At 70.8% G+C, this 112,832-nt stretch carries 105 protein-coding genes, 1 tRNA gene and 1 pseudogene (2 of these 107 cut by a window edge); 39 read left to right on the top strand and 68 right to left on the bottom strand.

Annotation, left to right across the window (positions count from 1 at the left end; all coding sequences use genetic code 11):
* A protein-coding gene (locus ABZ887_RS18695; RefSeq protein WP_361290277.1) for an ABC transporter permease subunit crosses the window boundary here: on the top strand, positions 1–389 show its 3' end. It extends 496 nt beyond the left edge of the window; 389 of the gene's 885 nt are visible here — the last part of the coding sequence; its start codon lies off the left edge, out of view; the stop codon is at positions 387–389.
* 29 nt (positions 390–418) lie between these two features.
* Here the strand turns inward: ABZ887_RS18695 and ABZ887_RS18690 are convergent, their stop codons facing one another.
* Entirely contained in the window at positions 419–760 is a 342-nt protein-coding gene (locus ABZ887_RS18690) for an ATP/GTP-binding protein (RefSeq protein WP_361290274.1), read from the bottom strand.
* Between the two features lie 223 nt (positions 761–983).
* Between ABZ887_RS18690 and ABZ887_RS18685 the strand changes: the two genes are divergently transcribed.
* Positions 984–2,012, top strand: a complete 1,029-nt coding sequence (locus tag ABZ887_RS18685) for an LLM class flavin-dependent oxidoreductase (RefSeq protein ID WP_361290270.1) — start codon at positions 984–986, stop codon at positions 2,010–2,012.
* 103 nt (positions 2,013–2,115) lie between these two features.
* On the opposite strand, the gene ABZ887_RS18680 is transcribed toward ABZ887_RS18685, so the two are convergent.
* Positions 2,116–2,508 carry an SCO5389 family protein gene (locus ABZ887_RS18680; protein WP_089098747.1) on the bottom strand — a complete coding sequence of 131 codons (393 nt, stop codon included), beginning with the start codon at positions 2,506–2,508 and terminating at the stop codon, positions 2,116–2,118.
* A gap of 289 nt (positions 2,509–2,797) precedes the next feature.
* On the opposite strand from ABZ887_RS18680, the gene nucS reads away from it, so the two are divergent.
* On the top strand, positions 2,798–3,469 hold the full coding sequence (nucS, locus tag ABZ887_RS18675; RefSeq protein WP_361290268.1) for an endonuclease NucS: 672 nt from the start codon (positions 2,798–2,800) through the stop codon (positions 3,467–3,469).
* 577 nt (positions 3,470–4,046) lie between these two features.
* Here nucS and ABZ887_RS18670 read toward each other — a convergent pair.
* The 3 genes from ABZ887_RS18670 to ABZ887_RS18660 form a co-directional block, all read right to left on the bottom strand.
* Positions 4,047–6,587, bottom strand: coding sequence for an ATP-binding protein (locus ABZ887_RS18670; protein ID WP_361290265.1), 2,541 nt, complete (start codon positions 6,585–6,587; stop codon positions 4,047–4,049).
* 362 nt (positions 6,588–6,949) lie between these two features.
* On the bottom strand, positions 6,950–7,273 hold the full coding sequence (locus ABZ887_RS18665) for an STAS domain-containing protein (protein ID WP_030672301.1): 324 nt from the start codon (positions 7,271–7,273) through the stop codon (positions 6,950–6,952).
* Between the two features lie 185 nt (positions 7,274–7,458).
* Positions 7,459–8,307, bottom strand: a complete 849-nt coding sequence (locus ABZ887_RS18660) for a 3-hydroxyacyl-CoA dehydrogenase family protein (RefSeq protein ID WP_361290261.1) — start codon at positions 8,305–8,307, stop codon at positions 7,459–7,461.
* A gap of 208 nt (positions 8,308–8,515) precedes the next feature.
* On the opposite strand from ABZ887_RS18660, the gene ABZ887_RS18655 reads away from it, so the two are divergent.
* Complete coding sequence (locus tag ABZ887_RS18655; protein ID WP_361290258.1) at positions 8,516–9,088, top strand: cob(I)yrinic acid a,c-diamide adenosyltransferase; 573 nt, start codon at positions 8,516–8,518, stop codon at positions 9,086–9,088.
* 156 nt (positions 9,089–9,244) lie between these two features.
* A complete protein-coding gene (locus tag ABZ887_RS18650; RefSeq protein WP_361290255.1) occupies positions 9,245–11,071 on the top strand; it encodes a glycoside hydrolase family 18 chitinase in 1,827 nt (608 codons plus the stop codon).
* 105 nt (positions 11,072–11,176) lie between these two features.
* Here the strand turns inward: ABZ887_RS18650 and ABZ887_RS18645 are convergent, their stop codons facing one another.
* The 26 genes from ABZ887_RS18645 to ABZ887_RS18520 all read right to left on the bottom strand — a co-directional run bounded on the left by ABZ887_RS18645 (position 11,177) and on the right by ABZ887_RS18520 (position 39,759).
* On the bottom strand, positions 11,177–11,623 hold the full coding sequence (locus ABZ887_RS18645; RefSeq protein WP_089098752.1) for a DUF2550 domain-containing protein: 447 nt from the start codon (positions 11,621–11,623) through the stop codon (positions 11,177–11,179).
* Positions 11,624–11,753: 130 nt separating this feature from the next.
* A complete protein-coding gene (locus ABZ887_RS18640; protein WP_361290252.1) occupies positions 11,754–12,128 on the bottom strand; it encodes a F0F1 ATP synthase subunit epsilon in 375 nt (124 codons plus the stop codon).
* Between the two features lie 134 nt (positions 12,129–12,262).
* Entirely contained in the window at positions 12,263–13,699 is a 1,437-nt protein-coding gene (gene atpD, locus ABZ887_RS18635) for a F0F1 ATP synthase subunit beta (RefSeq protein ID WP_361290249.1), read from the bottom strand.
* Complete coding sequence (locus ABZ887_RS18630; protein ID WP_361290246.1) at positions 13,699–14,619, bottom strand: F0F1 ATP synthase subunit gamma; 921 nt, start codon at positions 14,617–14,619, stop codon at positions 13,699–13,701. Before ABZ887_RS18630 ends, atpD begins: the two co-directional genes overlap by 1 nt.
* A 21-nt stretch (positions 14,620–14,640) precedes the next feature.
* Entirely contained in the window at positions 14,641–16,230 is a 1,590-nt protein-coding gene (gene atpA / locus ABZ887_RS18625) for a F0F1 ATP synthase subunit alpha (protein WP_361290243.1), read from the bottom strand.
* Between the two features lie 133 nt (positions 16,231–16,363).
* Positions 16,364–17,179 (bottom strand): F0F1 ATP synthase subunit delta, encoded by an 816-nt coding sequence (locus tag ABZ887_RS18620; protein WP_361290240.1) that lies wholly within the window; start codon positions 17,177–17,179, stop codon positions 16,364–16,366.
* Positions 17,176–17,721, bottom strand: a complete 546-nt coding sequence (locus ABZ887_RS18615; RefSeq protein ID WP_361290237.1) for a F0F1 ATP synthase subunit B — start codon at positions 17,719–17,721, stop codon at positions 17,176–17,178. The genes ABZ887_RS18620 and ABZ887_RS18615 overlap by 4 nt, the downstream gene beginning before the upstream one ends.
* A 41-nt stretch (positions 17,722–17,762) precedes the next feature.
* Positions 17,763–17,999, bottom strand: a complete 237-nt coding sequence (locus tag ABZ887_RS18610; RefSeq protein ID WP_043683105.1) for an ATP synthase subunit C — start codon at positions 17,997–17,999, stop codon at positions 17,763–17,765.
* 71 nt (positions 18,000–18,070) lie between these two features.
* Positions 18,071–18,892: a F0F1 ATP synthase subunit A gene (gene atpB / locus ABZ887_RS18605; RefSeq protein ID WP_361290234.1), complete on the bottom strand. Its 822-nt coding sequence runs from the start codon at positions 18,890–18,892 to the stop codon at positions 18,071–18,073.
* A gap of 225 nt (positions 18,893–19,117) precedes the next feature.
* Complete coding sequence (locus tag ABZ887_RS18600; protein WP_361290231.1) at positions 19,118–19,540, bottom strand: hypothetical protein; 423 nt, start codon at positions 19,538–19,540, stop codon at positions 19,118–19,120.
* A gap of 302 nt (positions 19,541–19,842) precedes the next feature.
* Complete coding sequence (locus ABZ887_RS18595; RefSeq protein ID WP_361290228.1) at positions 19,843–21,276, bottom strand: MraY family glycosyltransferase; 1,434 nt, start codon at positions 21,274–21,276, stop codon at positions 19,843–19,845.
* Between the two features lie 149 nt (positions 21,277–21,425).
* On the bottom strand, positions 21,426–22,670 hold the full coding sequence (gene glyA, locus ABZ887_RS18590) for a serine hydroxymethyltransferase (RefSeq protein ID WP_361290225.1): 1,245 nt from the start codon (positions 22,668–22,670) through the stop codon (positions 21,426–21,428).
* A 318-nt stretch (positions 22,671–22,988) separates the two neighbouring features.
* Positions 22,989–23,672: a protein-tyrosine-phosphatase gene (locus ABZ887_RS18585; RefSeq protein WP_093499065.1), complete on the bottom strand. Its 684-nt coding sequence runs from the start codon at positions 23,670–23,672 to the stop codon at positions 22,989–22,991.
* Positions 23,669–24,316: an L-threonylcarbamoyladenylate synthase gene (locus tag ABZ887_RS18580; RefSeq protein ID WP_350777730.1), complete on the bottom strand. Its 648-nt coding sequence runs from the start codon at positions 24,314–24,316 to the stop codon at positions 23,669–23,671. Before ABZ887_RS18580 ends, ABZ887_RS18585 begins: the two co-directional genes overlap by 4 nt.
* Before the next feature lie 52 nt (positions 24,317–24,368).
* Positions 24,369–25,214, bottom strand: a complete 846-nt coding sequence (gene prmC / locus ABZ887_RS18575) for a peptide chain release factor N(5)-glutamine methyltransferase (protein WP_361290220.1) — start codon at positions 25,212–25,214, stop codon at positions 24,369–24,371.
* Between the two features lie 39 nt (positions 25,215–25,253).
* Positions 25,254–26,330 (bottom strand): peptide chain release factor 1, encoded by a 1,077-nt coding sequence (prfA, locus tag ABZ887_RS18570; RefSeq protein WP_361290217.1) that lies wholly within the window; start codon positions 26,328–26,330, stop codon positions 25,254–25,256.
* Positions 26,331–26,443: 113 nt separating this feature from the next.
* Positions 26,444–26,668 (bottom strand): 50S ribosomal protein L31, encoded by a 225-nt coding sequence (rpmE, locus tag ABZ887_RS18565; protein ID WP_062155333.1) that lies wholly within the window; start codon positions 26,666–26,668, stop codon positions 26,444–26,446.
* Positions 26,669–26,916: 248 nt separating this feature from the next.
* Positions 26,917–28,053, bottom strand: a complete 1,137-nt coding sequence (locus ABZ887_RS18560; protein WP_361290214.1) for an LCP family protein — start codon at positions 28,051–28,053, stop codon at positions 26,917–26,919.
* Positions 28,054–28,282: 229 nt separating this feature from the next.
* Positions 28,283–30,094 (bottom strand): trypsin-like serine protease, encoded by a 1,812-nt coding sequence (locus tag ABZ887_RS18555; RefSeq protein WP_361290211.1) that lies wholly within the window; start codon positions 30,092–30,094, stop codon positions 28,283–28,285.
* Positions 30,095–30,521: 427 nt separating this feature from the next.
* Entirely contained in the window at positions 30,522–32,570 is a 2,049-nt protein-coding gene (gene rho / locus ABZ887_RS18550) for a transcription termination factor Rho (RefSeq protein ID WP_361290208.1), read from the bottom strand.
* Positions 32,571–32,973: 403 nt separating this feature from the next.
* Positions 32,974–33,915 carry a homoserine kinase gene (gene thrB, locus ABZ887_RS18545; protein WP_361290205.1) on the bottom strand — a complete coding sequence of 314 codons (942 nt, stop codon included), beginning with the start codon at positions 33,913–33,915 and terminating at the stop codon, positions 32,974–32,976.
* 310 nt (positions 33,916–34,225) lie between these two features.
* Complete coding sequence (gene thrC, locus ABZ887_RS18540; RefSeq protein ID WP_361290202.1) at positions 34,226–35,284, bottom strand: threonine synthase; 1,059 nt, start codon at positions 35,282–35,284, stop codon at positions 34,226–34,228.
* 6 nt (positions 35,285–35,290) lie between these two features.
* Positions 35,291–36,583 (bottom strand): homoserine dehydrogenase, encoded by a 1,293-nt coding sequence (locus ABZ887_RS18535; protein ID WP_361290199.1) that lies wholly within the window; start codon positions 36,581–36,583, stop codon positions 35,291–35,293.
* 134 nt (positions 36,584–36,717) lie between these two features.
* Complete coding sequence (gene lysA / locus ABZ887_RS18530; RefSeq protein WP_361290196.1) at positions 36,718–38,109, bottom strand: diaminopimelate decarboxylase; 1,392 nt, start codon at positions 38,107–38,109, stop codon at positions 36,718–36,720.
* A gap of 19 nt (positions 38,110–38,128) precedes the next feature.
* Positions 38,129–39,115 (bottom strand): ArgS-related anticodon-binding protein NrtL, encoded by a 987-nt coding sequence (gene nrtL, locus ABZ887_RS18525; protein WP_361290193.1) that lies wholly within the window; start codon positions 39,113–39,115, stop codon positions 38,129–38,131.
* Positions 39,116–39,288: 173 nt separating this feature from the next.
* Positions 39,289–39,759, bottom strand: a complete 471-nt coding sequence (locus ABZ887_RS18520; protein WP_361290190.1) for a response regulator — start codon at positions 39,757–39,759, stop codon at positions 39,289–39,291.
* Between the two features lie 152 nt (positions 39,760–39,911).
* Here ABZ887_RS18520 and ABZ887_RS18515 point away from each other — a divergent pair.
* The 4 genes from ABZ887_RS18515 to ABZ887_RS18500 all read left to right on the top strand — a co-directional run bounded on the left by ABZ887_RS18515 (position 39,912) and on the right by ABZ887_RS18500 (position 43,585).
* Positions 39,912–39,983 (top strand) — tRNA-Arg (locus tag ABZ887_RS18515).
* Between the two features lie 780 nt (positions 39,984–40,763).
* Positions 40,764–41,234, top strand: a complete 471-nt coding sequence (locus ABZ887_RS18510; protein WP_361290187.1) for a hypothetical protein — start codon at positions 40,764–40,766, stop codon at positions 41,232–41,234.
* A gap of 17 nt (positions 41,235–41,251) precedes the next feature.
* A complete protein-coding gene (locus tag ABZ887_RS18505; protein WP_361290184.1) occupies positions 41,252–41,896 on the top strand; it encodes a hypothetical protein in 645 nt (214 codons plus the stop codon).
* Positions 41,897–42,061: 165 nt separating this feature from the next.
* Positions 42,062–43,585, top strand: coding sequence for a hypothetical protein (locus tag ABZ887_RS18500; protein ID WP_361290181.1), 1,524 nt, complete (start codon positions 42,062–42,064; stop codon positions 43,583–43,585).
* Between the two features lie 49 nt (positions 43,586–43,634).
* Here the strand turns inward: ABZ887_RS18500 and ABZ887_RS18495 are convergent, their stop codons facing one another.
* From ABZ887_RS18495 to ABZ887_RS18470, 6 genes and pseudogenes are all read right to left on the bottom strand, one after another.
* Positions 43,635–44,072, bottom strand: coding sequence for a hypothetical protein (locus ABZ887_RS18495; protein ID WP_361290177.1), 438 nt, complete (start codon positions 44,070–44,072; stop codon positions 43,635–43,637).
* Positions 44,073–44,583: 511 nt separating this feature from the next.
* Positions 44,584–45,546, bottom strand: coding sequence for a hypothetical protein (locus ABZ887_RS18490; RefSeq protein WP_361290174.1), 963 nt, complete (start codon positions 45,544–45,546; stop codon positions 44,584–44,586).
* On the bottom strand, positions 45,489–45,851 hold the full coding sequence (locus ABZ887_RS18485; RefSeq protein WP_361290171.1) for a hypothetical protein: 363 nt from the start codon (positions 45,849–45,851) through the stop codon (positions 45,489–45,491). Before ABZ887_RS18485 ends, ABZ887_RS18490 begins: the two co-directional genes overlap by 58 nt.
* A gap of 168 nt (positions 45,852–46,019) precedes the next feature.
* Complete coding sequence (locus tag ABZ887_RS18480) at positions 46,020–48,323, bottom strand: GTPase (RefSeq protein ID WP_361290168.1); 2,304 nt, start codon at positions 48,321–48,323, stop codon at positions 46,020–46,022.
* A 124-nt stretch (positions 48,324–48,447) separates the two neighbouring features.
* Complete coding sequence (locus ABZ887_RS18475; RefSeq protein ID WP_361290165.1) at positions 48,448–49,719, bottom strand: ATP-dependent RecD-like DNA helicase; 1,272 nt, start codon at positions 49,717–49,719, stop codon at positions 48,448–48,450.
* A 49-nt stretch (positions 49,720–49,768) separates the two neighbouring features.
* A pseudogene (locus ABZ887_RS18470) lies at positions 49,769–49,952 on the bottom strand (site-specific integrase); the annotation flags it as partial.
* A gap of 17 nt (positions 49,953–49,969) precedes the next feature.
* Between ABZ887_RS18470 and ABZ887_RS18465 the strand changes: the two are divergent.
* Complete coding sequence (locus ABZ887_RS18465; protein WP_361290162.1) at positions 49,970–50,530, top strand: hypothetical protein; 561 nt, start codon at positions 49,970–49,972, stop codon at positions 50,528–50,530.
* A gap of 129 nt (positions 50,531–50,659) precedes the next feature.
* Here ABZ887_RS18465 and ABZ887_RS18460 read toward each other — a convergent pair whose 3' ends face one another.
* From ABZ887_RS18460 to ABZ887_RS18440, 5 genes are all read right to left on the bottom strand, one after another.
* A complete protein-coding gene (locus ABZ887_RS18460) occupies positions 50,660–51,064 on the bottom strand; it encodes a hypothetical protein (RefSeq protein ID WP_361290159.1) in 405 nt (134 codons plus the stop codon).
* Positions 51,065–51,198: 134 nt separating this feature from the next.
* A complete protein-coding gene (locus ABZ887_RS18455; RefSeq protein WP_361290156.1) occupies positions 51,199–51,972 on the bottom strand; it encodes a hypothetical protein in 774 nt (257 codons plus the stop codon).
* A 232-nt stretch (positions 51,973–52,204) separates the two neighbouring features.
* Positions 52,205–53,698 carry a multicopper oxidase family protein gene (locus ABZ887_RS18450; RefSeq protein ID WP_361290153.1) on the bottom strand — a complete coding sequence of 498 codons (1,494 nt, stop codon included), beginning with the start codon at positions 53,696–53,698 and terminating at the stop codon, positions 52,205–52,207.
* A 282-nt stretch (positions 53,699–53,980) separates the two neighbouring features.
* Positions 53,981–54,664 (bottom strand): DoxX family protein, encoded by a 684-nt coding sequence (locus tag ABZ887_RS18445; RefSeq protein WP_361290150.1) that lies wholly within the window; start codon positions 54,662–54,664, stop codon positions 53,981–53,983.
* Positions 54,665–54,922: 258 nt separating this feature from the next.
* The gene (locus ABZ887_RS18440) at positions 54,923–56,131 is read right to left on the bottom strand and encodes a Ku protein (RefSeq protein WP_361290147.1); all 1,209 of its coding nucleotides are present in this window, start codon (positions 56,129–56,131) and stop codon (positions 54,923–54,925) included.
* A gap of 51 nt (positions 56,132–56,182) precedes the next feature.
* On the opposite strand from ABZ887_RS18440, the gene ligD reads away from it, so the two are divergent.
* The gene (gene ligD, locus ABZ887_RS18435; RefSeq protein WP_361290144.1) at positions 56,183–57,064 is read left to right on the top strand and encodes a non-homologous end-joining DNA ligase; all 882 of its coding nucleotides are present in this window, start codon (positions 56,183–56,185) and stop codon (positions 57,062–57,064) included.
* A gap of 38 nt (positions 57,065–57,102) precedes the next feature.
* Here ligD and ABZ887_RS18430 read toward each other — a convergent pair whose 3' ends face one another.
* Positions 57,103–57,906 (bottom strand): nuclease-related domain-containing protein, encoded by an 804-nt coding sequence (locus ABZ887_RS18430; protein WP_361290141.1) that lies wholly within the window; start codon positions 57,904–57,906, stop codon positions 57,103–57,105.
* A gap of 101 nt (positions 57,907–58,007) precedes the next feature.
* Between ABZ887_RS18430 and ABZ887_RS18425 the strand changes: the two genes are divergently transcribed.
* From ABZ887_RS18425 to ABZ887_RS18395, 7 genes are all read left to right on the top strand, one after another.
* Complete coding sequence (locus ABZ887_RS18425) at positions 58,008–58,514, top strand: protein phosphatase (protein ID WP_361290138.1); 507 nt, start codon at positions 58,008–58,010, stop codon at positions 58,512–58,514.
* A 180-nt stretch (positions 58,515–58,694) separates the two neighbouring features.
* Positions 58,695–59,477 carry a hypothetical protein gene (locus tag ABZ887_RS18420; RefSeq protein WP_361290135.1) on the top strand — a complete coding sequence of 261 codons (783 nt, stop codon included), beginning with the start codon at positions 58,695–58,697 and terminating at the stop codon, positions 59,475–59,477.
* A complete protein-coding gene (locus ABZ887_RS18415) occupies positions 59,474–60,709 on the top strand; it encodes a HAMP domain-containing sensor histidine kinase (RefSeq protein ID WP_361290132.1) in 1,236 nt (411 codons plus the stop codon). Before ABZ887_RS18420 ends, ABZ887_RS18415 begins: the two co-directional genes overlap by 4 nt.
* Before the next feature lie 235 nt (positions 60,710–60,944).
* Positions 60,945–61,451, top strand: a complete 507-nt coding sequence (locus ABZ887_RS18410; protein ID WP_361290129.1) for an SH3 domain-containing protein — start codon at positions 60,945–60,947, stop codon at positions 61,449–61,451.
* A gap of 43 nt (positions 61,452–61,494) precedes the next feature.
* The gene (locus tag ABZ887_RS18405) at positions 61,495–62,856 is read left to right on the top strand and encodes an FtsW/RodA/SpoVE family cell cycle protein (protein ID WP_361290126.1); all 1,362 of its coding nucleotides are present in this window, start codon (positions 61,495–61,497) and stop codon (positions 62,854–62,856) included.
* Positions 62,853–64,343, top strand: a complete 1,491-nt coding sequence (locus tag ABZ887_RS18400; RefSeq protein WP_361290123.1) for a penicillin-binding transpeptidase domain-containing protein — start codon at positions 62,853–62,855, stop codon at positions 64,341–64,343. The genes ABZ887_RS18405 and ABZ887_RS18400 overlap by 4 nt, the downstream gene beginning before the upstream one ends.
* Before the next feature lie 134 nt (positions 64,344–64,477).
* Positions 64,478–65,416 carry a diiron oxygenase gene (locus ABZ887_RS18395; protein WP_361290120.1) on the top strand — a complete coding sequence of 313 codons (939 nt, stop codon included), beginning with the start codon at positions 64,478–64,480 and terminating at the stop codon, positions 65,414–65,416.
* 49 nt (positions 65,417–65,465) lie between these two features.
* Here the strand turns inward: ABZ887_RS18395 and ABZ887_RS18390 are convergent, their stop codons facing one another.
* The 8 genes from ABZ887_RS18390 to ABZ887_RS18355 form a co-directional block, all read right to left on the bottom strand.
* The gene (locus ABZ887_RS18390) at positions 65,466–66,608 is read right to left on the bottom strand and encodes an NlpC/P60 family protein (RefSeq protein ID WP_361290117.1); all 1,143 of its coding nucleotides are present in this window, start codon (positions 66,606–66,608) and stop codon (positions 65,466–65,468) included.
* 139 nt (positions 66,609–66,747) lie between these two features.
* Positions 66,748–67,104, bottom strand: a complete 357-nt coding sequence (locus ABZ887_RS18385) for a hypothetical protein (protein WP_361290114.1) — start codon at positions 67,102–67,104, stop codon at positions 66,748–66,750.
* Positions 67,097–67,750 carry a TetR/AcrR family transcriptional regulator gene (locus ABZ887_RS18380; protein ID WP_361290111.1) on the bottom strand — a complete coding sequence of 218 codons (654 nt, stop codon included), beginning with the start codon at positions 67,748–67,750 and terminating at the stop codon, positions 67,097–67,099. The genes ABZ887_RS18385 and ABZ887_RS18380 overlap by 8 nt, the downstream gene beginning before the upstream one ends.
* Positions 67,751–67,927: 177 nt before the next feature.
* Entirely contained in the window at positions 67,928–69,184 is a 1,257-nt protein-coding gene (locus tag ABZ887_RS18375; RefSeq protein ID WP_361290108.1) for a styrene monooxygenase/indole monooxygenase family protein, read from the bottom strand.
* Positions 69,185–69,226: 42 nt separating this feature from the next.
* Complete coding sequence (locus tag ABZ887_RS18370; protein WP_361290105.1) at positions 69,227–69,862, bottom strand: ATP/GTP-binding protein; 636 nt, start codon at positions 69,860–69,862, stop codon at positions 69,227–69,229.
* Positions 69,843–70,265: a DUF742 domain-containing protein gene (locus ABZ887_RS18365; RefSeq protein ID WP_217561068.1), complete on the bottom strand. Its 423-nt coding sequence runs from the start codon at positions 70,263–70,265 to the stop codon at positions 69,843–69,845. Before ABZ887_RS18365 ends, ABZ887_RS18370 begins: the two co-directional genes overlap by 20 nt.
* Positions 70,262–70,765 carry a roadblock/LC7 domain-containing protein gene (locus tag ABZ887_RS18360; RefSeq protein WP_361290102.1) on the bottom strand — a complete coding sequence of 168 codons (504 nt, stop codon included), beginning with the start codon at positions 70,763–70,765 and terminating at the stop codon, positions 70,262–70,264. The genes ABZ887_RS18365 and ABZ887_RS18360 overlap by 4 nt, the downstream gene beginning before the upstream one ends.
* Positions 70,762–73,641 carry a nitrate- and nitrite sensing domain-containing protein gene (locus tag ABZ887_RS18355; protein ID WP_361290099.1) on the bottom strand — a complete coding sequence of 960 codons (2,880 nt, stop codon included), beginning with the start codon at positions 73,639–73,641 and terminating at the stop codon, positions 70,762–70,764. The genes ABZ887_RS18360 and ABZ887_RS18355 overlap by 4 nt, the downstream gene beginning before the upstream one ends.
* A 396-nt stretch (positions 73,642–74,037) precedes the next feature.
* On the opposite strand from ABZ887_RS18355, the gene ABZ887_RS18350 reads away from it, so the two are divergent.
* Positions 74,038–74,826 carry a hypothetical protein gene (locus tag ABZ887_RS18350; RefSeq protein WP_361290096.1) on the top strand — a complete coding sequence of 263 codons (789 nt, stop codon included), beginning with the start codon at positions 74,038–74,040 and terminating at the stop codon, positions 74,824–74,826.
* Positions 74,827–74,905: 79 nt separating this feature from the next.
* Here ABZ887_RS18350 and ABZ887_RS18345 read toward each other — a convergent pair whose 3' ends face one another.
* A complete protein-coding gene (locus ABZ887_RS18345) occupies positions 74,906–75,397 on the bottom strand; it encodes a MarR family transcriptional regulator (protein ID WP_361290093.1) in 492 nt (163 codons plus the stop codon).
* Positions 75,398–75,675: 278 nt separating this feature from the next.
* Between ABZ887_RS18345 and ABZ887_RS18340 the strand changes: the two genes are divergently transcribed.
* Positions 75,676–76,491: a lysozyme gene (locus tag ABZ887_RS18340; RefSeq protein ID WP_361290090.1), complete on the top strand. Its 816-nt coding sequence runs from the start codon at positions 75,676–75,678 to the stop codon at positions 76,489–76,491.
* Between the two features lie 72 nt (positions 76,492–76,563).
* On the opposite strand, the gene lon is transcribed toward ABZ887_RS18340, so the two are convergent.
* Entirely contained in the window at positions 76,564–78,984 is a 2,421-nt protein-coding gene (gene lon, locus ABZ887_RS18335) for an endopeptidase La (RefSeq protein ID WP_361290087.1), read from the bottom strand.
* Positions 78,985–79,219: 235 nt separating this feature from the next.
* Here lon and ABZ887_RS18330 point away from each other — a divergent pair, with 235 nt between their 5' ends.
* Together ABZ887_RS18330 and ABZ887_RS18325 are read left to right on the top strand one after the other, a co-directional pair.
* Positions 79,220–79,972, top strand: a complete 753-nt coding sequence (locus ABZ887_RS18330) for a GNAT family N-acetyltransferase (protein WP_361290454.1) — start codon at positions 79,220–79,222, stop codon at positions 79,970–79,972.
* Between the two features lie 395 nt (positions 79,973–80,367).
* Positions 80,368–81,882, top strand: a complete 1,515-nt coding sequence (locus ABZ887_RS18325) for a sulfatase (protein WP_361290084.1) — start codon at positions 80,368–80,370, stop codon at positions 81,880–81,882.
* Positions 81,883–81,886: 4 nt separating this feature from the next.
* Here ABZ887_RS18325 and ABZ887_RS18320 read toward each other — a convergent pair whose 3' ends face one another.
* Positions 81,887–82,732 (bottom strand): rhomboid-like protein, encoded by an 846-nt coding sequence (locus ABZ887_RS18320; protein WP_361290081.1) that lies wholly within the window; start codon positions 82,730–82,732, stop codon positions 81,887–81,889.
* 254 nt (positions 82,733–82,986) lie between these two features.
* Between ABZ887_RS18320 and ABZ887_RS18315 the strand changes: the two genes are divergently transcribed.
* The 5 genes from ABZ887_RS18315 to ABZ887_RS18295 all read left to right on the top strand — a co-directional run bounded on the left by ABZ887_RS18315 (position 82,987) and on the right by ABZ887_RS18295 (position 90,144).
* A complete protein-coding gene (locus ABZ887_RS18315) occupies positions 82,987–83,694 on the top strand; it encodes a spermidine synthase (protein WP_361290078.1) in 708 nt (235 codons plus the stop codon).
* A 110-nt stretch (positions 83,695–83,804) separates the two neighbouring features.
* Entirely contained in the window at positions 83,805–84,545 is a 741-nt protein-coding gene (locus ABZ887_RS18310; RefSeq protein WP_361290075.1) for a response regulator transcription factor, read from the top strand.
* Entirely contained in the window at positions 84,542–85,651 is a 1,110-nt protein-coding gene (locus ABZ887_RS18305) for a HAMP domain-containing sensor histidine kinase (protein ID WP_361290072.1), read from the top strand. The genes ABZ887_RS18310 and ABZ887_RS18305 overlap by 4 nt, the downstream gene beginning before the upstream one ends.
* A gap of 326 nt (positions 85,652–85,977) precedes the next feature.
* On the top strand, positions 85,978–89,841 hold the full coding sequence (locus ABZ887_RS18300) for a multifunctional oxoglutarate decarboxylase/oxoglutarate dehydrogenase thiamine pyrophosphate-binding subunit/dihydrolipoyllysine-residue succinyltransferase subunit (RefSeq protein ID WP_361290069.1): 3,864 nt from the start codon (positions 85,978–85,980) through the stop codon (positions 89,839–89,841).
* A 123-nt stretch (positions 89,842–89,964) separates the two neighbouring features.
* Positions 89,965–90,144: a DUF6104 family protein gene (locus ABZ887_RS18295; RefSeq protein ID WP_023586593.1), complete on the top strand. Its 180-nt coding sequence runs from the start codon at positions 89,965–89,967 to the stop codon at positions 90,142–90,144.
* A gap of 87 nt (positions 90,145–90,231) precedes the next feature.
* Here the strand turns inward: ABZ887_RS18295 and ABZ887_RS18290 are convergent, their stop codons facing one another.
* Positions 90,232–91,026, bottom strand: a complete 795-nt coding sequence (locus ABZ887_RS18290; protein ID WP_361290066.1) for a hypothetical protein — start codon at positions 91,024–91,026, stop codon at positions 90,232–90,234.
* A 239-nt stretch (positions 91,027–91,265) separates the two neighbouring features.
* Between ABZ887_RS18290 and ABZ887_RS18285 the strand changes: the two genes are divergently transcribed.
* Together ABZ887_RS18285 and ABZ887_RS18280 are read left to right on the top strand one after the other, a co-directional pair.
* Positions 91,266–92,192, top strand: coding sequence for a DUF4097 family beta strand repeat-containing protein (locus tag ABZ887_RS18285; RefSeq protein ID WP_361290063.1), 927 nt, complete (start codon positions 91,266–91,268; stop codon positions 92,190–92,192).
* A gap of 1 nt (position 92,193) precedes the next feature.
* Positions 92,194–93,327 carry a PadR family transcriptional regulator gene (locus ABZ887_RS18280; RefSeq protein WP_361290060.1) on the top strand — a complete coding sequence of 378 codons (1,134 nt, stop codon included), beginning with the start codon at positions 92,194–92,196 and terminating at the stop codon, positions 93,325–93,327.
* A gap of 25 nt (positions 93,328–93,352) precedes the next feature.
* Here the strand turns inward: ABZ887_RS18280 and ABZ887_RS18275 are convergent, their stop codons facing one another.
* The gene (locus tag ABZ887_RS18275) at positions 93,353–94,318 is read right to left on the bottom strand and encodes a zinc-binding dehydrogenase (RefSeq protein ID WP_361290057.1); all 966 of its coding nucleotides are present in this window, start codon (positions 94,316–94,318) and stop codon (positions 93,353–93,355) included.
* Between the two features lie 233 nt (positions 94,319–94,551).
* Positions 94,552–95,784, bottom strand: coding sequence for an NADP-dependent malic enzyme (locus ABZ887_RS18270; protein WP_361290054.1), 1,233 nt, complete (start codon positions 95,782–95,784; stop codon positions 94,552–94,554).
* A gap of 582 nt (positions 95,785–96,366) precedes the next feature.
* Between ABZ887_RS18270 and ABZ887_RS18265 the strand changes: the two genes are divergently transcribed.
* Genes ABZ887_RS18265 through ABZ887_RS18255 form a run of 3 tightly spaced genes read left to right on the top strand, consistent with a single transcriptional unit; the run spans position 96,367 to position 99,084 of the window.
* Positions 96,367–97,326, top strand: coding sequence for an ABC transporter substrate-binding protein (locus ABZ887_RS18265; protein ID WP_361290052.1), 960 nt, complete (start codon positions 96,367–96,369; stop codon positions 97,324–97,326).
* A 31-nt stretch (positions 97,327–97,357) separates the two neighbouring features.
* A complete protein-coding gene (locus tag ABZ887_RS18260; RefSeq protein WP_361290049.1) occupies positions 97,358–98,287 on the top strand; it encodes an amino acid ABC transporter permease in 930 nt (309 codons plus the stop codon).
* Positions 98,284–99,084, top strand: coding sequence for an amino acid ABC transporter ATP-binding protein (locus ABZ887_RS18255; protein WP_361290046.1), 801 nt, complete (start codon positions 98,284–98,286; stop codon positions 99,082–99,084). The genes ABZ887_RS18260 and ABZ887_RS18255 overlap by 4 nt, the downstream gene beginning before the upstream one ends.
* Positions 99,085–99,146: 62 nt before the next feature.
* On the opposite strand, the gene ABZ887_RS18250 is transcribed toward ABZ887_RS18255, so the two are convergent.
* Positions 99,147–99,959 (bottom strand): class I SAM-dependent methyltransferase, encoded by an 813-nt coding sequence (locus tag ABZ887_RS18250; RefSeq protein ID WP_361290043.1) that lies wholly within the window; start codon positions 99,957–99,959, stop codon positions 99,147–99,149.
* Positions 99,960–100,059: 100 nt separating this feature from the next.
* Between ABZ887_RS18250 and ABZ887_RS18245 the strand changes: the two genes are divergently transcribed.
* Complete coding sequence (locus tag ABZ887_RS18245; protein ID WP_361290040.1) at positions 100,060–100,701, top strand: CGNR zinc finger domain-containing protein; 642 nt, start codon at positions 100,060–100,062, stop codon at positions 100,699–100,701.
* Here ABZ887_RS18245 and sodX read toward each other — a convergent pair.
* The gene (gene sodX / locus ABZ887_RS18240) at positions 100,593–101,039 is read right to left on the bottom strand and encodes a nickel-type superoxide dismutase maturation protease (RefSeq protein WP_361290451.1); all 447 of its coding nucleotides are present in this window, start codon (positions 101,037–101,039) and stop codon (positions 100,593–100,595) included. The two genes, ABZ887_RS18245 and sodX, sit on opposite strands and share 109 nt — an antisense overlap.
* Before the next feature lie 145 nt (positions 101,040–101,184).
* Here sodX and sodN point away from each other — a divergent pair, with 145 nt between their 5' ends.
* Positions 101,185–101,580, top strand: coding sequence for a superoxide dismutase, Ni (gene sodN / locus ABZ887_RS18235; RefSeq protein WP_055634112.1), 396 nt, complete (start codon positions 101,185–101,187; stop codon positions 101,578–101,580).
* Between the two features lie 117 nt (positions 101,581–101,697).
* On the opposite strand, the gene ABZ887_RS18230 is transcribed toward sodN, so the two are convergent.
* The 5 genes from ABZ887_RS18230 to ABZ887_RS18210 form a co-directional block, all read right to left on the bottom strand.
* Complete coding sequence (locus ABZ887_RS18230; protein ID WP_361290036.1) at positions 101,698–102,177, bottom strand: GNAT family N-acetyltransferase; 480 nt, start codon at positions 102,175–102,177, stop codon at positions 101,698–101,700.
* Between the two features lie 15 nt (positions 102,178–102,192).
* Complete coding sequence (locus tag ABZ887_RS18225) at positions 102,193–103,557, bottom strand: MATE family efflux transporter (RefSeq protein WP_361290033.1); 1,365 nt, start codon at positions 103,555–103,557, stop codon at positions 102,193–102,195.
* Positions 103,558–103,742: 185 nt separating this feature from the next.
* Complete coding sequence (gene ppk2, locus ABZ887_RS18220; protein WP_361290030.1) at positions 103,743–104,645, bottom strand: polyphosphate kinase 2; 903 nt, start codon at positions 104,643–104,645, stop codon at positions 103,743–103,745.
* Positions 104,646–104,678: 33 nt separating this feature from the next.
* A complete protein-coding gene (locus tag ABZ887_RS18215; RefSeq protein WP_361290027.1) occupies positions 104,679–104,909 on the bottom strand; it encodes a hypothetical protein in 231 nt (76 codons plus the stop codon).
* Between the two features lie 14 nt (positions 104,910–104,923).
* Entirely contained in the window at positions 104,924–106,078 is a 1,155-nt protein-coding gene (locus tag ABZ887_RS18210) for an inorganic phosphate transporter (RefSeq protein ID WP_361290024.1), read from the bottom strand.
* Positions 106,079–106,184: 106 nt separating this feature from the next.
* Here ABZ887_RS18210 and ABZ887_RS18205 point away from each other — a divergent pair, with 106 nt between their 5' ends.
* From ABZ887_RS18205 to ABZ887_RS18190, 4 genes are all read left to right on the top strand, one after another.
* A complete protein-coding gene (locus ABZ887_RS18205; RefSeq protein WP_089098831.1) occupies positions 106,185–106,583 on the top strand; it encodes a helix-turn-helix transcriptional regulator in 399 nt (132 codons plus the stop codon).
* 67 nt (positions 106,584–106,650) lie between these two features.
* Entirely contained in the window at positions 106,651–107,070 is a 420-nt protein-coding gene (locus ABZ887_RS18200; protein ID WP_361290020.1) for a VOC family protein, read from the top strand.
* Between the two features lie 18 nt (positions 107,071–107,088).
* Positions 107,089–107,829 carry a VOC family protein gene (locus ABZ887_RS18195; RefSeq protein WP_361290017.1) on the top strand — a complete coding sequence of 247 codons (741 nt, stop codon included), beginning with the start codon at positions 107,089–107,091 and terminating at the stop codon, positions 107,827–107,829.
* 110 nt (positions 107,830–107,939) lie between these two features.
* Positions 107,940–108,506: a dihydrofolate reductase family protein gene (locus ABZ887_RS18190; protein WP_361290448.1), complete on the top strand. Its 567-nt coding sequence runs from the start codon at positions 107,940–107,942 to the stop codon at positions 108,504–108,506.
* 40 nt (positions 108,507–108,546) lie between these two features.
* On the opposite strand, the gene ABZ887_RS18185 is transcribed toward ABZ887_RS18190, so the two are convergent.
* The 4 genes from ABZ887_RS18185 to ABZ887_RS18170 form a co-directional block, all read right to left on the bottom strand.
* A complete protein-coding gene (locus ABZ887_RS18185) occupies positions 108,547–108,894 on the bottom strand; it encodes a DUF952 domain-containing protein (RefSeq protein WP_361290014.1) in 348 nt (115 codons plus the stop codon).
* A gap of 9 nt (positions 108,895–108,903) precedes the next feature.
* A complete protein-coding gene (locus tag ABZ887_RS18180) occupies positions 108,904–109,128 on the bottom strand; it encodes a hypothetical protein (RefSeq protein WP_361290012.1) in 225 nt (74 codons plus the stop codon).
* A gap of 184 nt (positions 109,129–109,312) precedes the next feature.
* The gene (locus tag ABZ887_RS18175) at positions 109,313–110,413 is read right to left on the bottom strand and encodes a family 2 encapsulin nanocompartment cargo protein polyprenyl transferase (protein WP_361290009.1); all 1,101 of its coding nucleotides are present in this window, start codon (positions 110,411–110,413) and stop codon (positions 109,313–109,315) included.
* 113 nt (positions 110,414–110,526) lie between these two features.
* On the bottom strand, positions 110,527–111,933 hold the full coding sequence (locus ABZ887_RS18170) for a family 2B encapsulin nanocompartment shell protein (protein WP_361290006.1): 1,407 nt from the start codon (positions 111,931–111,933) through the stop codon (positions 110,527–110,529).
* A 319-nt stretch (positions 111,934–112,252) separates the two neighbouring features.
* Here ABZ887_RS18170 and ABZ887_RS18165 point away from each other — a divergent pair, with 319 nt between their 5' ends.
* A protein-coding gene (locus ABZ887_RS18165; protein ID WP_361290003.1) for an N-acetylmuramoyl-L-alanine amidase crosses the window boundary here: on the top strand, positions 112,253–112,832 show its 5' portion. It continues 11 nt past the right edge of the window; the window shows 580 of its 591 coding nt (coding positions 1–580); the start codon lies at positions 112,253–112,255; its stop codon lies beyond the right edge, outside the window.

The raw sequence follows: 112,832 nt of genomic DNA, 5'->3' as shown, positions 1-112,832 counted from the left end.
AGGTGTCGATGCTGAGCGACATCGCCCGGAAGCCGACCGGCGGGGAATGGCTGAAGGGAACCGTCGGCGTCAGCCTCTACATCGCGCTGCTCGGGCTGCTCTCGCTGATCATCGGCTCGATCATCCGGCACTCGGCGGGCGCCATCACCGTCATGATCGGCGCGGTGCTGGCCCCGCTGGTGATCGCCCTGTTCATGTTCTCCTCGTCGCTGGAGAAGGTGCGCAACGCCCTGTTCGAGTACTCGATCCCGAACCAGCTGAGCGTCTTCTACTCCAACTCCCTGAGCGATTCCGGCCCTTCGGGCTGGGACCCGCTGTGGATCATCCTGGGTGTGACGGCCGTCGCGTTCGCGGGCGCCTACGCGCTGCTGGAGAAGCGGGACGTGTAGGCCGTACGACCCCCGGAGCTCTTCGGCTCTCAGAACTTCGGCGCGTTCCTGGGCCGCTGCACCCGCGTGGTGCGGCGGTCCTTCGCGTTCCAGCAGGCCTTGTGCCAGTGTCGGCGCTCGTCCACGCCCGAGTGCTCCGGCCAGGCCACCACGTGCGGGACGCCGGAGGCGATCACCTGGTCGCAGCCCGGGCACCGGTACGTCTTGCCGACCGCGCTGGCCCCTGCCACGTGCCGGACGCTCCACTCCTCGCCCTGCCAGTTCTCGGTGGACTGCCAGCCGCCGTAGCGGTCCGCGCGGTCGTCCTCGGCGCTCCGGCCGGACGAGGCCGCTCCGTTCGGGCCCTTGGGTCGGTTGCGACGCGGGGACACGGGACACCTCTCGGGGCTATACAGGAAGCACGGGCTGTGTCCAGCCTACGACGCGCGCACGGGGGTACGCGTAGGGCACCAACCCGCACAAGTCCCCCTCCAGGGCGACCCATTCTCCAGACAATCCGCAAATCTCTCCGCCAGGCCGTGTCCTCGGCACGTGTCAGACGGTTATGCCCGGTGGGGGAGCTCCGGGTCGGAGCCAGGAAAGCAGGAAGAAACGATGCGCGTAGGTAGTTTTGTGCTGGCCGCCCAGTTCCCGGGCCAGGGGCAGGGGGAAGCCCTGCACCGGGCGGTGCGCACGGCGGAGGTGGCCGAGGAGTCCGGTCTGGACGCGGTCTGGCTGGCCGAGCACCACTTCGTGCCGTACGGCACGTGTCCGTCCGCGGTCACCCTGGCGGCCTTGCTGCTGGGCCGCACCCGGCGGCTGCGGGTCGGTACGGCGGTGAGCGTACTGCCCACCGTCCACCCGGTCGCCCTCGGCGAGCAGGCCGCACTGCTGCACGTGACGAGCGGCGGCCGCTTCACGCTCGGCGTGGGGCGCGGCGGGCCCTGGGTGGACCTGGAGGTCTTCGGCTCCGGCCTGGAGGCGTACGAACAGGGCTTCCCCGAATCACTCGATCTGCTGATGCGCTGGCTGCACGAACCGGCCGTGTCGGCCTCGGGCCCGCGCTTCTCGTTCCGTGAGGTGCCCGTCGTACCGCGCCCGTCGGAGGCGCTGACGGAGGCGCCGGGGCCGGAGGTGGTGGTCGCCTGCACCTCCGCGGCGAGCATCCGGCTGGCCGCCGAGCGAGGGCTGCCGATGCTGCTCGGGATGCACGTCGGCGACGAGGAGAAGGCCGAGATGGTCGCGTTGTGGCGGCAGCACGCGCGGGCGGCCGGGCGGCCGGGCGACGAGATCGCCGGGGCGGCCCATGTGTCGGCCGGCGTCTGCCAGATCGCGGACAGCCGCACCGACGCGGCGGAGACCCTGACGAAGGCGATGCCGGGCTGGCTGAAGCAGGGCCTGGAGGCCCATATGACGGTGGACGGCCGGTTCCGTTCGATGCGGGACCCGCTCGCCTACACCGAACTGCTCTGCGGCCTCCACCCGGTGGGTACCCCGCGGCTGTGCGTCGACCGCCTCGCCGCGACCTCCGAGCGGACCGGCATCTCCCGTTTCGCCCTGCTGACGGAGGGCTCGGGGGATCTGGCGGCCACGGAGGAGAACGTACGACGGCTGGGTGCCGAGGTACTGCCGCACCTCCGGTGACCTCACCGCCGCGGGGAGCTTGCCGCCCCAGTGACTGATGCACCTCCCGCGTGTGGAGCGGCAAGCAAGCGGCTCACTGCGTCAGCAGTACCGGAGCACGGCGTCAGCAGTCCCGGAGTTCCGGGGACTGGTTCAGCAGCTGATTGCGCACCGAGGTGAAGCGGGCCAGTGTCTCGTCGACCGAGGCGTCCAGCGGGAACACCGCCACACGGTGGCAGTTCTGGAAGGCCAGCCGCACACCGAAGTGCCGCTGCAGGGCGCCGCGTATGGCGTCACTCGCGAGCGCACGCAGCAGCTGACCGCGTGCCTGCTCGTCCGGCGGAGGCGTCTGGTTGTCGGCGAAGTCTCCGCCGTCCACCTTCAGCTGGGCCACCAGGGAGCTGATCATCTCCCATGCGTAGGGCAGGGAGGTCCGGACGCAGTCGACGAAATCCGCTTCGTCGACCTCGCCTCGCTCGGCCTGTTCGAGTAGGGCCGGTGAGACGTCGAGCGACATGGGTACTCCTCTCGCACCCCCGAACAACAGGGGTTGGCGGACAGGTAAGGGAGTTCGCGATACCGAACACGCTGAGTACACAACTCGCGACCTCCCGTTTACTACGGTAGGCAACGGGCGGTGACGCCACCAGGAGATTGCGTATATGCGACGGTCCCTTTAGGCACACAATCGGCCAGGTTTGAACAGGCGTGCGCAGGCGACTCTTCAGGACCGGTCACGGAGGGGCCGTCAGCCGTAGTGCGGGCGAATCGCGTGGAGGGCGGCGCGTCGAGTAGCGTTGCCGACCATGCGTCTCGTCATCGCCCGGTGCTCCGTCGACTACGCCGGCCGGCTCACCGCCCACCTTCCCTCCGCCCCCCGTCTGATCCTGGTCAAGGCGGACGGCAGCGTGTCCGTCCACGCGGACGACCGGGCCTACAAGCCCCTCAACTGGATGTCGCCGCCGTGCACCCTCAAGGAGGGGGCGGGCGAGGAGGAAGGCGTCTGGACCGTCATCAACAAGGCGGGCGAGAAGCTCATCATCACGATGGAGGAGATCCTCCACGACTCCTCGCACGAACTGGGCGTGGACCCTGGTCTGATCAAGGACGGCGTGGAGGCGCACCTGCAGGAACTGCTGGCCGACCACATCGAGACCCTCGGCGACGGCTACACCCTCATCCGCCGCGAGTACATGACGGCGATCGGCCCGGTGGATATCCTCTGCCGCGACGCGGACGGCCAGACCGTCGCGGTCGAGATCAAGCGCCGGGGCGAGATCGACGGCGTGGAACAGCTCACCCGTTACCTGGAGTTGCTGAACCGCGACCCCCATCTGGCCCCTGTCCGGGGCGTCTTCGCGGCCCAGGAGATCAAGCCGCAGGCTCGCGTCCTGGCCACGGACCGGGGCATCGGCTGCACGGTCCTGGACTACGACGCACTGCGGGGCGTCGAGGACGACAAACTCCGGCTGTTCTGACAGCCGACGGCGACTTCCCTTCCCCGGCCCGCCGCACCCGCCTCGGCTCGCCGCTCAGCTCGGCGTTCAACGCCGCCCCGCGGTCGGGCCGCCCATCCCCCGGCCCGCGGTTTCGTCAGATATCGGCGGGAAACCAGAGGTCAGGCACCATCTCGTCCCGTGGGTTCGGCACTCGCCCGGGAAGGGGCGCGTGCGCTCCTGTCCGGTGGTCAGACTTGCCGCGCCCCGACCACGTGGTCGCGGCACAGTCTGCTGCTCGTGCGCGCCTGAATCGCACACGAGCACCGCGCGTTGGAGGTAATCGTGCTCCGCACCAGATTGATCCAGACGGCCGGCATCGTCGTCGGTGCCGCTGCTCTGGCAACCACGCTCGCCGACTCGGCATGGGCCGGTGTCCCGCCGTTCACGCTCCACGACGAGGCGACAGGCCGTTGCCTGGACAGCAACTCCTCAGGCGACGCCTACGCACTCGCGTGCAACGGCGGCACCTACCAGAAGTGGCAGGAGTCCTCGAACAACTGGGAGGACACGGCGGAGCTCAAGAGGCCGCGGCGTTACGAGGCGGGCGGTGGGCGGGTCAGATCACGTTGCCGCTCGACGTACCCGTGCCGGTGCTCTCGGACTCGCTGGACGTGGTGACCGACGGGGAGTCGGACACCGGGCCGCCGGCCGAGTTGGTGGCGTCGGTCGGCGTGGGGTCCGCGGAGTCGCTGGGGGCCGTGGAACCGCCCGTCGGAGGAGCCGACGTCGTGGACCCACCAGTCGGTGTACCGGTCGAAGGCGATCCCGAGGACGACGGGGAAGTCGGCTTGCTCGTCGTCGGCTTGCTCGACGTACTCGGCGTGCCGCCGCCCGACGACCCCTTCGTCCCCGAAGCCGAAGCCGAAGGCGTCTTCGTGTCCGAGGGCGGCGTCGGGTCGTCCGACGTGCCCATGGTGCCGTCGGGACCCGGGTCCGTCGGCGTGGCCGTCGCGGTGCCGGTGTCGCCCGCACCGGAGGTCTCGCCGGGGTCGGCGCCCAGGCCGCCGCCGCTCGCGTCCTCGCTCGCCGAGGGGGTGACGCTCACGTTGTTGGACGGGTCGTCGGCGTTGTCGTGGGAGGTCATGCCGAGGGTGACCACGGTGCCCAGGACGGCCGTGAGGAGGACTCCCGCGCCCACCGCCACCAGGTTGCGGCGGGCCATGCGGACGAGGCCGCCTCCGCCGCCCTGGGCCGGTGCCGGCTGCCCCGGGACCCTGTGGGTCACCAGGGTGTCCGAAACCGGCGAGTGGACCGCCGGGAAGGGCGTCGTGACACCGCCCGCCGGGGATATGGACTCCTCGTGCCGGGCGTCCGGAATCTCGTCGCCCGCCATCGCGGCGACGGCCGGGATGACCTCGCCCGAGCGGTCGGCCACCAGGGCGAGGGCCCGTCGGCCGGCCGTCGTGCCCCGCTTGTCGGCGAGCGCCCCGCGCAGGCCGATCGAGGCCTCCAGTTCGGCCCGCGCCCGGTCCAGCTGGTCGCTGCAGAGCGCGAGGATGCCGAGTTCGTGGTGGAAGTAGGCCTGTTCGCCGACCTCACCGGCGAGCCGGGAGGCCTCCGCACCGGCCCGCAGCACCCGTTCCCAGGCGCTCCAGTGCAGCCCTGCCGCGAACGCGGGCGCGGCCGTACGGGCCAGCCGTACCGGCGTGCTGTCCTCGTCCTCCGCCGGCGGCACCGTCTCGGGCACCAGCAGCGTCAGCGCGGCGAGGACCGCGTCGGCCTCCGCGCAGACCCGCTCCGGGGAGACCGAGGGGTGCCCGCACCACCAGCTGTAGTGCTGGGCGGCCGTGAGGGCCTGGGCCGTCGCGTCGTCGGCGTAGCCGGCGGCCTCCAGCTGCTGCAGGACGCCCGCGGCGAGCCGGTAGCGGGAGCCCACCGGGGAGACCAGTCCGCAGCCCGCCAGCTCGCCGAGGGCGGCGTCGGCGTGGGTGTCGCCGACCAGGGCCGGCAGATGCGCCTGGTGCGGCACCTCGCCGCCGAGGGCGACCGCGAAGCGCAGGGTGGCCCGGGCGGAGGCGCTGAGGCGGGCGGCGAGCAGCGGGGCGGGCGCGGCGGCCTCGCCGAGGGACGGGAGCGGGACCTCGTCGGTCGTCTCGGCGTCGAAGGGCGCGTCGACCGGCAGATCGGAGAGGTCGGAGAGGTCCGACAGGTTGGACGCGAAGACGCCGAGCTCGTCGACGGCGCCCGCGCTGGCGCGCACCTGGTCGCGCTGGCGCAGCAGCGCGCCGGCCTGGACGAACCGCAGCGGCAGACCCTCGGACTCGAACCAGAGGTCGCCGGCCCAGTTGGCCTCCTCCTCGGTGAGCACCCGGCCGACCGCGCGCTCCAGGATGTCGACGCCCCCGGCCCGCTCCAGGCCGCTGAGGAAGACCTCCTCGACGGCGGAGTCGGCGGCGGGCGCAGGCACGTCGGGGGTGGCGCCGAGCAGGAAGGCGCACTCGGGGGTGGCGTCGATCAGCTCGTCGAGGCCGGCGCCGCCGAACTCGACGTCGTCGAGGACGACGACCGCGCCGACGTCCCGGACCAGTTCGAGGAGCTCGTCGGGTCCGGGGCGGTGCGCGGGCGCCTTGTAGACGGCGTGGAAGAGGTCGTGGAGCAGGTCCTCGGGCGTGCGGTGGAAGCCGTTGAGGCGGACCACGCCGTCGGGGGCGAGGTCGGAGCAGTCGTCGGCGACCAGGTCGAGGAGCGCGGTGCGGCCGGAGCCCGAGGGCCCGGTGAGGCGCACCGAGCGGCCGCGGGCGAGGAGCCGGACGAGCCGCTCGCGGTCGTCCTGGCGCTCCAGGAGCGGCAGCTCGGGCTGGGCGGGACCGGCCGGGACCGGCGGCCGGACGGCACGCTCGTGCTCGGCGCGCTCGGCGGCGGTGCGCTTCTCCGGTCTGGCCGGGCGCTCGGTCGGCGGGCAGGGCTCTATCTCACTGCCGTCGACCGGGTTGACGGTCAGCAGGAAGTCGCCGGTGACCAGCCGCGTGGTGCGGGCCGTCGCCGGCGTGCTCTGACCGAAGTCGTTGGTGAGGGATTCCCTGGGCGGGCGCTGGCGCGGCGAGCTGCCGTCGCCGTCCTGGCCGTACCCCTCGGGTCCCGGGTTGATCGGGTCCATAGGTTCCTAGCCCCCCAAAAGCGTCGTGTGCCGTGAATACCGGCCCTCCCCGGCCTGTTGCACACCGCGCTGTCGCTTCTGGTCCGGGCCCGCGCTCGAAGGGTGACTAGGCGGCGGGCGACCGAACCCTAAACCTTCGCACAGTATCTACGACAGTCCGGGGTACCGCGCCGTCCGAGACATCACAGTCTCGTGAGGATTGCGTCTGACGTGCGCTTGCGCGCCGTCCGACCGGGTCACCCCCGTCGCCCGGTTCACACCGGATCGCGGCGTCTCCATGGTGTGCCGTGTCCCGGCGGTTCGCCGCCGCACAGCCCGTCGCCGCAGCCCGTCGCCGGTCCCGGTGTCACACGGTCCCGGTGTCACACGCGGGGCAGCGACTCCACCCCGATGCCCCCCTCGATCGCCAGGATCCGGTGCAGCCGGGTGGCCACCAGCAGGCGCTGCATCTGCGGCGGTACGCCGCGCAGCACCAGGCGGCGGCCGCAGCGGCCGGCCCGCCGGTGGGCCCCCATGATCACCCCGAGTCCGGTGGCGTCCCAGGAGTCCAGCTCGGACAGGTCCAGCACCAGGTCGCCGACTCCGTCGTCGACGGCCGAGTGCAGGACCGTACGGGCGTCCGCCGCGCTGCGTACGTCGAGGCGGCCCCCGACGACCAGCTCGGCGTGGTCGCCCCTGATGTACATATGCGCTCCCCGAGAGTGCGTGTCCTACTCCGTGAAAGTGATGTCCGGTAATGCAACCTCTGACTGCGTTCGCCGGTCAGAGGTTGCCATCTGTAAGCGAACCGATACCGAATTCACCCCCGAGGGTGAAAACCCCGGGGTTTGTGCGTTTTGAGAGGCGGTCAGAGGCTCTACGTACTGATGTTTCAGTACGTGTAGAAGCCCTGCCCGCTCTTGCGCCCGATGTCACCGGCGTCAACCATCCGGCGCATCAGCTCCGGCGGGGCGAACTTCTCGTCCTGCGACTCGGTGTAGATGTTGCTGGTGGCGTGCAGCAGGATGTCGACGCCGGTGAGGTCGGCCGTGGCCAGCGGGCCCATGGCGTGACCGAAACCCAACTTGCAGGCGAGGTCGATGTCCTCGGCGGTGGCGACGCCCGACTCGTACAGTTTGGTGGCCTCGACGACGAGCGCCGAGATCAGCCGGGTCGTCACGAAGCCGGCGACGTCCCGGTTGACGACGATGCAGGTCTTGCCGGTGGACTCGGCGAACTCCCGCGCGGTGGAGAGGGTTTCGTCGCTGGTCTTGTAGCCGCGGACCAGCTCGACGAGCTGCATCATCGGCACCGGCGAGAAGAAGTGGACACCGACGACCCGCTCGGGGTGCTCGGTGGCCGCCGCGATCTTGGTGATCGGGATGGCGGAGGTGTTGGAGGCGAGCACGGCGTCCGGGCGCACGATCTTGTCGAGGGCGCGGAAGATCTCGTGCTTGACTTCCAGCTTCTCGAAGACGGCCTCGACCACGATGTCCGCCTCGGCGACCGCGTCCAGGTCGGTGGTCGTGGCGATGCGGGCCAGGGCGGCGTCGGCGTCATGGGCCTCCAGCCGGCCCTTGCTCACGAACTTGTCGTAAGAGGCCTGGATGCCGCCGACAGCACGTTCCAGTGCCTCGTCGGTGACGTCCCGCAGGACCACGTCCCAGCCGGCCTGTGCGGCGACCTGGGCGATGCCGGAACCCATCAGGCCGGCACCGATGACGGCAAGCTTCCGTGCCACTCCGCTCCCCTTACACGCTGTTGAGGTATGCCTCTTGGGCGGGACCCTAGCGCTCGTCGGGGGCCCGGAAACCCGGTAAGTAACGCGTGTCACGGTCTCAGGACGTGAGACAACCGTCACGTCCCGTCAGGCACCCCGGGAGGCATGGTCCGTTTCGCGCCACGCACGGTGCGGTCCGCCGCCCGCGCGGCAGCTTTAGGCTGGCCGCATGGTCAATCTGACGCGCATCTACACCAGGACCGGCGACCGGGGCACCACCGCCCTCGGGGACATGAGCCGGGTCGCCAAGACGGATCTGCGGATCTCGGCGTACGCGGACGCCAACGAGGCGAACGCGGTGATCGGGACGGCGATCGCGCTGGGCGGGCTGGCGGAGGAGGTCGTCAAGGTGCTCACCCGGGTGCAGAACGACCTCTTCGACGTCGGGGCGGACCTGTCGACCCCCGTGGTGGAGAACCCCGAGTTCCCGCCCCTGCGGGTCGAGCAGTTCTACGTCGACAAGCTGGAGGCGGACTGCGACCGCTTCAACGAGCGGCTGGAGAAGCTCCGCTCCTTCATCCTCCCCGGCGGCTCCCCGGGCGCGGCCCTGCTCCACCAGGCGTGCACGGTCGTACGCCGGGCCGAGCGCTCGACGTGGGCCGCCCTGGAAGCACACGGCGAGGCGATGAACCCCCTGACCGCGACCTACCTCAACCGCCTGTCGGACCTGCTGTTCATTCTGGCCAGGACGGCCAACAAGGACGTCGGGGACGTGCTCTGGGTTCCGGGCGGGGAGCGGTAAATCCGCTGCCGGGGCGGGAGTTGGGGATCCGGCGGCCGTATACGAAAGTGGTCCAGACCTATTGACCGGTGGTCCAGACCTTTCTATTCTCGCGGCACCATGGGCATGAAGGCTCAGTCATGCCCACGTCACCCCCGATCAAGAGGGAGGCGCAGCATGCGCTTCAGACACAGAGTCGCGGCAGGGCTTGCGACGCTGGTGCTCCCCCTGGCCGGTCTGGTCGGCATCGCGAGCCCCGCCCAGGCCGCCACGTCCGCCACCGCGACCTACGCCAAGACCTCGGACTGGGGTACCGGCTTCGGCGGCCAGTGGACCGTCAAGAACACCGGTACCACCACCATCAGTTCGTGGACCGTCGAGTGGGACTACCCCTCCGGAACCTCGGTCACCTCCGCGTGGGACGCGGACGTCACCTCCTCCGGCACCCACTGGACCGCCAAGAACAAGTCCTACAACGGCTCCATCGCCCCCGGCGCCTCCGTCTCCTTCGGCTTCAACGGCGCCGGTTCGGGATCGCCGAGCAACTGTCTGCTCAACGGGGCGAGTTGTGACGGCGGCACCACCACCCCGGGCGACTCGGCGCCCTCCGCGCCCGGCACCCCGACCGCGTCCGGCATCACCAACACCGGGGTGACGCTGAACTGGTCCGCCGCCACCGACGACAAGGGCATCAAGAACTACGACGTCCTGCGCGACGGCAAGGTGGTCTCCACGGTGACCACCACCTCGTACACCGACACGGGTCTGACGGCCGGCACCGACTACTCGTACACGGTGCAGGCCCGCGACACCGCGAGCCAGACCGGACCGGTCAGCGGCGCGGTCGCCGTCCACACCACGGGCGGTACGACCACTCCCCCGACCACCGGCTCCAAGGTCAAGCTCGGCTACTTCACCGAGTGGGGCATCTACGGCCGTAACTACCAGGTGAAGAACCTGGTGACGTCCGGGTCCGCGGCGAAGATCACGCACATCAACTACGCCTTCGGCAACGTGACGAACGGTCAGTGCGCGATCGGCGACGCCTACGCCGACTACCAGAAGACGTTCACCGCCGACACGTCGGTCAGCGGCGTCGCCGACACCTGGGACCAGCCGCTGGCGGGCAACTTCAACCAGCTGCGCGAGCTGAAGGCCAAGTACCCGAACATCAAGATCCTGTGGTCCTTCGGCGGCTGGACCTGGTCCGGCGGCTTCGCACAGGCGGCGGCCAACCCGACCGCGTTCGCCGACTCCTGCTACAACCTGGTCGAGGACCCGCGCTGGGCCGATGTCTTCGACGGCATCGACATCGACTGGGAGTACCCGAACGCCTGCGGTCTGAGCTGCGACACCAGCGGCTCGGCGGCCTTCAAGAACCTGATGTCCGCGCTGCGCGCCAAGTTCGGTGCCGGCAACCTGGTCACCGCGGCCACCACGGCCGACGGCTCCTCCGGCGGCAAGATCGACGCCACCGACTACGCGGGCGCCTCGCAGTACGTCGACTGGTACAACGTGATGTCGTACGACTTCTTCGGCGCCTGGGCCACCACCGGCCCGACGGCCCCGCACTCCCCGCTCACCTCGTACACGGGCATCCCGACCGCCGGCTTCGACACCGCCGACGCGATGGCCAAGTTCAAGGCGCAGGGCGTGCCGGCGAGCAAGCTGCTGATCGGCATCGGGTTCTACGGCAGAGGCTGGACCGGCGTCACCCAGGACGCGCCGGGCGGCACGGCCACGGGCGCGGCGACCGGGACCTACGAAGCGGGCATCGAGGACTACAAGGTCCTCAAGACGTCCTGCCCGGTGACCGGCACCATCGCGGGCACGGCGTACGCCCACTGCGGCACCAACTGGTGGTCGTACGACACCCCGTCGACGATCGCCGGGAAGATGAGCTGGGCCAAGACCCAGGGCCTCGGCGGCGCGTTCTTCTGGGAGTTCAGCGGTGACACCAGCAACGGTGAGCTGGTGAGTGCCATCAACTCCGGGCTGAGCTGACCCCTTCGCTCCACCCCCACCCCCCACCCCGTCGCGGGCGGCCTCCGGGCCGTCCGCGACGGTGTTTCCCGGGGCCCCCACGGTCAGGCCCGGGTACCCCCGCGGTCAGGCGACGTTGACGCGCTGCCCCGGCGGGGCCGCCTCCAGCCAGGCGAGGAAGCCCGTGAGCGCGTCCTCGCTCATGGCGAGTTCCAGGCGGGTGCCGCGGTGGGTGCAGGCGAGGATGACGGCGTCGGAGAGCAGGGCCAGCTCCTCCTCGCCTTCGGGGAGACGGCGGCCGGCCACCTCGATCCGGTCGCGTTCCAGGACCCGGCGGGGGCGGTAGGCGTAGGAGAAGACGCGGTACCACTCGACGCTGTCGCCGTTGTAGCGGGCGACGCCGTAGCTCCAGCCCTTGCCGCTGGTGTCCGTCTTCTCGGGGACCTCCCAGCGCAGGGAACAGTCGAAGGTGCCGCCGGAGCGCTGGATCAGTCTGCGGCGCAGGCCGAACAGGAAGAGTCCCACCACCACCAGCGCGACCACGATTCCGGCCACAGTCAGAGCGAGGACCATCGGCACCGACCTCCCCGTCTCCTAGGTAATGGAACGTAAAAAGACCCAGATCTACCTCAGCCGCGGCTGGGTCCGGAATGGCTCCGGCCCCAGCCGCGGCTGAGTTACGTCAACGCATACGCGCAGTGTGTCAGCGGGATGTCGCCGCCCGCAGACGGACGTCGGCGCGCCGCTCTGCGGTGGCGTCGCCCGCCGCCTTCGCGCGCTCCAGCTCACGCTCCTCGCGCTGGACATCGATCTCGTCCGACAGTTCGGCGGTCTCGGCCAGCAGGGAGAGCTTGTTGTCCGCGAACGAGATGAAACCGCCGTGCACCGCGGCGACGACCGTTCCACCATCACTCGTACGGATGGTCACCGGGCCCGACTCCAGCACACCGAGCAGCGGCTGGTGACCGGGCATGACGCCGATGTCGCCGGACGTGGTGCGCGCGACGACCAGGGTGGCCTCGCCGGACCAGACCTGGCGGTCCGCGGCGACGAGCTCGACGTGCAGCTCAGCAGCCAAGGGTGGCTCCTCGGGTCACCACCCGGCAGGGGCGCCGGGTGTTGGGGTCAATTCTAGTAGGCGTGCGTGAGGGGGCGGGACGCGCCCGCCCCCTCACACGAAGAACGCAATGAGTTCGGAAGAACTCAGGGTGTTCAGGAGACGCCCAGCTCCTTGGCGTTGGCCTTCAGGTCCTCGATGCCACCGCACAGGAAGAACGCCTGCTCCGGGAAGTGGTCGTACTCGCCGTCGATGATCGCGTTGAACGCGGCGATCGACTCGTCCAGCGGGACGTCCGACCCGTCGACGCCGGTGAACTGCTTGGCGACGTGGGTGTTCTGGGACAGGAAGCGCTCCACGCGACGGGCGCGGTGGACGGTGAGCTTGTCCTCCTCGCCCAGCTCGTCGATACCGAGGATCGCGATGATGTCCTGGAGGTCCTTGTACTTCTGGAGGACCGTCTTCACCCGCATCGCGGTGTTGTAGTGGTCCGCCGCGATGTAGCGCGGGTCCAGGATCCGGGACGTGGAGTCCAGCGGGTCCACGGCCGGGTAGATGCCCTTCTCCGAGATCGGACGGGAGAGCACCGTCGTCGCGTCGAGGTGGGCGAAGGTGGTGGCCGGGGCCGGGTCGGTCAGGTCGTCCGCGGGGACGTAGATCGCCTGCATCGAGGTGATCGAGTGACCGCGGGTCGAGGTGATGCGCTCCTGGAGGAGACCCATCTCGTCGGCCAGGTTCGGCTGGTAGCCCACCGCGGAGGGCATCCGGCCGAGCAGGGTCGAGACCTCGGAACCGGCCTGCGTGAAGCGGAAGATGTTGTCGATGAAGAACAGCACGTCCTGCTTCTGCACATCGCGGAAGTACTCCGCCATGGTCAGACCCGCGAGGGCCACGCGCAGACGGGTGCCCGGGGGCTCGTCCATCTGGCCGAAGACAAGGGCGGTCTTGTCGATGACGCCCGAGTCGGCCATCTCCTCGATGAGGTCGTTGCCCTCACGGGTGCGCTCGCCGACACCGGCGAACACGGAGACACCGTCGTGGTTGTTGGCGACGCGGTAGATCATCTCCTGGATGAGCACCGTCTTGCCGACGCCGGCACCGCCGAACAGGCCGATCTTGCCACCCTTGACGTACGGGGTGAGCAGGTCGATGACCTTGACGCCGGTCTCGAACATCTCGGTCTTCGACTCGAGCTCGTCGAAGTTCGGGGCCTTGCGGTGGATGGACCAGCGCTCGCCGTCGTACTGCTCGTCGACGTTCAGCACCTCACCGAGGGTGTTGAACACCTTGCCCTTGGTGAAGTCGCCGACCGGGACGGTGATGCCGTCGCCGGTGTCGGTGACCGGGGCCTGGCGGACCAGACCGTCGGTGGGCTGCATGGAGATGGTGCGGACCAGGCCGTCACCCAGGTGCTGGGCGACCTCCAGGGTCAGCGTCTTCTTCTCGCCGGCGTTGGCCGGGTCGGCCACCTCGACGTGAAGGGCGTTGTAGATGTCCGGCATCGCGTCGACGGGGAACTCCACGTCGACGACCGGGCCGATGACCCGGGCGACGCGGCCCGTGGCCGTCGCGGTCTCAACAGTGGTGGTCATTAGCGGTCACTCCCCGCGGTCGCGTCGGCCAGGGCGCTGGCGCCACCGACGATCTCGCTGATTTCCTGGGTGATTTCGGCCTGGCGGGCCGCGTTGGCAAGACGGGAGAGCGTGTTGATCAGCTCGCCCGCGTTGTCGGTGGCCGACTTCATCGCACGCCGCGTGGCAGCGTGCTTCGAAGCCGCCGACTGGAGCAGCGCGTTGTAGATGCGGCTCTCCACGTAGCGCGGCAGCAGGGCGTCGAGGACGTCCTCCGCCGAGGGCTCGAAGTCGTACAGCGGAAGGATCTCGTCGCCCTTGGCGGCGCCCTCCTCCGCTACCTCGTCGAGGCTGAGCGGCAGCAGCCGGTCGTCGAGCGCCGTCTGCGTCATCATCGACACGAACTCGGTGAAGACGATGTGGAGTTCGTCCACCCCGCCGTCCGCCGTCTCGGTCTCGATGGCCTCGATCAGCGGCGCCGCGACCTTCTTGGCGTCCGCGTACGAGGGCTCGTCGGTGAAGCCCGCCCACGACTCCGCGACCTTGCGCTCGCGGAAGTTGTAGTGGGCCAGACCGCGGCGGCCGACGATGTACGTGTCGACCTCCTTGCCCTCCGCCTCAAGGCGCGCCGTCAGCAGCTCGGCGGCCTTGATGGCGTTGGAGTTGAAGGCGCCGGCCAGACCGCGGTCGCTCGTGAGGAGCAGCACCGCGGAACGGGTCGGCGTCTGAGCCTCGGTGGTCAGGGGGTGCTTGGTGTTCGACCCGGTACCGACCGCCGTGACCGCGCGGGTGAGCTCGGTCGCGTACGGCGCGGAGGCCCGCACCTTGCGCTGCGCCTTGACGACACGCGAGGCGGCGATCATCTCCATCGCCTTGGTGATCTTCTTGGTCGCGGTGACGGATCGGATGCGACGCTTGTAGACCCGGAGCTGGGCTCCCATGAGTCAGGTCCCTTCCTTACGTCACTTGGCCGCGGCCGGGGCGTCCTCGCCGAGAAGCTTGCCGTCCGAGGTCTCGAACTGCTTCTTGAAGTCGGCGATGGCGTCGGCAACAGCGGTGAGGGTGTCGTCCGACATCTTGCCGCCCTCCTTGATGGAGGTCATGAGGCCCTGCTCCTTGCGGTGCAGGTACTCCAGGAGCTCCTTCTCGAAGCGGCGGATGTCGGTGACCGGGACGTCGTCCATCTTGCCGGTGGTACCGGCCCACACGGAGACGACCTGGTCCTCGGTCGACATCGGCTGGTACTGAGCCTGCTTGAGCAGCTCGACCAGTCGCTGACCACGCTCCAGCTGCGACTTCGACGCGGCGTCCAGGTCGGAACCGAAGGCGGCGAACGCCTCCAGCTCGCGGTACTGGGCCAGGTCCAGACGCAGCCGGCCGGAGACCTGCTTCATCGCCTTGTGCTGCGCGGAACCGCCGACTCGGGAGACGGAGATACCGACGTTCAGCGCGGGGCGCTGACCGGCGTTGAACAGGTCCGACTCCAGGAAGCACTGGCCGTCGGTGATGGAGATGACGTTGGTCGGGATGAACGCCGAGACGTCGTTGGCCTTGGTCTCGACGATCGGCAGACCGGTCATCGAGCCGGCGCCCATGTCGTCGGAGAGCTTGGCGCAGCGCTCCAGCAGACGGGAGTGCAGGTAGAAGACGTCACCCGGGTAGGCCTCACGGCCCGGCGGGCGGCGCAGCAGCAGGGAGACGGCGCGGTAGGCGTCGGCCTGCTTCGAGAGGTCGTCGAAGATGATGAGGACGTGCTTGCCGTCGTACATCCAGTGCTGGCCGATGGCCGAGCCGGTGTACGGCGCCAGGTACTTGAAGCCGGCCGGGTCGGACGCCGGGGCGGCGACGATGGTCGTGTACTCAAGGGCGCCGGCCTCTTCGAGCGCACCACGCACGGAGGCGATGGTCGAGCCCTTCTGGCCGATGGCGACGTAGACGCAGCGGACCTGCTTCTTCGGGTCGCCCGAGCGCCAGTTGTCGCGCTGGTTGATGATCGTGTCGACGGCCAGGGCGGTCTTGCCGGTCTGGCGGTCACCGATGATCAGCTGACGCTGGCCGCGGCCGACCGGGGTCATGGCGTCGACGGCCTTGTAGCCGGTCTCCATCGGCTCGTGCACCGACTTACGGGCCATGACGCCGGGAGCCTGCAGCTCCAGGGCGCGGCGGCCGGACGTCTCGATCTCGCCGAGGCCGTCGATCGGGTTGCCGAGCGGGTCGACGACGCGGCCGAGGTAGCCCTCGCCCACCGCGACGGAGAGGACCTCACCGGTGCGCTGCACCGGCTGACCCTCCTCGATGCCGCTGAACTCACCGAGGACGATGGCGCCGATCTCGCGCTCTTCCAGGTTCAGCGCGAGGCCGAGGGTGCCGTCCTCGAACTTCAGCAGTTCGTTGGCCATGGCCGAGGGAAGACCCTCGACCTTCGCGATGCCGTCGCCGGCAAGGGTGACCGTACCGACCTCCTCGCGCGAGGCCGCGTCCGGCTTGTACGACTGGACGAAGTTCTCCAGCGCGTCCCGGATCTCCTCCGGCCGGATCGTGAGCTCCGCCATCTGGGTTCCCTGCTCTCCTTGTTGGGCCCGAAGTTTCACTTGGGGGGTCTGGGGGCGACCCCCAGGATTCTTCATGTACGGCCCAACCCGGGCCGTCGTAAGTACGTACTGCTTGTTCTCGACTACCGAGGTGCTAGCTCGCCATGCGGCGGGCCGCGTCCTCCAGCCGGTCCGCGATGGAACCGTTGATGACCTCGTCACCGACCTGCACCCGGATCCCGCCGACGACCGCGGGGTCGACGTCGAGGTTGAGGTGCATCGTGCGGCCGTAGAGCTTCGCGAGGGCGGCGCCCAGGCGCTGCTTCTGCGGCTCGCTCAGCGGGACCGCCGAGGTGACGACGGCGACGACACGGCTGCGGCGCTCCGCGGCCAGCTTGGAGAGGGCCTCCAGGCCCGCTTCCAGGCTACGTCCCCGCGGCACGGTCACAAGGCGCGTGACCAGACGCTCGGTGACCGGCTTGGCGCGGCCGCCGAGCAGTCGGTGCAGCAGCTCGGTCTTCGCGGCGACGGTGGCCTTGCGGTCGGTCAGCGCGGCGCGCAGCCCGGTGCTGGAGGAGACGATCCGGCCGAACCGGAACAGCTCGTCCTCGGCGTCGTCCAGCGTGCCGGACTTCTCCGCGGCCGTGAGGTCGGCGATGTTCGCCAGCTCCTCCAGCGCGTCCACCAGGTCGCGGGGCTGCGACCAGCGGGAGCGGACCAGGCCTGACACCAGGTCGGCGGTGGTCTCGGAGACCTGGCCGCCGATCAGGCGCCGGACCAGCTCGGCCTTGGCCTCGCCGGCCTGTGCCGGGTCGGTGAGGACCCGGCGCAGGCCGCCCTCGCGGTCGAGCAGCGCGGTGACGGCCGCCAGCTCGTCGGCGAGCCGCGTCGCGTCCACGGACGTGGAGTCCGTCAGCGCGTCGAGACGCTCACGTGCGGCTGCCAGGGCCTCGCGGCTCGCTCCGTTCATCGCGCGGCCTCGGCCTTCTCCTCAAGCTCGTCGAGGAAGCGGTCGATCACGCGGCTCTGCCGGGCGTGGTCCTCGAGGGACTCGCCGACCAGCTTGCCGGCCAGGTCGGTGGCCAGGTGGCCGACGTCCTGACGGAGCGCCTGCGCGGCGGACTTGCGGTCGGCCTCGATCTGCGCGTGACCGGCGGCGACGATCTCCTCGCGCTGCCGCTGGCCCTCGGCGCGCATCTCGGCGATGAGCGTGGCGCCCTGCTCCTGAGCCTCCTGGCGCAGGCGCGCGGCCTCGTGCCGGGCCTCGGCCAGCTGCGCCTTGTACTGCTCAAGGACGCTCTGGGCCTCGGTCTGCGCGGCCTCGGCCTTCTCGATACCGCCCTCGATCGCCTCGCGGCGCTGCTCCAGAACCTTGTTGATGTTCGGAAGGAGCTTCCAGGCGAGGAAGCCGAAGACGATGACGAAGGCGAGCAGGCCGATGACGAGCTCGGGGATCGGCGGGACGAGGGGATTTTCCTTCTCCTCGGCCGCCAGAATGAGCAGCTGGCTCATGTCAGTGCCTTTCGTCTAGGGGGCTGTCGCTGATCGGCTGATCAGGTGCCGTAGACGAACGGCATGACCAGGCCGATGAGGGCAAGCGCCTCACAGAAGGCGAAGCCGAGGATCTGGTTGGCACGGATCAGGCCGGCGGCCTCGGGCTGGCGGGCCAGCGCCTGGGTGCCGTTGCCGAAGATGATGCCGACGCCGACGCCGGGGCCAATGGCAGCGAGGCCGTAACCGATGGAGCCGAGCGAGCCGGAGACAGCGGCAAGGGTCTCAGTGGCAGCCATGATTCTTCCTTCTGTTTCTGATGCCGGCGGGGGTTGACCACCGGACGGCTAGGGGGTGGGGTGCGAGGCGCTCAGTGGTGCTCGGCGAGCGCGCCCTGAATGAAGCTGCAGGTCAGGAGTACGAACACATACGCCTGCAGGGCCTGGATGAACAGCTCGAAGGCCGTCATGACGATCACCATGATGAACGAGACACCCGCGTAGGCGATCCCGATGCCGTTGAGCAGGTACCAGCTGGCGATCGTGAACAGCAGCAGCAGCGTGTGGCCCGCGAACATGTTCGCGAACAGTCGCACCGCGTGCGTGAAGGGCCGGACGATCAGGTTCGAGAGGAACTCGATGAACATGGCCAGCGGGAGAACCGGGCCGAGCGACTTGTCATAGCCGGTGAAGTTCTTGAAGGCACCGACGAATCCATGGCGCTTGAAGGTCAGCGAGACCCACAGGAAGTAGACGATGGCCGCCAGGACGGCCGGGTAGGAGATGATCGCCGTCACCGGGAACTGGGCGAGCGGAATGATCGACCAGAGGTTCATCATCCAGATGAAGAAGAACAGCGAGACGACCAGCGGTACGTACTTCTCGCCTTCCTTCTTGCCGATCGTCTCGTAGACGACGCCGCGACGGATGAAGTCGTAACCCGACTCGGCCACCATCTGCAGCTTGCCGGGGACGACCTTCGGCTTACGGAAGGCGGCCAGGAAGAAGCCGACGACCACGATCGAGCCGAGCAGCGCCAGCAGCATCGTCTTGTTGAAATACAGGTTGCTGTCGCCGTCGCCCCAGAGGGGCTTGAACAGGAACGAGTGCAGGCCCGGAGCGGGGAAGCCACAGTTGGCGAAAATGTGGCAGTCGGTCTCGAAGGCGAGCACCTGCGTCGGGTCAGCACTCACCGCGGGCTCCTTCAGCGTGACGCATAGGTACGGCAACCTCGTTGTGTCGGCGCGGCGCAGGGCCGCGGTTCGGCACGGGACTGGTGTTACGGATGTGGGGGCGGCTGGGGGGCATCTCGCCTCGCGATTGAGCAGGCGTCAGCTCAGATGCCCGCGCCCGCGATGCCGCAGTTGGCACCGGACGATAGCAGCATCTCTCGTGCGCCTTTATCCCGGCCCTACCTCTCACGACGATTGTCCGGACTTCTCGGACTTCTCGGGCTCGACGTAGAGGACCTTGGCAGTCATGTGGGCACGCGCCTGGGCGGCGATCCACGCCAGGGTGCAGGCCACCAGCGTGACGGCGAAGGCCCGGGGGTTGAACAGCGTGGTGTTCTTGAAGGCGGCGACGAAGACGAAGAGCAACAGCAGCTGCGCCGTGTAGAGCATCAGCCCCATGGCCTGGAACAGGTGGGGAAACGACTTGGCGGTGCGCTGCAGGACGTAGAGGCCGATCCCCATGAAGAGGATCACCACCAGCGTCGCAACGACCGCCCCGATCGCCCCCTTGCCGCCCGCGACCACGCCGCTGACGACGGCGGCGAGCACGCCGACGGCAGCCGTGGGTACGGCGGCCTGGGCCAGGATCCGGGCGTCATTGGACGGCATGGCGGCAACTCCGCTTTCACAGGGGGGCAGGTGTCGTCATGGACGAGCGTAGTCCCGGTCGGAGGGTCGAAGACCTCACGCTGACGGACCGTCGCAGTCGGGTCCTTCGACTCTGTCCGGGGTTCTCGTGAACCGTATCACAAACTATTTGATGAGGTCTTTACCTGGTAGGTGTGCTCGCTGTCACACATGAGAGTGAACCTGCGCGTCTGAGCGAAAACCGAGCCGTTGTGTCTGGTATTGGGGGGCTTTGGTCCCCCACGACTTGGCAATGCTCTAGTCAGATTCTTACCTTGGCGGCGTCAGCGGGACGTCTCGGAGGTGCGCCGGTCCAGGAAGCGCGAACGGGCGCCGATGGCGGTCGCGCCGTTGACCGAGGGCGCGGTCGCACCGTTCACCGAGGGCCCGGTCACGCCGTTCACCGAGGCCGCTCCGGCGGTCACCGGGGAGCGGTGCTCGTCGCTCGGCTTCTCCGGCTCCTCCGACTCCTCCGGCTCGACGGAGTCCGCCGCCGGGACAGTCGCCGGCACCGGCTCCACGGCCGTCTCCACGGCCGGCTGGACGGACCCGCGGCGCCGGTAGCGGGGCGGCACGAAGGCCTGCGCCCACATCGGGGCCCGCGGCGTGAACCGCGGCAGCAGGAGCAGCCCCAGGCCGATCGCGCTGAGGAACACCACACCGAGCACGATCCACATGGACGCGGAGTTCACGGAGTAGGCCAGCGCCCCGAAGGCGATCAGGGCCGCCCAGAAGTACATGATCAGCACGGCCCTGCTGTGCGAGTGGCCGACTTCCAGCAGCCGGTGGTGCAGGTGCCCGCGGTCCGCCGCGAACGGCGACTGGCCGCGCCAGGTGCGCCGCACGATCGCCAGCACCAGGTCGGCGGCCGGCACCGCGATGATGGTCAGCGGCAGCAGCAGCGGGATGTAGACCGGCACCATCTGGTGGACGGTGTTGCGCTCGGACCCGGCGAACAGCTTCATCGCGTCCGGGTCGACCTGGCCCGTGACCGAGATCGCGCCGGCGGCCAGCACCAGGCCGATCAGCATCGACCCGGAGTCTCCCATGAAGATCCGGGCGGGATGCATGTTGTGCGGCAGGAAGCCCAGACACATGCCCATCAGGATCGCCGAGAACAGCGTCGCCGGGGCGGCGGCCTCGATGCCGTACGAGTACCAGATCCGGTAGGCGTACATGAAGAACGCCGCGGCCGCGATGCACACCATGCCGGAGGCCAGGCCGTCCAGGCCGTCGACGAAGTTCACCGCGTTGATGGTGATGACCACCAGGGCCACCGTCAGCAGGGTGCCCTGCCACGGGGTCAGCGCCACCGTGCCGACGAGCGGCACCGGCAGCCACAGGATCGTCAGACCCTGCATGACCATGACGCCCGCGGCGATCATCTGACCGCCCAGCTTGATCAGCGCGTCGATCTCGAACTTGTCGTCGAGCACACCGATCAGCCAGATCAGGGCCGCACCGGAGAGCAGCGCCCGCGGCTCGTTCGAGTTCTCGAAGACCTCGTTGAGGTTGGACATGTGGTCGGCGACCAGCAGCCCCGCGCACAGGCCGAAGAACATCGCGATCCCGCCGAGCCGCGGAGTGGGCTCCCGGTGCACGTCACGTGCCCGGATCTCCGGCATGGCCCCCGCCACGATCGCGAACTTCCGTACCGGCCCTGTCAGCAGGTAGGTCACCGCGGCCGTGATGCAGAGCGTCAGCAGGTATTCACGCACAGGCTTCCCCACATGTCTCGCTGGCCATCACAGCCCCACACCCTAGCGAGGGACGCATATGTATGGGGACTTCCGGGTAGCGACGATGGTTGCACGGGTGGCTGTGAGCCGGGCTTACAACGGGTGTACGACGCTGCGCCTGCCCCGTCTCACCCGGGGTACGGCGGAAATCTACCGGTGAGCTCGCGCACCTCGTCACGCGCCCTCCCCGGGTCAGTGACACCGCTCACCACGCCGGCCAGCAGCACCGCGATCCGGGCCATCTCCGACTCCCCCATGCCCTGCGTGGTCACGGCGGCGGTGCCCAGCCGCAGCCCCCGCGCGTCCCCGTGCGGCAGCGCGCAGCAGTCGAGGACGACCCCGGCGGCCGCGAGCCGTCCCCGGGCCGCCTTCCCCTCGGCCCCGAGGGGCGCCGGGTCGACGGTGATCAGATGGGTGTCCGTGCCGCCCGTGGTGACGGCCAGCCCCGCCTCCTCGAGGCCGGCCGCGAGAACCCTCGCATTGGCGACCACCTGATGGGCGTACGCGGTGAACGCCGGTGTTGCCGCCTCCCCGAACGCGACCGCCTTCGCGGCGATGGTGTGCATCTGTGCGCCGCCCTGCGTGAACGGGAACACCGCCCGGTCGAGCCGCTCGGCCAGCTCCGGGGAACCGCTCAGCAGCATCCCGCCGCGCGGCCCGCGCAGCACCTTGTGCGTCGTCGCGCACACCACGTCGGCGTACGGCACCGGGTTGGGTGCCGCTCCCCCGGCGACGAGCCCGATGGGATGGGCGGCGTCGGCGATCAGGTAGGCGCCCACCTCGTCGGCGACCTCGCGGAAGAAGACGTAGTCGATGTGCCGGGGATAGGCGATCGACCCGCACACGATCGCCTTGGGCCGATGGCTGCGTGCCAGCGCCCGCACCTGGTCGTAGTCGATGAGCCCGCTCTCCGCGTCCACCCCGTACCCCACGAAGTCGAACCAGCGGCCGGAGAAGTTGGCCGGCGAGCCGTGCGTGAGATGGCCGCCGTAGGGCAGCCCGAGGGCGAGGACGGTGTCCCCGGGCCGCAGCAGGGCGGCATACGCGGCCAGCACGGCCGACGACCCCGAATGGGACTGCACATTGGCGTGCGCGGCGCCGAACAGCGCCTTGGCCCGGTCGACGGCGAGCCGCTCGGCGACGTCCACGATCTCGCAGCCGCCGTGGTGCCGGGCGCCCGGATACCCCTCGGCGTACTTGTTGGCGAGCGGCGACCCCAGCGCGGCCAGCACGGCCGGGGAGGTGAAGTTCTCGGCGGCGATCAGCTGCAGCGACGTCGACTGCCGCGCGAGCTCTCCGAGCAGGATCTCCGCCAGCTCCGGGTCCTGCCGTCGCAGCAGATCGCCCTCGAGGAGGGCAGGGGTGACCGACATGACAGGCTCCGGGCGGTCGACGGTGACGTATGACCAATGTAGGCCCGGTATGGGGTGGTCGCGCGGTTTACGCATACGACCGTGGTTCTGGGGTTCTCGCGACCGGAGGGGTGGTTGCGGCCAGACGCGCGGCTGCGGGTGCGCGGGGGTTGCCCGCGCAGTTCCCCGCGCCCCTTACGGGGCGCTACCGCTGCCACCGCCGTGGGCAGGCGTTCCGCAGGGCGATGGGGGTCCCCCCGCTCGAGCGAAGCCGGGAGTGGGGGAGGGTGGGCACGGCCTGCAGCGCCGGGTGCCGATGTGAGAGACGTCCGGGGCCGGTTACATCCGCGCCGGAACACCTGTCAGCGCCGTGACCACCGGGTCCAGGGCCTCGTGTATCTCGTCGCCGATGGACTGGAAGAACGGCAGCGGGGCGCCGTAGGGGTCGTAGACCTCGTCCGCCTCCGCCGTGGGCGCCAGCAGCCAGCCGCGGAGGGCCGCCGCCGCACGGACCAGCGCACGCGCCCGGACGACCACGCCTTCCGACGTCGGCGGCAGGGTCGCCGGGTCGATCGCGCGGACCAGCCGGGTGAACTCCTTCAGCGTGAAGGTGCGCAGGCCCGCCGAGTGGCCCATGGAGATGACCTGGGCGCGGTGGTCACGGGTGGCGGTCAGGACCAGGTCGGCCCGGATCACGTGCTCGTCGAGCAGTTCGCGGCCCACGAAGCCGGAGGCGTCCGCCCCGAAGTCGGCGAGGACGGCCTCCGCGTTGGCCTCCATGGGCGCGCCCTCGTGGCCCCAGGTGCCCGCGCTCTCCACGACCAGCCCGCCGCCGAGGAAGGCGCCGAGCCGGTCCGTCACGAGATGGCGGGTCAGCCGCTCGGTGATCGGCGAGCGGCACACGTTGCCGGTGCTGACGTGGAGGATGCGGAAGCTGTCGCGCGGCAGCCCCACGAACGTCGTCGTGATCTCCGCCGCGCTTTCCCCGTTGCCTATGCCACGCCCCGCGTCAGGGGCTGTCAATTCGCCACCTCGAGGTCGGGTACGACCTTCCGCAGCTCCTCCGCCGAGATCGCGCCCGCGCGCAGCAGCAACGGAACTTCGCGGGTGACGTCGACGATCGACGAGGGGACGTTGCCGGGGGTCGGGCCGCCGTCGAGGTACACGGAGACGGAGTCGCCGAGCATCTCCTGCGCGGCGTCACAGGTCTCCGGGGACGGGTGGCCGGTGAGGTTGGCGGAGGAGACGGCCATCGGGCCGACCTCGGTGAGCAGCTCGATGGCGACGGGGTGCAGGGGCATGCGCACGGCGACCGTGCCCCGGGTGTCGCCCAGGTCCCACTGCAGGGACGGCTGGTGCTTGGCGACCAGGGTGAGGGCGCCCGGCCAGAACGCGTCGACCAGCTCCCAGGCCAGCTCGGAGAAGTCGGTGACGAGACCGTGGAGCGTGTTCGGGGACCCGATCAGCACGGGGGTGGGCATGTTGCGGCCCCGGCCCTTGGCGTCGAGGAGGTCGGCGACCGCCTCCGAGGTGAACGCGTCGGCGCCGATGCCGTACACCGTGTCGGTCGGCAGCACCACCAGTTCGCCCCGGCGGACGGCGGACGCGGCCTCGCGCAGACCCGTCACGCGGTCGGTCGCGTCGTTGGTGTCGTATCGCCGTGCCATGTCTAGCGGGCCTCCTCGTACACGTACATCTGGAAGGGAGTCTGCGGGGTGCTCACGGCATCGCCTTGCGGGCGGTCGCGAAGCGGGGGCGGTTGTTGAGGTCCGGGTGGTCGGCCGCGTCGGCCCAGCCCCGCTCCTCGGTGAAGATCCACGGCACCTGGCCGCCCTGGGTGTCGGCGTGCTCGATGACGACGACACCCCCGGGGCGCAGCAGCCGGTGCGCGGTGCGTTCGATGCCCCGGATCAGGTCCAGGCCGTCCTCGCCGGAGAACAGGGCCAGCTCCGGGTCGTAGTCGCGGGCCTCGGGGGCGACGTACTCCCACTCGGTGAGCGGGATGTACGGAGGGTTGGAGATGACCAGGTCGACATGGCCGTCGAGGTCGTGGAAGGCGTCCAGGGCGTTTCCCTGGCGCAGGTCGACCCTGGAGTCCGCCATGTTCTTGCGGGTCCACCGGAGCGCCTCCTCGGACAGCTCCACGGCGTGCACGCGCGAGCGCGGTACCTCCTGGGCGAGGGCGAGCGCGATCGCGCCGGAACCGGTGCACAGGTCGACGATGCGGGGCTCGACCACGTCCATCGCGCGCACCGCGTCTATGGCCCAGCCGACCACCGACTCGGTCTCCGGCCGCGGCACGAACACTCCCGGCCCCACCTGGAGTTCGAGGTACCGGAAATACGCCCGCCCGGTGATGTGCTGGAGCGGCTCGCGCTGCTCCCGGCGGGCGATGACCTCCCAGTAGCGGGCGTCGAAGTCCGAGTCCTTGACGGAGTGCAGCGCGCCCCGCTTCACGCCGTGCACGAACGCGGCGAGCTCCTCCGCGTCGGTGCGCGGCGAGGGCACGCCGGCGTCGGCCAGCCGCTGGGTGGCCTGTGCCACCTCCGCGAGCAGCAGGTTCACGCTGGTCCTCCGTGTCGTAACTCGTGCGTGCGTACGGCCTTACGCGGCCGCGAGCTTGGCGGCCGAGTCCGCGTCGACGCAGGCCTGGATCACCGCGTCGAGGTCGCCGTCCAGGACCTGGTCCAGGTTGTACGCCTTGAAGCCCACGCGGTGGTCCGAGAGGCGATTCTCCGGGAAGTTGTACGTGCGGATCTTCTCGGAGCGGTCGACGGTGCGGACCTGGCTGCGGCGGGCGTCGGCGGCTTCCTTCTCCGCCTCCTCCTGCGCCGCGGCGAGCAGCCTGGAGCGCAGGATACGCAAGGCCTGCTCCTTGTTCTGCAGCTGGCTCTTCTCGTTCTGGCAGGAGGCGACGACTCCGGTGGGGATGTGCGTGATGCGCACGGCGGAGTCGGTGGTGTTGACGGACTGCCCGCCGGGCCCGGAGGAGCGGTAGACGTCGATCCGGAGGTCGTTCGGGTTGATCTCGACGTCGACCTCCTCGGCCTCCGGCGTGACAAGGACACCGGCCGCAGAAGTATGGATCCGGCCCTGCGACTCGGTCGCGGGGACACGCTGCACGCGGTGCACACCGCCCTCGTACTTCAGCCGCGCCCAGACGCCCTGGCCGGGTTCGGTCGCGCCGTTGCCGCCCTTGGTCTTCACGGCGACCTGGACGTCCTTGTAGCCGCCGAGCTCGGACTCGGTGGAGTCGATGATCTCGGTCTTCCAGCCGACGCGCTCGGCGTAGCGGAGGTACATGCGCAGCAGATCACCGGCGAACAGGGCGGACTCGTCGCCGCCCGCCCCCGCCTTGATCTCCAGGATGACGTCCTTGTCGTCGGACGGGTCCCTGGGGACGAGCAGCAGGCGCAGCTTCTCGGTGAGCTCGTCGCGCTGCTTGTCCAGCTCCTTGACCTCGGCGGCGAAGTCGGGGTCGTCGGCGGCCAGTTCACGCGCGGTCTCGATGTCGTCGCCGGTCTGCTTCCAGGAGCGGAACGTGGCGACGATCGGGGTGAGCTCGGCGTAGCGCTTGTTCAGCTTGCGCGCGTTGGCCTGGTCGGCGTGGACCGACGGGTCGGCGAGCTTCTTCTCCAGGTCGGCGTGCTCGACGACGAGTTCCTCGACGGCCTCGAACATTTTTGGCTCCTGATACTGCTACTGCGTACGGAAGGGAAGGCGGGCGACCAAAAACGCCGGTCCCGGGCACGCCCTCGTCGGGGCGTGGCCGTGGACCGGCGAAATGGGGCTCGCTACTTCTTGGAGCCGGCGGCAGCCTTGCCGAAGCGGGCCTCGAAGCGGGCCACACGGCCACCGGTGTCGAGGATCTTCTGCTTGCCCGTGTAGAACGGGTGGCACTCGGAGCAGACCTCGGCACGGATGGTGCCGCTGGTGATCGTGCTACGGGTGGTGAACGACGCGCCACAGGTGCAGCTGACCTGCGTCTCGACGTACTCGGGGTGGATGTCGCGCTTCAAGGTGTCTCCTAGATTTCGGGAGGGCACCGGGTCGCCTTCGCGGGCTTGCGGGGCGTGAACCGGGGCCGACGTACCAGTCTGCCAGGACTGACCGCATACCCCAAAACCGGGGGCTTCGGTGATCTATTCCCTGCGGGCGCGCGGGGGTCGAGCGCGCAGTTCCCCGCGCCCCTTTACAGGGGCGTCAACCTGAGCGCCCCTTCAGGGGCGCGGGGAACTGCGCGCCAAGCCCCCACCGAGCCGCACCTTCACAACGACGTCACGACGCCCTTGGCCTGCCCCGTCGCCGTCCCCTTCGTGGCGGACGCCGGGATCGGCGCGTCGTTCTTCAGGGCCTTCCAGACCAGCTTGGCCTTCGCCTCGGCCACGATCACCCGGTTCGGGTTCGCCGGGTCGTACTCGACCGGCATCGTCACCATGTGCATGTTCTTGGAGCTGATGGACTTCAGGCCGTTCGCGAAGCCGATCAGCGAGTTCACCGAGCCGATGCCGGAGTCGGTGGTGACCGTCTTCGTCGCGGTGTCGGCCAGGTCGTACAGCTTCTTGGGGCTGGTGAACACGCCCACCTGCTTGACCTGCTCGATGAGGGCCTTGACGAACGCCTGCTGGAGCTGGATGCGGCCCAGGTCGGAGCCGTCGCCGACGCCGTGCCGGGTGCGGACCAGGCCGAGGGCCTGCTTGCCGTTCAGCGTGTGCGTGCCGGCCTTGAGGTCGAGGTGGCTCTCCCGGTCGTCGATCGCCTTGGTGGTGGTGACCTCGACCCCGCCGAGCTCGTCGACGAGCTTCTGGAAGCCCGAGAAGTCGACCTCCAGGTAGTGGTCCATGCGGATGCCGGTGATCGACTCGACGGTCTTGACCGCACAGGCCGCGCCGCCCGTGGAGTACGCGGAGTTGAACATCACGCCGGTCGCGGCGGAGTGGGTGGTGCCCTGCGCGTCGGTGCAGGAGGGGCGGTCGATCAGGGTGTCCCGGGGGACGGAGACCACGGCGGCCTTCTTGTGGCCCTTGTAGACGTGGATGATCATCGCCGTGTCGGACCGGGCGCTGCCGTCGTCCACGCCGCCGCCGAGCTTCTTGTTGGAGCCGGAGCGCGAGTCGGAGCCGAGGACCAGGATGTTCTCGGAGCCGTTGTCGACCTTGGTGGGCCGGTCGGTGCCGAGCGCCTGGTTGATGTCGACGGTCTTGAGGTTGCCGTTGAGCTTGAAGTACAGGTAGCCGACACCGGTGCCGCCGAGGACGAGGATGCCGGCCGCCGTCCAGGCCGTGACGAGCAGCGCCCTGCGGCCCTTGCCGGGGGCCTTGCGGCGGCGGCCCCGGCTGCGGCGGCCCGGGCCCTTCGTACCGGCCTCGGGTATGCCCGGCTCCGGCGTGCTCTCGGCGGACATGGGCTCCTCTGTTCTCGTACGACTGCTCGGTTACCCCCTGCTTTCAGGGTCAGGTCCGGCGTACCGGGATCATCGGCACGTATCAGGACCATCGTCGCTCCGCCTGGTCAGACGGCGAAACTCGGGAAAGGGTTGCACAACGCAGTGTGCCCACCGCGTGGAGCGATGGGCACACTGAGTGACCGGACATCATCGGGTAAGTAGGGCGAACCCCCGCTCACCAGGTATGTCAGCCGAAGATGTCGTACTGCTGGAAACCGGTACCGAGCGACTTCCTTGTGCCGAAGATCTCACTGGTCGCCTTGCCGGTGCCCGGGTAGAGGTACAGCGTGCCGCCGGTCGTCCGGGCCAGCAGGTCGGCCTTGCCGTCGCCGGTCAGGTCGCCGACCGCGGCGAGGGTGTTGAAGCCGGTCCAGGCGGAACGGACCTTCACCCGGGCCGAGAAGAGGCCGGTGCCGGACTTGCCGGTGCCCTTGTAGAGGTACAGGTCGCCGCCACTGCTCTTGCGGGCCAGCAGGTCGGCCTTGCCGTCGCCGTTGAAGTCCCCGACACCGCGCAGCTGGTTGTACTGGCTCCAGCCGGTCCCGATCTTGACGCGGGCGGCGAAGGTGCCGTTGCCCTTGCCCGGGTACAGCCACAGCACACCGCTGGAGTCCTCGGACAGCACGTCGGGCAGGTAGTCACCGGTGAGGTCACCGGGGATGACGATCGCCTTGCGGGTCTTCCAGCCGGAGAAGATCTTCGTCGTGGTCCAGGCACCGTCGCTCTGGTCGCTGTTCAGCACGAAGTGGTACCAGTAGACGTCACCGGAGGAGGCCACCCGGTAGACGAAGTCCTGGAAGCCGTCCCGGTCGAGGTCGGCCTGCAGGACGGTGTTGACGCCACTCCAGTCGCCCACGGAGGTGCGGGAGGCGAGCGAGGTGCCCTTGGAGTCCAGCTCGTACCCGACCTTGGTCGACGACTTGCGGGCGAACAGGTCGGCCTTGCCGTCGGTGTAGCTCAGGTTGCTGTCGGCGATCTGCGCGTAGGCGGCACCGACGTAGGTGCTGACCTTCGTGAAGACGCTGTAGGCGCCCTTGGCGACACAGTTCTCGACGCCCCAGGAGACCACGCCGACGATCCGGCCGCCGACGACCAGCGGGCCGCCGGAGTCGCCGTTGCAGGCCGAGGTGGTGCCGGTGTCGGAACCGGTGGCGGCCTTGCCGGCGCAGACCATGTGGCCCTTGACGTAGTCGCTGCCGTAGCCGCCCGTGCAGGTGGTGTCGGACTGGATGGGCAGCGTGGCCGTCTTCAGGGTCTCGGAGATGTCGTCCGAGGTGGAGCTGGTGCGGCCCCAGCCGTAGACCTTGGCGCTGGTGTTCGCCTTGTAGGAGGCCGTGTCGGTGTTCGTCGTCAGCCGGATCGGCGTGGCCTTGACCGGGGCGGCCAGGGTGAGCACGGCGACGTCGTTGTTGGGGACGCCCCTGCTCGACACGGTGTACGACGGGTGGTTCCACTGGCGCAGGACGGCGGAGACGGTGCCGCCGTGCAGGTTGTCACTGCCGTCGCTGTTGGTGGTGGGCAGCGAGGCGGTGCCCGTGATGACCACGGACTCGGTGGTGCTCCACTTGAAGGCCTTGACGCAGTGTGCGGCAGTGAGGATCTTCGTGGGCGAGATGACCGAGCCGCCACAGAAGAAGCCGACGTCGTCGCTGGTGCTGGTGGTGTTCTTGTCGTCGAAGTACCAGAGCTGGGCCATCCAGGGCGCCGAGGCGATGGTGGTCGTACCGCCACCGATGATCTTCGGCGAGACGGCGGAGCCGCTGCTCGACGCCTTCGTCGTGGTGGTGGTGCCGTTGACGGCGGCGACGGCGTCGGCGGCGCGCTGAGCCAGTGCGGCCTGCGACGGTGTGCTTGCGACCGGCTTGGCCGTCGGCGTCGGCAGAGTGGCAGCGCTGGCGGAGGTAGAGATCAGTGCCGCCGTGACGGCGGCGGCGATGCCGGCCGCGGCCACGGGCAGCGCGAAACGTATCCGGCGTCTGTGGCGACCGCTCCCGGACATGGGTGTACCCACCTAAGTCCCCCCTCGGGATCAGGAGTTCCTGAATCGGCCACTTGGCCGAAGGGCGCGATCGTACATCGGAGAGGGAAACGCGAAGCACCGCCCCCCGCAGGACGCAGGGAGCGGCGCTTCGCCCGGTTCCGGGAGGGTGGTGACCGGTCGTGCGGTGCCTCCGGTCAGGTTCGCCCACGGCATCGCGTAGCGGGAGCCGTGGGCGCCGGGACCGAAGGGCATACCGGTGTACAGCAACTGCCCTGGATCAGCGTCCGGTTGACGTTGCCGCGACCGACCCCTTTACCTCGGCAAAGCAGCGGCAAAAGGAGCCGGATTGTTCTGACCGGAATCAATGTTCTGGGCGTGACAGCGCAAAAAGGCCGCCCCCTGCGGCTTGCAGGGGGCGGCCTTTTTCTTTGTTCTACGACTTCGCTCAGTCGCCGTTGCCCGGCGTCGGCGTCGTCTTCTGGATCTGCATCAGGAACTCGATGTTCGACTTCGTCTGCTTCATCTTGTCGAGCAGCAGCTCGATCGCCTGCTGCTGGTCGAGCGCGTGCAGCACCCGGCGCAGCTTCCAGACGACCGCCAGCTCCTCGCTGCCGAGCAGGATCTCCTCCTTACGGGTGCCGGACGCGTCCACGTCCACCGCCGGGAAGATGCGCTTGTCGGCGAGCTTCCGGTCGAGCTTGAGCTCCATGTTGCCGGTGCCCTTGAACTCCTCGAAGATCACCTCGTCCATGCGGGACCCGGTGTCCACCAGGGCGGTGGCGAGGATGGTCAGCGAGCCGCCGTCCTCGATGTTGCGGGCCGCACCGAAGAAGCGCTTCGGCGGGTACAGGGCGGTCGAGTCGACACCACCGGACAGGATGCGGCCGGAGGCCGGCGCCGCCAGGTTGTACGCACGGCCCAGACGCGTGATCGAGTCGAGCAGCACGACGACGTCGTGGCCCAGCTCCACCAGGCGCTTGGCGCGCTCGATCGCCAGCTCGGCGACCGTGGTGTGGTCCTCGGCCGGGCGGTCGAAGGTCGAGGAGATGACCTCGCCCTTGACCGACCGCTGCATGTCGGTGACCTCTTCCGGACGCTCGTCGACCAGGACGACCATCAGGTGGCACTCGGGGTTGTTGTGCGTGATCGCGTTGGCGATCGCCTGCATGATCATGGTCTTGCCGGTCTTCGGCGGGGCCACGATCAGACCGCGCTGGCCCTTACCGATCGGCGACACGAGGTCGATGATGCGGGTGGTCAGCACGCCCGGGTCCGTCTCCAGGCGGAGGCGGTCCTGCGGGTAGAGCGGGGTCAGCTTGTTGAACTCCGGGCGACCGCGGCCGTGTTCGGGCGCCATGCCGTTGACGGAGTCGAGGCGGACCAGCGCGTTGAACTTCTCGCGGCGCTCGCCCTCCTTCGGCTGCCGGACCGCGCCGGTGACGTGGTCGCCCTTGCGCAGGCCGTTCTTGCGGACCTGGGCGAGGGAGACGTACACGTCGTTCGGACCGGGCAGGTAGCCGGAGGTCCGGATGAACGCGTAGTTGTCGAGGATGTCGAGGATGCCCGCGACGGGGATCAGGACGTCGTCGTCGGCGAGCTGCGGCTCGGAGCCGCCGATCTCGTCACGGCCACGACGGCCACGGCGGTCCCGGTAACGGCCGCGCCGGCCACGGCGGTCACCGAACTCGTCGTCGTCCTGCGGACCGGCGTTGCGGTCCTGACGGCCGCCGCCCTGCTGCTGCGGCTGCTGCTGCTGGCGGTCCTGCCGGTCCTGGCGGTCCTGACGACCGCCCTGGCCGCCCTGGCCGCCGCCCTGCTGCTCGTCGCCCTTGTTGCGCCGGTCGCGGCCGCGGTCACGGCGGTCGCGGCGGCCACGGCCGTCGTCACCGGCGTCGGCCCTGGCCTCGCCCTGCTGCTGGGGCTGCGCGGGCGTCTCGGCCTTCGGCTCGGTCCTCGCCTCGGCGGCGATGGTCTCGGCGCCGGTGGCGGTGGGGCTGCCGGCCTCGGCAGTGGCCCGGCGACGGCGGCGCTCGGTCGGGGCGTCGTCCCCGCCGCGCTCGGCCTCGCCCGTGCGGGAGGTACCGCCGGCCGGCTGGCCGGGGATCTCGATCTGCTGCTGGGCCACGGCCTTCTCGGCGGGGGCCTCGGCGGCCTGCTCCGCCTTCTTCTCGGCGGCCTCCTCGCCCGTACGGGCCTTGGAGGTGGCCCGGCGCTTCGGCTTGGTCTCGGTGGCGGTCTCGGCCTTGGCGGGGGCTGCCCCACCGGCCTGCGCCTCCTTGATGACCTCGATCAGCTGGCTCTTGCGCATACGCGCGGTGCCCCTGATGCCGAGGCCGGATGCGACCTGCTGAAGCTCGGCCAGCACCATGCCCTCGAGGCCGGTACCGCGGCGCCGCCGGGAGCCGGCACCGGTGGCAGGCGCGGAGGCGTCCGTGGCGGGCGCGGCAGCGGTCTCCTCGACACGTGCGCCCATCAGATCGGTGGTGTCGCTCACGAAGGGTCCTTCCCTGGAGCGGACGTCGGCCTGTCTGGCTCGGCGACCGGTTGTGCTGTCCGGCTTCGGTCCTTGCTGTGTGGACCGTGCCGGGGCGGTGGTCCGCCTAAGCGGCGGAGAGAACTTCTGATGACGGCGCTTCCTCAACCGGTGGCACCCGGTGTCACGAGGCGTGGTAGCACCAATTCCGGAGCGGCCCAGCGGCCCTCTCAGTGCCCGGGTACGGCGTACTGCCCAGGTACGTCATACAGAACGCTGAGTGGCTTGGGAGACTCCCGGAAGAATGTCCGTCCCCGACGGGGACACGATGCACCTCGCCATGGTGGGGTCGGGTGCAGACTTGAGGTTAACACTACCGGATCCAACAAACATTCCCCCTCTCCAAATCCGGCAATCGTGCGCGTCACATGTCGCTGGAAGTGTCATTGGCGGGTGCGAGCGGAAGCACACTCGCACCCTGGACATCGAGGTTGAGCCGGTTGGCGGCCCAGCCCGGACCCGCCAGGGCCTGCACTTTGTCGGCACTGCCGACGTCGGCGAGCGCCATCACGGTGGGTCCCGCGCCCGAGATCACGGCGGGGATGCCGTCGGCGCGCAGCCGCTCCACCAGGGCGGCGCTCTCCGGCATGGCGGGGGCGCGGTACTCCTGGTGCAGACGGTCCTCGGTGGCGGGCAGCAGCAGCTCGGGGCGCCGGGTGAGGGCCTCGACGAGCAGCGCGGCACGGCCCGCGTTGGCGGCGGCGTCGACGTGCGGCACGGTGCGCGGGAGCAGCCCGCGCGCGGTCTCGGTGAGAACCGGCTTCCCGGGCACGAAAACCACCGGAACGATGGAATCGTTGGGCTCCATCCTGATCGCCCGGGCGGCGCCGGCCTCCATCCAGGAGAGGGTGAAGCCGCCGAGGAGGCAGGCCGCCACGTTGTCGGGGTGGCCCTCGATCTCGGTCGCGAGCTCCAGCAGGGCCGCGTCGTCGAGTCTGCCCTCGCCGCCTATGGTCACGGCCCGTGCGGCCACGATGCCGGCGCAGATGGCGGCGGAGGAGGAGCCGAGGCCGCGGCCGTGCGGGATGCGGTTGGCGCACACGATCTCCAGGCCGCGGGGCTGTCCGCCCAGCAGGTCGAAGGCGGTGCGCAGGGAGCGGACGAGGAGGTGGCTCTCGTCACGCGGCAGCGTCTCGCTGCCCTCCCCCGCGATGTCGATGTGCAGCCCTGAGTCGGCCACCCGGACGACGACGTCGTCGTAGAGCCCCAGCGCGAGGCCCAGGGCGTCGAAGCCCGGGCCGAGGTTGGCGCTGGTGGCGGGGACGCGCACCCGGACGGCGGCGGCGCGGAACGCTGGACCGGCCATCGCTCGATGACTCTCCTTGAGCTGCGTGATGGTCGAATGACATTCGATAGGTACGTGAGGGACCCTCGGGCCGTGGAGACGGCGCGGCACCGCGCCATATGCGGAGGCATATGCAGCGGGCGGGTTCGGTACAGCCTATCGAAGGAAGGTTCTGTGGCGACATAGGGCGCACAGGAGGCGCACGATGCGTGTCGTAAGCCCCCTGTGCCCCCTCCTTAGGGAGTTCCCTGTGCAAGACGCCACAGGTTGCCCGCCGGTTGCCCGGCGAGGCCTCCACTAGACCTCCAGGCGAGGCCTCCAGGCGGGACCTCTATGCGAGGCCGAGGCGCTCCGCCGCGGCGGCCGCGTCGACCGGCACGGTGACCGGCTGCGGGGCGCCGGCAATGGCCCAGTCGGGGTCCTTCAGGCCGTTGCCGGTGACCGTGCAGACGATGCGCTGGCCGGGGTCGACCTTGCCCTGCTCGGCCGCCTTCAGCAGACCGGCCACCGACGCGGCCGAGGCGGGCTCCACGAAGACACCCTCCTGCGCGGCCAACAGCCGGTAGGCGCGCAGGATCTCACGGTCCGTCACCTCGTCGATGAAGCCGCCGGACTCGTCCCGGGCCGCGAGCGCGAACTGCCAGGAGGCGGGGTTGCCGATCCGGATCGCGGTGGCGATGGTCGAGGGGTCCTTGACGATCTCGCCGCGCACGATCGGGGCACTGCCGGAGGCCTGGAAGCCCCACATCCGGGGCGTCCCGGTGGAGATGCCGTCGGCGGCGTACTCCTTGTACCCCTTCCAGTACGCGGTGATGTTGCCCGCGTTGCCGACCGGCAGGACGTGGATGTCGGGCGCGTCGCCGAGCATGTCCACGATCTCGAAGGAGGCCGTCTTCTGGCCCTCGATGCGCACCGGGTTGACCGAATTGACCAGCGCCACCGGGTAGTTCTCGCTCAGCTTGCGGGCGAGGGTGAGGCAGTCGTCGAAGTTGCCGTCGACCTGGAGGATCTTCGCGCCGTGCACGAGGGCCTGGCCCATCTTGCCGAGCGCGATCTTGCCCCGCGGCACGAGCACGGCGGAGACCATCCCGGCGCGCACGGCGTACGCGGCGGCGGAGGCGGAGGTGTTGCCGGTGGAGGCGCAGATGACCGCCTGCGCGCCCTCCTCCTTGGCCTTGCTGATGGCCATGGTCATCCCGCGGTCCTTGAAGGACCCGGTCGGGTTCGCGCCCTCCACCTTGAGGTGGACCTCGCAGCCCGTGCGCTCGGAGAGCACCTGCGCGGGCACGAGGGGCGTGCCGCCCTCGCGGAGCGTCACGACCGGCGTGGTGTCGGACACCGGGAGTCGGTCCCGGTACTCCTCGATGATTCCGCGCCACTGGTGGGTCATTGCTGGTTACTCTCCTTCAACCCGCATGATGCTGGCGACACCCCGCACGGTGTCGAGCTTGCGCAGCGCCTCGACGGTCCCGGACAGGGAGGCGTCGGAGGCCCGATGGGTGACGACGACGAGGGAGGCCTCGCCGTCCTTGCCCGTCTGCCGCACCGTATCGATGGAAACCCCGTGCTCGGCGAACACGGTGGCGACCTGGGCGAGAACACCCGGTTTGTCGGCGACGTCGAGGCTGATGTGGTAGCGCGTGACGACGTCGCCCATCGGCGACACGGGCAGGGCGGCGTACGCCGACTCGCCGGGCCCCGTTGCCCCGCTGAGCCGGTTGCGGCAGACGGCGACCAGGTCGCCGAGGACCGCGGAGGCGGTCGGGGCGCCACCGGCGCCGGGACCGTAGAACATCAGCTGCCCGCTCGCGTCGGACTCCACGAAGACGGCGTTGTACGCGCCGCGCACGGAGGCGAGCGGGTGGGTCAGCGGAATCATGGCGGGGTGCACGCGGGCCGTCACCGAGCCGCCGTCCTCGGCGCGCTCGCAGATGGCGAGCAGCTTGATGGTGCAGCCCATGTTCTTGGCGGAGGCGAAGTCCGCCGCGGTGACCTCGGTCATTCCCTCGCGGTAGACGTCGTCGAGGCGGACCCGCGAGTGGAAGGCGATCCCGGCGAGGATCGCGGCCTTGGCGGCGGCGTCGAAGCCCTCCACGTCGGCGGTCGGGTCGGCTTCCGCGTATCCGAGCGCGGTGGCCTCGTCGAGGGCCTCCTGGTACCCGGCCCCGGTCGAGTCCATCTTGTCGAGGATGAAGTTGGTCGTCCCGTTGACGATCCCGAGCACCCGGTTGACCTTGTCGCCGGCGAGGGACTCGCGCAGCGGCCGGATCAGCGGGATGGCGCCCGCGACGGCGGCCTCGTAGTAGAGGTCCTTGCCATGCTGCTCGGCGACGGCGTGCAGGGCGGCCCCGTCCTGGGCGAGCAGCGCCTTGTTGGCCGAGACGACCGACGCGCCGTGCTCGAAGGCGGTGGTGATGAGCGTACGGGCGGGCTCGATACCCCCGATGACCTCCACCACCACGTCGATGTCGCCGCGTTTGACGAGGGCGGTGGCGTCGGTGGTGACCAGGCTCGGGTCGATGCCCTCACGGACCCTGGAGGGCCGTCGTACGGCGACACCGGCCAGCTCGATCGGAGCGCCGATCCGCTGGGCGAGGTCGTCGGCGTGCGTCGTCATGATGCGCGCCACCTCTGAGCCGACAACCCCACAGCCCAGCAGCGCCACCTTCAGCGGACGCGTACGCATCATCCGACCTCGTTTCCTCATACCGTCTACGGTTGCACCAGTCTCACTCACCGGACGGGAGTTTCTACCCTTCGTCCGGATCGTGAGACATCTATTTCATTCTGTGAGGATGGCAGACAGGAGATCTTCCATCCGTGTCATCCGACGTCGAGACGGAGCAGGTCCTCCTCCGTCTCCCGCCGGACGATCACCCGGGCCGCGCCGTCCCGCACCGCGACGACGGGCGGCCGCAGCACGTGGTTGTAGTTGCTGGCCATGGAACGGCAGTAGGCGCCGGTGGCCGGTACGGCGATGAGGTCACCGGGTGCCAGGTCGCCCGGCAGGAACGCGTCCTTCACCACGATGTCCCCGCTCTCGCAGTGCTTGCCGACGACCCGGGCGAGCATCGGCTCGGCCGCACTGGTCCGCGACACCAGAGCGACGCTGTACTCGGCGTCGTACAGCGCGGTGCGGATGTTGTCCGACATGCCCCCGTCGACCGAGACATACGTCCGCAGCCCGTCGAGGGGCTTGATGGTGCCGACCTCGTAGAGCGTGAAGGCGGTCGGCCCGACGATGGCCCGGCCGGGCTCCACGGAGATCCGCGGCGTCCGCAGCCTGGCGGACTCGCACTCCCGCGTCACGATCTCGGTGAGCGCCTTGGCGATCTCGTGCGGCTCGCGCGGGTCGTCGTCGCTCGTGTAGGCGATCCCGAGCCCGCCCCCCAGGTCGATCTCGGGCAGCTCGACCCCGTGCTCGTCCCGGATGTCCTTCAGCAGCCCCACGACCCGGTGCGCGGCGACCTCGAACCCGGACATGTCGAAGATCTGCGACCCGATGTGCGAGTGGATGCCGATGAGCTCCAGCCCGTCCAGCTGCAGCGCCCGCCGCACGGCCTCCGCGGCCTGCCCCCCGGCCAGCGGAATCCCGAACTTCTGGTCTTCATGAGCCGTGGCAATGAACTCGTGCGTATGCGCCTCGACACCCACGGTGATACGAATCTGCACCCGCTGCCGCGTACCGAGCTCCTGCGCGATGTGTGCGACCCGCACGATCTCCTGGAACGAGTCGAGCACGATCCGTCCCACGCCGGCCTCGACGGCCCTGCGGATCTCCGCCTCGGACTTGTTGTTGCCGTGGAAGGCGATGCGGTCGGCGGGCATACCGGCGGACAGGGCGGTGGCCAGCTCGCCACCTGAACACACGTCCAGATTGAGCCCTTCCTCGTGCAGCCAGCGCACGACGGCCCGCGACAGGAACGCCTTCCCGGCGTAGAACACGTCGGCGTCCGGCCCGAAGGCGGTGCGCCAGGCGCGCGCCCGGGCCCGGAAGTCGGCCTCGTCGAGGACGTAGGCGGGGGTGCCGAACTCCTCGGCGAGGGTCTTCACGTCGACCCCGCCGACGGAGACGACCCCGTCGGCGTCACGGCTGACGGTCTGGGCCCACACCTTGGGGTCGAGGGCGTTGAGGTCGGTGGGCGGAGCGGCGTAGTGGCCCTCGGGCAGGACATCGGCGTGCCGGGGTCCGGCGGGGTGTGCGGAACGGCTCATTGCTCTTCTGGCGCTCTCTTCAGAGGTGATCGGGTGCGTCGATGCCGAGCAGGGACAGGCCGCCGGCCAGCACCGTCCCGGCGGCTTCGGCGAGGGCGAGCCGGGCACGGTGGGCGACCGAGGGTTTCTCCTCGCCACGGGGCAGCACGGTCGGCAGGAACGGCAGGACGGCGTCGGCGACGGTGACGAGATGCCGGGCGAGCCGGTCGGGGGCGCGATGGGTGGCCGCGCCGGTCAGAATGCGGGGGTAGTCGGCGAGGGCGGTGACAAGCCCAGCCGGGGCGTCGGGAACGTCGCCGACCACGGCACCGAACCCCAGCCGCCCCGCCCCCCGCCCGACGGCCCGCACCCGGGCGTGCGCGTACCGCACCCGGAACAGCGGATTGCTCTCCCGCTGCACGAGATGGTCGGCGGTGATCCTCGGCCGGTCGTGCGCCGCCGGATGCAGCAGCGCCCACTGGGCGGCGTCGGCCCCGAGCGGGGCGGGGTCCTCGGGCGCCGGCACGGGCCGCAGGCTGACGGGCTCCCCGTGCTCGACCTCACCGCGCCCGCCCTGCGTCGCGACGATTCTCACCACCGCGTCGGCGACGACCTCGGCCCGGACGTCGTACGGCACCCGCAGCGCGACCACCTGCCCGGCGAGGACGTCACCGTGGCCGTACGCACCCCCGAGCCCGCGGATCTCCGCCACGAGGGTGGCCGTCGGCGAGGTCGCGGAACTGAGGGAGATGTTGAGAAACCCCGGCCCGCTGACGACGACGTCCTCGACGCCGGCGCACTCCACGAGACGGGGCACCAGGATCTCGGCGACCCGCAGCGGCGGCTGTCCGGCGGGCCGGGCGAGCTGCAACGCGATGTTGGTGGCGTAGTCCCCGCATCCGCCGGGCCCCGGCGGCGTCACCACGACCCGCTCCGGCAGCTCCGGCACGGCGACCCTGAGCTCCCCGTCGTCCACAGCACGACGCACCGCGCGCAGCACGGTACGGGAGAGCTCGACGGGGGTCACGGGACAAGCGTAGGGGAGGAGGGGGGTGGGTAGGCGAGTTGGTCGGGGTCGGGGTCCGGGATGTGGACGGGTGGGTCATCCCGCCCGCGAGGATCTCGGACCGTCACCGCGTCCGCCGGGATCACCGACAGGCGGCCGAGCGGATCCCGGGAACATCCGCGGATCCGCCGGTGTCACGGATAGGCGGGGTTGCCCCCGGCGCGCTCCCCCGAGAAGTGGACCTCGTCGCCCACGCCCTCCGCCTCCCCCGCCCCGCTCCCGCCGGCACGCCGCCGCTCGATCAACTCCCGCACCATCTGCACGAGTTCAGCAGGCTCGAAGGGCTTGGCGAGAAACGCGTCGACGCCGACGTCAAGACCGGTCTCGACCTCGTACTGCGTACAGGCACTGACGATGGCGAGCGGCAGATCATGAGTCCGGGGGTCGGCACGGAGCTGGGCGGCGGTCCGCAGCCCGTCGAGCCGGGGCATGACGACATCAAGGGTGATCACATCGGGCCGCACCCGATGAACGACATCCAGACACTCGGCACCGTCGGCCGCGGTCACGACCTCGATACCCTCCAGTTCGAGATTGACCCTGATCAGCTGCCGGATGACCTTGTTGTCGTCCACAACAAGCACCCGCCCCGACGCCCCTGGCACAACTCGAGAGTAGGTCCGGACCGGCCACCGCGTCCGCGTTTTCCCGACTTCCGCCCCGTGCGGGGGAGCACCCCCGGAAACCCGTTCCTGATCACCCCGACCGAGCTGGTAGTGTTCTACCCGTCGCCGCGAGCAACAGCTCAACGCCAGACGCCCCCGTAGCTCAGGGGATAGAGCAACGGCCTCCGGAGCCGTGTGCGCAGGTTCGAATCCTGCCGGGGGCACTCCGGGAAAAGCTCCTGACCTGCAGAAATACAGGTTGGGAGCTTTTGCGTTCTCGTCAAAACGCACACGGTCTTTTGACCGTTGCTCCTTTCGGTGCACACACCGCTCCACATGCTGTGGATAACCCCTTCCATTGACGGATCTCTGCAGGTCAAAGGCGCACGACCGAGCGTTGGATCGCGCCGCTCACCAGCAAATGCCGTCCGCTCCGCATCGCGGAAGCCCAAGCGCTGGCGTCCGGGCAAAATGACCCGTGACCTGCCTCGATGTGACTGAAAGTACCCGAAAACGCACACGGTCTGGTGGGTCGTTGCCGTGACCCTTCGGCGCAGGGGTACAACGCGGAGTACCTACTCGTCAGGGCTACCTGCTCGTGCCTCCCGAGATCCACTCCATCAGATCTGAGGCGGCGACCTCGCCCTCGTCTTCCAGGCCACATGCTGATGAAAGACGATCTTCAGAGGCCTCAGCCGCGGCCGAAGGGGTCTTCGTGGATGCCGGCCAGCCCGTCGCCCTCGTCATCGGGCAGGCCGACGGTCACCACTCACGAGGCGCGTACTGGCTGGACGCAGGCACCTCAAGCAGGCCCTGTTCTGCGAAGACCGCTGTTCCCGTCCCGCCACGGGTTGGCCAAACCAGCTCGCCTCGGCAATGCCTCACGGCGCTGTGACCCGCCGGGGCCTTCTCGATGGGGTGCGGAGGAGGCCCGCCAGAACGCGTCAGCCACCGCACTGAAATCGGGGTGAGTCGGGCGGTAGTTGTGTGACATGGTCAGGTACATGAAGAGGATCACGAAAGCGTCGCTCGTCACCCTCTCGGCCGCCATCGTGGCCTTGGGGCAGACGGGAGCCGCACACGCCGTTGCCCCCCACTGGAACAAGACCAAGAAGTGCCACCAGAAGGACCTGGACGGGCGGAACGTACCCACCCGTCTCGGCAACAGCGAACTGGGCTGGGCGCACTTCTCCAGCAACCACAACATCCGCACCTGCCGCATCGTCAACGCTCCCCTGAACGGCAAGGCGGACAAGAACGACGGCAAGGGGGGCCTGGAATACTGGGGTTACGCCTTCGACGGTACGCACCCCCAGGTGAAGATCATCGTCAAGGCGCAGGTCACCCGCCGTACGCAGGACGATCGGTACGACGCCGGAAGCGGACAGATGATCGGCGTCATCACCGCCTACTGCAAGGGCATGAGGAAGTGCCCCAACTGGATGAACCAGTCCGCCGCCAAGTTCAAGCGCTGAACAGGGAGACACCCGCAATGACGCCGTGGGAAGTGGCCGTGGCACAAGCCGACGTGACCGGCCACCTGATCCTCTACACGCAGGCACCGATCGTGAAGAAGATGCGCGTCCGCGGCGTCCTCCCGAGTCCCGGCGGGACGCCGGCCGTGCGGATCGCGCTCGGCCGGCGGAAGGCAACCGTCACCGATCTCCTCACCATCTACGAGATCCCGCTCTTCCGGCAGGACGAGGTACTGCTCCCGTGGGAAGCGGTCAGCCGCGTACGACACGAGGCCGGCGAGGTGCGCTTCTACTCCGGCGGCCAGGTGGACCACGTCCTTGATACCCCGCTGATCAGGCTCGCGGAGGACATGCCCGCCGAGGAGCTGCCGGAGGACCGGGCGCACACACTGCTGACCGCACTGAACTGCCCGGTTCCGGGCTATGAGGAGCGGGAGAAGGCCGAGTCACTGCTGGTCGGCTTCCTGTACCGGAGCGAGGGCCGGATGCGGCTGTACGTACGCCATCAGGGGGACTCCGACGTCGTGGCCTGCGACGTCCGGCTCGCGGAGGCAGGGCCGGCCGTGATCGCAGAGGTGTTCTCCCGCTCGCAGGAGCGGGAGCTCTTCGAGGAGCCGGAGGACGATCCGCACTGCACGGCCGTGCTGGACCTGACGCACTGAGCAGATCAACATCGCGTGAGGATCAACGGGAATCCACCGGCCGAAGACCAAGCCGGTGGATTCCCGCGTGGACCCAATCCATTCCAAGTGAGGGCAGTTCGCAGCTCGCACCGACTTGAGAGAAACTCCATCGACCGAACTCTCCGTAGCGAGGATCATGGCGGGATGGCTGCGTACCTCTACGACCGGCCGGTGACCGAGGACGAATACCGCCAGCGCGTCCGGCGGCACCGTCCCAGCGCACTGCTGCCCCTGATCGCCGCAGCGGCGGCCCGCTACGGCACACCCGAGCGGCCACAGCCCTGGCTGAAAAGCCCGTCGATGAAGTACACGCCCTGGGCTCTGGCGGACGCGGCCCGCGTCTGCCTGGCCTACGGCACCGAGTACCAGCGCTCCGACGCCACTGAGCGTGACCTGCTGGAGATCCTGACGGCGTACTCCAGCCTGAAGGAACCCACCCTGCACGGCACGGACGAACCCACCATCCGCCTGCGGGACTTCATGATGCGCCTGGGAGGCGAGCAGGGAGCCTGGCAGGACCCGGAGTTCAACAGTCTCGCCCGTACCGCGGCGCTGTACCTGCACACTCCGTTCCCCGAACACCGGCAACCCCGTTGCATGGTCCCGGGCTGGGACACCGAGGTGTTCGGCTGCCCCCTGCCCGACTACGTCGGCGCCGCGCAACTGCTCTGGGGATGCGCCCTCTTCAACGCCGGTCGGTTCGACCCCGCGATCTTCGACGGCCCGGACGGGGAGAGGTTCAACCGGGCGGTCAGCCGGGAGACGGTCCTGCGTGTCGTCGAACGGCATTTCGCCGCCGACGTGGCTTCTGTCAAGGCAACCGAGAAGCAGACCGTAGAAAACTTGGCGAGAGTGGCCGGTGGCAAAGCAGCCCAGCTGCGGCGCTTCGGGTACAACCCGCTGCTGGGTCGGCCGGCGGTCAGCGGATTCGGCCCCGGCCTGCTGTGCCCCTCACCGCAGCTGGTATGGCGCAAGGCGACCCCAGCCGGCATCTACCACACGGGACGCGAGCACTTCGGAACCGGCTTCCTGCGGGAGACCGGCTACCTCTTCGAGGAGTACGTCGGCCGCCAGCTCCGCCTGATACCGGAGGCCGAGGTCATCGGCGAGATCACTTACAGGGTCAAGCGCGACGAGCTGCTCAGCGTCGACTGGATCGTCGTCCTCGACGACCTCGTGCTCCTCGTGGAGGTCAAGTCCATGATGCCGACCGAGAACGCCCGGCTCGGCCTGGAAGACGGAGTGGCAGAGACCGACGCCAAACTGGCCCGCGCCTACCGTCAGGTCAACACCACCTCGGCCCGGATCGACCAGCGTAATCCGGCATTCGCCCGCATTCCGGCCGACCGGCCGCGTCAAGCACTGATCGTCACCCTGGAGCCGTTCCCCATCGCCAACGCCAACCTGCCCCACGAGGACCTGCCCGTCCCCGATATCCCGACTACGGTCGTCGGCGCCCAGGAGCTCGAACGCCTGGTGACCCTGACCGACATCACTCCCAGCTCGCTGCTGCTGGAACGGGCGGCAGACCCCCAGCGCTCCACCTGGGCGCTCAACGAATGCCTGAACGGGCGCGAGAACTCCCTCAACCCGATCCTCGTCCAGGGGTGGGCGTCCTACCCCTGGGCCAGCGGCCGACTGGAACAGGGGCCAAGGACCGCCCTCTGAGCTGTGGCGATGGGGCAGTTGGGGCCGGTGGCTGGTTCGCGGAGCGGGCTCACGAGTACGGCTGCTCGTCCTGTGCTCCTATGGGCCCGTCGGCGACTCCCGTCGTGGGCCGCCGCCGATCAAACGGCACGGATACGTAGGCATCCATGCCCGCTGCGGCCAGGGGATGGAGGGGAGTCGCCTCAAGATCGCCGTGCAGGCGCAGCAGTACATGGTCGTCACCGACCAGGCAGTCGGTGAACGGAAGGGTGTGGGACAGAAGGCGGGCGAAATCGTCGCAGGCCGCTCGGATGTCCACCTTGTCGAGGCCGAGCCAGACGTGCAGCGTGCCGTCCTGAACCGTCAGCTCGACGTCGATGCGGGTGCCAGCCGCCTCGGCGGCTTCGCCGCACCACGTCAGGGTCTCGTCCAGCGCGCCGAGGTGGACCGGAAGCGGGCGGAAGACGTCCTGACGCATGTCGTCGCGGACCGTGACGCCGGTGGTCAAGCTCGACTGCCGCACCAAATGGGACATTTCATTACTGCGGGACATGCGCGGGACGACGGGACCAACAGTCCGTCAGGTAACCCGACGGCCTGCGGAAACGTCTGCGAACCGGCTGGCATCCGGAGCCGCGTGCACAGGTTCGAATCCTGCCGAGGGCACCGGAATCAAGGCCCTGAATTGCAGAAACGCAGTTCAGGGCCTTTCTTGTGCGTGCCAAGACGCACACCCGGCTCTGCGAAGACCGGTGCGGCAGCGTCTCGTTCGGCCGCCGCGGCACCGGGTACGGCTTCACGCGGCGAACGCGGCCAGCGCCTCGCTCCGCTCCCGCCGGGTCGGGGCGAACCGACCGACCCAGTGCGTCTGCGCAGAGTTCACGACGAGGGCGTACCAGCTGATTCACCTGCTTCCGGGACCCGCAGCGAACTCAACACCCCGGATAGGGATGATCCGGGCCGCCCGCACACCCGCACCGCCTACTCGCCGTCCCGCCGGTCTGCCTGCTCTCCGGCCCTCAAACCCTTCGGCCCGCTGGTCCGTCCGTCGGCCAGAGGGCTGGGCCGACAATCCGCGCGGCCTCGCCGCGGAGGTCCTCGATTGCCGTCAGCGCCGCCTCACGCTCGGCGTTGATCCTCGCACCCCGCTCCGTGAAACCGCCGAGCGACTGCTCCACCAGGGCGATCCACGCGCTCAGGTACCGCGTGCCGGCGTCGGTGAGGGCCTCCCGCTGTGCGCGTGCCTGTTCGGCGAAGTGGTCCCTGATCTCCTGCCGCCGCTTGTTGACCGCCATCCACTCGCCCTGCTCCTGCGCGACGCCCGCCAGGTCCGTCAGCGGCCCCATGACCGCCAGCGCCCACTGCACCTTGCCCGCCGCACCCGCCACTCTTCCGGCCGCCTTGGTCTTGCCCCACGGCTTGAACTTCCCCGCCCCGTCGGTGACTTTGCCACCGGCGTCGAGGATCTTCCGTCCCACCCCGTGCTTGCTGAGCTTGTCCACGACGGCAGCGGCCGCGCTTCCCGGCCCGTGGCCGCCGTCCTTGACCTTCCCAAGCCACTCCACCGCCTTCGCGGCGCCCGCCTGCGCGCCCTTCTTGGCCGCCTCCTTGACCCCCTGAGCCAGCGGGGACGCTTCCTTCGGCGCCGCGACGGGCGTCGTCCCGAGGGTTTCGAGGTCGCTCGCCCAGAGATCCGGCTCCGGCACATGGGTTCCGTACTCGGCGACCAGCGCGTCGAACGCCGTCCGCACCGACGAGGAGAACCTCGCGTCGAAGTCTCCTCCCGTGTCCTCCAGTTCGTCCCGCACGGCACGGGCGACGCGGTCGGGGACGGCGCTGTCCTTGTCCGAGACCCCGGCGGCGGCTCTGCCTCCGGCCGCCGTGATCCTGTCGGCGACGACGCCGCTCTCCCTGTCCAGGGCGCTCAGCACGAGTTCCCTGGCGGCGGTGACCGCTTCCCCGGCCTTCCGCGCGGTCCGCACGGCACCGAGATCCTCACCGTCCGCGCGGCGGCGATGTCCGCGGACCGCGCCTCGAACCGGGCCTCGGCCTGGTCCGTCACCGCCTCCGTGAACCGGTCCGACCACGCCGTCAGCTCGTCGAACAGCTCGTCGAGGCGGGCTGCGGCCTCGGTCGTGCTCGCGCCCGCCCACCGGTCCTGCGCCCGCCGTACCCGGAGGATCTCGCCGCTCACCGCCTTCGCCGCTCCGGCCAGGGCCCCCGCCGCGTGGACCACCGCCGTCGCGGGAGGGGGAAGGGCGGACTTGGGGACCCCCTTGGCGACCACGGACCCCAGGAGGGCCCTCGCCGCCCCCTTGGCAGCCGCCGTGCCGAGAGTCGCGGCCTGCGTCTTGAGGTCGGGACGCGGCCGTACCCGCGGTCGCGCGGCGTCTGCGTGATCCGGGACGTCCGCCGCCGTGCGCAGGAGGACGCCCCGTTTCAGCGCCTCCCGCTCTCACGCGTCGGCGAGGCCGGAGAGGAGTTCCTCCAGTTCCAGGCCGGTGAGGAAGTCGCTCCACGTGCGCGCTGCGTCCGCGCCGCCCAGGCCCCCGACCACGTCCGGCAACCGCTCCCTGGCTCGGTGCTGCACGGCTTCGAGCCGGTCGCGCGTGTCCCTGCCCGCCGCCCGGAAGACCTTGAGCACCGCGGTCCGGTCGTTGTCCGTCGAGCGTTCGAGCGCGTCGAGCGCGAGACCGATCCCCCGGAGTTCACGGGCGAGCCGGTCGTGGAGAGCGGCGACCGGTGCCCGGACCTCGTCGGCCAGCCGGACGGCGCGCAGCGGAAGCGCCCGCTCGGCCAGCAGCCGGGTGAGGGACTGCTCCAGCTCGGGCAGCCGGCTGGCCCGAAGGGCCCGGTCGCCCAGCTCACGGTCCGGCGTGGACAGCGCTTCGTGCGCGGCGCCGGAGTGGACGGGGAGGACGGCGGGCAGGGCGGAACCGGCGGCACGGCAGACCTGCTCGATCCGGGCGGTGTGCCCCGCGACCTGCTCGAACTCCCTGGCCGGGTCGTCGGCAAAACGCCTCAGGCGGTGCGGTTCGAGGACCCGGCTCTTCACGTTGACGACGACGAGCAGCGGTTTCCCCGAGCGGAGCAGCCGCAGGAGTTCGGCGGACTCCTCGTCGCGCAGGGTGTCGGCGTAGTTCCATATGACCGCGTCGGCGTCGTCGCAGGCGGCCCGGGCGTGCGTGGCGTCGTGGTCGTCGTCCTTGGCCGCGACACCGGGCGTGTCGAGGTACGTGACGCAACCGACCCGGAAGGCGGCGGTCTCCCGCGTGGTGCGGTGTGCTCCTCGCCCGATGCCGTCCCGGTCCGCGTCGCGGATCAGGGCCTTGCGGAGCGTGGTCTTGCCGGACTTGGTCCGTCCGGCGACGGCGACCCGCAGCCTGCCTTCGGCGGCGGGCATGACCCGTACGGCGTCGCGCAGTGCGCGTTCGAGTGCCCCGACGCGGCGCATCACCTCCACGAGTCTCCCGCTCTCGACGGCGTGCGGGGAGTACGGCGTCGGCGGCGAAGCACCCCCGGCCTGGGCCCCTGCCCCGGCCCGCAGAGCGGCCTGGATGTCGCGGTAGGCCGGCCGGCTCGGGTCCACCGCGCCGGACGACGACGCGAGCCGGGCGACCAGGGGCGCGAGGGCCTCACGGAGAGCCGGTTCGGTCCGCCACAGGTCCATGGCCGCGGCGACGCGGTCGAAGGACGCGAGGTTCTTCGTGTACCAGGACTCGAAGGCACGCAGCTCGTCGATGCCGGTCCGGGAGGCGGATGCCAGGAGCCCTTCCGTGATCCGCGCGGCCGAAGCCGAGCCGGGCACCGCCCACCCCGGGCCGGGCGCGGCCGAACCCGAGGCAGGGGCGGTCGGATCGGCGGCCCGGCTCACCGGCGCTGCGGCGGGCCCGCGCCCGAGCACCGCCCGCACGTCGGCGTCCGCGAGCATGTCCAGCGCGCTCGCGGAGACGGCGCCGGTGTCCCGGGCCTCGATGGCCCAGCGCAGGGCGTCACACCGCTCCGTGTCGAATCCGGTGCGCGCGTCCGGCGCGAGCCAGCGCCACCACCGCGGCCGTCCCGACAGGAGCGTCTCGTACGCCTCCCCCGCCACGACCAGGTCGCGCACCTTCTCCAGGAGCGGCACCAGTTCCCGGTTGCGCAGCTCCCGGAGTGTGGCGGCACCGTGCCCCAGCACCAGCTCGCGTGCCCTGGCCGCCCGTCGGCTGCCCCGTGGCAGGCTCAGCTCGGCCGTCGCGGACTCGACGTCGATCTCACGGATCGAGGGCCAGACCTCCTCTGGCCACTCCCGCTCCGCGCGACGGCACGGCTCCAGTGCTCCGGGCAGCTCCCGTTCCGCCACCGCCGACGCCGCGGCGTCCGCCCGGAGTGCCTCCACCGGCACGCCCTCCAGGGCCGGCAGACGGCTCCGGAGCCCGTCGAGCCGTCTCAGCTCCCCGAGGTGTCCGTCGCCGTCCGGCGCCGGGATCCGTCCCCGGGCCGTCGTCAGGCGGATCAGTTCGTGTGCCTCGGCGCAGGTCGCCACCGCGTCGGACACCGGTGGGAGAGTGCTCCCGGACGTCGGCAGGTCCGGGCACCCCCGTGCCTGGGCAACCGCGGCCACGTCCTCGGCGAAGCGCTGGAGTGCGGCCGGGCCCACCACGGCGTCCACCCCCAGCGGTTCGAGCAGAAGGGCCAGTGTCCTGGCTCTGAGACCCGTTCCGTCGTGCACCGTCCTGCCGTTCGCCGCACCGTCGTTCAGCACGTCGTCATGCAGCATGCCGCCGTTCACCGTCCCGTCGTTCCCCTTCCGCGCTCCCCCGCGCCCGCCCGCGCCTCGTACGGTCCCTCGTCCTTCGTGGGAGCCGTAGGCGCACGCCACCGGGCGGGTGCCGACGGCGCGGTCACGGCCTCCTCCGCCGGGCGGCGGTCTTCTTGGCCCTTCTGGCCGACCCGGTCCCGGGCGCAGTCGCGGACCCGGAGTCCGTCGGCTCCGCGTCCAGGACCTGGGAGGCGAGCGCGAGCCAGGCCCGGGCGTCCGCGCCGTCGAGGTCGTCGGTCCACATCAGGGTGCCGTTGGGACCGCCGCCCTTGTCCCATGGCTCGATGCCGTTCCTCGCGTACCACTCCTTCTTGCGCTCCCACTTGCGCGCGTAGTCGGGGAGGTCGAGCATGCCGGCGTGTTCCCAGAAGACCGTGCGGCCGTCCTCGCCAGTGACGGTGAAGTCGGGGCGGACGACGCGGCCGTCGGCGCCCGTGAGCGGCTCCTCGTAGAGCCATCGTCCCGGCGCCAGGCGATCGAGGAGACCCGCGATGATGACCTCGTTCTTCGAGGCCATCGGCGTCCCGTCGGCGGACACGTGCATCAGCTTGCGGTCGAAGCGGCGGGTCTGCCCCCGTACGTCGAGGGCGAACGGCTGCGGTGCCTCGAAGAGGTCGGTCAGCCGACGGGCAGTCTCGGAGTTACTCGGGTGGGCGAAGGCGCGCAGGTCCGCCAGGGTGCCCTCGTGGAGGATGACGACTCTGTCCTTCTGCCGGGTCAGCGCCGTGTACAGGAGTTCCCTGGGCAGGTTGGCCCTGGCGGGCAGGACCAGGAACGTCGTGCCGCACTCTGAGCCCTGCGCCTTGTGCACGGTGACGGCCCAGGCCAGCTCCAGTGGGGCGTCGTCCCTGTCCGACGGCTGGTAGCTGTACTCGTGGCCAGGCTGGGAGGAGAACTCCACACCGAGCTTCAGGGTGTGCTTCTTCCGCTTGGCGGAGGGCGTGGGCCAGGCGAGGGCAACACCGATCTCTCCGTTGGCGACGTAGTCCATCGCGTTCTCGCGCGGCCACGCCTTCATGCGTTTGTTGGTCGTCTGCATGACCTTGTCGCCGCGCACGATCTCCTCGGGCCCGATCGGGAAGGGGATGTTCGCACCCCGGTACCGTTTCGCCCACTCGGTGTCCGCGGCCCGGTACACGCGTTTGATGTGGCGGTTCAGCTCGACCGTCCCGAAGGCACGGGACCGGGTGGGCGAGAGGATCTGCCACACCTCCGCGCGGATACCGGCGCCGCGCTGCCAGTTGAGGTAGTCGCCGCTGACGCTGCCGCCGTAGGTGAGGGCGAACGCCCGCACGGGATCCTCCGCATCACCGAGACCGAGGACCTGGCCGAGGGCGTCCGTGAGGGCCTGCACGGCGGTGCGCCCGCCCCAGGGGACGTACTGGAGGGGTCTTTCCCCAGTCCGAGTTGCCGACCCGCCACGCTACCTCGGCGATCGGTGCCCCAGCGTTCAGCCATCGTGTGCCGCAAGTCGTACGGGTGCCCAGCCAACGGCGAGTCAACCCGGTCGGGCGGCAGCGCGTACTCCCGGGCTTCCTTCCACACCCGCGAGTACGCGGATGAGCCGACCACGCCGCCACGTTCGTGGGAATCTGGGTGGGGCAGTGCTCAGCCAGCGCTTCACCCGGGAGCAGAACCGGCGTGCCGATCGTGAACGGGCGGAGGACCGCCACGACCGCGCGCAGGAAGCCAGACGGGATCTCTGTGCCCGACTGAACACCACGGCTCGCGCTTACCGGGTCGCTGCCCGAGACGCAGTTCTGGCAGCCGAGCGGGGTGAAAGCGTCGACCCGGCAGCCCTCGACACCGCCAAGGAAGCGTGGGCAGAGCAGTACTCCTTGGCACAGATGGCACTGCCGAAGGACGTCCATCAGATTGCCTCGGCCCTCAACAGGGCGCTCGGGGTCGGATACTCCGTCGTGAAGCAGTTGCCGAGCCGTCCTGACTCAGACGGGTCGTACGAGCGGGCCAAAGACTGGTTCAGCAGACCGCTGTCCGATGGTGTGTATCTGTTGCGAGTCAGCCTTCGTCACGACCTTGGCGTCGAGGTGGAGCCTGACTTCAAAGACACTCGGGCGCGGTTGCTCGCTGCGCTCGACAGTGAGCGGAGGAGTCTTGAACGCCTACTCGCCTCGGAACAGGCCCAGGCCATCAGGCGCGCCTGACAGGCATCGCAAACGACGAGGCCCCTGGGCGTCACGCCAGTCCCCGGGCACGACTGGGTACCGTCGTTCTGGCCCTTGTGCCCAACGTGGCAGGCGCCCAGGCCACTTCAGAAGAAGAGGGGGTGCCGACTAACCTGCGGAACAGAGGCCCTCGTTCGGGCAGAACACAACCCCCGTGTAGTTGTAGCCGGACCGAATGGTCACGGGATTCGGGTCGGGGGGGATGTTGACGTTTGAACCCGCGTCTGCGGTGGCGGTGAAGTGGACCGTCGTCCCGATGGGGAAGCTCGCAGTGCAGGTGCCCGTCGGGTCGGGGGCCGAGTCACCGCCGTACGGATCCCACGCCACAGTGTGGCAGTTGATCCCGACGGGGTTGCTGGTGATGGTTCCACCACCCCAGCCGTCACTGACGTACGCGTTCAGTTGTGCGTTGGTCCGAGCCTGAGCCGGAGCGGCGAAGCCGATCGAGACGGCCGTGGCGAGTGCGGCGATGGCTCCGATCGCGCGCCAGGCGCGGTTTCTGTACCTGTTCATGGGCGGCCCCTCTGATCGAACCGACCCCCTGCGACTAGGCTATTCGCCCCCTTGGGGACCCACAAACCGGGCAGATTCGCCGTCACCGCCTGGGGCGGCCGGCCCCGCTGCCGGGCCGTCGGGCCGTCGGTCGATCACTGTCCGGGGATCGTCGCCCTCTCGTCCTGCCGACCGCGAACTCGGGCGAGCAGACGGTCGATGGCGGGGCGGAGGGGCGCGGACTGCGCGATGGACGCCCAGGTCTCCGTGTCCACGGGACGGCCGCCGTCCCGCTGGATACCGTCGGCCAGGCAAGCGAGGTCGTCCTGATGGAGCGTGCCGTTGACGAAGAGGTAGGCGGCGCAGTCCACCTCTCGCGCCCGTCGTACGAAGCTGTCCGAGGACGTCGCCGAAATGTGGCCGGACTCGTCGAGGGCGTACGCGGCGAAGACGCCGATCCTGACGCCGTCGGGCCGTGCCACGAGGACGGCCAGTGGCTCGCCCAGCCCGCTGTCGGGATGGCGTTCCACCTGGTCGCCTTCGGATCGTGCGGCTTCGACAGCGTCGACGACCCGGTTCTCGAAGACAGTGATCTCCACGGCGTGCACCGCGGGGTCCCGGTCTGCGGCCGGGTCGAGTTGCTTGAGGACGTTCAACATGGCCTGGGCCTGATCGGTACGCCCGGATCGGGCTTGTTCGGCCGCCTGCCTGCGCAGTTCCGACATCGTGAACTCCCAGTCGCCGATGCGCACGCTCTCGATGGTGCGGCCGCTCACGGCCATCAGCAGAAACAGGGCGCCGATCAGGACCAAGGTGGTGCTGCCCGCCTGGTTCGCCGAGATGAAGACCGCCACCGCGCCGGCTCCGGCGAACAGGATCCCGGCCACGCCGGCCGCAGGCCGCTCCCACCTGTCGTCCAGAGGTCCCAAGCGAACGGGGCGTGCCCCGCCTTGCACCCTTGTCGAACTTCCGGTCCCTCTCGGCATGCGTGGATCCTATGATCCGGTTTCCCGACCGGGCCCAGTTCTTCCCCAACTCCCCACTGCAGTCAGGTGTATCGGGCGTACGCCATCGGAAGAGGACGCCGTGGCCGGTGTGTCGGAGTCGGGGCCTTCGCGGTGGGTGGTCGGGGCGGGCGACTGGCCGGGGCCCGCGCGGTGGTCACTTGCCGGGCGCGTCCCCGCGGGGCGCGACGATGTTCAGGACGGCCATCATCCCCATGTCCTCGTGGTTGAGGATGTGGCAGTGCACCACGGTCTTCCCGGTGAAGTCGGTGTAGTGCATCCGGATGACCGCCTTGCCGCGCACGGGCACGTCGATGGTGTCGTACCAGCCGTGGGCGGGGTCCTGGGGTTTCCCGTCGATGCTCATCAGCTGGAAGTCGTTGGTGTGGATGTGGAAGGAGTGGATCTCGTCGGAGTCGTTGCGGATGGTCCACTCCTCGACGGTGTCGAGGGTGCCGGTGAAGTCGGTCCGGTGCGGGTCGTAGAGCCGGCCGTCGATGTAGAACTTCGTGCCCGCCTTGTTCTCCGTGAGGACGACGGTCCTGCGGGCCGCGATCTTCGCGTTGCCCAGGTCCTCGTGCGGGGCGATGCCGGTCGGCAGGGTGGCGCGGTGCACGGGCGTGCCGCCGGTGACGACGGTGGCGAGGTCGGCCCGGGGGAACTTGTTCCCGGCCGGGCCGGTGTCGTACGCGAGGGTCTCCAGACGCGTCGTGCCGGGCCTGCCGCCCTGGACCAGGACGTCGAACCGCGCCCCGGCCGCGATCACGAGCGTGTCCTGGTCGTACGCCTTCCGGACGGGGATGCCGTCCTGGGCGATCACGCGGAAGCGGGAGCCGGGGAGGTGGAGCTTGTAGTAGATGTTGGCGCCGATGTTGGCCAGCCGCCAGAGCTGGGTCTCCCCCGGCCGGATGCCGATCACCGGGTCCTGCTGGCCGTTGACGGTGCGGTTCGTGGGATCCCCGATCTTGAGGGGGTGCGTCTTGATCGAGTCACCCTCGACCTGGAAGTCCTTGAGCGCGATCGTGTGCTCGGTGATGCCGCGCAGGGAGGGGGGCAGGTGCTGCTGGAGGCCCTCGACGACGATGATCCCCGACTCGCCGCCCGCGACCTGCTGCGCGGACATCATGTCCGCGTGCGAGTGGTACCAGAACGTGCCGGTCGGATGGTTGAACGGCAACCGGTAGGTGTAGTGGTACGACTGGTTGTACTTGATGGCGACGAAGACGTCGTCGGCGGGGCTGTGCGGGGAGACGTGCAGACCGTGCGTGTGCACGTTGGTGTCTTCGTCGACACGGTTGGTCATGGTCAGGTCGATGCGGTCGCCGGGCCGCACGCGCAGCGTGGGCGGCATGTACGCCCCGTTGTAGGTGGTGGCGTACAGCCGGCGGTCGCCGACCCGCACCTTGCGGTGTTCCACCACGATGGCGGCCTTGAGGAGGCCGTCGTGGCTGACCAGCTCCGGCGGGTCCTGCAGCCGTGGTCCGGCGGCGGGACGGTCGCCGGCCTCCGGCGCGGGTCGCCGGGTGCCGTGGGCGTCTCCGGCCGGTGTCGGATCCCCGCAACCGGCCAGCCAGCCGGTGGTGAGGAGCAGGCCGGCGACCGGCAGAGCCAGCGAGGAACGGATGCGGGACCGGGTCACGTCTCGGGTCACGTCTCTCCCAGGGAAACCGAGCGACCGGACGGCGGTGCCACGCCTGGTGGGGCAGGGCCGAGGCCAGGGCGGTCGGTCGCCTGGCCGGCCGGAATGTAGGAGAAATGTAGGAGGGGCGGCCTCCACCGTCGCGCGTGCCACGCGCGTCAGGCGGCGGCAACCGCTCCCGTCGGCCGGGCTTCCACACGGATGGCGGCAGTCCCGGCACCCAGGTCCTCAAATCCGTAGATACGCCGATACGCAGGTATGTAGGTACGCCGATACGTACATGCGCGGCAGTCCTCAGATGCTCAGCGCGATCGCGGCACCGATGCCGCCCAGCCCGAGCGCGACGGCGGCGGCGGGCCAGCCGCCGTCGCGCCAGGGGAAGAACCGGTCGAAGGACAGCCGGCCCGAGCCGATGGCGGCGAGCGCGAGCACGACGATGCAGATGGCGACGCTGTACTCGACCCCGTTGTCCTGGATCCACAGGCCGTTGGCACCGCTCACGGTCGCCATGGCGTTGATCATCACGCCGATGATGGCCGCGGCCGCCAGCGGAGTGAACAGACCGACGGCAAGACCGAGGCCACCGGCGAGTTCGGAGAGACCGCCGATCACGGCGAAGACCTTGCCCGGGTGGTAGCCGAGGGTGTCGAAGCTCCTGCCGGTGGCCGTCAGGCCCGGTCCGCCGAAGAGGCCGAACAGCTTCTGCGCACCGTGGCCGGCCAGCAACAGCCCGAAGGTCAGCCTGATCAGCAGCAGCCCGCACTCACCGGCGGACAGCAGGGGGCGCGGACCGGCGGCATGCGTCCCGCCCGGCGGGCCCGAGGCGGTCCTGGCCCGACCGGGGGGCCTGCGGTCCTCCGCCGCGGGAGCCGCGGGAGCCGCGGGGGCTACGGGAGCCGTGGGGGCTCCGGGGGCGCGTACCTGGGTCAGGGACAGGAGGTGGGTTCTGCCGAAGGGGTGGAAATGCAGTGCACGCATGGCAATGCCTTCACGGGTGGGGACAAGCCGGTCTGTCTGCTCGCCGTGCGGCGGGCCCTCCCCCTCACCCAGCATTGCGCCATCCCCTCGTCATATCCAACGATATGTTGAAATATGCACTATTTCGATCGGCAATAACCGACCGGCCGAGGGGGCATGGCATGGCTCGAAGCCGGGGATCGCCACGTGCTGTGATGAACCGTCAGGCGGGCGGAGAAGCGCACCAATTGCAAGCCCGCGACACCCGACAGGAGGCCTTCACGCGGAGCGTTTGCGAGCCGCCGCCGTCTTCTTGGCCGACGTCTTCCTCGCCGCCGCCTCCTTCTCCTCCGCGCCCTTCCCCTCCGACGTCTTCGCCGTCGACTTCCTGGCCGTGGACTTCCTGGCCGCCGGCCCCTCCGCCGCAGCCTTCGCAGTCGCCGACTTCACGGCCCCCGACTTCTTGGGCGAGGCCGCCGGCCTCTTCACCGCCGGCTTCTTGACCGCCGCCCCCTTCACCTCGGCCCCCTTCACCTCGGCCCCCTTCACCTCGGTCCCCCTCGCCGCGGCTCCCTTCGCTGCCGTCCCCTTCGCCGCCGTCCCGTCCGCCGCGGCCCCCCGCCGCTTGCCGCTCGCGCTCGGCAGCGACGCGACCTCGGCGCCCTCCGCCCTCTCGGCGCCCTCCGTCCCCTCCGCGCCCTCCGCCCCCTCCCCCCTCGACTCCTTCGCCGCCCGCACGCTCTTCTCCAGGGCCGCCATCAGGTCGAGGACCTTGCCGCCCGCCGCCGGTTCGGGGGCCTCCGGCGGGGCCTCGCCGGCCGCCTTCGCGGCGATGACCTCCTCCAGGGCCTCCCGGTACTCGTCGTGCAGGTCCTTCAGGTCGACCTCGCCGAGGGTGTCCATCAGGGCGTCCGCGAGGTCGAGTTCCTTGTCCCGGACGGTGACGTCGACGTCCGGGGCGACCCCCTCGGGGGCGCGGACCTCGTCCGGCCAGAGCAGGCCGTGCATGGCGATGGCGTCGCCGACCACCCGGAGCATGCCGAGGCGCTCGCGGCCGCGCAGCGCGTACTTCGCGATGGCCACCTTGTGGCTGCGCTTCAGGGCCTCCCGCAGGAGGACGTACGGTTTCGCCGCCGGGGCGCCCGAGGCCGCCAGGTAGTACGCCGCGTCCATCTGGAGCGGGTCGATCCGCTCGGCGGGGACGAACGCGACGATCTCGATCGTGCGGGCGGTGGGGATGGGCAGGTGGGACAGGTCCTCGTCGGTGATCGGGACGATCGTGCCGTCGGCGTCCTCGTACCCCTTGCCGATCTCCGACTGGGTGACCTCACGGTCCTCCAGCTCGCAGAACTTGCGGTAGCGGATGCGGCCGTTGTCCTCGGTGTGGACCTGGCGGAAGGAGATCGAGTGGCTCTCCGTGGCGTTCACCAGCTTGATCGGGATGCTGACGAGCCCGAAGGAGATCGCGCCGTTCCAGATGGATCGCACGTGCGGCTTCCCTCCGTCCGAATACCAGGATTTGTATGAGATTGTCATCGTATGACGCCGATCACAGAGGTGGACGGGCGCAGGGTCGCGCTCAGCAACCTGGAGAAGGTGCTGTATCCGGCGACCGGGTTCACCAAGGGCGAGCTGCTGCACTACTACGCGACGACGTCCGGGGTCCTGCTCCCGCATCTGCGGGACCGGCCGGTCTCGTTCCTCCGGTACCCGGACGGTCCTGACGGCCAGGTGTTCTTCACCAAGAACGTGCCGCCGGGTACGCCCGAGTGGGTCACGACCGCCGAGGTGCGCCGCTCGGAGGGGGCGGCCCGGATGGTGCTGGTGCAGGACCTCGCGAGCCTGATGTGGGCGGCGAACCTGGTCACCGAGTTCCACACGCACCAGTGGCTGGTGGGGACACCGGACGAGGCCGACCGGATCGTCCTCGACCTGGACCCCGGCGCCCCGGCGACGGTGGTGCAGTGCTGCGAGGTCGCGCTGTGGCTGCGGGAGCGGCTGGCGGCGGACGGGATCGAGGCGTACGCCAAGACGGCCGGTTCGAAGGGGCTGCATCTGCTGGCGGCGGTGCGGGGAGCGTCCAGCGAGCGGGTGAGCGAGTACGCGAAGGAACTGGCCGTGGCGGCGGAGCGGGCGATGCCGCGGCTGGTGGTGCACCGGATGACGCGCAGTATGCGGCCGGGGAAGGTGTTCGTGGACTGGAGCCAGAACGCGGGGCGGAAGACGACGGCCACGCCGTACACACTGCGGGCACGGCGGGAGCCGACGGTGTCGGCGCCGGTGACGTGGCAGGAGGTCGCGGAGTGCCGGGCGGCGGCGCAGCTGGTGTTCCGAGCGGGGGACATCGTGCCGCGCGTCCAGGATCACGGGGACCTGCTGGCCCCGCTGCTGGACACGGGACGCGCGGCGGCGCTGCCCTGAGGGGCCGTCGTCCCGAGGGGCCGTCGTCCCGAGGGGCTCTACACCCTTCCCCACGTGTTGCGGTCCCGCGCCATGGCGTGCAGGGCCTCCACGTCCGCCGGCTTGAGGACGCCGCCCAGGCGGGACAGGCCGTCCAGGTCCTGGTCGCGGAGGATGTGGACCTCGCGCGGCGCGGCCGTCGTCCGGACGTCCGCCGGCTCGGTCAGGGCCAGGACCGGACGGACCTCCGCCGTGAGGGCGTACGAGGCCCGGTCGGCGTCCGCCCGCAGGCGGCGCAGGAGCGGCTGGGGCTCGCGCCGACCCAGCGTGATCATCGGGTCGGCGACCAGGACCTTCTGCTTGCGGGCGTAGAGGGAGTGCACGCAGAACAGGCCGCCCGGCCCGATCAGCAGATGGTGCAGGCGGTCGCCGCCGGGCAGCGGCACGGAGTGCAGGGCGTGCCAGCCGGCTCCGTCGAGGTGGTCCAGCGCGTCGCCGACGGTCTGTTCCGCGGTCAGGGCGCGGCGGCGGGGGTCGGGGCGGAGTCGGTGGGCCGGACCGGGGTCCCGGTCGAGGGCGACCAGCAGCGCCTCGCCGGGGCGGTTGGGCGCCAGGTCGTCGTCGGGATGCAGGGTCAGCCGCGCCAGTTCGGCCGGGGTGGGCACGGGGGGCGGGCCGACCGTGACCGGGCCGGTCAGGAACGGGCGCAGGGTCTCCAGCACGTCGTCCCGCCGCTCGTCGCTGAGCAGATTGACCCGGCCCGCCTCACGGTCGTACCAGGCGATGTTCCTGCCGTCCGTGAGGCATACGTACAGTCGCTCCTGACCGTGCCGCCAGGTCGGCACGACGCGCAGTCCGCTCATTGCGTCATCACCCCTCGACCATGGGAACAGGCGGGGTGCTCCAGGGGCAAGAACCCCGCTACCTTTGACAGGGGTTGGCGCGCGCAGCGGGGAGGCGCCGGGTGCGGATCCGTGGTGAGCAGTACGACGTACCGGCTCCGGACAGTCCATGGAGCGAGGTGCTGCCCGGGCTGTGGATGGGCGGCCACGAGTTCCGGGGGCGTTCGGGGCGGCTGGAGTCCGCCGTGGTGCGGGACGAGTTCGACCTGGTGCAGAGTCTGCTGCGGCTGCCCGGGCACGGTCCGCCCGCCGGGGTCGAACACCATGTGTGGCCGATACCGGACGGGCCGCTGGACGGCACCCAGCTGGCCGGCGTGATGCGGCTCGCGCTGGCGGCGAGCGAGGCCCTGGACACGGGGCGGTCGGTGCTGGTGCGCTGCTACAGCGGGTACAACCGGTCCGGGCTGGTGGTCGCGCAGGCGCTGGTCCACCAGGGGCGTACGGCCGAGGAGGCGATCCGGCTGGTGCGGGCCCGGCGCTCGCCCTGGGCGCTGCACAACGAGCTGTTCGTGGCCTACCTGCGGGCCGGGCTGTCCACCGCCCGGCTCCTGGAGGACCTCGCCGAGTAGCCTCTCCCCTGCACCGGCCCCCGGGGCGCAAAAAGGACTTCCCTACGAATCTACGAATTAAGGTGTACGGGGCCGCCTCCGCCCGCCGGGGCCGCCCAGGCGCCGCCCACCGCCCCGCCGCCCATCGCCCCCGCCCCCGCCCACCGACCCGCCCACCGACCCCGCCGAGCCAGGAGCAGCGTGCCAGCCCGTCGTCCCGTCCGTGCCGCCGTGACCGCGGCCGCCGTCGCCCTGCTGACGGTGACCGCGGCCGGCTGCGGCGACTCCGGCGGGCTGCGCGCGGCCGGGGCGACCCCGACCGCCATCAGCCCCGCGAAGCTCTGGCCCGACCTGCGGCCTGCGTCCAGCCCGGCCTGGCCCTACGACGAGGGCAGCACGGAGACCGTCAAGGGGATCACGGTTCCCGGCGACGACATCCGCCGGGTGGATCCGGTGGCCGTCATTGGGGCGGAGATCGCCTCGGACCCGGCGGACTACGGCGCCGACGGGGCGTACCACGAGACCGCGGACCGGATGAAGCAGTGCACGGCGGGCGGCGGCGGGGCGCGGTGTCCGCTGCTGAAGCCGTACTACCGGGACCTCACCGGGGACGGGCGGGACGAGCTCACGCTCGGCTTCCGGCTGTATCCGACGAACCAGACCGCGCTGCGCGTGTACACCGTCGAGAAGCACCGGCTGGTACAGGTCCTCGACGACAACGACGCGATCATCGGCGTCGAGCTGGCCGGGCGGACGGTGATCGAACGGTCCCCGGCCGGGATCAGCGGGTACGAGTACCGGACGACCTGGGCCTGGGATCCGGAGCGGAAGGCGATGGTGTTCTCCCGGGACGAGTTCCTGCGCACCGGCAAGGGACGGCACACCCGCACCCCGGTGCCGTCGGCATCGGCATCGGCATCGGCATCGGCATCGGCCCCAGCGTCGGCATCGGCATCGACTTCGGCATCGGCGGGGGCGCGATGAGGCTCCCGCACTGGGCCGGGACGCTCGCGGCGAAGTCGGCGGCGTTCATCACGGTGATGTGCTGTGCGCTGGCCGCGCTGCTCGGCGTCCTGGTGCATGTGTCGGTCACCGACCAGACCGTCGCGCAGGCCCGTGACCAGGCGCTGTCCCGGCTCGCGGAGGCGACGACCGCCTACCAGGCGGGGGACGCGCTGCCGCGGGGCGCCCATGTCGACCCGCGGGGGCTGCCGCCGCGGCTGCGGGCGCTGGCGCTGACCGGGGAGCGCGGCACGATGGTCGCCAGGGACCAGGACGACGGTCACCCCGTGATGTGGGCGGCGGGCCCGGCCGACCGCGACCGGTCGCTCGCGGTGGGTGTCGACTACTCCCAGCAGGCCGGCACCATCGCCGGCCTGGACCACTCCATCCTCTGGTCGTCGGCGCTCGCCATCGGGGCGACGCTGCTGGTCGGCTCGTTCGCGGTGACCCGGGTGACCCGGCGGCTGCACGGCACCGCCCAGGTGGCCCGGCGGATCAGCGCCGGGGACCTGGACGCCCGCGTGCACGACCCCCGTACCGAGGATCCGACCCGCCCGCAGGACGAGGTGGCCGCGGTCGCCGCCGCACTGGACGGGATGGCCGCGTCGCTGCAGAGCAAGCTGCTGAGCGAGCAGCGGTTCACGGCCGACGTGGCGCACGAGCTGCGGACGCCGCTGACGGGGCTGCACGCGGCGGCGGAACTGCTGCCTCCGGGACGGCCGACGGAACTGGTGCGGGACCGGGTGGCCGCGTTGCGCACGCTCACCGAGGACCTGCTGGAGATCTCCCGCCTCGACGCGGGCCGGGAGCGGCTGGAGACCGACGCGGAGGCGCTGGGCACGCTGGCCGAGCGGGTGGTGCGGGCATCCGGGACGGAGACCGGGGTGAAGGTCGTACGGGACGTGTGGGTGGAGACCGACCGGCGGCGGCTGGAACGGGTGCTGGGGAACCTGGTCGCCAACGCGCACCGGCACGGGCGGGGGCCCGTGGTGCTGACGGTGGAGGGCAAGGAGGTCACCGTGCGGGACCACGGGGACGGTTATCCCGAGTACCTGGTGGCACACGGCCCGCAGCGGTTCCGGACGGAGGGCGGGGCCAAGGGGCACGGGCTGGGGCTCACGATCGCGGTGGGGCAGGCGGAGGTGCTGGGGGCGCGGTTGTGTTTCGCGAACGCGATCGACGGTGGGGCGGTGGCGACGCTGACGCTCCCGTAAGGGGGTGAGCGGTGAGTTGCGCGGCTGCGGGTGCGCGGGGGTTGCTCGCGCAGTTCCCCGCGCCCCTGAAAGATCAGGGGCGCGGGGCTGTGTTCATATGCGGCTCTGCCGCGCGGGCGCGACCAGCCCCCACCGGCCCGCAGATCACTTTCGGCTCACTGCAGAAGGCGGCCCCCTCACAGCCCTCCTAGCGTGGCGGATAACCAGTTCGCACCGATCGCCCGCCGGAGGCACCATGCTCCCCCGCCGCACCCTCATAGCCGTCGCCACCGCCCTCGTCACCCTCTGCGGCGCCGCGCCCGCCCTCGCCGACGACGGCTGGGGCAGTACCGACCCGGGGACCGGCCAGTACGGCGACCCCAATGACCCCTACGGCCTCGATGACCCCGACCACCTCTACGGTGTCGGCAACACCGGCGGCACCATCGACGACTTCCTCGGCCCCGGCGGCTCCGGCGACCCCGGCGACCCCGGCCTCCCCTACGCCCCCGGTGGCAACGACCCCGCCCGCTACCGGGGCGTCGTCACCGCGCGGGACGGTGTCTGGCTGCGCGACCAGCCGGAGCGGGGCAGCCGGCGGATCCGGTTCGTCGCGAACGGCGAGGAGGTCTCCATCTACTGCCGGGCCCTCGGCGATCCCGTCGACGGCGACCGCGTCTGGTACCTGCTCACCGACGGCACCTGGGCCTGGGGCCCCGCCCGCGACATCGACACCCTCGGGCGCACGCCACGCTGGTGCTGACCCACAGGACCCGCAACTCACACTATTTGGGTAAGTTCCGGACATGACCAAGGCCGGAACCACCCTGGCGGCGACCGCGACCCCCACCTCCGCCGTACGCCTCCCCCGGCGCCGTGGCATCGAACTCGCCCTGATCGTGCTGGCCGTCCTGCTCTCCGTGTACGGCTACTGCGCGGTCGGCCTGGCAAAGACCGGCACCGTCCCGCCCGGCGCCGCCGGTTACGGCGCCGGCCTCGGGGTGCTCGCGCTCGTCGCCCACCTCGCCGTACGCCTGCGCGCCCCGTACGCCGACCCGCTGCCGCTCCCGATCGGCGTGCTGCTCAACGGACTCGGCCTGGTCCTGATCTACCGGCTGGACCTGCAGACCCCCGGCGACCGGGCGGCCCCCGCCCAACTCGTCTGGTCCACGCTGGGCGTCGGCCTCTTCATCATGGTCGTGCTGATGCTCCGCGACCACCGCGTGCTCCAGCGCTACGCGTACGTCTGCGTCGCCGCCGCACTCGTCCTGCTGCTCCTGCCGATCCTCTTCCCGGCCGTCAACGGGGCCCGGATCTGGATCCGGTTCGCCGGATTCTCCATCCAGCCCAGCGAGTTCGCGAAGGTGCTGCTCGCGGTGTTCTTCGCCGCGTACCTCGCCGCCAACCGCAACGCGCTCGCGTACGCGGGCCGCCGGCTGTGGTTCATGCAGTTCCCGACCGGCCGGGTGCTCGGCCCGATCCTCACCATCTGGCTGGTGAGCGTCGGCGTCCTGATCCTCGAACGCGACCTCGGCACCTCGCTCCTCTTCTTCGGCCTCTTCGTCGTGATGCTGTACGTCGCCACCGGGCGCACCGGCTGGATCGCCGTCGGCCTGCTGCTCGCCGTGTTCGGCGCGGTCGCCGTCGGCCGTCTGGAACCGCACGTGCACGGCCGGATCGAGGACTGGCTGCATCCGTTCGCCTCGATCGACGCGGGCCAGGGGCCGAACCAACTCGCCCAGTCCCTCTTCGCGTTCGCGGCCGGCGGAGTCCTCGGCACCGGACTGGGGCTCGGCCACTCCATCCTCATCGGCTTCGCCGCCAAGTCGGACTTCATCCTGGCCACGGCGGGCGAGGAACTCGGCCTCGCCGGGCTCTCCGCGGTCTTCCTCCTCTACGGCCTGCTCGTGGAGCGCGGCTACCGGGCCGGCCTCGCCCTGCGCGACCCCTTCGGCCGGCTCCTCGCGGTCGGGCTCGCCTCGATCGTGGCGCTCCAGGTGTTCGTGATCGCGGGCGGGGTGACCGGGCTGATCCCGCTGACCGGCATGGCGATGCCGTTCCTCGCCCAGGGCGGCTCCTCGGTCGTCACCAACTGGGCGATCGTGGCCCTGCTGATCCGGGTGAGCGACTCGGCCCGCCGCCACTACGACGGACAGGTCGCCCCATGAACACCGAGTACGGCCGCCGGCGGGCCGGCACGGCCAGGTACGTCCGGCGGGCCCGCGCCCTCTGCGCCCTGCTGCTGTTCGCGCTCCTCGTCAACGCCGCCCGCATCCAGGTCGTCCTGGCGCGGGAGTACGACGACAACCCCGCCAACCGCCGTAACTCGATCGCCCGTTACGGTCTCCCCCGCGGCGACATCCTGGTCGGCGGCGTGCCGGTCACCGGCTCCCGGGACAGCCGGGAGCAGCTGCGCTACGAACGCACCTATCCGCAGGGTCCGTTGTACGCCCCGGTCACCGGCTTCGCCTCGCAGCTGTACGGCACGACGTTCCTGGAGCACGCCGAGGACGGGGTGCTCTCCGGGACCGACCCGATGCTGGCGTCGATCCCGCTGTGGAACGACACGGGCCGGGCGGTGAACCGTGGCGGGAACGTCGTCACGACCCTGGACCGGTACGCCCAGGAGGCCGCCTACCGGGGGCTCGGCTCGCGCAAGGGCGCGGTGGCCGCGATCGAACCGGCGACCGGCCGGATCCTCGCCCTGGTCTCCACCCCGTCGTACGACCCCTCCCAACTGTCCGGCAACGGCGCGGCGGTGACCTCGGCCTGGGCGCGGCTGAACGGGGACCCGGAGAAGCCGATGCTCAACCGGGCGGTACGGCAGACGTATCCGCCGGGCTCGACCTTCAAGGTGGTGACGGCGGCCGCCGCCCTCGACGCGGGCGTGGTCAGCGACCTGGACGCGCCGACCCGCTCCCCCGACCCCTACCGGCTGCCGGGCACCACGACCCGGCTGACCAACGAGGGCGACGGCTGCGCGGACGCCTCGCTGCGGGCGGCCTTCGCGTGGTCCTGCAACACGGTCTTCGCGAAGCTGGGCGTGGACGTGGGGGCGGCGGACATGAGGGCGACGGCCGAGGCGTTCGGCTTCAACGACACCCGGCTGCGCATCCCGTTCACCGCCGCGACGAGCACCTTCGACACGAGCGTGGACAAGGCGCAGCTGGCCCTGTCGTCGATCGGGCAGTACAACACCCGGGCCACGCCGCTGCAGATGGCGATGGTCGCGGCGGCGGTGGCGGACGGGGGGCTCGCGCATCCGCCGTATCTGGTGGAGCGGACCGTGCGGCGGACCGGCGAGACGGTCGCCACCGGCGGTGCGGGGCAGGTGCGGCAGGTGATGAGTCCCGCGACGGCCGTGCGGATGAAGGAACTCATGGTCGACGTGGTCCGGGAGGGCACCGGCACCAACGCGGCGATCCGCGGCGCCACGGTCGGCGGCAAGACCGGCACGGCGCAGCACGGCCTCGGCAACTCCGGGGTGCCGTACGCCTGGTTCGTGTCCTGGGCGCAGGCGGACGGCGACCTGGAGCCGAAGGTCGCGGTGGCGGTGGTGGTCGAGGACGCGGCGGCCGACCGCGGGGACATCAGCGGCGGCGGGGACGCGGCGCCGATCGCCCGGGCGGTGATGCGGGCGGCGCTCGGCTTCTGAGCGGTCCCGTACGGTCCCGTACCGGGGTAGACGCGGAGTCGACAAGTCGCGCGCGGGGGATTGACCGGCTTGCTGACAAGCGGTCTCATAAGAGCGGACGACGACATACCCCCGGGTAACGAGGTGAGGGAGCCATGACGACCCTGACGGAAGCCGACGCGGTCGACGGACTGCGGGACGCGCTCGGCCTGCTCAAGGACCGCGAGCAGGTGGCCGAACGGCTGCTCGTCTCCTCCGCGAAGCACTCCTTCGACCCGGACAAGGAGCTGGACTGGGACGCGCCCTTCGAGGAGGGCAAGTGGTTCTGGCCGCCGGAGCTGGTGTCGCTGTACGGCACGCCGATGTGGCAGCGGATGTCCGAGGAGCAGCGGATCCTGCTCTCCCAGCACGAGGCCGCCGCGCTGGCCTCGCTGGGCATCTGGTTCGAGCTGATCCTGATGCAGCTGCTGGTCCGGCACATCTACGACAAGTCGGCGACGAGTGCGCATGTGCGCTACGCGCTGACCGAGATCGAGGACGAGTGCCGGCACTCGAAGATGTTCGCGCGGCTGATAGCGCGCGGTGACGCGCCCTGGTACCCGGTGAGCCGGGCCCACCAGAACCTGGGCCGCCTCTTCAAGACGATCTCGACCACGCCCGGGTCGTTCACGGCCACGTTGCTGGGCGAGGAGGTCCTCGACTGGATGCAGCGGCTGACCTTCCCCGACGAGCGGGTCCAGCCGCTGGTCCGCGGGGTCACCCGGATCCACGTGGTCGAGGAGGCCCGGCACGTGCGGTACGCCCGCGAGGAGCTGCGGCGGCAGATGGTGACGGCGCCCCGGTGGTCGCAGGAGTTCACCCGGGTCACCTCCGGTGAGTTCGCCCGGGTGTTCGCGGTCGCCTTCGTCAATCCGGAGGTCTACACGAACGTGGGCCTCGACCGGCGGGAGGCGGTTGCGCAGGTGCGGGCGAGCGGGCATCGGCGGGAGGTCATGCAGACGGGCGCGAAGCGGCTGACCGACTTCCTGGACGACATCGGGATTCTCCGGGGGGCGGGGCGGCGGTTGTGGAGGAGCTCGGGGCTGCTGGCTTGAGGGTCGGGTGCGGGTGGGTGGGGGCTTGTCGCGCAGTTCCCCGCGCCCCTTACGTGGGTGTCGGGACTGTCGGCCGTGAAGTTCCGAAGGCTTCGTCCGGGCCGTCCGTCGCCGCTTCCGGGAGCTTCGGGGGCGCGTAGCGGGGCAACGGCTCGGCCTTCGGGTCCGGGCGTACCGCACCCAAAATCGGGTTCGCCGCGATCGGGGAGACCTTGATCCTGGCGCCGGGGCGGGGGGCCTGGACCACCTTGCCGTCGCCCAGGTAGAGGGCTACGTGGGTGGCCTCGGGGAAGTAGACGACCAGGTCACCGGGGCGGAGGCGGTTCAGGGGGACGTGGGGCAGGTCGGCCCACTGTTCCTGGCTGGTCCTCGGGATGGATGTGCCGGCGTGGTCCCAGGCCTGCGAGGTCAGGCCCGAGCAGTCGTACGACGCCGGGCCCGCCGCGCCCCACCGGTACGGCTTGCCCAGCTGCCGCACCGCGTAGCGCACCGCACGGTCGCCCTCCGGGGAGGGGGGCGGTGTGGTGGTGCTCAGGGTGCCGGACGTGGTGAGGTTCCGCTGGGCGTTCGCCGTCTCGGTCCGCTCCAGGTCCGCCAGGGCGGTGAGCTGGTCGGGGGTGAGGGAGGCCAGCATGCGCTCCACGTCGGAGAGGCGGGCCCGTACCTCGTCACGCTGCTTCCGCTGCCCCTCGGCGAGCGCAAGCCGGGTGTCGAGTGCCCTGCGGGCCCGGCGGGTCAGGTCGGCCTGTCTGCGCTCGTCGTCGGCCAGCCGGCCCACCGTCTTCGCCCGCCGGCGTGCCAGTTCGCCGATGACATGGCCCTCGTCGAGCGCGTGCTGCGGGTCGCGGGCGAGGAGCAGGCGGAGGTACGGGGAGAGCCCGGTGGAGCTCTGGTACTGCTGCCGGGCCAGCCGGCCCGCCTCGTCCTTGCTGCTGTGCAGGGAGAGCCGGGCCTCGGTCAGCTCGCCGTTCAGCCGGTTCACCTCGGTGCGCTGCCGGTTCAGCCGCTCCTCGGCCGCGTTGTAGGTCTCGGTGGCCTGCTCGGCCTGCCGGTACGCCTGTTGAAGGTCCGTCAGCAGCTCGGCGACCGGCCGCCCCGGGTCGGGTACGGCGAGTGCGGGCAGGGGCGTGAGGACGGCCTGGGCCGCCGCCACCGCGGCCGTACAGGCCAGACGCAGAAACCTTCCTGGCACGTCATCACCTCCGATGCGGGACGGTCTCTCCGTTCCACATCGCGATGATCACGTGATTATCAGACGTGTATGCGTGGCCCGCGCGGCGAGTGCGGCGATTCGGCCCAGTCATATCACCCGACGGTGTCACCGGTCGGTGTCACTCGTGGGCGTCGTCCGGCCCGCCGGGTGGCGTCGCGTCCGGTGCGGGGGCCGGGTCCGGGTCCGGCTTCGACCACGGCCACTTCGGCCTGCCGCCGCCCGCCGCGCCGCCCCTGCCCGTCGGGGCGTACTCGTACTTCCAGCCCTGGGAGAGACCCAGGCGCTTGCTCTGTCCGCGGGACACGCGGCGGTAGACCAGGACCGTGGGCGGCCCGCCGGCCGGGTCCGGGACCGGGATGCGGTACGTCTTCGGTGGGTGGCCGGTCATGCCGAGCAGCACGGGCAGCACCCGCCCGTCCATGGGGCCGCCCTCGAAGGGGGTGTCCTGACTCTTCACGGCACCAGTTTCAGACATCCGCCGCGAGGGCGTCGACGAGGGCGGCGGTCTGCGGGTCGCGGCGCGCGGTCACGCTGAGTACGGCGACGAACTGGTCGACCAGCCAGTCCCGCAGCTCGTCGACGGGCGGCTGCTTGTCCTCGTCGAGCCAGATGAGGGAGGCCGCCTCGACGGCGGTGATCCACATCCGGACGGTCATCCGCAGCCGGGGGCCCGGGGCGGCGACGTCCAGGTGGCTGAGAATGTGCTGCGCGGCGGCCCGCCGTACGCCGTCCACGATCGCCGTCGTCCGCGAGGTCTCGACCACGCTGCCGCCCTGGAGCAGGGCGCTGAAGCCGGCGTCGTGCTGGTCGACGAAGGCGAGGTAGCGGTCGAGGGCGCGGGCGAGACGGGGCAGGAGGGGGCCCTCACGGGGCTCGTCGAAGCAGTGCTCGAGCTCCTCGGCGGCCGACCTGAGGGCGGCCTCGTAGAGCTGCTGCTTGCCGCCGGGGAAGTAGCGGTACACCAGGGGGCGGGAGACCCCGGCCGCCTCCGCCACGTCGTCGAGCGACACGTCCTCCGGCACGCGGTGCGCGAAGAGGGAGAGGGCCGCGTCGAGCAGCTGACTGCGCCGCTCCTCGACGGACAGCCTACGGTAGGCGGGGGTGGCGGCCTGCGGGCTCATGAGATCAGCGTATGCGCTCCGCTCGGGGGGCCGCGACGGTAGCCGGTCGGGTGCGGCGCCGTCGTGGCTGGTAGCGCAGTTCCCCGCGCCCCTAGAAGCAGGGGGCTGCGCAAGCGCCCCTTTAGGGGCGCGGGGAACTGCGCGAGCAACCCCCACGCACCCGCGGCCGAAAACGGATCAGGCGCCGGCGGCCACCGAGGCCAGGTACGCCTCCGTCTTCTCCGGCTCGTAGAAGAAGTTCTCGTAGTCGGAGGGGTCGTTGAAGCCGTTGGCGAAGCGGTCGGCGACCGGAGGGAGCTGGCCCGCGGCGCCGATCAGGTTGAGGATGTGCTCCGGCGGGGGTGCCAGCATGGCGTTCGTCCACTTGGTGACGTGCTGGGCCGTGTTCCAGTAGCGGTCGAACGTCTCCTGCATCCAGGTCTCGTCGAACTCCTTCTCGCCGTTCTCGAGGATCGAGGCGAGGTAGGAGGCGGCGCACTTGGCGGCGGAGTTGGAACCCTGGCCCGTGATCGGGTCGTTGGCGACGACGACGTCCGCGACGCCGAGGACCAGGCCGCCGCCGGGGAGGCGGCCGATCGGGTTGCGGACGGTGGGGGCGTAACGGCCGGCGAGGGTGCCGCCGGCGTCGGTCAGTTCGACCTTGCCGGCCCGCGCGTGCTCCCAGGGCGTGTACCGCTCCATGAGTTCCAGGGTCAGGGAGAGGTGCTCCGAGGGGTCCTTGACGCCGTTGAAGACGTCCAGCGGGCCGCCGGGTATGCCCTCCCAGAAGAGGATGTCGGCGGGGCCGGAGGTGGTGAGGGTCGGCATGACGAAGAGTTCACCCACGCCGGGGACCAGGTTGCAGCGGACCGCGTAGTAGTCCGGGTGCTCGGGGCGGGGGCCGAGGCCGTGGACGTAGGAGACGGCCAGGGCGCGCTGCGGCTCCGTGTACGGGGAGCGGGAGGCGTCACGGCCGAACATGGAGACAAGCTCGCCCTTGCCGGCCGAGACCAGCACCAGGTCGTACGTGCGGGCGAAGTAGTCCAGGTCGCCGACGGCCGCGCCGTGGATGACCAGCTGGCCGCCGCGCTGGGCGAAGGTCTCCATCCAGCCGGCCATCTTCACCCGCTGGTCGACCGACTGCGCGTACCCGTCGAGCTTGCCCACCCAGTCGATGGCACGGGCCGCGGGACCCTCGGCCCAGGAGCCGGGGGCCGCGACCGAGACGCCGAGTCCTTCGATCTTCGGGGCCTGGGACTCCCAGAAGTTCAGCTGGAGATCGCGCTCGTGCTGCAGTGCCGTGTGGAACATGCACTGCGTCGACATGACCCGCCCGGAGCGGATCTCGTCCGCGGTCCGGTTCGACATCAGGGTGACCTCGTAGCCGTGCGACAGGAGGCCGAGGGCGAGCTGGAGACCGGACTGGCCGGCCCCCACGACGAGTATCTTCCGCATGCGGTGGTGGCTCCTAAGGGTTCAGAAGATCTACCCGGGGTGCTACTCGGGGGTTTCGTCCAGCGCGTGGGCGACCAGGGACAGCAGTGTCTCGATGGCCGAGATCCGACGGCGGGCGTCCATGATCATTACAGGTATGTGCGGAGGGATCGTCAATGCCTCGCGCACGTCCTCGGGTTCGAAGCGCTCGCTGCCGTCGAAGTGGTTGACCGCGACGACGTACGGCAGCCCGCAGCTCTCGAAGTAGTCCAGCGCCGGGAAGCAGTCCTTCAGGCGCCGGGTGTCCGCGAGGACGACGGCGCCGATCGCGCCGCGCACCAGGTCGTCCCACATGAACCAGAACCGCTGCTGGCCCGGCGTGCCGAACAGGTAGAGCACCAGGTCGTCGTCGAGCGTGATGCGGCCGAAGTCCATGGCCACGGTGGTGGTCGTCTTGCCGGGCGTGGCGGTGAGGTCGTCGGTCTCCTCGCTCGCCTCGGTCATCAGCGCCTCGGTCTGCAGGGGCGTGATCTCCGAGACGGCCGTGACCAGCGTGGTCTTGCCGACGCCGAAGCCGCCGGCCACGACTATCTTCGTGGCGATCGGGGCCCGGCTGCGGTCCGTCTGCCAGGACCGCTCTTGCTCCTCCCCGTCGAGGAGCGGGTTGACGCCGGTGACGTCAGAGACGGCGTAGTCCACTCAGCACCCTTTCCAGCAGAGCGCGGTCCGGGCGGCCGGCGCCGTGCCCCGTCCCGGTGCCGTACACACGGATCTTTCCCTGGTCCGCGAGGTCACTGAGCAGGACCCGGACCACACCGAGCGGCATCTTCAGCAGCGCGGCGATCTCGGCCACCGTGCGCATACGGCGGCACAGTTCGACGATGGCCCGCATCTCCGGCATCACCCGGGTGTTGAGGGAACCATTCGTCAGTTCCTTGCGCTCCTCCGGGGCCTCAAGGGCGGCCACGAAAGTCTCGACCAGCAGGACGTGGCCGAAGCGGGTACGGCCGCCGGTGAGCGAGTAGGGGCGGACGCGGGCGGGTTTGCGGTCGCCGCCGCGTACGGGGAGGTTCTGCCTGCGGTTCTTCGGCGCGTTGCTCATCGGCCGCTCCTCGGCGCGTCGGCCTCCAGTGACTGGCGTAGCTCGGTGCGGAGTTCGGGGGTGAGGACGTGGCCGGCGCGGCCGACGAACAGTGCCATGTGATATGCCACCACGCTCATGTCGCACTCCGCGCTGCCGTGCACACCCAGCAGCGAGCCGTCGCTGATCGACATGACGAAGAGGCTGCCCTCGTCCATCGCGACCATCGTGTGCTTGACCGGACCGAACTCCATCAGCTTGGCGGTGCCGACGGTGAGGCTGCCGATGCCGGAGACGATGGTGGCGAGGTCGGCGGAGGAGCCGCGCGGGCCCTTCCGCTTCTCGTTCCTGGCCTCGCGGGCCTCCTCGTTCCGGCCGGGGTCCGAGGAGAGCAGGAGCAGCCCGTCCGAGGAGACCACGGCGACCGACTGGATACCGGGCACCTCCTCGATGAGGTTGCTCAGCAGCCAGTGCAGGTTGCGGGCCTCACTGCTCAGTCCGAAGGTACTGGGCGCGGTCAACTGCTTGCCTCCTCGACAGTGCCCCCCGTGGCTTCTTCGGATACGGCTGTTGCGGGTACGGCTGTTGCGGATACGGCTGTTGCGGTGCTCGGCACCTTGTTCTGCCCCGTCTGCTCGGCGATCTCCGCCTCCACGTCACGCCGGCCGGCGTCGGCGCCCCGGCGGAAGCCACCGAGCCTGCGGCGGAGGGCGTCCGCGTCGACGCCGGTGCTGCGCTGGCGGGGCGGTGGGGCGGGAGCGGTGATCCTGGGCGTGCGCTTGGGGAGGCCCTTGCTGGTGACCTCGTCATCATCCGCCTCGGCTTCGCCTTCGGCGGTTTCGTTCCGACCCGCACCACCCGTGCGGCTTTCGTGGTCAAGTGCCGGTGGCCCCAGTGGGGCGAGTTCGCCGCCGGCGGCTGCGGGCAGCGGTCGCGCGTGGTCCTCGACGTCGGCGGATTGCGGTCGGGTCCGCGTCTCGGCGTCGGCAGGGTGCGCCGGCTCTCCGGCCGGGCCCGCCCCCGTACCCGGCTCCGGATCCAGCGGGACCAGGAGTTCCATCGTCGTCTCGGCGAACGTCTCCGCGGGCGCCTTCGGGCGGGCCGTCGGCTCGGGGGCCGCCGGCTTCGGCGGGGCCGCCTGTTCGTGGGCGGGCTGCTCGTCCGCCTCCCGTACTGCCTTCTCCGCCAGCGTCACCAGGAGGTCGCCGGACGTGGAGCGGCCGTACAGGACGTTGGAGTTGACCTCCGCGTCCGCGCCGGGGAGGGAGAAGGCGTGGGCGCCGGCCGGGGTCGTCGTGGCCGAGGGGACCGCCGGCGGGGCCTTGGCCAGCAGCGGCTGGGGCAGGACCACGACCGCGGCCACCCCGCCCTGCTTCTGCTCGCGCAGCTGGACGCGGACACCGTGCCGGTGGGCCAGCCGGGCCACCACGTAGAGGCCGAGGCCGAGACCGTCCTCGCCCTCCTGGTCGTAGGGCGACTCGGGGTCGAACTCGGCGAGTCGGCCGTTGAGGCGGACCATGCGGTCGGCCGTCATGCCGATGCCCTCGTCCTGGACGGAGAGCATGACCTCGCCGCTCTCCAGCAGCCAGCCGGAGATCTCGACGGGGACGTCGGGCGGGGAGGACGCGGTGGCGTTCTCCATGAGCTCGGCGAGGAGGTGGGAGAGGTCGTCGGCGGCGAAGCCGGCCACGTGTGCGTGCGGGGGGAGCGACGCGATCCGGACCCGCTCGTAGCGCTCGATCTCGCTGACCGCGGCCCGGACGACGTCCACCAGCGGGATCGGGCCCGCGTGCTGCTGGACGTGTTCGGTGCCGGCGAGGACCAGGAGGTTCTCGCTGTGGCGGCGCATGACCGTGGCGAAGTGGTCGAGCTTGAAGAGGGTCGACAGGCGGTCGGGGTCCTGTTCGCGCTCCTCCAGGGTCTCGATGACCGCCAGCTGGCGTTCGACCAGGCCGAGGGTGCGCAGCGCGAGGTTGACGAAGGTGGAGCCGATGCTGGTGCGCAGCCGCTCCAGCTGGCCGGCGGCGTCGGTGACCTCGGCGCGCAGTTCCTCGCGGGCGTCGGCCATCTTCTGGCGCTGGCCGACCAGGTGCTTGCGGTCGGTCTCCAGGGTGGCGATGCGGTCGTAGAGCTCGGCGGCGTGCGCGTGCAGGGCGTTGACGGAGCGGACGACCTGGGCGAACTCGTCGTTGCGGCCGGTGAAGGCGATCGGTTCCGCGGTGCGCGGGTCCTCTGCCTCGGCGAGGCGGGCCGAGCCCCGGCGGAGCACGGAGAGCGGGCGGGTGAGGGTGCGGGCCATGGCCGTGGCGATGCCGACCGCGACCAGCATCAGGGCGCCGAGCACCGCGACCCGGATCTCCAGCGCGGTGACGTCGTCGTCGCGGAGCCCCGCGAGGTCCTTGGTGCGGCGGTCGTAGAGGGCCGACTCCACACCGCGCATCAGCTCGACCCGGGCGGTCAGCGCCGCGTCCAGCTTCTTGGTGCCGGTGCCGAGGTCGTCGTCGGAGAGGGTCGGCTGGTCGGTGAGGGCGGCCAGGTACTTGTCGGCGTCGTTGACGTCGTTGCCGGTGACCGTGGAGTCATACGAGTCGACCGCCGTCTTGGGCGCGGTGTCGCGGAAGTCGGCGAGGGCCGCGTCGGCGCGCAGCCGGGCCTGCTGGGCGGCGGCGGCGAGCGCCTCGCGCTGCTTCTTGTCGGCCTCGGAGGTGGTGGTGCTGGTGGTGGACAGACCGGTGATCGGGTCGATCGTGGTCTGGGTGGTGCTCGGGATGTTCAGGGCGGCGAGCAGCAGGCCCCGGGCCGCCGCGGACTGCTGGACGGCGGAGTCCAGTTCGGCGAGCGCGTAGGCGCCGGAGCCGGCCCTCGGGGGCATCTGCTCGGCCAGTTCCTCGGCGAGCCGGTGCAGTTCGGTGATGGTCTGCGTGTACGCCTCGTGGGTTTCGAGGGCCGTGCTCTTGCCGGTGAGCGCCGCTCGGCGGACGGCGGCGATGCCGTCGAGGTCGGTGCGCAGCCAGCCGGGGGCGTCGGTGTCCGCGCGCAGGTCCTCGACCTGGCGGTCGACGCGGGCGCTGCGGTCCTCCGAGGGCGCCTTGGACTTGGGGCGGCCCGCCGCGATGTAGGAGGTGACCTCGTCGCGCTCGTCGGCCAGCGAGTTGGCGAGGGCCAGCGCGTCCTGGGTGCGGCCGGCCAGGGTCACCAGGTCCTGGGAGTCGCTCAGCTGCCCGGAGGCGGTGAGCAGGGCGGGCGCTCCGGCCCCCGCGATCGCGGCGGCGACCACGGCCACGGCCAGGATCAGCCGGGTGCGGACGTGCTTGGGGCGGCCGGTGCCGACGGGGGCCGCGGCGCCCGTTTCGGAGGCCGTCTTCTTGCCTGCGCGCCGAGGCCGCGTCTTCTGCACCGGTGCTCGCATTCCTGAACTCGTGTACCCAAGGGGTTGGGTGGCACCCCGTCATAATCCCCGGCATTTCGGTGCCAAGTGGTGCGTGCACCCGATTCGTACGGTCCCCGACCCTCCCAGCGCCGGTGGGCGGTGGTCTCGCATCGCTCCAGCCGCCACCCGAAGGAGTGAACATCGGAGGGGAGTTGGCGGGCAAGTTCCGGCGGACCGTGCGGGGTCCTTTTCCGGCTGGCCGGTTGGACGCGGACGGCGGGCTTTGGCAGGATTCGCCACCGCACCTTCCCGGAGTGCGTCATTCCCTCCCAAAACAGGCGGCTGACCTGCGGGACCGCATCAATTCCAAGGTCGTTGCCAGCCTTTGGTGAAGCCTGTGGAGGGGTCGTGCAGACTGGCCGAATGCGTACTGACGTCGTTTCGGAACCCGGCGCCGCCGACCGCCCCAACGAGGACTTCGCCGGTGTCGGGCTTCCCGCCTCGGGGCAGGGGGGTTGCCTGATCGTCCTGGACGGGGTCACCCCGCCGCGGGACGGCACCGGGTGTCTGCATTCCGTCCCCTGGTTCACCGCGCGACTGGGCGGCGCGCTGACCGAACTGACCGTTTCGCGAGGAGATCTGACGCTGCGGGAGATCCTCGAACGGGCGATCGACCGCACGGCGGCCGCACACGGTGACACCTGTGACCTTTCTCACCCGCGTACGCCCCAGGCGACGGTCGTGCTGAGCCGCTGGTCCGAGGAGACGGTGGAGTTCCTGGTCCTGTCCGACTCCGCGCTGCTCCTGAGGTCCCCCGCCGGCACGGTCACCCCGGTCCTGGACGACCGGCTCGACCGCGTGCCCCGCGCCTCGCTCGCCTCGGACGCGATCGCCGACGCCACGGTCCGCAACCGGGAGGGCGGCTTCTTCACGGCCGCCGCCGACCCCTCGGTGGCCGCCCGCGCGGTCACCGGGACCGTGCCCCGCGCCGAGGTCCGCGCACTGGCCGCGCTCACGGACGGGGCGACCCGCTGGACGGAGAGGTTCCGCGAGGGCGACTGGACGGCCCTCCTCGACGTCGTCCGCAAGGAGGGGGCGCGGGCGCTGGTCGACCGGGTGCGGGAGCTGGAGGCGGCCGACCGGGAGGAGCGGGTGTTCCTGCGGCGGAGCAAGACGCACGACGACGCGACGGTGGTGTACGTCGAGCTGTGAGGCTCCCGGTGGCGACGTGACGGCGCGGCGGCATCACGGCAGCACGGCGCGGCGGCATGACGGCGTGGCGGCGTGGCGGCTACTTCGCCATGACGCCGTTCAACTGCTGCAGCAGCCGGGCCAGTTCCGCGACCTCGCTGCGGTCCCAGTGGGCGAGCTGGCGGACGTAGCGGCCGCGGCGGGCCTCGCGGACCGTGCCGACCCGGCGCCGGCCCTCGTCGGTGAGGGCGACCAGCCAGGCTCGCCCGTCGGCCGGGTCGGGCTCCCGGGCGATCAGGCCGAGCTCCTCCAGGGCGCGCAGCTGGCGGGACATGGTGGCCTTGCCGACGCCGATGTAGCCGGCCAGTTCGGTGGCACGCTGGCCGCCGCACTCGTCGAGCCGCACGAGCAGTCCGTACGCGGCGGACTCCAGGTCGGGGTGGACCTCCCGGGCCATCTCGCCCTGGCTGGCCCGGGCGCGGCGCAGCAGCACCGTCAACTCGCGCTCCAGGGCCAGGAACTCCTGGTCCGCGCCGCTCGGCGTCAACCCGGTGGCGGGGCGGTGTCCGTCGCCCTGTTCGTCCTCGTGCACGTCAGCACCCCTGATCGGTTTCACAGTCCTGAAAGTTTCCGTCAATCCCCGTCATCGCCGCAGCTCGCCAAGTATTCCGCAGGCTCAGACCAACGGCAGCCTCCGGACCCCCTTCCCCCGGGGTCCGCACCGTGCGTAGCGTCTGCACCCAGGAAATTGATGGCATGCCCACGCCAGCGGTTGGGGTCACGCCGTGTGACACCGCGTCGTGTCGCGCCGCGTAGACCGACCGCCTCTGGCATATCTGGGATCTTCACCTCACCCCACGGAGGCACGTCATGCCCGTGCACAGACCCACCCCCACACTCCTCACCACCCTCTTCACGCTGCTGCTCGCGGCGCTCTCCCCGCTCCCCGCCCACGCCGACGCGTCCGGCCCGGCGGTCCCGGTCCGCGGCTCGGCGTACATGGGCATCGGCGTCCTGGCCCACGACGGCCAGAGCGGCACGCCCAAGACCGGCCTCGCCACCCAGACCGAGGGTGTCGACGTAGCCAGCTACCAGGGCGACGTCGCCTGGCCGACCCTGCTGAGCAGCGGGGTCAGATGGGCGTACTCCAAGGCCACGGAAGGCACGTACTACACCAACCCCTACTTCGCCCAGCAGTACAACGGCTCCTACGACGTCGGCATGACCCGCGGCGCATACCACTTCGCGACCCCGGACACCACGGGCGGCGCCACCCAGGCCGACTACTTCGTCGACCACGGCGGCGGCTGGTCCCAGGACGGCCGGACCCTGCCCGGCGTCCTCGACATCGAGTGGAACCCGTACGGCGGAGCGTGCTACGGCAAATCCGCGAGCGGGATGGTCACCTGGATCACCGACTTCCTGAACCGGTACAAGGCCCGGACGGGCCGGGCCGCCGTCATCTACACGGCGACCAGCTGGTGGAAGGACTGCACCGGCAACTACAGCGGCTTCGGCGCCAACAACCCGCTGTGGGTCGCCCGGTACGCCTCGGACGTGGGCACGCTGCCGGCCGGCTGGTCCACGTACACGATGTGGCAGTACACCTCGACCGGACCGACGGTCGGGGACCACGACAAGTTCAACGGGGCCGTCGACCGGGTGGTCGCATTCGCCAACGGGTGACCGGCTGACGCGCAGGGCGAAGGCCCGGGTCCCCTCGCGGGGACCCGGGCCCTCTGCTTCCGGCAGCGTCCGTCACGCCGCTACCGGAACCTCCGGCACCGCGCCGTTCACGGCGGGCGCGAGCGCCAGCTCCAGGACCTGCCGGACGTCGGTCACGGCGTGGACGTCGAGCTTGTCCAGCACCTCGGCCGGGACGTCGTCCAGGTCGGCCTCGTTGCGCTTCGGGATGATGACGGTCGTCACCCCGGCGCGCTGGGCGGCGAGCAGCTTCTGCTTCACGCCGCCGATGGGCAGCACCCGGCCGGTCAGCGAGACCTCGCCGGTCATCGCCACGTCCGTGCGGACCAGCCGCCCGGAGAGCAGCGACGCGAGGGCCGTCGTCATCGTGATGCCGGCGCTCGGGCCGTCCTTCGGCACCGCGCCCGCCGGGAAGTGGATGTGCACGCCCCGGTCCTTCAGGTCACCGACCGGCAGTTCCAGTTCGGCGCCGTGCGAGCGGAGGAAGGACAGGGCGATCTGCGCCGACTCCTTCATCACGTCGCCCAGCTGACCGGTGAGGGTCAGACCCGCCGCGCCCGTCTCCGGGTCGGCGAGGGAGGCCTCGACGAAGAGGACGTCGCCGCCGGCGCCGGTGACCGCGAGGCCGGTCGCCACTCCGGGGACCGCCGTGCGCCGCTCGGCCGGGTCCTGCGCGGACTCGGGCACGTGGTGCGGCCGGCCGATCAGGGCCCGCAGGTCCTCGTCCTTGATCGTGAACGGCAGCTCCCGCTCGCCCAGTTCGTGCTGCGCGGCCACCTTGCGGAGCAGCCGGGCGATCGAGCGCTCCAGGGTGCGGACGCCCGCCTCGCGGGTGTACTCGCCGGCGAGCTTGCGCAGCGCGCTCTCGTCGAGCGTCACCTCGTCCTTGCCGAGACCGGCCCGGTCCAGCTGGCGCGGGAGCAGGTGGTCACGGGCGATGACGACCTTCTCGTCCTCGGTGTAGCCGTCCAGGCGGACCAGCTCCATACGGTCGAGCAGGGCCTCCGGGATCGCCTCCAGGACGTTGGCGGTGGCGAGGAAGACGACGTCGGACAGGTCGAGTTCGACTTCCAGGTAGTGGTCGCGGAAGGTGTGGTTCTGCGCCGGGTCCAGGACTTCGAGCAGGGCCGCGGCCGGGTCGCCGCGGAAGTCGGAGCCCACCTTGTCGATCTCGTCGAGCAGGACGACCGGGTTCATCGAACCGGCCTCCTTGACCGCCCGCACGATCCGGCCGGGCAGCGCGCCGACGTACGTACGGCGGTGACCGCGGATCTCCGCCTCGTCCCGGACGCCGCCGAGGGCGACGCGGACGAACTTCCGCCCCATCGCATGGGCGACCGACTCACCGAGCGAGGTCTTGCCGACACCGGGCGGGCCGACGAGGGCCAGCACGGCACCGCCACGGCGCCCGCCGATGACTCCGAGCCCCCGGTCGTTACGGCGCTTGCGCACCGCCAGGTACTCGGTGATCCGCTCCTTAACGTCCTCCAGGCCGGCGTGCTCGGCGTCCAGGATCGCCTTGGCGCCCTGGATGTCGTACGCGTCCTCCGTCCGCTCGTTCCACGGCAGTTCCAGCACCGTGTCCAGCCAGGTGCGGATCCACGAGCCCTCGGGCGACTGGTCGCTGGACCGCTCCAGCTTGTCGACCTCCTTGAGGGCGGCCTCCCGGACCTTCTCCGGCAGGTCGGCGGCCTCCACGCGGGCGCGGTAGTCGTCGGACTCCTCGCCGTCCTTCGCGGCGTCGCCGTTCAGCTCGCGCAGCTCCTTGCGGACCGCCTCCAGCTGGCGGCGGAGCAGGAACTCGCGCTGCTGCTTGTCGACGCCCTCCTGGACGTCCTTGGCGATGGTCTCGGCCACGTCCTGCTCGGCGAGGTGGTCGCGCAGCTGCTGGGTGGCGAGCTTGAGCCGGGCGACCGCGTCGACGGTCTCCAGCAGCTCGATCTTCTGTTCGGTCGTCAGGAAGGGCGAGTAGCCGGAGTTGTCGGCGAGCTGGGACACGTCGTCGATGGCCTGTACCCGGTCCACGACCTGCCAGGCGCCGCGCTTGCGCAGCCAGGCGGTGGCGAGGGCCTTGTACTCCTTGACCAGTTCGGTGACATGACCGGGCACCGGGTCCGGGACGTTCTCGTCGATACGGGTGCCCTCCACCCACAGGGCGGCACCCGGGCCGGTCGTACCGGCGCCGATGCGTACCCGGTAGCGGCCGCGGATCAGCGCGCCCGGGTCGCCGTCGGCGAGGCGGCCGACCTGCTCGATGGTCCCGAGCACACCGGTGCCCGGGTAGGTCCCGTCGACACGCGGCACCAGCAGCACCCTGGGCTTGCCGGGCTCGGTGCGGGCGGCGGCCTGCGCTGCCTCCACGGCGGCGCGTACATCAGCGTCCTTCAGGTCCAGCGGGACCACCATCCCGGGCAGCACGACCTCGCCGTCGAGAGGCAGCACAGGGAGGGTGAGTGATGCGGACGTCGAAGCCATGATCTCCCCTTCGGCAGTCAACTTGAGTTATGCCGACTCAATGCATGTGAGCCACCGAATGTTCCCAAGCGTGCGTTCGCTGTCAGCGATCGGCTGCCGACCTGGCCGTACGGGGGATACGGCGGATGCGTACACCGCGAAAAACAGTTGATCGGCACGGGCGCATTCCCCGTACGGTCGGCCGGTGACCGACACCGACACCACCGCGGCCTGGCTCGCCGCCTACGACGCCCAGATGCGCGCCGTCCAGCCCGTCCCCGCGCCCGGCATCACCTACGAGCACGACGGGCCCGTCCTCCGGGTCGTGGGCCAGCACCGCGGCTTCGTCACCGGACCGCGCGACTGGGGCGGCGTGCGCGGCCCCGAGCTGGACGCGCTGATCGCCCGGCAGCGGGACTTCTTCGCGGCGCGCGGCGAGGCGGTGGAGTGGAAGACGCGCGGGCACGACGACCCGGCGGACCTCCCCGACCGGCTGCGGGCGGCGGGCTTCGTGCCCGAGCCGCAGGAGACGGTCGTGGCCGCCCCGGTCGCGGACCTGGCCGTGCAGTCCCCGGCGCTCCCCCCGGAGGTGGTCCTGCGCCGGGTCACCGCCGACGCGGACCTGGAGCGGATCGCCGCGCTGGAGACCGCCGTGTGGGGCGAGGACATGGCGTGGGTCGCCGACTACCTCAGGGGCCGGCTCACGGTCGCGCCCGACGACAACGAGGTGTTCGTGGCCGAGGCGGCCGGCGAGGTCGTGTCGGCGGCCTGGGTCGCCTTCCGCCCCGGCACGGACTTCGCCATGCTGCTGGGCGGCTCCACGCTGGCCGAGTGGCGCGGCAAGGGTATCTACCGCGCCCTGGTGGCCCTCCGCGCAACCCGCGCGGCGGCCCGCAACGCGCCCTACCTCCTCGTCGAGGCCTCCGACGACAGCACCCCGATCCTGAAACGACTGGGCTTCACAGCAATGACAACGACAACGCCGTATGTGTGGACCCCGACCGCCTGAAACGCGCCCCAAAGGGGCGCGGGGCTGTATTCGATATGCGGCTACCGCCGCGTGGGCGCGAACAGCCGCGGCGTTGCCCCCCCGGCCCGCTGAAACGCGCCCCAAGGGGGCGGGGGGAACTGCGCGAGCCACCACAGCGCACCCGCACCCGGCAACCGCCCGGCACCCACTACGGCAAGTGGCCCCGCCAGGCAGGCACCGCCGGACAACGCCGTCGGCGCTGGGCACCGTTGCGGAGGGAAGAGAAGAAGGGCCGGCATCCGCCTCCCACGCGACTGCCATGACTCCGCAAGGCCACCGCTACACCACCGCAACGCAACTCACAGGAAAGAAGCCGAAACTGCCAGCAGATTCACAGTGAACGGCGGCGGCACACAACGGGGCTCGGGGGAAACATGGTTGAGAAGCAGTCGGCGCCCAGGCGGCCGGCACGGCGTGCCGTGCTCACCGGCGCCGCCGTCGTCGCGGCCGGCGCCACCGTCCCGTTGACCCTGCGGGCCATGGACGACGGCCCCGGCTCCCCCACCCCCGCCCGCACCGCCCCCGCGGCACCGGTCGCCAGCCGCCCCCCGGCGGCCCCGGCCTCGCCGACCTCGACGGCCTCCCCTCTCCCCCGCACGGACCCGCGCCCGAACATCCTCCTGGTCCTCACCGACGACCAGCCGAAGGAGACGGACTGGGCGATCCGCCGTACCGCCGACTGGCTGGGCGGGCAGGGCGTGACCTTCACGCGGGCGCACGCCAACACCCCGCTCTGCGCGCCCTCGCGGGCCTCGATCATGTCCGGGCGGTACGCGCACCACCACGGTGTCCTCGACACCCGCCACCCGTACCACCTCGACCAGCACACCACCGTGCAGCGCCAGTTGCGCGAGGCCGGCTACCGCACCGGCCTGTTCGGCAAGTACCTCAACTACTGGCACACCGGCGACAACCCGCCGCACTTCGACGAGTGGCTGCTGCAGGAGCCCGTGGCCTACTACGACGGCCACTACAACGACAACGGCACCGTCCGGAACATCCCCGGCTACAACACCACCGTCATCCGGGACCGCGCCCTCGCCTTCATCGACAGGTCCCGGACCGACACCCGGCCCTGGTTCGCGTACGTCGCCACCCGCAGCGCGCACGAACTCAACATCCCGGAGCGGAAGTACGCGGACGCGCGCGTGCCGGAGTGGCCGGGCCGGCCATCCGTGTACGAGGGCGACAAGACCGACAAGCCGCCGTTCCTGCGCACCGCGCAGCACACGTACGACCAGGGGAAGGCGCTGCGCGGGCGCCAGTTGCGCACCCTGCTGTCGGTGGACGACGCGATGCGGGACTTCCAGGACAAGCTGCGCGCGCTGGGCCAGCTGGAGAACACGCTCGTGCTGTACACCAGCGACCACGGGCTGTGCTGGGCGGACCACGGCTGGCTGCGCAAGTCGGTGCCGTACCGGCCGAGTCTGGAGGTGCCGTTCTGGCTGTCCTGGCCGGCGCACGGCCTGGGCAGGGGCACCGTCGACGACCGGCTCACCGGGCATGTCGACATCGCCCCGACCTTCCTGGACGCGGCCGGCATCACCCCGGACACCCCGCACGACGGCCACTCGCTCCTCGACGCCCGCAACGACCGCGACCTCCTCCTCGCCGAGTGGTGGTGGAACCGGCAGGACAAGGAGCCGATCCACACCTGGGCCACCCATGTCGGCAGGTCCACGCAGTACACGGAGTACTACCGCACCCGCCTCGACGGGCAGGGCCGGCCCACGCAGGGCGACGGCGCGGTCCTCTTCCGCGAGTTCTACGACCTGGCCGCCGACCCGTACCAGCTCACCAACCGCCTGCACGGCGCCACGGCCGAAGAGGAAGCGGCCCTCGGCATCCCGGAGTTGGCGCAGGGCCTGGCGGCGGCGCGGCGCGCCTGAGGGCTCAGCCGACGACGGCGACAGGGGCGGCGCCGGGGACGGCCGGGTCCTGGGTCCGCTCCTGGGCCCGCTCCTGCCGCCAGCGTCGTACCACCGGCCAGAGCGTTGTCCCGATGGCCAGCGCGATCACGTGGCCCCAGTCGGTCATCGGGTCCTGGAAGGCGATGAGGTCGGTGACGAGGCTGTAGCCGACCAGGGCGAGCAGCGGCCAGCGGAGCCAGGGGGCGAGGAGGCCGGAGAGCGCGCCGATGCTGGCGGCCACGCCGAAGCTGATGCCGTAGTCGAGGCGGTGCAGGGAGGTGTCGGGGAGGTGGCCGGCCAGGACCGCGAGGCCGACCGGTACCTCGGTCGCGAGCGTCGCGAGGACATGGCCCGTCAGGAAGACGAGGATCGCGCGGGCACCCCCTATCCGCCGCTCCAGCGCGGTCAGGACGAGCACGAAGGCCAGGGCGAACGGCGACAGCAGCCCGCCCGCGATCCACAGCGCACTGGCCAGCAGGACGAAGACCGGGGTGCGCAGCAGGTGCGCGACGTCGGTGCTGGAGTCCTGGTAGAGCGCGTGCAGCAGGCCGGGACTCGCACAGCTCGCGAAGAGCGAGGTGAGGGCCAGGAGCGCCGTGTAGGTGAAGGTGACCGGGGTGCCGGTGGGGGTGGGGAGCAGCCGCCAGGGCAGCAGGCGCCTGGCGATCGGGCGCCAGGCGTACGACGGGAAGGCGGGGCGGGGGGTTGCCCGGGCGGGGGTCGCGACCGGGCCGCGCTGGCGGGGCACGCCGTCCAGGAGGGCGGCGACGTCCCCGGCGGGAAGGGGCTCGGGCGTGGGCGTCGATGAGGCCCTCGCGGTCCGTTCCACGGTGAGGCGCTCCTTCCGTTTCACCCCACCCTTCGCCGTGCCAGGAGGCGCTGTCTATGACCGAGGCCACCCGGGGGACGATTCACAGGATTTTCTGAAGAATCAAGAGGGGTCAGGAGGAACCATACGAGCCGCCTCCGGTCACCCTTGGGCGCGAAGCGCCGGGCGGCCCCTCGAACGGGTGACACCCGTGCGGCTGCCCGCCACCCGTAATTCGCGTGGCCGCAAAGCCCTGTTGGGGCAGGATGGCCGCCATGACCAGCTCAGCCTCCGCAACCTCCGCACAGGTCGGCCCCACTGGTTCTCCCGTCGTCCTGGACCGGCGCGAGGGGCCGTACGGCGAGGTGGTGCTGCGCAGACACGGCGAGCTCCTGCAGATCATCGCCAACGGCTGTTTCCTGATGGACACCTCCGACGGCCGCTCGGAGCGGTTGCTCGTGGATGCCGCCCGCCAGGCGCTGGACGGGCGGAGCGAACCGGCGGTGCTGATCGGCGGGCTGGGCGTCGGGTTCTCGCTCGCCCATGCCGCACAGGACCCCCGCTGGGGGCGGATCACGGTCGTGGAACGGGAGCCGGCGATCGTCGGCTGGCACCGGGACGGCCCGCTCTCCCCGTTCTCCGCCCGTGCGTTCGACGATCCGCGGACAACGATCGTCCGGAGCGATCTGGTTACTTACGTCCATGAGACATCGGACACGTTCGACGCACTGTGCCTGGACATCGACAACGGGCCTGGCTGGACCGTCGACGAGGGCAACGAGGGGCTCTACTCACCGGCCGGACTCGCGGGCTGCGCAAGGGTGTTGAGGCCGGGCGGGGTACTGGCCGTATGGTCGGCGCAGCCCTCTGCGGAATTCGAGGGATCCTTGCGGAATGCCGGGTTCCAACGGGTGCGTACCGAAGAGATCCCGGTTGCCCGGGGCGTTCCGGACGTCGTTCACCTTGCCGTCCGCCCTGGATAGCGAGTGCGCCTCCTGTCACCGTAATGTGCATCCCTGACGCGGATCATTCAAGCGTCAATCGCAGTCATGGGATCACCCCACTGGTTCCGGAAAGCACACAGGGGCGGGCGATGGAGCAGACACACACCTCGCACAACGGCACGGCGACGGCCACTCCGGGCGCCCAGCGCCGGGTTCTGGTCGTCGAGGACGACCCCACGATCGTCGACGCCATCGCGGCCCGCCTGCGCGCCGAGGGGTTCCTCGTGCAAACAGCGGGCGACGGTCCGGCGGCCGTCGACACCGCCGAGGCCTGGCAGCCCGACCTGCTGATCCTCGACATCATGCTGCCCGGCTTCGACGGTCTGGAGGTCTGCCGGCGCGTGCAGGCCGCCCGTCCGGTGCCGGTGCTGATGCTCACCGCGCGGGACGACGAGACCGACATGCTGGTCGGCCTCGGGGTCGGTGCCGACGACTACATGACCAAGCCGTTCTCCATGCGGGAGCTGGCGGCCCGCGTCCACGTGCTGCTGCGGCGGGTGGAGCGGGCGGTCGTCGCGGCCTCCACGCCCCGTTCCGGCATCCTGCGCCTCGGCGAGCTGGAGATCGACCACGCACAGCGCCGGGTCCGGGTGCGCAGCGAGGACGTCCACCTCACCCCCACCGAGTTCGACCTCCTGGTGTGCCTGGCGAACACCCCGCGCGCGGTGCTCTCCCGCGAGCAGCTGCTCGCCGAGGTGTGGGACTGGGCGGACGCCTCCGGCACCCGCACGGTCGACAGCCACATCAAGGCGCTGCGCCGGAAGATCGGCGCCGAGCGGATCCGCACCGTGCACGGTGTGGGCTACGCCCTGGAGACACCGACGCCATGAGCGGGGGGCCGGCCGGACCGAGAGACCCCGCGGAGGAGCCCTGGGGCGCCGTACGCCCGTTCTCGATCAAGACCAAGCTGGGCGCGCTCGTCGTCGTCTCGGTGCTGATCACGACCGGTCTGTCGATCGTCGCGGTGCACACCAAGACGGAGCTGCGCTTCATCACGGTCTTCTCGATGATCGCCACACTGTTGATAACGCAGTTCGTGGCCCATTCGCTCACCGCGCCGCTGGACGACATGAACGCGGTGGCCCGGTCGATATCGCAGGGCGACTACACGCGCCGGGTGCGGGAGAACCGCCGGGACGAGCTGGGCGACCTGGCCGAGACGATCAACGTCATGGCCGACGAGCTGGAGGCCCAGGACCGCCAGCGCAAGGAGCTGGTCGCGAACGTCTCGCACGAGCTGCGCACGCCCATCGCGGGGCTGCGGGCCGTCCTGGAGAACGTCGTCGACGGCATCGCCGAGCCGGACACCGAGACGATGCGCACGGCCCTGAAGCAGACCGAGCGCCTCGGGCGCCTGGTCGAGACCCTCCTCGACCTGTCCCGGCTCGACAACGGGGTCGTACCGCTGCGCCAGCGCCGTTTCGAGGTGTGGCCGTACCTCTCCGGCGTGCTGAAGGAGGCCAACATGGTCGCCGGGGCGCGCGGGAGCATGGCCTCGGGCTCCGGGAACCACACCCGTACCGACGTCCACCTGCACCTCGACGTCTCGCCGCCCGAGCTGACCGCGCACGCCGACCCGGAGCGCATCCACCAGGTGGTGGCGAACCTCATCGACAACGCGGTCAAGCACAGCCCGGCGCACGGCCGGGTGACCGTGAAGGCGCGGCGCGGGCCACAGCCGGAGTCGCTGGAGCTGGAGATCCTGGACGAGGGGCCCGGCATTCCGCGCTCGGAGTGGCACCGCGTCTTCGAGCGCTTCAACCGCGGCTCCGTACGGCGGCCGCACGGTCCGGGCAGCGACGGCGGCACGGGGCTGGGGCTGGCGATCGCCCGGTGGGCGGTGGATCTGCACGGCGGCCGGATCGGCGTGGCCGAATCCGAGCGGGGCTGCAGGATTATCGTCACTCTCCCGGGGCCTTCATCCGTGCCAAGTTGACGTAAAGTTCGATCCGGAGCCTCAAGATCCACCTGTGGTCGGCACGGCCGTCCGCACCGCCGGACACGTGTGATCAGGTGCGGCACCCGCGCATGTCGGGCCGGGTGCCGGAGCGAGGTGATCACCGGCGCGGCCGAGCCATGCCCGGTTCCGTCCTCTCACAGCGCAACCGCGTTTGTTTCCCGCCATATCAAGCCCCGAAACACAGTTTTCGATGTGACTTACGCGACGATGAACCGGCCCGACCTGACCTTCGCGGTCTTGGAGGCGTAGCCTTTATTCCCGCTGTCCATAACCTTGTGAAGCGGAAGAGGGCGGTTGCCGCCGTGTCGCCACAGTCCCCCAGTAACTCGAGCTCCCCCACCCTTCGGGCGGGAGGTGCCCCCACGACCGACGCAGACCAAGCGGGCAAGAACCCCGCAGCCGCGTTCGGACCGAACGAGTGGCTCGTCGACGAGATCTATCAGCAGTACCTCCAGGACCCGAATTCGGTAGACCGAGCCTGGTGGGACTTCTTCGCCGACTACAAGCCGGGGGCGCCCGCCGCCTCGGCTCCGGCGGGTACCGCGGCCGCGGGGGCCGCGGGCACCATCTCCACGACACCCGCGCCGGCCCAGCCGGCGGCTCCGGCGCCCGCCGCGGCCGCTCCCGCCGCCCAGGCGCCCGCTCAGGCCGCCCCGGTCGCGCCTGCCGCCCCCCAGGCCGCAGCGCCCGCTCCGGCGCCCGCGAAGCCCGCCGCCGCCGCTCCGGCCCCGGCTCCGGCCGCCGTGAAGCCGGCACCGGCCGCCGCCGCGAAGGCCGCGCCCGCCGCCGCTGCGCCCGAGGGTCCCGATCTGGTCACCCTGCGTGGTCCCGCCGCCGCCGTCGCGAAGAACATGAGCGCCTCGCTGGACGTGCCGACCGCCACCTCGGTCCGCGCGGTCCCGGTGAAGCTGCTGTTCGACAACCGCATCGTCATCAACAACCACCTCAAGCGCGCCCGGGGCGGGAAGATCTCCTTCACGCACCTGATCGGCTTCGCGATGGTGCAGGCCCTCAAGGCCATGCCGTCGATGAACTACTCGTTCGCGGAGAAGGACGGCAAGCCGACCCTGGTCAAGCCGCCGCACGTGAACTTCGGCCTGGCCATCGACCTGGTGAAGCCCAACGGCGACCGCCAGCTCGTCGTGGCCGGCATCAAGAAGGCCGAGACCCTGAACTTCTTCGAGTTCTGGCAGGCCTACGAGGACATCGTCCGTCGCGCCCGCGACAACAAGCTGACGATGGACGACTTCACCGGTGTCACGGTCTCCCTGACCAACCCCGGCGGCCTCGGCACCGTCCACTCGGTCCCGCGCCTGATGCCCGGCCAGTCGGTCATCATGGGCGTCGGCTCCATGGACTACCCGGCGGAGTTCCAGGGCACCAGCCAGGACACCCTGAACAAGCTCGGCATCTCGAAGGTCATGACGCTCACGTCGACCTACGACCACCGGGTCATCCAGGGCGCCGCCTCCGGCGAGTTCCTGCGCGGCGTCGCGAACCTCCTGCTCGGCGAGAACGGCTTCTACGACGACATCTTCGAGGCCCTGCGCATCCCCTACGAGCCGGTCCGCTGGCTCCGGGACATCGACGCCTCGCACGACGACGACGTCACCAAGGCCGCCCGCGTCTTCGAGCTGATCCACTCCTACCGGGTCCGCGGCCACGTCATGGCCGACACCGACCCGCTGGAGTACAAGCAGCGCAAGCACCCCGACCTGGACATCACCGAGCACGGTCTCACCCTGTGGGACCTGGAGCGCGAGTTCGCGGTCGGCGGCTTCGCCGCCAAGTCGATGATGAAGCTGCGCGACATCCTCGGCGTGCTGCGCGACTCGTACTGCCGCACCACCGGCATCGAGTTCATGCACATCCAGGACCCGAAGCAGCGCAAGTGGATCCAGGACCGCGTGGAGCGCCCGCACTCCAAGATGGAGCGCGAGGAGCAGCTGCGGATCCTGCGCCGCCTGAACGCGGCGGAAGCCTTCGAGACCTTCCTGCAGACGAAGTACGTCGGCCAGAAGCGCTTCTCCCTGGAGGGCGGCGAGTCCGTCATCCCGCTGCTCGACGCGGTGATCGACTCCGCGGCCGAGTCCCGCCTGGACGAGGTCATCATCGGCATGGCCCACCGCGGCCGCCTGAACATCCTCGCGAACATCGTCGGCAAGTCGTACGCGCAGATCTTCCGCGAGTTCGAGGGCAACCTCGACCCGAAGTCGATGCACGGCTCCGGCGACGTGAAGTACCACCTGGGCGCCGAGGGCACCTTCACCGGCCTGGACGGCGAGCAGATCAAGGTCTCGCTGGCCGCCAACCCGTCCCACCTGGAGACGGTCGACCCGGTCATCGAGGGCATCGCCCGCGCCAAGCAGGACATCATCAACAAGGGCGGCACGGACTTCACGGTCCTGCCGGTCGCGCTGCACGGCGACGCGGCCTTCGCGGGCCAGGGCGTGGTGGCCGAGACCCTGAACATGTCGCAGCTGCGCGGCTACCGCACCGGCGGCACGGTCCACATCGTCATCAACAACCAGGTCGGCTTCACCGCGGCCCCCGAGTCCTCGCGTTCCTCCATGTACGCGACGGACGTGGCCCGCATGATCGAGGCCCCGATCTTCCACGTGAACGGCGACGACCCGGAGGCCGTGGTCCGCGTGGCCCGCCTGGCCTTCGAGTTCCGTCAGGCGTTCAACAAGGACGTGGTGATCGACCTCATCTGCTACCGCCGCCGCGGTCACAACGAGTCGGACAACCCGGCCTTCACCCAGCCGCTGATGTACGACCTGATCGACAAGAAGCGCTCGGTGCGCAAGCTCTACACCGAGTCCCTGATCGGTCGCGGCGACATCACCCTGGAAGAGGCCGAGCAGGCGCTGCAGGACTACCAGGGCCAGCTGGAGAAGGTCTTCACGGAGGTCCGCGAGGCCACCGCGCAGCCGGCCGCCGCACCCGCCCACGAGCCGCAGGACGGCTTCCCGGTCGCGGTCCCGACGGCGATCTCCACGGAGGCCGTCAAGCGCATCGCCGAGTCCCAGGTCAACATCCCGGACTACTTCACCGTCCACCCGCGGCTGCTCCCGCAGCTGCAGCGCCGGGCGGCGATGATCGAGGACGGCACGATCGACTGGGGCATGGGCGAGACCCTGGCCATCGGCTCGCTGCTGATGGAGGGCACCCCGGTGCGCCTCTCCGGCCAGGACTCGCAGCGCGGCACCTTCGGCCAGCGGCACGCGGTCCTGATCGACCGGGAGACGGGCGCGGACTACACCCCGCTCCTCTACCTGTCCGAGGACCAGGCCCGCTACAACGTCTACAACTCGCTGCTCTCCGAGTACGCGGTGATGGGCTTCGAGTACGGCTACTCGCTGGCCCGCCCGGACGCGCTGGTGATGTGGGAAGCCCAGTTCGGCGACTTCACCAACGGCGCCCAGTCGGTCATCGACGAGTACATCTCGGCGGCGGAGCAGAAGTGGGGCCAGACCTCCGGCGTCACGCTCCTCCTCCCGCACGGCTACGAGGGCCAGGGCCCGGACCACTCCTCGGCCCGCATCGAGCGCTTCCTCCAGCTGTGCGCGCAGAACAACATGACGGTCGCGATGCCGACCCTCCCGTCGAACTACTTCCACCTCCTGCGGTGGCAGGTGCACAACCCGCACCACAAGCCGCTGGTCGTCTTCACCCCGAAGTCGATGCTGCGCCTCAAGGCGGCGGCCTCGAAGGCGGAGGAGTTCACGAGCGGGCAGTTCCGCCCGGTCATCGGCGACGCCTCGGTCGACCCGAACGCGGTCCGCAAGGTCGTCTTCTGCACCGGCAAGGTCTACTACGACCTGGAGGCCGAGCGGCAGAAGCGCGGCGTCACGGACACCGCGATCATCCGCCTCGAGCGCCTGTACCCGCTGCCGGGTGCGGAGCTCCAGGCCGAGGTCAACAAGTACCCGAACGCCGAGAAGTACCTGTGGACCCAGGAGGAGCCGGCGAACCAGGGTGCCTGGCCGTTCATCGCGCTCAACCTGATCGACCACCTGGACCTGGCGGTCGGCGCCGACGTCCCGGCCGGCGAGCGCCTGCGCCGCATCTCGCGCCCGCACTCGTCGTCCCCGGCGGTGGGTTCGGCGAAGCGCCACCAGGCGGAGCAGGAGCAGCTGGTGCGCGAGGTCTTCGACGCATAGGCCTCACCGGCATGCCGAAGGGCCCGGTTCCCCGTTGCGGGAGCCGGGCCCTTCGGCGTCCGCCTAGGCTGGTAGACGCCCACCACCGGGCACCCACACATGCAGGCAGCAGGAGAGCAACCCATGTACTTCACCGACCGGGGCATCGAGGAACTGGAGAAGCGGCGCGGCGAGGAAGAGGTCACCTTCGAGTGGCTCGCGGAACAGCTCCGCACCTTCGTCGACCTGAACCCCGACTTCGAGGTCCCGGTGGAGCGCCTGGCGACGTGGCTGGCCCGTCTGGACGACGAGGACGAGGAGTAAGCGCCCCCCAGCCTTCGGCTGGGGGAGGAACTGCGCGACCAGCCCCCACCGGCCCGGCCCGCAGCCGAAGTGCAGGCCGACCGTGGCTCAGTCCCGCGGAAACACCGTCTCGTACGACAGCTCCAGCGCCCCGTGCACGGTCAGCAGCGCTCCCACGGCAGCCCACCCCACGCTGCGCCGCCGCATCCCCCACGCGGCGGCCGGCAGCCCCACCGCCACCTCGGCCAGAGCCAGCCGATGAGCCCTCGGCAGCCCTCCCTCCGCCCCGCCGCCCGCGACGCCCTCGACATGCCGTACGCAGGCCCCCGCGCCGACCACCTCGCAGAGGCGTTGGCCCGGTTCGCCGGGCGCGAGGTCCTCGGGCAGTGCCACCCCCGCGCGCGTGAGGACAGCCGTCAGCCCGCGCAGCCGGGCGCCCGCGTCGGCCGCCGGATCCGGCGTGGTCAGCCGGTCGAGGTACTCCATGTCCAGCACCGGGTCCAGCCCCAGACGCGCCGCGAACGTGTGCATCGCCTCGGTCTCCCCGGCCGGGGTGCCGTCGGCGAGCCACACGTAGCCGACCGGGCGGCGGAACCCCGCGGCGAGGGTGAAGCCGGCGCGGTCGGCGTCCCACCACAGCCCGAGCACCGGCCAAGCGGAACCCACGGCGAGTGCGGTGGCCCAGCCGGTCAGGACGCGGTCGACGGGCTCGCCCGCGCGCAGCCACGGCGTGCCCTCGGGGACGAGCAGGCTCCACTCGCCGGCCTCGGTCAGCAGCATCCGTTGCCGCAGCAGAGCGGCGAGCGGGGTGACGGCGTCGGGAGCGGCCCGGCAGAGCAGCAGGGCACCGGAGGAGGGGGCGGGGGCAGGCCGGGAGACGGCCTTCGATTCGTCCGTCGGCATGAACACACGCTAAGCAATTCACCCGGTTATCGCCCGATATAGGGCTTCACCGGCCCTCGTGAAGTCAAGTCCGAGCCCGACCTGTCACGCGAAAGAGTGTCTTGACTTCCCTCGGCCACGATATATCGTGTTTCACGGGAGACGCGATATGGCGCGAGCCGGGCCATCGCGTTCGCATCCAGCCGACGCGACGAGTCGTCGCGTCCGGCCGCCGTGTCCGGCCCGAGGAGGTCCGCACCATGTCCAAGTCCGAGTGGTCCGTCGCCGAGCCCAGGAAGCTCGACTTCGACACCCCCGTGAGCGACCTGCACGTCCGCATCGTCAACGGAACAGTCAACGTCGTGGGCACCGACGAGGGTTCCACCCGCCTGGAGGTCTCCGAGATCGAGGGCCCGCCCCTGATCGTCACACAGGAGGGCGGCACCCTCACGGTGGCCTACGAGGACCTCCCCTGGAAGGGCTTCCTCAAGTGGCTCGACCGCAAGGGCTGGCGGCGCAGCGCGGTGGTCTCCCTCGCCGTCCCGGCGGACACCCGGGTGGAGGTGGGCGTGGTCGGCGCGGCGGCCGTGGTCTCCGGCATCACCGGCACCTCGGTGGTCAAGGGCGTCACCGGCGACACCACCCTGGTCGGTCTCTCCGGCGAGGTCCGCGCGGACACGGTGTCCGGGAACCTGGAGGCCCAGGCCGTCACCGGCAACCTGCGGTTCAACTCCGTCTCCGGCGACCTGACCGTCGTCGAGAGCTCGGGCTCCGCCGTGCGCGCCGACTCGGTCAGCGGCTCCATGATCATCGACCTGGACCCGGAGGGCCCGACCGACGTCCGGCTCACCAGCGTCTCCGGCGAGATCGCCATCCGGCTGCCGCACCCGGCCGACGCCGAGGTCGAGGCCAACACCGCGAGCGGCACGATCTCCAACGCCTTCGACGGGCTGCGGGTGCACGGCCAGTGGGGCGCCCACAAGATCACCGGCCGCCTCGGCGCGGGCACCGGCAAGCTCCGCGCCACCACGGTCTCCGGCTCCATCGCCCTGCTGCGCCGCCCGCCCAAGGAGGACGAGAACGTCGAGGACGTCGAGGACGTCATCGCGGACGGCGACACCGGCGACACCGCAGACGACACCACTGGCGGCACGACCGGCGGCACGACCGAAAAGAAGGTGCTCTGACATGCCCCCCGTCTTCGCCCACGGCCGCCTCCGCCTGTACCTCCTCAAGCTCCTGGACGAGGCCCCGCGCCACGGCTACGAGGTGATCCGGCTGCTGGAAGAGCGCTTCCAGGGCCTGTACGCCCCGTCGGCGGGCACCGTCTACCCCCGCCTCGCCAAGCTGGAGGCCGAGGGCCTGGTCACCCACACCACCGAGGGCGGCCGCAAGGTCTACGCCATCACGGACGCCGGCCGGGCCGAACTGGCGGACCGCAGCGGCGAGCTGGCCGACCTGGAGCTGGAGATCCGCGAGTCGGTGGCGGAACTGGCCGCCGAGATAAGGGCCGACGTGCGCGGCGCGGCCGGCGATCTGCGCCGCGAGGTGCGCGCGGCCGCCTCCGAGGCCCGGCACGGCGGCGGGACGGGCACCGGGGAGTTCGGCGACCTCGGTGACAAGGAGTCGTGGCGGGCCGCCAAGGAGGAGATGCGCCGGGTCAAGCAGGAGTGGAAGGAGCAGGCCCGCCGCGCCAAGGACGAGAGCCGCCGGGCCCGTGACGAGGCCCAGCGGGCCCGCCGGCAGGCCCAGGAGGCCCAGGCCCGGGCGCGGGCCCAGGCGCAGGAGGAGATGCAGCGCATCGCCCGCAGGGTGCAGGAGCACGTCCAGGACCACTTCGCGCGCGGCGACTGGCCGACGGGAGTCCGCGAGGGCCTCACCGAACTCGCCAAGGAGTTCGGCGAGTTCGGAAAGGACTACGGAAAGGACTTCGGCAAGGACTTCGGCTTCGCCGGCCGCACCGAGCCGGCCCCGGACACCGCTGCTGGTACCGGTACCAGCACCGACACTGGCCCGGGCCAGGGCACCGGCGCCGGAACGGGCCCGGACCTGCGCAAGCAGCCCCCCGCACCCGCCCCGGAGTACTCGCGGACCCCGGAGGACTTCCCGGCGCAGTACGCCCCCGTGTGGGCGCACGGCGACGAGACCGACACCGGCGACCCGGCCCGCGACCTCGACCGGCTCCTGGACCGTTTCCGCGACGACATCCGTGACGCGGCCCGCGACCACGGGGTCACCACGGACCAGCTCCGCGAGGCCCGCCGCCACCTGTCGACGGCGGCGGCCCACATAGGAGCGCTGCTGCGCACCCCGAAGCCCTGAAGCCCGGCCCCGGCCGTCCCCACCGTCAGGAGTTGGTCAGCACGATCTTCCCGAACTGGTCGCCGGACTCCAGCCGTTCGAAGCCCTCGCGGGCACGGTCGAGCGGGAGCAGCTCGTCGATGACCGGTCGTACTCCGGTGGCGGCGCAGAAGGCGAGCAGGTCCTCCAGTTCGTCCTTGGTCCCCATGGTCGAGCCCACGACCTTCAGCTCGAGGAAGAAGATCCGGGTCAGCTCGGCGTGCGAGGGGCGGTCGCCGCTGGTGGCACCGGAGATGACGATGGTGCCGCCGGGCCGCAGCGACTTCACCGAGTGGGACCAGGTGGCGGCACCGACGGTCTCGATGACGGCGTCCACGCGCTGGGGCAGCCGGGCCCCCGGCTCCACCGCTTCGACGGCACCCAGCTCCAGGGCCCGCTTGCGCTTGGCCTCGTCGCGGCTGGTGGCGAAGACCCGCAGCCCTGCGGCCCTGCCGAGCACGATCGCGGCCGTGGCGACACCGCCGCCCGCGCCCTGCACGAGGACCGAGTCGCCGGGGCGTACGCCCGCGTTGGTGAAGAGCATCCGGTAGGCCGTCAGCCAGGCGGTCGGCAGACACGCGGCCTCGGCGAACGACAGCTCCTTGGGCTTGGGCAGGATGTTCCAGGTGGGCACGGCGACCTGCTCGGCGAAGGTGCCCGGGTAGCGCTCGGTGAGGATGGACCGGGGCTCGTTCGGCCCGACCCCGTGGCCGCTCTGCCCGATCACGGAGTGCAGGACGACCTCGTTGCCGTCCTCGTCGACGCCGGCGGCGTCACAGCCGAGGATCATCGGCAGCCGGTCCTCGGGCAGACCGACGCCGCGCAGGGACCAGAGATCGTGATGGTTGAGTGAGGCGGCCCGAACGCTGACGGTACTCCAGCCGGACCGGGCCTCGGGGGCGGGACGCTCCCCCAACTCAAGGCCGGAGAGCGGCTGGTCGCGGTCGATTCGGGCGGCGTAGACGGCGAACATAGGGCCGACGATAGGTTCCCGGAGCCGGGGGCGAAACCGGGGGGCGCTGTGACACATACCCTCTTGCGCACAACGCCCCGTAAGGGGCGCGGGGAACTGCGCGCCCAGCCCCCACCCACCGGCACCCGACGACGCCCCCCACCCACCCCCCGACGCTCACCTCATAGGCACCCGAACGGGTGGGCGGGTGGGCAAAGAAATGGCCCCGCACCAGAAGCGCGGGGCCATTCGGGTCACCGTCGGGCGACCCCTTCGGCCCGCGCGGCCGCGGCCACCGCCGCGGTCACCGCAGGCGCAACCCGCTCATCGAAAGGAGACGGGATGACATAGTCGGCGGCAAGATCGTCGCCGACGACCGACGCCAGCGCCTCCGCCGCCGCGATCTTCATCCCCTCGGTGATCCGGGAGGCCCGCACCTGGAGCGCCCCCGCGAAGATCCCGGGGAACGCCAGCACGTTGTTGATCTGGTTCGGGAAGTCCGACCGCCCGGTCGCCACGACCGCCGCGTACTTGTGGGCGACGTCGGGGTGCACCTCCGGGTTCGGGTTGGCCATCGCGAAGACGAAGGCTCCCTCGGCCATCGAGGCGACGGCCTCCTCCGGGACCGTGCCGCCGGAGACGCCGATGAAGACGTCGGCGCCGGCCAGCGCGTCCTCCAGGGTGCCCTTGAGCCCGGCCTTGTTGGTGAACCCGGCGACCTCGCGCTTGACCGCGGTGAGGTCGTCGCGGTCGGCCGAGATGATGCCCTTGCGGTCGGCGAGGGCGACGTCCCCGATGCCGGCCTCGACCAGCATCTTGGCGATGGCGACCCCGGCCGCGCCGGCGCCCGAGATCACCGCCCGCAGCTGCCCGATCTCCCGTCGGCTGAGCCGCGCCGCGTTCCGCAGCGCCGCCAGCGTCACGACGGCCGTACCGTGCTGGTCGTCGTGGAAGACCGGGATGTCGAGCCGCTCCTGGAGCTTGCGCTCGATCTCGAAGCACCGCGGTGCCGAGATGTCCTCCAGGTTGACCCCACCGAAGGAGGGGGCGAGCCGGACGACCGTCTCCACGATCTCGTCGACGTCGGTGCAGGCGAGGGCGATGGGGACCGCGTCCACGCCGCCGAACTGCTTGAAGAGGATCGCCTTGCCCTCCATCACGGGGAGGGAGGCCTCGGGACCGATGTCCCCGAGACCGAGCACGGCCGTACCGTCGGTGACGACGGCCACGACGGACGACTTCCATGTGTAGTCGTTGACCAGGTCGGGCTGTTCCGCGATCGCGGTGCACACGCGCGCGACTCCGGGCGTGTACGCGAGGGAAAGGTCGTCCTTGTCACGGATCGGCACGGTGGCCTGCACGGCCATCTTGCCGCCGCGGTGCAGTGCGAACGCCGGGTCGAAGGAATCGAGGGGCTCGGCCCCGCCGTCCTGGTCCGTATTGCCCGACGCGCTGTCGCTGCGAGGATTGACGATCTCCGCTGCCACTTGTCTTACCCCTTAGGTATGCATGGTTTGAGGGTCGGCCACTCCCGGTGAGGGAGTGGGCGGGCACCGCGCAGGGCCCGATCACTGATACGTACGAGTGGCACGTACGAGCACCTGCGCGACGGGCGCGCCGCACACGCGCCCTGAGCCCCGGATGAGGGGTGTAAAGAACCTTCTTACCGGACGGACGGCGCTCCCGACGAGTCGAATAGGCGCAAGGTCACATCACGGATGTCGTAGACAGCCGACAGATGAGCGGCTGAGTGACCGGCGGACGATCATCGGGACGGCCCGGGATGAACCGGCGGTGAACCGTAGATCTTCCGGCCGGAAGGTCGGATTCCCGCAGATGTGCGGGGTGGCGGGTCGAGGAAGGACCGGCCTGACGCGTCACGGGGGTCACCCGTTATCCGATTTTGACATGGTGGCAGGTCTGCTTGGAGCAATCCCAATGGCAGGATGCCGTAAACCCACGAGGTCGCGACACCCGAAGGTGTGTGTTTCCGTCGACCCATCGGCATATCGACATATCAGACACATCGGTATATCGGCTTGTCCTACCCACCGCCGGAGGAACCCACCATGACCGCACGCTCCACCCGTCGTACCACCATCTCGCGCTCCAGGATTGCCGCGTTCGGTGCGATCGCGGTCGCCGGCACCCTCATCCTCACCGGATGCGGTGACCAGACGGACAAGGGCGGCGACGGCGGCTCCTCCTCGACGTCCTCGGCCCCGCTGGCGAGCAAGCTGCCGGACGACATCCGCAAGGCCGGCGTGATCAAGGTGGGCTCCGACATCGCCTACCCGCCGGTCGAGTACATGGAGAACGGCAAGGCCGTCGGCGTCGACCCGGACATCGCGGACGCGCTGGGCAAGCAGCTGGGTGTCAAGTTCGAGTTCCAGAACGGCAAGTTCGACCAGCTCATCGTGGGTCTGCAGGCCAACCGCTTCAACGCGATCATGTCGGCGATGAACGACACGAAGGCCCGCCAGGACGGCGTCGACTCCGACACCGGCAAGAAGGTCGGCAACGGCGTCGACTTCGTCGACTACTTCACCGCCGGCACCTCGATCCTGGTCCAGAAGGGCAACCCGAAGGGCGTCCAGTCCCTGGACGACCTGTGCGGCCAGGTCGTGGCCCTGCAGAAGGGCACCACGTCCGAGGGCATCGCCAAGGCGCAGAGCACGAAGTGTACGAAGGACGGCAAGAAGGCCATCACGCTGCAGACCTTCGACACCGACCCCGAGGCGCTGCTCCGTCTGAAGCAGGGCGCCTCCGTCGCCGACCTGAACGACTTCCCGGTGGCCGCCTACAACGCCAAGACGTCCGGCAGCGGCAAGGACTTCGAGGTCGTCGGCGAGCAGATCGAGGCCGGCCCGTACGGCATCGCGGTCAGCAAGGAGAACACCCAGCTGCGCGACGCGATCCAGGCCGCCGTGGCCGCCATCATCAAGAACGGCGACTACCAGAAGATCCTGGAGAAGTGGAACGTCACGCAGGGCGCGGTGACCGAGTCGAAGATCAACGGCGGCTCCTGACCACCCCGGTCGCGACTGAAGGGCCGTCACTGTGACTGACACGGTCGACAAGACTCCGGCGCCGTCCGTGCCGCCGGAGCAGATCAAGGCGATCCCGGTGCGCCACTACGGGCGCTGGGTGGCCGCCGCGGTGGTCATCGCCATCCTGGTGCTGATCGGCATCGCGTTCTCCAACGCGGACATCAACTACGGCATCATCCCGGGCTACGTCGTCGACGGGACGATCCTGTCGGGCGCCTGGCACACGCTGTACATCTCGGTCCTGGCCATGGTGCTGGGCCTGGTCCTGGGTGTGATCCTGGCGATCATGCGGATGTCGTCGAATCCGGTCACCAGCACGGTGGCCTGGTTCTACATCTGGTTCTTCCGGGGCACCCCGGTCCTGGTCCAGCTGCTGCTCTGGTACAACATCGCGCTCGTGTTCCCCATCCTCAACCTGGGGTTCTACAAGGACGAGATGAACCAGGTGATGACGCCGTTCCTGGCGGCGCTCCTGGGCCTGGGCCTGAACGAGGCCGCGTACATGTCGGAGATCGTCCGGGCCGGCATCCAGTCGGTCGACGAGGGCCAGACGGAGGCCTCGCACGCGCTGGGCATGACCCAGGCCCAGACGCTGCGCCGGGTGATCCTGCCGCAGGCGATGCGGGTCATCGTGCCTCCGACGGGCAACGAGTACATCAACATGCTGAAGACGTCGTCGCTGGCGTCCGTGGTCCAGTTCCCCGAGCTGATCAAGCGGGCCACGGACATCTCCAGCACCTCGCTCGCGGTCGTCGAGATGTATTTCGTGGCGTGCATCTGGTACCTGTTCCTCACCACGATCTTCAGCATCGTCCAGTACTACATCGAGCGCCATTACGCCCGCGGTTCGTCGCGCAGCCTGCCGCCGACGCCGCTGCAGCGACTGCGGAAGAACCTGTCCCGGTGGGGCTCGTTCCGTCGCCCGGAGGTGGCCCGATGAGCGGTCTCGCGAAGGACATCACCCCGCCGAGCAGCGGGGCGCCGATGGTCAAGGCCGAGGGCGTGCACAAGTCGTTCGGTCTTGCGCACATCCTCAAGGGCATCGACCTGGAGGTGCTGCCGCGCGAGGTGTTCTGCCTGATCGGCCCGTCCGGTTCCGGCAAGTCCACCTTCCTGCGGTGCATCAACCACCTCGAGAAGATCAGCGCCGGCCGGCTCTACGTCGACGGCCACCTGGTCGGCTACCGGCAGCACGGCGACAAGCTCCACGAGCTGAAGGAGAAGGAGGTCGCGGCGCAGCGGCGGGACATCGGCATGGTGTTCCAGCGCTTCAACCTCTTCCCGCACATGACGGCCCTGGAGAACGTCATGGAGGCGCCGGTCCAGGTCAAGGGCGAGACCAGGGCGGTGGCCCGGGAGCGGGCGCAGCGCCTGCTCGACCGGGTCGGCCTCGGCGACCGTACCGGGCACTACCCGGCGCAGCTCTCCGGCGGCCAGCAGCAGCGTGTCGCGATCGCCCGCGCGCTCGCCATGCAGCCGAAGCTGATGCTCTTCGACGAGCCGACCTCCGCGCTCGACCCGGAGCTGGTCGGCGAGGTCCTGGACGTGATGCGGGACCTGGCCGAGGACGGCATGACGATGATCGTCGTCACCCACGAGATGGGCTTCGCCCGCGAGGTCGGCGACAGCCTGGTCTTCATGGACGACGGCGTGGTGGTCGAGTCCGGCCACCCGCGCGACGTCCTGACCAACCCCCAGCACGACCGGACGAAGTCGTTCCTGTCGAAGGTGCTGTAGCCGTACGGCGCGGAAGGGGCGGTACGAGCCTGCTCGTACCGCCCCTTCGGTCTGCCTGCGCCCTACTTGACGGCGAGCAGCAGCGTGTCCGAGGGCGAGCACCACACCGCCCGGGCCTCCCCGAACCCCTGCTCGCGCAGCACGCGCGCGTGCCAGGCCGCCGAGGGCATGTCGCCGTCCGCGTGCTCGCCGTAGATCTCGAAGCGGCGGGCCGTCGGCCCGGCGAGCGCCGGGTCCTGCGCCGCCAGCTGCCACCACTCGGCCCAGTCCAGCGCCCCCGCCGCCTTGGCCTGATCCATACGCAGATGCCGCTGCGCCCGTTCCGCCGCATTGATCCGGGGCGTGCTGTCGTCGATCATGTGGTCCGCGTTCATGAAGAGACCACCGTCGCGGACGAGTCCCGCGACCTGACCGTAGAGGGCCGCGAGGGGTTCACTGTGCAGCCAGTGCAGGGCCGTGGCGGTGAGGACCGCGTCGTACGAGTCGTACGGCAGCCTCGCGGTCCACTCCGGGTCCTTGAGGTCGGCGGTGACGAGCGTGACCCGGTCGTCGCCCGCGAAGGTGCCCTCGGCGATGGCGAGGAGGGCCGGGTCGAGGTCGACCCCGGTGCTCAGCGCGTCCGGGAAGCGGGCGAGCAGCCGGGCGGTGATGCTGCCGGTGCCGCACGCGAGGTCGAGGACCCGCGGTGCCGTACCGACGAGCGCCTCCACCATGTCGAGCATGATCCGGAACCGCTCCTCGCGGTCCGGCATGTACCACTCCTGCTGCCGGTCCCAGCTCTCCTGCCAGGCACCCCAGTCGGTCCCGGCCCCGGCCTCGGCGCCGGTCGTGCTCGTAGTCGTGGTCGTGGTCGTGGTCGTCGGCGCGTCCGTCATGGCAACCCTCCACCGCACAAGGCTCGTAATACCCTGGAAGCACGACCGGCTGTTACCCGACCGCACGACCGACCCTAGAGTGCCCGCGTAAGGACTACAAGTGGAACTGGCCTATTACTCGGATTACGCCGTCCGGCTCGTCAACAGCGAGGAACCGGCCCGGGGCAAGGACTCCCTGACCTCGGTCGAGGCCGTCCGCGATCTCTTCGGCGGCAACCAGCAGGCCGCCCGGCGTGCCACCGACGCCGACCTCACCCGCTTCCGCTCGGTCCGGGCCCGGCTGCGCGCCGTCTTCGAGGCGGCCGACAAGGGCGAGGAGACCCTCGCCGTGGACCTGCTGAACTCACTCCTGCTGGAGTTCCCGGTCAGCCCGCAGATCTCCGGGCACGACTTCCGGGACGAGGACGGCCGCCCGCTGTGGCACATGCACCTGGCCGACCACCCCTCCAACGCCACCGCCGGCTACACGGCGATCGCGGCGATGGGCCTTGCCTTCCACCTCACCGAGTACGGCGTCGACCGCCTCGGCCTGTGCGAGGCGGCACCGTGCCGCAACGCCTACCTCGACACCTCGACCAACCGCTCCCGGCGCTACTGCTCGGACCGCTGCGCGACCCGCGCCAACGTGGCCGCCTACCGGGCCCGCAAGCGCCTGGAGGCGGAGCGTCCCGAACGGTCCGACGACAGCACCGGCCTGGCGGCCGAGAGCGCCCAGCGCACCAGCGCGAGCGGCGAACGCTGATCCGCCCGGCGCGGCCGCCAGCGGAACAGGGCCCGGCCGAGGATGAGCTCCTCCGGCACGGTCCCGTAGTCCGTGCTGTCCCCGCCCGCGTACGCGTTGTCCCCGAGTACCCACCAGCCACCCTCGCGCGGCTCCACGGCCCGCTTGACGACCAGCAGGTCCTGCTGGAAGGGGTGGCGCAGGACGACGACGTCACCGGCCCGTACCCGGGCCCCGTACCGCACCAGGAGCTGATCCCCCTGGTACAGCGTGGGCACCATGGACGGGCCGGTCACCTCGGCCAGTCCATAGGGCGCGGCGCCCCTCCCCCGCTCGGTCTCCTGCGACAGCTCCGGCATCCCCGGCACCTCCCCGGTCCGTTCCTCCACCAGTCTCAGTCTGACCCTGGACTTTTGTCCTAAGCCCATGGGGGCACTCGCGAAATCGCGCTTCCCAGGGAGTAATGTCCCACCTGAGAAGACGATCACGAGGAAGGAATGCTCCATGCTTTCCCGCCTGTTTGCCCCCAAGGTCAAGGTCAGCGCGCACTGCGACCTGCCCTGCGGTGTGTACGACCCGGCCCAGGCCCGCATCGAGGCGGAGTCGGTGAAGGCCGTGCAGGAAAAGATGGCCGCCAACGACGACCCGCACTTCCAGGCGCGCGCCACCGTCATCAAGGAGCAGCGTGCCGAGCTCGCCAAGCACCACGTCTCGGTGCTCTGGAGCGACTACTTCAAGCCCCCGCACTTCGAGAAGTACCCCCAGCTGCACGTGCTGGTGAACGACACCCTGAAGGCCCTGTCCGCCGCCAAGGCGTCCACGGACCCGAAGACCGGCGAGAAGGCCCTGGAGCTCATCGCCGAGATCGACAAGATCTTCTGGGAGACCAAGAAGGCCTGACTCGCGCCCGTTCAGGTTGCGAGGTCTTGTCCGGCCGCGCCCGGCCCGATGGACCGCCGTTCACGGTGGTTCGGAGGGGGCGGGCGCGGTCTTTTTTTCCGGCGGGGCGGCTACGGGCTAGGAGGCGGCCGCCAGTTCCTTGAGGGGGGCGCCGGTCAGGCGGCAGGTGCGCCACTCGTCCAGGAACTCCGCGCCGAGCGACCGGTAGAAGCCGATGGCCGGTTCGTTCCAGTCCAGCACCGCCCACTCGAAGCGCTCGAAGCCGCTGCGCAGGCAGTGTGCGGCGAGGGCGGCGAGCAGGGCCCTGCCGTGGCCGCCGCCGCGGACGTGCGGGCGTATGTAGAGGTCCTCCAGATGCATGCCGCGGACTCCGGTCCAGGTCGAGAAGGTCGGGAACCACACGGCGTAGCCCGCGAGTTCACCCGTGCTCTCGTCCTCGGCAAGCAGTGCGTGAGCCGCCGGGTGGGGGCCGAACAGCGCCTCGCGGAGCTGCTCCTCGGTGGCCCGGGCCTGCTCCACGGCCCGCTCGTAGGAGGCGAGTTCACGGATCATGGCGTGGATCTCGGGGATGTCGTTCTCGGTGGCGGCGCGGATCATGCAAGGGATGATGAGTCACCGGGCCGATTCCTGTCCATCCGCCCGCACCCGCTCAGCCGCCGGCACGGCGACCGCGGCGAGGCGGCCGGCGTGGCGCCGGAAGGAGATCGTCTTGGTGACGGCCTGGAGCAGGTTGGCCACGGCCAGGGCGGTCCACAGCCCGGGCAGTCCGGCCGCGTCGGCGACCGGTACGGACACCGCGGCCAGGATCCCGAACCACACCGCCGTCGACACCAGGCTCGGCCCGGCGCGCTTGAGCCCGACGAGCCCGAAGCCCGCGACCGCCTGCAGGGCGTCGGTGACCACCACGGCCAGGACCAGCGGCAGCAGCCGGGCCACCTGGTCCGCCACGGCCGGGGTCCCGGTGAACAACCGCAGCACCGGGTCCCGGAATACCAGGAGTACGGCCCCGAGCACGCCGACCGCGCACAGCGCCACCCGCATCCCGGCCCACACGCTGCCGCGGACGCGGACGGCGTCCCCTGTCGCAGCGTATCCGGCGATCAGCGGGACCGTGGCCTGGCCGACCGCCACCGCCACGGTGAAGACCACGTTCACCAGCGCCTCCGAGACACCGTGCACGGCGGCGCTGTCCGTGCCGATCCGAGCGGCGGCGAGGGTCAGCACCCCGAGCACCGAGAACTTCGCCAGCACGGTCGCGCCGAGCGGGATCCCCACCCGGGCCAGCCGCAGGACCATCCGCGGATCCGGCCGGCCGGGACGGATCCGCCGGTCGGCCAGGACGGTACGGCGGCGCAGCGCGTGCTGGTTGAGAACGGCGCCGACCAGGGCGGCGGCGAGCACGGCCAGGCCGGCGCCGGTCAGACCACGGCTCGGCAGCGGTCCCGGGCCGCCGACGAGCAGCACCGACAGCGTCACGGAGACCGCGGTGCCCACCAGCCCGGACCGCATCACCTGGCCGGACCGGCCGAGGGCGACCAGCACGGAGGTCGCCGACGAGCCGACCGCGATCAGCAGCACCGCGCCGGCCAGCAGCCAGGGGAACACCCCGAGCGCGTCGAGGACCTCGGGCCGGACCCCGAACGCGCCGCCGAGCAGCGGCACGGCCGCCACCGCCGCCGCACAGACCCCGCCCACCGCGAACGCCAGCCACATGCCCCCGCGGACCAGCGGCAGCAGCTCCTCGGGGTCGTCCCGGTGCGGCGCGACGAACGGCATCACCCCGCGCAGCGCACCCGCCACCGCGGCCGTGGCCGGGCTGAAGACGGCCACCGTGACGGCGAACGCGGCCAGGGAGACGGTGGCGTGGCGGCCCAGGAGCGCCGTGTCGACGAGCGAGGCCGCCGCCGCGGCGAGGGTGGACACGTACAGCGGCAGCGCCGCCCGGGCGATGATCGTGGACGCACGGCGAGCGCTCACGCCGTCACACGGTTGTCGCCGGGGCCGTTCACGAGCGCAATCTGGATCACGGACTCCATCATTGGTGAGCCCGTCGGCCGTGTCGGGCCGATTTTGCGCCAAGTCGGTGGGCGGACCCGGGGGTTGCCGGGGTACGTACGCGGAAGGGCCGGTCGGACGTCCGACCGGCCCTTCGTCAGGTGGCGCTAATGTCCGCCGTGGTCGTCCTCGCCCGCCTCCAGCAGGCCTGCCGCCGCACCCACGATCCGCGGGTCCGGGCTGCCGACGACCTCCTCGTCCTTGTCGGCGTAGTCGAAGCGGGCCAGCACGCTGCGCATGGCCTCGACCCGGGCCCGCTTCTTGTCGTTGCTCTTCACCACGGTCCAGGGCGCGTACTCGGTGTCCGTCTCGCGGAACATCGCGACCTTCGCCGCCGTGTAGTCGTCCCAGCGGTCCAGCGAGGCCAGATCCATGGGGCTGAGCTTCCACTGCCGTACCGGGTCGACCTGGCGGATGGTGAAGCGGGTCCGCTGCTCGCTCTGCGAGACCGAGAACCAGAACTTCACCAGGTCCACCCCGTCGTCCACCAGCATCCGCTCGAACAGCGGGGCCTGCCGCATGAAGCGCCGGTACTGGTCGTCCGAGCAGAAGCCCATGACCCGCTCGACGCCGGCCCGGTTGTACCAGGAGCGGTCGAACATCACGATCTCGCCGGCGGTCGGCAGGTGCTCGACGTACCGCTGGAAGTACCACTGGCCGCTCTCGCGCTCCGTGGGCTTCTCCAGCGCCACCACGCGCGCGCCACGGGGGTTCAGGTGCTCCGTGAAGCGCTTGATGGTGCCGCCCTTGCCCGCGGCGTCCCGGCCCTCGAAGACGATGACGATCCGGCGTCCCGTCTCCTTGATCCAGGTCTGCAGCTTCAGCAGCTCGATCTGCTGGAGCCGCTTGTGCCACTCGTACTCCTTGCGCTCCATGCGCTGCGGGTACGGGTAGTTCTCCCGCCAGGTGTCGATCGGGGATCCGTCCGGGCGGATGAGTACGGGGTCGTCCGGGTCGCTGTAGTCGACCTTCAGGTCGGCCAGGTCGGACAGCAGGTCCGGCGTCGTCATCCAGTCCTCCTCAGCGGCTTGTGGGTCGGTGGGTCAGTGGAACTGCGGCACGATCAGGTAGATGCCGTACGCCACCACCGCCACGCAGGCGAGGAAGCACAGCCCTGCCTGGGCGGCGCCGACCGCGCTGGTGCCGCCCTGCTCCTTGGCGCCCTCGTAACGAGCGAGCCCGAGGACGCCCAGAGCGAAGACAACCACCACTGCGAATGTAACTCCGATGCTCACCGCGGTGACCTCGCCGAGTGCGGTCCAGTCGATGTTCATGGAAACTCCCTCACTCAGGCGGCGGTGCCGACGTTGGACGGGGGCGTGGGGCGGACGGCGACCTCGTGGCCGTCGTTGACGTTCTTCGCGTCGATCGGGTTGCGGCGCGACAGCAGGACGATGCCGGTCGCGAGCGCGGCGCCGACCAGCGCGACCACGACCGTGCCGAAGTTGCCGCCGTGCTTGACGGCGGCGGCGGAGACGCCCCCGACCAGCGCCGCGCTGGGCAGTGTGATCACCCAGGCGGCCACCATGCGGCCGGCGATGCCCCAGCGGACCTCCGCGAGCCGCCGGCCGACGCCCGCGCCGAGGATGGATCCGGAGGCGACCTGCGTGGTGGACAGGGCGAAGCCCATGTGCGCGGAGGTCAGGATGACCGCCGTGGAGGCGGTCTCCGCCGCGAAGCCCTGCGGGGACTGGATCTCGGTCAGGCCCTTGCCCATGGTGCGGATGATCCGCCAGCCGCCGATGTAGGTACCGAGGGCGATGGCGAGACCCGCGGTGAAGATGACCCAGACCGGCGGGCCGGCGTCGCTCGGGAGCGCGCCGACGGAGATCAGGGTCAGGGTGATGATGCCCATGGTCTTCTGGGCGTCGTTGGTGCCGTGGGCGAGCGAGACCAGCGAGGCCGAGCCGATCTGCCCGAGCCGGAAGCCCTTGGTCACGGACTCCTCACGGCCGCGGGTGGTGATCTTGTACGCGCAGTACGTCGCGATCAGCGCGGCGACGCCCGCCACCACCGGCGAGGCGAACGCCGGGATGATGATCTTCTCGACGACCTTGTCGAAGTTGATCGCGCCGGAGCCCGCGCCGACCCACACGGCGCCGATCAGCCCGCCGAACAGCGCGTGCGAGGAGCTGGAGGGCAGCCCGACCAGCCAGGTCACCAAGTTCCACAGGATCGCCCCCACCAGGCCCGCGAAGATCATCGCCGGGGTCACCTTGGCGTCGTTCACAATGCCGCCGGAGATCGTCTTGGCGACCTCCGTCGAGAGGAAGGCTCCGACCAGGTTCAGCACACCGCTGATCAGAACGGCTGTCTTCGGTTTCAGCGCGCCGGTCGCGATGGACGTGGCCATCGCGTTCGCCGTGTCGTGAAACCCGTTGGTGAAGTCGAACGCAAGCGCAGTGACGATCACGACCGCCACGAGGAACGTGATGTGGTCCATTCCTTTATGCAAACAAGGACGGACCAATTGCGCGAGAACCAGAGACAAACGGCCGTCCAAAAACAGGCCCCGCTCGTGTGGGTGATGTGCATGCCATGCTGGGCGGATGACCCTGGAGGATCTGCGGCGGCTGCGCCGGGCGCGCGACCGCATGGACCGCGAGTACGCCGAGCCGCTCGACATGGCCGAGCTCGCCCGTACGGCGGTGATGTCCCCCGGCCACTTCCAGCGCAGCTTCCGCAAGGCCTTCGGCGAGACGCCGTACAGCTATCTCATGACCCGGCGGGTCGAGCGGGCCAAGGCGCTGCTGCGCCGCGGCGACCTCACGGTGACAGAGGTGTGCATGGCGGTCGGCTGTACGTCACTGGGCTCCTTCAGCTCGCGGTTCACCGAACTGGTCGGGGAGACGCCGAGCGCGTACCGGGCGCGGGACCACGAGGAGAGCACGGTGATCCCGTCCTGCGTGGCCCGGACGTTCACCCGCCCACGCCGCCGGCCGTACTGACCGCACGCGACCGACCTCACGAAACCGACCGCACGCGCGGCCGGACGTTTCCTCCTAGCCTGACCCCATGGACGTACAACTCGCGCAGTGTTTCATCGCCGTCGACGACCACGACAAGGCGCTGGCCTTCTACCGTGACGTCCTCGGCCTGGAGGTCCACAACGACGTGGCGTTCGAGGGGATGCGGTGGGTGACCGTCGGGTCGCCGCAGCAGCCGGGTGTGGAGATCGTGCTGGAGCCGCCGGGCGCCAACCCGGACGCCTCGCCCGCCGACCGGCAGGCCATGGCCGAGCTGCTCGCCAAGGGCATGCTGCGCGGCGTGATCTTCTCCACCTCGGACTGCGACGCGCTGTACGAGCGGGTGCGGGAGCACGGCGGCGACGTGATCCAGGAGCCGACGGACCAGCACTGGGGAGTGCGGGACTGCGCGTTCCGGGACCCCGCGGGCAACCTGCTGCGCTTCACGGAACGCCGGGCGGCCGGGTAGCGCATTTACGATCACCGCATGAGCATCCGCTGGACGTACGCCTTCGCCGACCGCCCCGCAGCGCACCTCGCCTCCGCCCAGGCGTTCTGGACGGCCGTCACGGGCACCTTCCTCTCCGCACCGCGTGGCGAGGACGACGAGTTCGTGACCCTGCTGCCGGCCTCCGGCATCGACGCCTGCGTCAAGCTCCAGGGTGTCTGGTCCGGCCCCGGCGGGGCCCACCTGGACCTCTGCGTCGAGGACGTGCCCGGCCTCGTGAAGCGGGCCCGGGAACTCGGCGCCGAGACGGTCGCCGAGCACGACGGCTGGGCCGTCCTGCGCTCGCCCGCCGGGCAGTTGTGGTGCGCCGGGCCCTGGCACGGGGAGTCGGTACGGCCGCCGGTCGTGGCGGGCAGCCGGCTCGACCAGGTCAGCCTCGACATCCCGCCGGCCGCGTACGAGACGGAGACCGCGTTCTGGGCGGAGCTGACCGGCTGGGAGCTGCTGGCCGGCTCGCTGCCGGAGTTCCGGGTGCTGCGGCCGCCGGCCGGCCTGCCCGTGCGGATCCTGCTCCAGCGGCTGGACGACGAACAGCCCGCCGCCGCTCACCTCGACCTGGCCTGCGCGGACATCCCGGCGACCCGTGCCCGGCACGAGGAACTCGGCGCCGTGCACGTGACCGACGGCCGCCACTGGACGGTGATGCGCGACCCGGCGGGCGGCGTCTACTGCCTGACCGGCCGCGACCCGGAGACCGGCGGCCTGCCGAGCCGGGGCTGACAGCAGACGGTGGGGCTTCCTCGAACCGGGCCCGAGGAGATCGCGCGCCGATGAGTTTCCCGCGCCGCGCCGGTCTGTACGCCGGACACCCACGGACGGAAGGCTGGGCCATGCGGAAACTGATCTACGGCATGAACCTGACCCTGGACGGCTACATCGCCGCGGTCGGCGACGACATCGGCTGGAGCGGACCGCCGAGCGACGAGCTGTTCCAGTGGTGGCTCGAACTCGAGCAGGCGAGCGGCCTGTCGCTGTACGGGCGCAAGCTGTGGGAGACGATGAGCTCCTACTGGCCGACCGGCGACCAGCAGCCGGGCGCCACCCCGGCGGAGATCGAGTTCGCGCGGACCTGGCGGGACACGCCGAAGGTGGTGTTCTCCTCGACGATCGACAAGGTCGACTGGAACACCCGCCTGGTCACCGGCGACGCGATCGCCGAGATCACCCGGCTCAAGGCCGAGGACGGCGCCCCGATGCACATCGGCGGCGCGACGCTCGCCGCGGCGGCCATGCGCGCCGGGCTGATCGACGAGTACGCGATCGCCGCCCATCCGGTCCTGGTGGGCGGCGGCACGCCGTTCTTCACCGCGCTGGACGGCTGGGTGAACCTGAACCTGGTGGAGACGCGGACGTTTCCCGGCGGCGTGGTCCTGACCAGGTACGAGACGAGGCGCTGAGCAGCAGCACCCCACGCGCCGGCCCGACCGCGTCGTCGCCCTAGGCGGCCGGGTGCCGGGTCCAGGGCTCCACGTCCACCACGGCCGTGACGGGTATCGGTCCGTACACGTGCGGGAACTCCTCGCCGCCCGGCTCCGGCGCCTCCCACTTCACCGGGGCGCCGACCCGGGCCGGGTCGACGACCAGGACCACCAGGTCGTCCGGGCCGTCGTAGGAGCCGTACAGGAAGGCCGCCACGCGCGGGAGTTGGTCGCGGGTGGAGCAGTGGATGAAGCCCTCCTCCTGGAGGGTGCGGCCGCGGGTGGACATCTCGTAGCCGCCCCGGGCGTGGGCCTCGTCCCACAGGGAGCGTTCGGTGATGTGCAGGATGTTCGGGAGTCCGGTCATGCGGACACGCTACGGTCTGCGCCCGGCGGGTCCGGGCGGCGGGGGCCGGGATGGCGGGGGCCGGGGCGGTGACGCCTCCTGCGGGCCCGGCGGGCCGGTCTGCTCGCCGCAGTGGGGGTTGCGGCAGGGACCGGGTCCCCAGACCGGAACCCAGGCACCCAGCGTCTTGTGCCGCCGCACCACGCGCTCGACAGGCTGTCCGCAGACCGGACAGACCTGGTCCTGGCTGTCCATGCCCCCAGCGTAGGCCCGGCCCGGCGACCGTGCCCGCCGCCGGACGGGAATCGCCGGACGGGAATCGCCGGACGGGAATCGGCGGGCCCCGCGCACCGTGGGGATGCGCGGGACCCGTCGGGCCGGAGCCCCCGGAGAACCGTGCGGGGTCAGGAGCCGCGCGGTCCCGGGGACTCCGGGGTCTTCACCTGCTGCGCCGGGTCACGAACTCGGCGAGCGCGAGCAGTCCGCCGGCCCCCTCCGGATCGGGCACGGCACGGGCGAGCTCCTGCATCGCCCGTGCCATCCGGTCGGCCGCCTCGGACTGCGCCCAGTCACGGCCGCCCGCCCGCTCCACGGCCAGTGCGGTACGCGCGATCTCGTCGGCGTCGGCCCGCACATGCGGCTCGGCGTACAGCTCGGCGAGTTCGGCTGCGGCCGGGGTGCCGGAGGTGAGGGCCGCGACGACCGGCAGGGACTTCTTGCGGGCGGCCAGGTCCGCGCCGGCCGGCTTGCCGGTGCGCCGTGGATCACCCCATATCCCGATGACGTCGTCGATCAGCTGGAAGGCCAGCCCGGCCTGGCGGCCGAAGCCGTCGAGCGCCGCCACCTCCGCGGCTCCGGCCCCCGCGTACAGCGCGCCCAGGGCGCAGGCGCAGCCGAGCAGCGCCCCGGTCTTGGCCTCGGCCATGGCGAGCACCTCGTCGAGGGTGACCTCGTCGGGCGCCCGGTCCTCCATGGCCGTGTCCGTGTGCTGTCCGGCGCACAGTTCGAGAACGCAGTCCGCGAGCCGGGCGGCGGCCGTCCCGGACGCCGGGTGCGGGTCCTCGGCGAGCAGCCTGAGGGCCAGCGCCTGGAGGGCGTCCCCGGCGAGGATCGCGTCGGCGTCGCCGAACACGGTCCACGCGGTGGGCCGGTGCCTGCGCGAGGTGTCCCGGTCCATGACGTCGTCGTGCAGCAGCGTGAAGTTGTGCACCAGCTCCACGGCGGCCGCGGCCCGGACGGCGGCCGCGCGGGCCGCCCGTCCGCCGAGCGCGTCGGCGGCGGCCAGGACCAGCGCGGGCCTGATGGCCTTGCCCGCGTTGCCGTCCGCCGGGGTGCCGTCCGCGTGCTCCCAGCCGAAGTGGTACCGCGCGATCCGCCCCATCGAGGCGGGCAACGAGGCTACGGCGGTGCGCAGTTCGGGGTCGACGGACGCCCGGACCCGCTCCAGTATCGCCGCCGCCTCGGACCCGTCGGGCGGCTCCGTCCTCCCCGACGGCAGCTGCGTGGCACGCTGCTGCCGCTCCGTCACGAACTCGGCCATGGCCTCCCCCTCGCGGAGTGCGCGTACCGTGGCGTCTCCGCCCCGGCTCGGCACGTACCCCGAGGGTGTACCCGCCCCGGAGGGCGGGGACACGGCCACCAAGTGCGGAAACGTCACCTCCAGCGGCCGATCTCGACGTTCTCCAGCACTCCGAGGGCGTCCGGGACCAGAACGGCGGCCGAGTAGTAGGCCGTGACCAGGTAATTGATGATCGCCTGCTCGTTGATGCCCATGAAGCGGACCGAGAGGCTCGGCTCGATCTCGTCGGGGATCCCGGACTGCCTCAGGCCGATGACGCCCTGGTCGTTCTCGCCGGTACGCATGGCGATGATCGAGGTGGTCCGGGCCTCGGTGACCGGGATCTTGTTGCAGGGGTAGAGCGGGACTCCGCGCCAGGTCGGGATGCGGTTGCCGCCGATCTCGACGGTCTCCGGGACCAGCCCGCGCTTGTTGAGCTCACGCCCGAAGGCGGCGATCGCGCGCGGGTGGGCGAGGAAGAGCTTGGTGCCGCGCCGACGGCTGAGCAGCTCGTCCATGTCGTCCGGGCTGGGCACGCCGTCGTGCGGCTGCAGCCGCTGGTCGTACTCGCAGTTGCTGAGCAGGCCGAACTCCCGGTTGTTGATGAGTTCGTGCTCCTGGCGCTCCTTCAACGCCTCGACGGTGAGCCGCAGCTGATGCTCGGTCTGGTTCATCGGCTGGTTGTAGAGGTCGGCCACGCGGGTGTGGATGCGCAGCACGGTCTGGGCGATGCTCAGCTCGTACTCACGCGGCCGGGCCTCGTAGTCGACGAAGGTGTGCGGGATGTCGGGCTCGCCGCTGTGGCCGGCCGCGAGGGCGACCTCCTTCTCGCCGTACTTGTTGGTGCGCTGCTCGGGGATCGCGCGCAGCTGCTGAAGGTGCTCGCGCAGGGAGTCGGCGCGCTCGGCGACCTGCTCGAAGTCCTGCCGGGACAGGGTGAGCACGGTGCAGGCCGTGTCCGCGCGGGCGGTGTACTCCCAGATGGCGTCCGGGTCGATGAGGCCCTGCTCGCCGAAGTAGGCGCCGTCGGCGAGGACACCGAGCACCGCGTCGTCGCCGTAGGGGCCGGTGCCGATCTTCTCCACGCGGCCGTGGGCCAGCAGGTGGACCTCGTCCGCCCCGTTGCCGAACGAGGCGATGACCTCGCCCGGGGCGAAGTCGCGCTGCCGGCAGCGCTGGGCCAGCTCCGCCAGTACCTCGACGTCCTCGTACGACCGCAGGACGGGCAGCTCGCCCAGCTCCGCGGGGATGACCTCGACCCGGTCGCCGGTCTTCAGGAAGGTGATACGGCCGTCGCCGACCGTGTAGGTGAGCCGGCGGTTCACCCGGTACGTGCCGCCCTGTACATCGACCCAGGGCAGCGTCCGCAGCAGCCAGCGGGAGCTGATCTCCTGCATCTGTGGCGCGGACTTGGTCGTGGTGGCCAGGTTCCGCGCTGCCGCCGTGTCCAGAGACTGCTGCGGCTTGCCCTGATCCGTGCGGACCTCTTCGCCTACCGACATAAGGAAATGCCCTCCCATACCTGCGCGGGCGCCGAACTGCCCACGCATCGGTCTCACGGGCCACCCTTTCATCACGGAGCGTGCCTGGACCATTACCCGAAAGAGCGGGAATAGATCATCGGACTACTGGGCATGCCGACACATCCCACCACCCATCGGTCCCTGATATACCGACTTGTCCGGATCGAATCGCACAGGATCCGAACGCGTTCGAACGAGACTGGCCCGGAAAGCCCGACTTCTGTAGAAAGCCCAGAAGATCTGGAAGATCCAGACAGTTCAAGACGGTGCAGACAGTTCGGATGCGAAGGAGGCGGTCATGGCCCCACCCATGTCCGCGGGCACTTTCCTCGACGTGTTGCGGAACGAGGGCGTCACGGTCGTCGAGGTCGGCGAATGGCAGGAGCACAACCGGAACCACAAGGGCCCCTGGGGGCCCGTCCACGGCGTGATGATCCACCACACGGTGACCCACGGCGCCGAACGCACGGTCCGGCTCTGCTACGACGGCCGCCCCGACCTCCCCGGACCGCTGTGCCACGGCGTCGTCACCAAGGACGGCACGGTCCACCTCGTCGGCTACGGCCGCGCCAACCACGCGGGAGCGGGCGACGACGACGTGCTGCGCGCGGTGATCGCCGAGAAGGCCCTGCCCCCCGACAACGAGGCGAACACCGACGGCAACCGGCACTTCTACGGCTTCGAGTGCGAGAACCTGGGCGACGGCGCGGACCCCTGGCCCGAGGCCCAGCTGGAGGCGATCGAGAAGGTGGCCGCCGCGGTGTGCCGGCAGCACGGCTGGTCGGAGCGGTCGGTGATCGGGCACCTGGAGTGGCAGCCGGGAAAGGTGGACCCGCGCGGCTTCTCGATGGCCTGGCTGCGCGAGCGCGTCCGGGACC

Source organism: Streptomyces sp. NPDC047061 (assembly GCF_040643955.1).
In the GTDB taxonomy this organism is placed as follows: Bacteria; Actinomycetota; Actinomycetes; order Streptomycetales; family Streptomycetaceae; genus Streptomyces.
The sequence above is the reverse complement of the archived record's forward strand: the minus strand, read 5'-3'. Positions and strand labels throughout refer to the sequence as shown.

Excerpts from the sequence above, each read along its gene's own strand:
- ABZ887_RS18685 (WP_361290270.1), top strand. The coding sequence starts at position 984 with ATGCGCGTAGGTAGTTTTGTGCTGGCCGCCCAGTTCCCGGGCCAGGGG.
- ABZ887_RS18680 (WP_089098747.1), bottom strand. The coding sequence starts at position 2,508 with ATGTCGCTCGACGTCTCACCGGCCCTACTCGAACAGGCCGAGCGAGGC.
- nucS (WP_361290268.1), top strand. The coding sequence starts at position 2,798 with ATGCGTCTCGTCATCGCCCGGTGCTCCGTCGACTACGCCGGCCGGCTC.
- ABZ887_RS18670 (WP_361290265.1), bottom strand. The coding sequence starts at position 6,587 with ATGGACCCGATCAACCCGGGACCCGAGGGGTACGGCCAGGACGGCGAC.
- ABZ887_RS18665 (WP_030672301.1), bottom strand. The coding sequence starts at position 7,273 with ATGTACATCAGGGGCGACCACGCCGAGCTGGTCGTCGGGGGCCGCCTC.
- ABZ887_RS18655 (WP_361290258.1), top strand. The coding sequence starts at position 8,516 with ATGGTCAATCTGACGCGCATCTACACCAGGACCGGCGACCGGGGCACC.
- ABZ887_RS18650 (WP_361290255.1), top strand. The coding sequence starts at position 9,245 with ATGCGCTTCAGACACAGAGTCGCGGCAGGGCTTGCGACGCTGGTGCTC.
- ABZ887_RS18645 (WP_089098752.1), bottom strand. The coding sequence starts at position 11,623 with ATGGTCCTCGCTCTGACTGTGGCCGGAATCGTGGTCGCGCTGGTGGTG.
- atpD (WP_361290249.1), bottom strand. The coding sequence starts at position 13,699 with ATGACCACCACTGTTGAGACCGCGACGGCCACGGGCCGCGTCGCCCGG.
- ABZ887_RS18630 (WP_361290246.1), bottom strand. The coding sequence starts at position 14,619 with ATGGGAGCCCAGCTCCGGGTCTACAAGCGTCGCATCCGATCCGTCACC.
- atpA (WP_361290243.1), bottom strand. The coding sequence starts at position 16,230 with ATGGCGGAGCTCACGATCCGGCCGGAGGAGATCCGGGACGCGCTGGAG.
- ABZ887_RS18620 (WP_361290240.1), bottom strand. The coding sequence starts at position 17,179 with ATGAACGGAGCGAGCCGCGAGGCCCTGGCAGCCGCACGTGAGCGTCTC.
- ABZ887_RS18615 (WP_361290237.1), bottom strand. The coding sequence starts at position 17,721 with ATGAGCCAGCTGCTCATTCTGGCGGCCGAGGAGAAGGAAAATCCCCTC.
- ABZ887_RS18610 (WP_043683105.1), bottom strand. The coding sequence starts at position 17,999 with ATGGCTGCCACTGAGACCCTTGCCGCTGTCTCCGGCTCGCTCGGCTCC.
- ABZ887_RS18600 (WP_361290231.1), bottom strand. The coding sequence starts at position 19,540 with ATGCCGTCCAATGACGCCCGGATCCTGGCCCAGGCCGCCGTACCCACG.
- glyA (WP_361290225.1), bottom strand. The coding sequence starts at position 22,670 with ATGTCGGTCACCCCTGCCCTCCTCGAGGGCGATCTGCTGCGACGGCAG.
- ABZ887_RS18580 (WP_350777730.1), bottom strand. The coding sequence starts at position 24,316 with ATGGCACGGCGATACGACACCAACGACGCGACCGACCGCGTGACGGGT.
- prfA (WP_361290217.1), bottom strand. The coding sequence starts at position 26,330 with ATGTTCGAGGCCGTCGAGGAACTCGTCGTCGAGCACGCCGACCTGGAG.
- ABZ887_RS18560 (WP_361290214.1), bottom strand. The coding sequence starts at position 28,053 with ATGTCCGCCGAGAGCACGCCGGAGCCGGGCATACCCGAGGCCGGTACG.
- ABZ887_RS18555 (WP_361290211.1), bottom strand. The coding sequence starts at position 30,094 with ATGTCCGGGAGCGGTCGCCACAGACGCCGGATACGTTTCGCGCTGCCC.
- thrB (WP_361290205.1), bottom strand. The coding sequence starts at position 33,915 with ATGGCCGGTCCAGCGTTCCGCGCCGCCGCCGTCCGGGTGCGCGTCCCC.
- thrC (WP_361290202.1), bottom strand. The coding sequence starts at position 35,284 with ATGACCCACCAGTGGCGCGGAATCATCGAGGAGTACCGGGACCGACTC.
- ABZ887_RS18535 (WP_361290199.1), bottom strand. The coding sequence starts at position 36,583 with ATGATGCGTACGCGTCCGCTGAAGGTGGCGCTGCTGGGCTGTGGGGTT.
- lysA (WP_361290196.1), bottom strand. The coding sequence starts at position 38,109 with ATGAGCCGTTCCGCACACCCCGCCGGACCCCGGCACGCCGATGTCCTG.
- ABZ887_RS18510 (WP_361290187.1), top strand. The coding sequence starts at position 40,764 with ATGAAGAGGATCACGAAAGCGTCGCTCGTCACCCTCTCGGCCGCCATC.
- ABZ887_RS18505 (WP_361290184.1), top strand. The coding sequence starts at position 41,252 with ATGACGCCGTGGGAAGTGGCCGTGGCACAAGCCGACGTGACCGGCCAC.
- ABZ887_RS18500 (WP_361290181.1), top strand. The coding sequence starts at position 42,062 with ATGGCTGCGTACCTCTACGACCGGCCGGTGACCGAGGACGAATACCGC.
- ABZ887_RS18480 (WP_361290168.1), bottom strand. The coding sequence starts at position 48,323 with ATGCTGCATGACGACGTGCTGAACGACGGTGCGGCGAACGGCAGGACG.
- ABZ887_RS18460 (WP_361290159.1), bottom strand. The coding sequence starts at position 51,064 with ATGAACAGGTACAGAAACCGCGCCTGGCGCGCGATCGGAGCCATCGCC.
- ABZ887_RS18445 (WP_361290150.1), bottom strand. The coding sequence starts at position 54,664 with ATGCGTGCACTGCATTTCCACCCCTTCGGCAGAACCCACCTCCTGTCC.
- ligD (WP_361290144.1), top strand. The coding sequence starts at position 56,183 with ATGACGCCGATCACAGAGGTGGACGGGCGCAGGGTCGCGCTCAGCAAC.
- ABZ887_RS18430 (WP_361290141.1), bottom strand. The coding sequence starts at position 57,906 with ATGAGCGGACTGCGCGTCGTGCCGACCTGGCGGCACGGTCAGGAGCGA.
- ABZ887_RS18415 (WP_361290132.1), top strand. The coding sequence starts at position 59,474 with ATGAGGCTCCCGCACTGGGCCGGGACGCTCGCGGCGAAGTCGGCGGCG.
- ABZ887_RS18410 (WP_361290129.1), top strand. The coding sequence starts at position 60,945 with ATGCTCCCCCGCCGCACCCTCATAGCCGTCGCCACCGCCCTCGTCACC.
- ABZ887_RS18405 (WP_361290126.1), top strand. The coding sequence starts at position 61,495 with ATGACCAAGGCCGGAACCACCCTGGCGGCGACCGCGACCCCCACCTCC.
- ABZ887_RS18400 (WP_361290123.1), top strand. The coding sequence starts at position 62,853 with ATGAACACCGAGTACGGCCGCCGGCGGGCCGGCACGGCCAGGTACGTC.
- ABZ887_RS18395 (WP_361290120.1), top strand. The coding sequence starts at position 64,478 with ATGACGACCCTGACGGAAGCCGACGCGGTCGACGGACTGCGGGACGCG.
- ABZ887_RS18385 (WP_361290114.1), bottom strand. The coding sequence starts at position 67,104 with ATGTCTGAAACTGGTGCCGTGAAGAGTCAGGACACCCCCTTCGAGGGC.
- ABZ887_RS18380 (WP_361290111.1), bottom strand. The coding sequence starts at position 67,750 with ATGAGCCCGCAGGCCGCCACCCCCGCCTACCGTAGGCTGTCCGTCGAG.
- ABZ887_RS18375 (WP_361290108.1), bottom strand. The coding sequence starts at position 69,184 with ATGCGGAAGATACTCGTCGTGGGGGCCGGCCAGTCCGGTCTCCAGCTC.
- ABZ887_RS18365 (WP_217561068.1), bottom strand. The coding sequence starts at position 70,265 with ATGAGCAACGCGCCGAAGAACCGCAGGCAGAACCTCCCCGTACGCGGC.
- ABZ887_RS18350 (WP_361290096.1), top strand. The coding sequence starts at position 74,038 with ATGCGTACTGACGTCGTTTCGGAACCCGGCGCCGCCGACCGCCCCAAC.
- ABZ887_RS18340 (WP_361290090.1), top strand. The coding sequence starts at position 75,676 with ATGCCCGTGCACAGACCCACCCCCACACTCCTCACCACCCTCTTCACG.
- lon (WP_361290087.1), bottom strand. The coding sequence starts at position 78,984 with ATGGCTTCGACGTCCGCATCACTCACCCTCCCTGTGCTGCCTCTCGAC.
- ABZ887_RS18330 (WP_361290454.1), top strand. The coding sequence starts at position 79,220 with ATGCGCGCCGTCCAGCCCGTCCCCGCGCCCGGCATCACCTACGAGCAC.
- ABZ887_RS18325 (WP_361290084.1), top strand. The coding sequence starts at position 80,368 with ATGGTTGAGAAGCAGTCGGCGCCCAGGCGGCCGGCACGGCGTGCCGTG.
- ABZ887_RS18315 (WP_361290078.1), top strand. The coding sequence starts at position 82,987 with ATGACCAGCTCAGCCTCCGCAACCTCCGCACAGGTCGGCCCCACTGGT.
- ABZ887_RS18310 (WP_361290075.1), top strand. The coding sequence starts at position 83,805 with ATGGAGCAGACACACACCTCGCACAACGGCACGGCGACGGCCACTCCG.
- ABZ887_RS18305 (WP_361290072.1), top strand. The coding sequence starts at position 84,542 with ATGAGCGGGGGGCCGGCCGGACCGAGAGACCCCGCGGAGGAGCCCTGG.
- ABZ887_RS18295 (WP_023586593.1), top strand. The coding sequence starts at position 89,965 with ATGTACTTCACCGACCGGGGCATCGAGGAACTGGAGAAGCGGCGCGGC.
- ABZ887_RS18290 (WP_361290066.1), bottom strand. The coding sequence starts at position 91,026 with ATGCCGACGGACGAATCGAAGGCCGTCTCCCGGCCTGCCCCCGCCCCC.
- ABZ887_RS18285 (WP_361290063.1), top strand. The coding sequence starts at position 91,266 with ATGTCCAAGTCCGAGTGGTCCGTCGCCGAGCCCAGGAAGCTCGACTTC.
- ABZ887_RS18280 (WP_361290060.1), top strand. The coding sequence starts at position 92,194 with ATGCCCCCCGTCTTCGCCCACGGCCGCCTCCGCCTGTACCTCCTCAAG.
- ABZ887_RS18275 (WP_361290057.1), bottom strand. The coding sequence starts at position 94,318 with ATGTTCGCCGTCTACGCCGCCCGAATCGACCGCGACCAGCCGCTCTCC.
- ABZ887_RS18265 (WP_361290052.1), top strand. The coding sequence starts at position 96,367 with ATGACCGCACGCTCCACCCGTCGTACCACCATCTCGCGCTCCAGGATT.
- ABZ887_RS18255 (WP_361290046.1), top strand. The coding sequence starts at position 98,284 with ATGAGCGGTCTCGCGAAGGACATCACCCCGCCGAGCAGCGGGGCGCCG.
- ABZ887_RS18250 (WP_361290043.1), bottom strand. The coding sequence starts at position 99,959 with ATGACGGACGCGCCGACGACCACGACCACGACCACGACTACGAGCACG.
- sodX (WP_361290451.1), bottom strand. The coding sequence starts at position 101,039 with ATGCCGGAGCTGTCGCAGGAGACCGAGCGGGGGAGGGGCGCCGCGCCC.
- sodN (WP_055634112.1), top strand. The coding sequence starts at position 101,185 with ATGCTTTCCCGCCTGTTTGCCCCCAAGGTCAAGGTCAGCGCGCACTGC.
- ABZ887_RS18230 (WP_361290036.1), bottom strand. The coding sequence starts at position 102,177 with ATGATCCGCGCCGCCACCGAGAACGACATCCCCGAGATCCACGCCATG.
- ppk2 (WP_361290030.1), bottom strand. The coding sequence starts at position 104,645 with ATGACGACGCCGGACCTGCTGTCCGACCTGGCCGACCTGAAGGTCGAC.
- ABZ887_RS18215 (WP_361290027.1), bottom strand. The coding sequence starts at position 104,909 with ATGAACATCGACTGGACCGCACTCGGCGAGGTCACCGCGGTGAGCATC.
- ABZ887_RS18210 (WP_361290024.1), bottom strand. The coding sequence starts at position 106,078 with ATGGACCACATCACGTTCCTCGTGGCGGTCGTGATCGTCACTGCGCTT.
- ABZ887_RS18205 (WP_089098831.1), top strand. The coding sequence starts at position 106,185 with ATGACCCTGGAGGATCTGCGGCGGCTGCGCCGGGCGCGCGACCGCATG.
- ABZ887_RS18200 (WP_361290020.1), top strand. The coding sequence starts at position 106,651 with ATGGACGTACAACTCGCGCAGTGTTTCATCGCCGTCGACGACCACGAC.
- ABZ887_RS18195 (WP_361290017.1), top strand. The coding sequence starts at position 107,089 with ATGAGCATCCGCTGGACGTACGCCTTCGCCGACCGCCCCGCAGCGCAC.
- ABZ887_RS18190 (WP_361290448.1), top strand. The coding sequence starts at position 107,940 with ATGCGGAAACTGATCTACGGCATGAACCTGACCCTGGACGGCTACATC.
- ABZ887_RS18185 (WP_361290014.1), bottom strand. The coding sequence starts at position 108,894 with ATGACCGGACTCCCGAACATCCTGCACATCACCGAACGCTCCCTGTGG.
- ABZ887_RS18180 (WP_361290012.1), bottom strand. The coding sequence starts at position 109,128 with ATGGACAGCCAGGACCAGGTCTGTCCGGTCTGCGGACAGCCTGTCGAG.
- ABZ887_RS18175 (WP_361290009.1), bottom strand. The coding sequence starts at position 110,413 with ATGGCCGAGTTCGTGACGGAGCGGCAGCAGCGTGCCACGCAGCTGCCG.
- ABZ887_RS18170 (WP_361290006.1), bottom strand. The coding sequence starts at position 111,933 with ATGTCGGTAGGCGAAGAGGTCCGCACGGATCAGGGCAAGCCGCAGCAG.